The sequence below is a fragment of the Pontibacter populi genome (assembly GCF_040278685.1).
Classification (GTDB): domain Bacteria; phylum Bacteroidota; class Bacteroidia; order Cytophagales; family Hymenobacteraceae; genus Pontibacter; species Pontibacter populi.
Window position 1 is genome coordinate 57,672 of sequence record NZ_JBEOKT010000007.1, and the last position, 115,343, is coordinate 173,014.

The 115,343-nt window shown below is 46.4% G+C and carries 93 protein-coding genes and 3 tRNA genes (1 of these 96 only partly in view); 46 read left to right on the forward strand and 50 right to left on the reverse strand.

What is annotated here, in order from left to right; all coding sequences use genetic code 11:
• Positions 1–742: 742 nt before the first annotated feature.
• Entirely contained in the window at positions 743–1,642 is a 900-nt protein-coding gene (locus ABS362_RS09720; RefSeq protein WP_350412249.1) for a DMT family transporter, read from the reverse strand.
• Between the two features lie 71 nt (positions 1,643–1,713).
• On the opposite strand from ABS362_RS09720, the gene ABS362_RS09725 reads away from it, so the two are divergent.
• The 4 genes from ABS362_RS09725 (at position 1,714) to ABS362_RS09740 (ending at position 7,355) form a co-directional block, all read left to right on the forward strand.
• Entirely contained in the window at positions 1,714–2,865 is a 1,152-nt protein-coding gene (locus ABS362_RS09725; protein ID WP_350412250.1) for an AI-2E family transporter, read from the forward strand.
• Positions 2,866–2,941: 76 nt separating this feature from the next.
• Positions 2,942–4,213, forward strand: a complete 1,272-nt coding sequence (locus ABS362_RS09730) for a replication-associated recombination protein A (protein ID WP_350412251.1) — start codon at positions 2,942–2,944, stop codon at positions 4,211–4,213.
• Positions 4,214–4,509: 296 nt separating this feature from the next.
• Positions 4,510–6,273: a signal peptide peptidase SppA gene (sppA, locus tag ABS362_RS09735; protein ID WP_350412252.1), complete on the forward strand. Its 1,764-nt coding sequence runs from the start codon at positions 4,510–4,512 to the stop codon at positions 6,271–6,273.
• A 266-nt stretch (positions 6,274–6,539) separates the two neighbouring features.
• Positions 6,540–7,355, forward strand: coding sequence for a purine-nucleoside phosphorylase (locus ABS362_RS09740; protein WP_350412253.1), 816 nt, complete (start codon positions 6,540–6,542; stop codon positions 7,353–7,355).
• Between the two features lie 107 nt (positions 7,356–7,462).
• Here ABS362_RS09740 and ABS362_RS09745 read toward each other — a convergent pair whose 3' ends face one another.
• The 7 genes from ABS362_RS09745 to ABS362_RS09775 all read right to left on the reverse strand — a co-directional run bounded on the left by ABS362_RS09745 (position 7,463) and on the right by ABS362_RS09775 (position 18,060).
• Positions 7,463–8,269, reverse strand: a complete 807-nt coding sequence (locus ABS362_RS09745) for a DUF4249 domain-containing protein (protein WP_350412254.1) — start codon at positions 8,267–8,269, stop codon at positions 7,463–7,465.
• A complete protein-coding gene (locus ABS362_RS09750) occupies positions 8,269–10,581 on the reverse strand; it encodes a TonB-dependent receptor (protein ID WP_350412255.1) in 2,313 nt (770 codons plus the stop codon). The genes ABS362_RS09745 and ABS362_RS09750 overlap by 1 nt, the downstream gene beginning before the upstream one ends.
• Positions 10,582–10,803: 222 nt before the next feature.
• Positions 10,804–12,702: a M61 family metallopeptidase gene (locus ABS362_RS09755; protein WP_350412256.1), complete on the reverse strand. Its 1,899-nt coding sequence runs from the start codon at positions 12,700–12,702 to the stop codon at positions 10,804–10,806.
• 92 nt (positions 12,703–12,794) lie between these two features.
• Positions 12,795–13,538: a toast rack family protein gene (locus ABS362_RS09760; protein WP_350412257.1), complete on the reverse strand. Its 744-nt coding sequence runs from the start codon at positions 13,536–13,538 to the stop codon at positions 12,795–12,797.
• Positions 13,539–13,576: 38 nt separating this feature from the next.
• A complete protein-coding gene (locus ABS362_RS09765) occupies positions 13,577–15,976 on the reverse strand; it encodes an ABC transporter permease (RefSeq protein ID WP_350412258.1) in 2,400 nt (799 codons plus the stop codon).
• A complete protein-coding gene (locus ABS362_RS09770) occupies positions 15,957–16,673 on the reverse strand; it encodes an ABC transporter ATP-binding protein (RefSeq protein ID WP_350412259.1) in 717 nt (238 codons plus the stop codon). Before ABS362_RS09770 ends, ABS362_RS09765 begins: the two co-directional genes overlap by 20 nt.
• 136 nt (positions 16,674–16,809) lie before the next feature.
• Positions 16,810–18,060: an efflux RND transporter periplasmic adaptor subunit gene (locus ABS362_RS09775; RefSeq protein ID WP_350412260.1), complete on the reverse strand. Its 1,251-nt coding sequence runs from the start codon at positions 18,058–18,060 to the stop codon at positions 16,810–16,812.
• A gap of 288 nt (positions 18,061–18,348) precedes the next feature.
• On the opposite strand from ABS362_RS09775, the gene ABS362_RS09780 reads away from it, so the two are divergent.
• From ABS362_RS09780 to ABS362_RS09795, 4 genes are read left to right on the forward strand one after another with little or no spacing between them, the layout of a single operon-like run.
• Positions 18,349–19,743, forward strand: a complete 1,395-nt coding sequence (locus ABS362_RS09780) for a sigma-54-dependent transcriptional regulator (RefSeq protein WP_350412261.1) — start codon at positions 18,349–18,351, stop codon at positions 19,741–19,743.
• Positions 19,733–21,094, forward strand: coding sequence for a sensor histidine kinase (locus tag ABS362_RS09785; RefSeq protein WP_350412262.1), 1,362 nt, complete (start codon positions 19,733–19,735; stop codon positions 21,092–21,094). Before ABS362_RS09780 ends, ABS362_RS09785 begins: the two co-directional genes overlap by 11 nt.
• Before the next feature lie 19 nt (positions 21,095–21,113).
• Positions 21,114–22,400 carry a MutS-related protein gene (locus ABS362_RS09790; RefSeq protein ID WP_350412263.1) on the forward strand — a complete coding sequence of 429 codons (1,287 nt, stop codon included), beginning with the start codon at positions 21,114–21,116 and terminating at the stop codon, positions 22,398–22,400.
• A gap of 43 nt (positions 22,401–22,443) precedes the next feature.
• Positions 22,444–22,890, forward strand: coding sequence for an SRPBCC family protein (locus ABS362_RS09795; protein ID WP_350412264.1), 447 nt, complete (start codon positions 22,444–22,446; stop codon positions 22,888–22,890).
• Positions 22,891–23,005: 115 nt separating this feature from the next.
• On the opposite strand, the gene trxA is transcribed toward ABS362_RS09795, so the two are convergent.
• Together trxA and ABS362_RS09805 are read right to left on the reverse strand one after the other, a co-directional pair.
• Positions 23,006–23,314: a thioredoxin gene (gene trxA, locus ABS362_RS09800; RefSeq protein WP_162425607.1), complete on the reverse strand. Its 309-nt coding sequence runs from the start codon at positions 23,312–23,314 to the stop codon at positions 23,006–23,008.
• A 54-nt stretch (positions 23,315–23,368) separates the two neighbouring features.
• Complete coding sequence (locus ABS362_RS09805; RefSeq protein ID WP_350412265.1) at positions 23,369–24,622, reverse strand: MFS transporter; 1,254 nt, start codon at positions 24,620–24,622, stop codon at positions 23,369–23,371.
• 147 nt (positions 24,623–24,769) lie between these two features.
• Between ABS362_RS09805 and ABS362_RS09810 the strand changes: the two genes are divergently transcribed.
• The 3 genes from ABS362_RS09810 to ABS362_RS09820 all read left to right on the forward strand — a co-directional run bounded on the left by ABS362_RS09810 (position 24,770) and on the right by ABS362_RS09820 (position 27,980).
• The gene (locus ABS362_RS09810; protein ID WP_350412266.1) at positions 24,770–25,066 is read left to right on the forward strand and encodes an HNH endonuclease; all 297 of its coding nucleotides are present in this window, start codon (positions 24,770–24,772) and stop codon (positions 25,064–25,066) included.
• Between the two features lie 855 nt (positions 25,067–25,921).
• The gene (locus ABS362_RS09815) at positions 25,922–26,983 is read left to right on the forward strand and encodes a DUF6687 family protein (protein ID WP_350412268.1); all 1,062 of its coding nucleotides are present in this window, start codon (positions 25,922–25,924) and stop codon (positions 26,981–26,983) included.
• A 145-nt stretch (positions 26,984–27,128) separates the two neighbouring features.
• Positions 27,129–27,980, forward strand: a complete 852-nt coding sequence (locus tag ABS362_RS09820; RefSeq protein ID WP_350412269.1) for a universal stress protein — start codon at positions 27,129–27,131, stop codon at positions 27,978–27,980.
• Between the two features lie 26 nt (positions 27,981–28,006).
• On the opposite strand, the gene ABS362_RS09825 is transcribed toward ABS362_RS09820, so the two are convergent.
• The 13 genes from ABS362_RS09825 to ABS362_RS09885 all read right to left on the reverse strand — a co-directional run bounded on the left by ABS362_RS09825 (position 28,007) and on the right by ABS362_RS09885 (position 46,749).
• Positions 28,007–28,411 (reverse strand): hypothetical protein, encoded by a 405-nt coding sequence (locus ABS362_RS09825; protein ID WP_350412270.1) that lies wholly within the window; start codon positions 28,409–28,411, stop codon positions 28,007–28,009.
• A gap of 100 nt (positions 28,412–28,511) precedes the next feature.
• Positions 28,512–29,372, reverse strand: a complete 861-nt coding sequence (locus tag ABS362_RS09830; protein WP_350412271.1) for a thermonuclease family protein — start codon at positions 29,370–29,372, stop codon at positions 28,512–28,514.
• Between the two features lie 43 nt (positions 29,373–29,415).
• Positions 29,416–31,416, reverse strand: coding sequence for a tetratricopeptide repeat-containing sensor histidine kinase (locus tag ABS362_RS09835; protein WP_350412272.1), 2,001 nt, complete (start codon positions 31,414–31,416; stop codon positions 29,416–29,418).
• 208 nt (positions 31,417–31,624) lie between these two features.
• Complete coding sequence (locus ABS362_RS09840; protein ID WP_350412273.1) at positions 31,625–35,044, reverse strand: amidohydrolase family protein; 3,420 nt, start codon at positions 35,042–35,044, stop codon at positions 31,625–31,627.
• 876 nt (positions 35,045–35,920) lie between these two features.
• Positions 35,921–39,568 carry an AAA family ATPase gene (locus ABS362_RS09845; RefSeq protein ID WP_350412274.1) on the reverse strand — a complete coding sequence of 1,216 codons (3,648 nt, stop codon included), beginning with the start codon at positions 39,566–39,568 and terminating at the stop codon, positions 35,921–35,923.
• A complete protein-coding gene (locus ABS362_RS09850) occupies positions 39,565–40,212 on the reverse strand; it encodes a hypothetical protein (RefSeq protein WP_350412275.1) in 648 nt (215 codons plus the stop codon). Before ABS362_RS09850 ends, ABS362_RS09845 begins: the two co-directional genes overlap by 4 nt.
• Before the next feature lie 80 nt (positions 40,213–40,292).
• Positions 40,293–41,525 (reverse strand): exonuclease SbcCD subunit D C-terminal domain-containing protein, encoded by a 1,233-nt coding sequence (locus ABS362_RS09855; RefSeq protein WP_350412276.1) that lies wholly within the window; start codon positions 41,523–41,525, stop codon positions 40,293–40,295.
• Between the two features lie 125 nt (positions 41,526–41,650).
• A complete protein-coding gene (locus ABS362_RS09860) occupies positions 41,651–42,061 on the reverse strand; it encodes a hypothetical protein (protein ID WP_350412277.1) in 411 nt (136 codons plus the stop codon).
• A gap of 231 nt (positions 42,062–42,292) precedes the next feature.
• Positions 42,293–43,636, reverse strand: coding sequence for an MBL fold metallo-hydrolase (locus ABS362_RS09865; protein WP_350412278.1), 1,344 nt, complete (start codon positions 43,634–43,636; stop codon positions 42,293–42,295).
• Positions 43,637–43,679: 43 nt separating this feature from the next.
• On the reverse strand, positions 43,680–44,060 hold the full coding sequence (locus ABS362_RS09870; protein ID WP_350412279.1) for a rhodanese-like domain-containing protein: 381 nt from the start codon (positions 44,058–44,060) through the stop codon (positions 43,680–43,682).
• Positions 44,061–44,171: 111 nt separating this feature from the next.
• The gene (locus ABS362_RS09875; RefSeq protein WP_350412280.1) at positions 44,172–44,477 is read right to left on the reverse strand and encodes an ArsR/SmtB family transcription factor; all 306 of its coding nucleotides are present in this window, start codon (positions 44,475–44,477) and stop codon (positions 44,172–44,174) included.
• A gap of 140 nt (positions 44,478–44,617) precedes the next feature.
• Complete coding sequence (locus ABS362_RS09880) at positions 44,618–45,568, reverse strand: YeiH family protein (protein ID WP_350412281.1); 951 nt, start codon at positions 45,566–45,568, stop codon at positions 44,618–44,620.
• 50 nt (positions 45,569–45,618) lie between these two features.
• Entirely contained in the window at positions 45,619–46,749 is a 1,131-nt protein-coding gene (locus tag ABS362_RS09885; RefSeq protein WP_350412282.1) for a BamA/TamA family outer membrane protein, read from the reverse strand.
• Between the two features lie 212 nt (positions 46,750–46,961).
• Here ABS362_RS09885 and ABS362_RS09890 point away from each other — a divergent pair, with 212 nt between their 5' ends.
• Together ABS362_RS09890 and ABS362_RS09895 are read left to right on the forward strand one after the other, a co-directional pair.
• Positions 46,962–49,985, forward strand: a complete 3,024-nt coding sequence (locus ABS362_RS09890) for an amidohydrolase family protein (protein WP_350412283.1) — start codon at positions 46,962–46,964, stop codon at positions 49,983–49,985.
• Between the two features lie 21 nt (positions 49,986–50,006).
• Complete coding sequence (locus ABS362_RS09895; RefSeq protein WP_350412284.1) at positions 50,007–51,350, forward strand: amidohydrolase family protein; 1,344 nt, start codon at positions 50,007–50,009, stop codon at positions 51,348–51,350.
• A 325-nt stretch (positions 51,351–51,675) separates the two neighbouring features.
• Here ABS362_RS09895 and ABS362_RS09900 read toward each other — a convergent pair whose 3' ends face one another.
• Positions 51,676–52,869, reverse strand: a complete 1,194-nt coding sequence (locus tag ABS362_RS09900; RefSeq protein ID WP_434086521.1) for an aspartate aminotransferase family protein — start codon at positions 52,867–52,869, stop codon at positions 51,676–51,678.
• 243 nt (positions 52,870–53,112) lie between these two features.
• Between ABS362_RS09900 and ABS362_RS09905 the strand changes: the two genes are divergently transcribed.
• The 4 genes from ABS362_RS09905 (at position 53,113) to ABS362_RS09920 (ending at position 58,116) form a co-directional block, all read left to right on the forward strand.
• Positions 53,113–55,461, forward strand: coding sequence for a TonB-dependent receptor (locus ABS362_RS09905; protein WP_350412285.1), 2,349 nt, complete (start codon positions 53,113–53,115; stop codon positions 55,459–55,461).
• Positions 55,462–55,480: 19 nt separating this feature from the next.
• Positions 55,481–56,380 (forward strand): DUF4249 domain-containing protein, encoded by a 900-nt coding sequence (locus tag ABS362_RS09910; RefSeq protein WP_350412286.1) that lies wholly within the window; start codon positions 55,481–55,483, stop codon positions 56,378–56,380.
• Between the two features lie 307 nt (positions 56,381–56,687).
• The gene (locus tag ABS362_RS09915; RefSeq protein WP_350412287.1) at positions 56,688–57,821 is read left to right on the forward strand and encodes a sensor histidine kinase; all 1,134 of its coding nucleotides are present in this window, start codon (positions 56,688–56,690) and stop codon (positions 57,819–57,821) included.
• Positions 57,822–57,936: 115 nt separating this feature from the next.
• Entirely contained in the window at positions 57,937–58,116 is a 180-nt protein-coding gene (locus ABS362_RS09920; RefSeq protein WP_350412288.1) for a hypothetical protein, read from the forward strand.
• Positions 58,117–58,170: 54 nt separating this feature from the next.
• Here the strand turns inward: ABS362_RS09920 and ABS362_RS09925 are convergent, their stop codons facing one another.
• Positions 58,171–59,244, reverse strand: a complete 1,074-nt coding sequence (locus tag ABS362_RS09925; protein WP_350412289.1) for an MBL fold metallo-hydrolase — start codon at positions 59,242–59,244, stop codon at positions 58,171–58,173.
• 421 nt (positions 59,245–59,665) lie between these two features.
• Between ABS362_RS09925 and ABS362_RS09930 the strand changes: the two genes are divergently transcribed.
• The 5 genes from ABS362_RS09930 to ABS362_RS09950 all read left to right on the forward strand — a co-directional run bounded on the left by ABS362_RS09930 (position 59,666) and on the right by ABS362_RS09950 (position 63,126).
• Complete coding sequence (locus tag ABS362_RS09930) at positions 59,666–59,926, forward strand: hypothetical protein (RefSeq protein WP_350412290.1); 261 nt, start codon at positions 59,666–59,668, stop codon at positions 59,924–59,926.
• Between the two features lie 93 nt (positions 59,927–60,019).
• Positions 60,020–60,283, forward strand: a complete 264-nt coding sequence (locus ABS362_RS09935) for a hypothetical protein (RefSeq protein ID WP_350412292.1) — start codon at positions 60,020–60,022, stop codon at positions 60,281–60,283.
• Between the two features lie 189 nt (positions 60,284–60,472).
• Complete coding sequence (gene pepE, locus ABS362_RS09940) at positions 60,473–61,192, forward strand: dipeptidase PepE (RefSeq protein ID WP_350412293.1); 720 nt, start codon at positions 60,473–60,475, stop codon at positions 61,190–61,192.
• Between the two features lie 146 nt (positions 61,193–61,338).
• Positions 61,339–62,748 carry a 23S rRNA (uracil(1939)-C(5))-methyltransferase RlmD gene (rlmD, locus tag ABS362_RS09945; RefSeq protein ID WP_350412295.1) on the forward strand — a complete coding sequence of 470 codons (1,410 nt, stop codon included), beginning with the start codon at positions 61,339–61,341 and terminating at the stop codon, positions 62,746–62,748.
• Positions 62,749–62,757: 9 nt separating this feature from the next.
• Positions 62,758–63,126, forward strand: a complete 369-nt coding sequence (locus ABS362_RS09950; protein WP_350412296.1) for a hypothetical protein — start codon at positions 62,758–62,760, stop codon at positions 63,124–63,126.
• Between the two features lie 75 nt (positions 63,127–63,201).
• Here the strand turns inward: ABS362_RS09950 and thiL are convergent, their stop codons facing one another.
• Positions 63,202–64,227 carry a thiamine-phosphate kinase gene (thiL, locus tag ABS362_RS09955; protein ID WP_350412297.1) on the reverse strand — a complete coding sequence of 342 codons (1,026 nt, stop codon included), beginning with the start codon at positions 64,225–64,227 and terminating at the stop codon, positions 63,202–63,204.
• A 296-nt stretch (positions 64,228–64,523) separates the two neighbouring features.
• Complete coding sequence (locus ABS362_RS09960) at positions 64,524–65,846, reverse strand: peptidoglycan DD-metalloendopeptidase family protein (protein WP_350412298.1); 1,323 nt, start codon at positions 65,844–65,846, stop codon at positions 64,524–64,526.
• Positions 65,847–66,123: 277 nt separating this feature from the next.
• Here ABS362_RS09960 and fabG point away from each other — a divergent pair, with 277 nt between their 5' ends.
• Complete coding sequence (gene fabG / locus ABS362_RS09965; RefSeq protein ID WP_350412299.1) at positions 66,124–66,870, forward strand: 3-oxoacyl-[acyl-carrier-protein] reductase; 747 nt, start codon at positions 66,124–66,126, stop codon at positions 66,868–66,870.
• Between the two features lie 162 nt (positions 66,871–67,032).
• Entirely contained in the window at positions 67,033–69,114 is a 2,082-nt protein-coding gene (locus ABS362_RS09970) for a vWA domain-containing protein (RefSeq protein WP_350412300.1), read from the forward strand.
• Positions 69,115–69,797: 683 nt separating this feature from the next.
• Here the strand turns inward: ABS362_RS09970 and ABS362_RS09975 are convergent.
• A tRNA-Lys gene (locus tag ABS362_RS09975) sits at positions 69,798–69,870 on the reverse strand.
• A 150-nt stretch (positions 69,871–70,020) separates the two neighbouring features.
• Positions 70,021–70,093: transfer RNA gene (locus tag ABS362_RS09980), tRNA-Lys, on the reverse strand.
• Positions 70,094–70,208: 115 nt separating this feature from the next.
• On the opposite strand from ABS362_RS09980, the gene ABS362_RS09985 reads away from it, so the two are divergent.
• Positions 70,209–70,901 carry an SH3 domain-containing protein gene (locus ABS362_RS09985; RefSeq protein ID WP_350412301.1) on the forward strand — a complete coding sequence of 231 codons (693 nt, stop codon included), beginning with the start codon at positions 70,209–70,211 and terminating at the stop codon, positions 70,899–70,901.
• Positions 70,902–70,992: 91 nt separating this feature from the next.
• Here ABS362_RS09985 and ABS362_RS09990 read toward each other — a convergent pair whose 3' ends face one another.
• The 3 genes from ABS362_RS09990 to ABS362_RS10000 form a co-directional block, all read right to left on the reverse strand.
• Positions 70,993–71,799 carry an SDR family oxidoreductase gene (locus tag ABS362_RS09990; protein ID WP_350412302.1) on the reverse strand — a complete coding sequence of 269 codons (807 nt, stop codon included), beginning with the start codon at positions 71,797–71,799 and terminating at the stop codon, positions 70,993–70,995.
• 171 nt (positions 71,800–71,970) lie between these two features.
• Positions 71,971–73,329 (reverse strand): hypothetical protein, encoded by a 1,359-nt coding sequence (locus ABS362_RS09995; protein WP_350412303.1) that lies wholly within the window; start codon positions 73,327–73,329, stop codon positions 71,971–71,973.
• Positions 73,330–73,413: 84 nt separating this feature from the next.
• Complete coding sequence (locus tag ABS362_RS10000) at positions 73,414–74,175, reverse strand: ABC transporter ATP-binding protein (RefSeq protein ID WP_350412304.1); 762 nt, start codon at positions 74,173–74,175, stop codon at positions 73,414–73,416.
• Between the two features lie 391 nt (positions 74,176–74,566).
• Here ABS362_RS10000 and ABS362_RS10005 point away from each other — a divergent pair.
• Positions 74,567–74,648 (forward strand) — tRNA-Leu (locus ABS362_RS10005).
• 33 nt (positions 74,649–74,681) lie between these two features.
• Here the strand turns inward: ABS362_RS10005 and ABS362_RS10010 are convergent.
• The 5 genes from ABS362_RS10010 to ABS362_RS10030 form a co-directional block, all read right to left on the reverse strand.
• Positions 74,682–76,253: an NFACT RNA binding domain-containing protein gene (locus ABS362_RS10010; protein WP_350412305.1), complete on the reverse strand. Its 1,572-nt coding sequence runs from the start codon at positions 76,251–76,253 to the stop codon at positions 74,682–74,684.
• A 302-nt stretch (positions 76,254–76,555) separates the two neighbouring features.
• Complete coding sequence (locus ABS362_RS10015) at positions 76,556–77,317, reverse strand: MBL fold metallo-hydrolase (protein WP_350412306.1); 762 nt, start codon at positions 77,315–77,317, stop codon at positions 76,556–76,558.
• Positions 77,318–77,587: a hypothetical protein gene (locus tag ABS362_RS10020; RefSeq protein ID WP_350412307.1), complete on the reverse strand. Its 270-nt coding sequence runs from the start codon at positions 77,585–77,587 to the stop codon at positions 77,318–77,320.
• A complete protein-coding gene (locus tag ABS362_RS10025; RefSeq protein WP_350412308.1) occupies positions 77,588–77,968 on the reverse strand; it encodes a response regulator in 381 nt (126 codons plus the stop codon).
• A gap of 6 nt (positions 77,969–77,974) precedes the next feature.
• Positions 77,975–83,197, reverse strand: coding sequence for a PAS domain S-box protein (locus tag ABS362_RS10030; protein ID WP_350412309.1), 5,223 nt, complete (start codon positions 83,195–83,197; stop codon positions 77,975–77,977).
• 187 nt (positions 83,198–83,384) lie between these two features.
• Between ABS362_RS10030 and miaA the strand changes: the two genes are divergently transcribed.
• Complete coding sequence (miaA, locus tag ABS362_RS10035; RefSeq protein WP_350412310.1) at positions 83,385–84,317, forward strand: tRNA (adenosine(37)-N6)-dimethylallyltransferase MiaA; 933 nt, start codon at positions 83,385–83,387, stop codon at positions 84,315–84,317.
• A 190-nt stretch (positions 84,318–84,507) separates the two neighbouring features.
• Here the strand turns inward: miaA and pfkA are convergent, their stop codons facing one another.
• Positions 84,508–85,479: a 6-phosphofructokinase gene (pfkA, locus tag ABS362_RS10040; protein ID WP_350412311.1), complete on the reverse strand. Its 972-nt coding sequence runs from the start codon at positions 85,477–85,479 to the stop codon at positions 84,508–84,510.
• A gap of 259 nt (positions 85,480–85,738) precedes the next feature.
• On the opposite strand from pfkA, the gene ABS362_RS10045 reads away from it, so the two are divergent.
• Positions 85,739–86,167: a tellurite resistance TerB family protein gene (locus ABS362_RS10045; protein WP_350412312.1), complete on the forward strand. Its 429-nt coding sequence runs from the start codon at positions 85,739–85,741 to the stop codon at positions 86,165–86,167.
• A gap of 13 nt (positions 86,168–86,180) precedes the next feature.
• Positions 86,181–86,540 (forward strand): hypothetical protein, encoded by a 360-nt coding sequence (locus ABS362_RS10050; protein WP_350412313.1) that lies wholly within the window; start codon positions 86,181–86,183, stop codon positions 86,538–86,540.
• A gap of 2 nt (positions 86,541–86,542) precedes the next feature.
• Here ABS362_RS10050 and ABS362_RS10055 read toward each other — a convergent pair whose 3' ends face one another.
• Positions 86,543–87,169, reverse strand: a complete 627-nt coding sequence (locus tag ABS362_RS10055) for a hypothetical protein (protein ID WP_350412315.1) — start codon at positions 87,167–87,169, stop codon at positions 86,543–86,545.
• 51 nt (positions 87,170–87,220) lie between these two features.
• A complete protein-coding gene (locus tag ABS362_RS10060; RefSeq protein ID WP_350412316.1) occupies positions 87,221–88,978 on the reverse strand; it encodes an SLC13 family permease in 1,758 nt (585 codons plus the stop codon).
• Between the two features lie 578 nt (positions 88,979–89,556).
• On the opposite strand from ABS362_RS10060, the gene ABS362_RS10065 reads away from it, so the two are divergent.
• The 6 genes from ABS362_RS10065 to ABS362_RS10090 all read left to right on the forward strand — a co-directional run bounded on the left by ABS362_RS10065 (position 89,557) and on the right by ABS362_RS10090 (position 94,153).
• On the forward strand, positions 89,557–90,375 hold the full coding sequence (locus ABS362_RS10065; RefSeq protein ID WP_350412317.1) for a hypothetical protein: 819 nt from the start codon (positions 89,557–89,559) through the stop codon (positions 90,373–90,375).
• Positions 90,376–90,448: 73 nt separating this feature from the next.
• Entirely contained in the window at positions 90,449–90,934 is a 486-nt protein-coding gene (locus tag ABS362_RS10070; protein WP_350412319.1) for an META domain-containing protein, read from the forward strand.
• A 229-nt stretch (positions 90,935–91,163) separates the two neighbouring features.
• Positions 91,164–91,637 (forward strand): thioredoxin family protein, encoded by a 474-nt coding sequence (locus ABS362_RS10075; protein WP_350412321.1) that lies wholly within the window; start codon positions 91,164–91,166, stop codon positions 91,635–91,637.
• A gap of 16 nt (positions 91,638–91,653) precedes the next feature.
• On the forward strand, positions 91,654–92,715 hold the full coding sequence (locus ABS362_RS10080) for an FAD:protein FMN transferase (protein ID WP_350412323.1): 1,062 nt from the start codon (positions 91,654–91,656) through the stop codon (positions 92,713–92,715).
• A gap of 11 nt (positions 92,716–92,726) precedes the next feature.
• Positions 92,727–92,954 (forward strand): DUF4266 domain-containing protein, encoded by a 228-nt coding sequence (locus ABS362_RS10085; protein ID WP_350412325.1) that lies wholly within the window; start codon positions 92,727–92,729, stop codon positions 92,952–92,954.
• The gene (locus ABS362_RS10090) at positions 92,945–94,153 is read left to right on the forward strand and encodes a DUF3570 domain-containing protein (RefSeq protein WP_350412327.1); all 1,209 of its coding nucleotides are present in this window, start codon (positions 92,945–92,947) and stop codon (positions 94,151–94,153) included. The genes ABS362_RS10085 and ABS362_RS10090 overlap by 10 nt, the downstream gene beginning before the upstream one ends.
• 1 nt (position 94,154) lies before the next feature.
• On the opposite strand, the gene ABS362_RS10095 is transcribed toward ABS362_RS10090, so the two are convergent.
• From ABS362_RS10095 to ABS362_RS10115, 5 genes are all read right to left on the reverse strand, one after another.
• Positions 94,155–94,772, reverse strand: a complete 618-nt coding sequence (locus ABS362_RS10095) for an arsenate reductase/protein-tyrosine-phosphatase family protein (protein WP_350412329.1) — start codon at positions 94,770–94,772, stop codon at positions 94,155–94,157.
• Positions 94,773–94,787: 15 nt separating this feature from the next.
• Positions 94,788–95,240, reverse strand: a complete 453-nt coding sequence (locus ABS362_RS10100; protein WP_350412331.1) for a DinB family protein — start codon at positions 95,238–95,240, stop codon at positions 94,788–94,790.
• Positions 95,241–95,284: 44 nt separating this feature from the next.
• On the reverse strand, positions 95,285–96,364 hold the full coding sequence (gene arsB, locus ABS362_RS10105; protein WP_350412333.1) for an ACR3 family arsenite efflux transporter: 1,080 nt from the start codon (positions 96,362–96,364) through the stop codon (positions 95,285–95,287).
• A gap of 304 nt (positions 96,365–96,668) precedes the next feature.
• Positions 96,669–97,514 (reverse strand): arsenite methyltransferase, encoded by an 846-nt coding sequence (locus tag ABS362_RS10110; RefSeq protein WP_350412422.1) that lies wholly within the window; start codon positions 97,512–97,514, stop codon positions 96,669–96,671.
• A 54-nt stretch (positions 97,515–97,568) separates the two neighbouring features.
• Entirely contained in the window at positions 97,569–97,901 is a 333-nt protein-coding gene (locus ABS362_RS10115; protein WP_350412335.1) for an ArsR/SmtB family transcription factor, read from the reverse strand.
• A 131-nt stretch (positions 97,902–98,032) separates the two neighbouring features.
• Here ABS362_RS10115 and ABS362_RS10120 point away from each other — a divergent pair, with 131 nt between their 5' ends.
• Positions 98,033–99,568 (forward strand): gluconokinase, encoded by a 1,536-nt coding sequence (locus ABS362_RS10120; RefSeq protein WP_350412337.1) that lies wholly within the window; start codon positions 98,033–98,035, stop codon positions 99,566–99,568.
• A 47-nt stretch (positions 99,569–99,615) separates the two neighbouring features.
• Positions 99,616–100,515: a phosphogluconate dehydrogenase (NAD(+)-dependent, decarboxylating) gene (gnd, locus tag ABS362_RS10125; RefSeq protein ID WP_350412339.1), complete on the forward strand. Its 900-nt coding sequence runs from the start codon at positions 99,616–99,618 to the stop codon at positions 100,513–100,515.
• 7 nt (positions 100,516–100,522) lie between these two features.
• On the opposite strand, the gene ABS362_RS10130 is transcribed toward gnd, so the two are convergent.
• The 4 genes from ABS362_RS10130 to ABS362_RS10145 all read right to left on the reverse strand — a co-directional run bounded on the left by ABS362_RS10130 (position 100,523) and on the right by ABS362_RS10145 (position 102,769).
• A complete protein-coding gene (locus ABS362_RS10130) occupies positions 100,523–101,191 on the reverse strand; it encodes a hypothetical protein (protein ID WP_350412341.1) in 669 nt (222 codons plus the stop codon).
• A gap of 11 nt (positions 101,192–101,202) precedes the next feature.
• The gene (locus ABS362_RS10135; RefSeq protein WP_350412343.1) at positions 101,203–101,868 is read right to left on the reverse strand and encodes a transthyretin-like family protein; all 666 of its coding nucleotides are present in this window, start codon (positions 101,866–101,868) and stop codon (positions 101,203–101,205) included.
• A gap of 97 nt (positions 101,869–101,965) precedes the next feature.
• Positions 101,966–102,250 (reverse strand): GNAT family N-acetyltransferase, encoded by a 285-nt coding sequence (locus ABS362_RS10140; protein ID WP_350412345.1) that lies wholly within the window; start codon positions 102,248–102,250, stop codon positions 101,966–101,968.
• A 72-nt stretch (positions 102,251–102,322) separates the two neighbouring features.
• On the reverse strand, positions 102,323–102,769 hold the full coding sequence (locus ABS362_RS10145) for a GNAT family N-acetyltransferase (protein ID WP_350412347.1): 447 nt from the start codon (positions 102,767–102,769) through the stop codon (positions 102,323–102,325).
• Positions 102,770–103,040: 271 nt separating this feature from the next.
• Between ABS362_RS10145 and ABS362_RS10150 the strand changes: the two genes are divergently transcribed.
• Both ABS362_RS10150 and ABS362_RS10155 read left to right on the forward strand, forming a co-directional pair.
• Positions 103,041–103,292 carry a hypothetical protein gene (locus ABS362_RS10150; protein ID WP_350412349.1) on the forward strand — a complete coding sequence of 84 codons (252 nt, stop codon included), beginning with the start codon at positions 103,041–103,043 and terminating at the stop codon, positions 103,290–103,292.
• 324 nt (positions 103,293–103,616) lie between these two features.
• Positions 103,617–104,051, forward strand: coding sequence for a hypothetical protein (locus tag ABS362_RS10155; RefSeq protein ID WP_350412351.1), 435 nt, complete (start codon positions 103,617–103,619; stop codon positions 104,049–104,051).
• Positions 104,052–104,148: 97 nt separating this feature from the next.
• On the opposite strand, the gene ABS362_RS10160 is transcribed toward ABS362_RS10155, so the two are convergent.
• Positions 104,149–106,344, reverse strand: coding sequence for a M3 family metallopeptidase (locus tag ABS362_RS10160; protein ID WP_350412353.1), 2,196 nt, complete (start codon positions 106,342–106,344; stop codon positions 104,149–104,151).
• A 220-nt stretch (positions 106,345–106,564) separates the two neighbouring features.
• Here ABS362_RS10160 and ABS362_RS10165 point away from each other — a divergent pair, with 220 nt between their 5' ends.
• From ABS362_RS10165 to ABS362_RS10195, 7 genes are all read left to right on the forward strand, one after another.
• Positions 106,565–107,599 carry a COX15/CtaA family protein gene (locus ABS362_RS10165; RefSeq protein ID WP_350412355.1) on the forward strand — a complete coding sequence of 345 codons (1,035 nt, stop codon included), beginning with the start codon at positions 106,565–106,567 and terminating at the stop codon, positions 107,597–107,599.
• Between the two features lie 155 nt (positions 107,600–107,754).
• A complete protein-coding gene (locus ABS362_RS10170) occupies positions 107,755–108,261 on the forward strand; it encodes a cupin domain-containing protein (RefSeq protein WP_350412423.1) in 507 nt (168 codons plus the stop codon).
• 159 nt (positions 108,262–108,420) lie between these two features.
• The gene (locus tag ABS362_RS10175) at positions 108,421–112,455 is read left to right on the forward strand and encodes a response regulator (protein WP_350412357.1); all 4,035 of its coding nucleotides are present in this window, start codon (positions 108,421–108,423) and stop codon (positions 112,453–112,455) included.
• Positions 112,445–113,275 (forward strand): CheR family methyltransferase, encoded by an 831-nt coding sequence (locus ABS362_RS10180; protein WP_350412359.1) that lies wholly within the window; start codon positions 112,445–112,447, stop codon positions 113,273–113,275. Before ABS362_RS10175 ends, ABS362_RS10180 begins: the two co-directional genes overlap by 11 nt.
• Positions 113,275–113,847, forward strand: coding sequence for a chemotaxis protein CheB (locus ABS362_RS10185; protein WP_350412361.1), 573 nt, complete (start codon positions 113,275–113,277; stop codon positions 113,845–113,847). The genes ABS362_RS10180 and ABS362_RS10185 overlap by 1 nt, the downstream gene beginning before the upstream one ends.
• Entirely contained in the window at positions 113,837–115,039 is a 1,203-nt protein-coding gene (locus ABS362_RS10190; protein ID WP_350412363.1) for a sensor histidine kinase, read from the forward strand. The genes ABS362_RS10185 and ABS362_RS10190 overlap by 11 nt, the downstream gene beginning before the upstream one ends.
• Positions 115,040–115,081: 42 nt before the next feature.
• Positions 115,082–115,343, forward strand: the 5' portion of a protein-coding gene (locus ABS362_RS10195) for a hypothetical protein (RefSeq protein WP_350412365.1). 41 nt of this gene lie beyond the right edge of the window; 262 of the gene's 303 nt are visible here — the first part of the coding sequence; it begins with the start codon at positions 115,082–115,084; its stop codon lies beyond the right edge, outside the window.

A 115,343-nucleotide genomic window follows, 5' to 3' on the forward strand; every position in this document is an offset into this window, starting at 1 on the left:
CCCTGCATTTCGCGGGGCTTTTTTGTATTTGCACCTGAACTAAGATTTTTGAGATTTAAAGGATGGTTGGTTTAGACGAGTGTTTTGTTTTAAAGTTTGCGTGGTCCAACCACCCCCGACCCCTCAGAGCTACGCTCGCTACCTTCGAAATCTCTTCTCGGTAGTCTAATGCGGGGAGATTTCTGCTTTAGTTATGGTTGGATTTACAGTTCTATAGTTAGTGATTTAACACCCCTATTGAGCTATTCTCGCAAGTTTCGAACTCCCGTTCTCACTTGTCCTCAAGGGGATACTTCTGCTATTGTTATAGTTGCCTTTATAGTTCTATAGTTACAGTCCATCAACGGACAGGTCGCGACCTGTCCCTACGGAAATACAACCACGATTAATATCGAAGAAATGCTGTTTCCAAATATAGAATAGAGGTAACTATGAGAAAGATATCAGTCTTTGGGTTGAGCGCCTTGTAGATTTCCGGTGCCGAAAGGCATTTCGAGGTACGAGAAAAGGAAATGTACACCGCGCGATGCCCGAAGACGGGGCCTCCCGGCCATGAGGGCATCAAGGCTGATTTGAAACTATAGGTAAGTAAAGCTTCCAGGATTTGAAGTGATTTGAAAGGATAGCTTGGTTTAGGAAAGCAGAGGATTAAACTATAGAACCCAGATTTCTCCTTTCGTCGAAATGACAACGAAAGGACAGACACTAGCAGCTACTGCGCACGCTGCCAAGTCTTTTTCCGTTACTCACCAGTCCCGACATTCTGCCTTGTGCGGCTTACCAGGTACACACCTGTAAATATCAGCAAGGCGTAAATTCCTTTTTGCATGGTAAACACATCTTTCCCGAAACCGATAGCTATAAAAATGGCCATGAGTGGCTGCAGGTAAATGTAGGCACCCACCAGCGAGGGATTGGCATAGCGTAACGCCCAGGTATTGAACAGGTACGCAACTATAGTTACAGCCAGCACCATAAAAACAATAGCATACCAGATCTCCGCTGGGAACGAGCTATAGTTTGGGGCCATAACCTGGTTAAACCCGAATGGCACAACTATAACTGCTCCCACGGCAAAAATGCGGCTAACTATAGTAAAGGCATTGTATTTCTGCATCAGAGGCTTTACCAGCACCAGGTACAAACCATAGCTTGCGGCATTTAAAACTATAAGCAGATCACCCCACAAATTTCCGGGCGTACCCTCGCCCCGCGAACTATAGATCAGCAGAAAAGCTCCTGAACAGGCCAGCGCAATACCCGAAACTTTACGCAAACTCACCCGCTCCCGCAACAGTATCGCTGAGAAAATGAGCACGATGATCGGAACTATAACCATCAGCAGCGCCGCATTGATAGGGGAGGTAAGGTTAAGTCCGCCAAAGAAACAGAGCTGGTTAATAGCGATGCCGGTAATGCCGCAAAGTACAGACCGCATGTTATCTGCCCAGCCTACGATCTTCTCTTTTACCACCAGCCGCGAGAATATTCCGAAAAAGATAGCCGCCGACACCACCCGGATAACAATAAGCCCGTAAGGCCCCACGTAAACAGGCATCACTTCTTTGGCTATACTATAGTTGCTTCCGTATATCAGGGCCACCAGGAAAAGTGCTCCGTGCACCTGTACTTGTTTACTCATACTGCAAAGGTACGCGCAAATTGTACTTACTCCGTATAAGGATGAGCTACAAAAAAACGATATAAAAAACTATGGATCTGAAAACCATGCCCCTGACCGCAAAACGCTCCCTGGAAATTATGGGACTATTTTTTCTGGGGTGGATAATTGTGTTGGCGAAAGGGCTGCTGGCACCTCTGCTGATGGCATTTTTTATTAGTATCATGCTGATGCCGGTATTCCGTTTTTTCAAGAAAAGAGGGGTGCCCGATGTGTTAGGTATTGTGATAAGTCTGCTGGCACTGGCCATAGTGTTCGGGCTCATTATCTGGTTCTTTTCGGTGCAGATAGGCAGCCTGATCTCTGATTTTCCGAAGATCCAGAAAAATGTAATGAACCACCTGGGAGCGTTAAGTTCGTGGCTGGAAGGTATTACGCCTTTCTCTACAGCTGAGCAACTGAATTTTATAAAAGAACAAAGCAATAAGATGCTCAACTATGCCAGCACGTTGCTGGGTGGCGTGGCCGGTTCGGTTACGTCACTGATCATTTTCCTGGGCCTGCTGCCTATCTATATTTTCCTGATCATGTTCTACAAAAACCTGTTGCTGCGCTTTGTCTTCCTTTGGTTCCCCGAACAGAAACATGAAAAAGTGGAGGAGACCCTACGCGAGGTGCAGGTCATCATTAAAAGCTACCTTTTCGGGTTGCTGATCCAGGTAACGTACATGACCATTTTGCTGGGAGGTATTCTGCTGATCATCGGTATAAAACATGCCTTGCTTATCGGGCTCATCTTCGCTTTCCTGAACCTGATACCATACGTGGGCGCGTTGTTGGGCAACATTATTGGCGTGCTACTGACACTGGCATCGTCGTCGGAACTATGGCCTATACTAACAGTGCTGGGCGTAATTGCCGGTGTGCAGTTCCTGGATAACAATATCCTGATGCCGCGCATTGTGGGTTCTAAAGTAAAGATAAACGCCCTGGCAACTATAGTTGGTGTGGTGGTTGGCGGTGAGATTGCCGGTATTGCCGGTATGTTCCTTTCGCTGCCGATCATCGCAGTGCTGAAAGTAGTGTTTGACCGCACCGAGGACTTTAAGCAATGGGGCGTTTTGTTTGGAGACGAGAAGCCGGAACGCAGCCCGATGACTGAGCCGGCTATGCGCGACGATAGCGAAGCAACAAGGGAGCACCTGGAGCGAAAAAACAAGATAGAACCGACAAACGAAGAGTGACAAACTATAGCTTTGCCTTCTTTGTAATCAAATCCGTAACTTTGCTTTAAACCCTTAGAGGTAAACGATAGAGTAGATGATCCACCCGAACATACCGTTGGCTGAGCGCATGCGGCCACACAATTTAGATCAGTATTACGGACAAAAACACCTGGTTGGGCCCGATGGCATTTTGCGTCGCTACATAGAGGGCGGCGTGATACCAAGTATGATCCTGTGGGGGCCTCCGGGCGTTGGAAAGACCACGCTGGCTAACATTATTGCCAACCAGATGAAGGTGCCTTTTGTGGCATTAAGTGCCATCAACTCTGGTGTAAAAGACATCCGGGAAGTGATTGACCAGGCTAAGAAACGACAAGGGACGGTACTTTTTATAGACGAGATCCATCGCTTTAATAAATCTCAGCAGGATGCCTTGCTGGGCGCTGTGGAGAAAGGAACTGTAACCCTGGTTGGCGCTACTACCGAGAACCCGTCTTTCGAAGTGATTTCGGCGTTACTGTCGCGTTGCCAGGTTTACATACTCAAGCACCTGACCAAAGACGAGTTGATAGAACTGGTGGATAAAGCCCTGGAGCAGGACGAATGGATGCGCCATCGCAAGGTTAGAATAGAAGAATACGAGGCACTGTTAACTATATCGGGTGGCGATGCGCGTAAGCTTCTGAATCTGCTGGAAATTGTAGCCGAAGGGGTACAGGGCGCAGACGAAGTTATAGTTACCAACGACCTTGTAAAGCAGGTTGCCCAGCAGAACATTGTGATGTATGACAAGTCCGGTGAGATGCATTATGACCTGGTTTCGGCGTTCATCAAATCTATTCGTGGCTCTGACCCTAACGCGGCTGTGTACTGGCTGGCCCGCATGATAGAAGGTGGCGAAGATCCTAAGTTTATAGCACGTAGGTTGCTTATCGCATCGTCTGAAGATATTGGCCTGGCTAACTCTAACGCGTTGTTAATGGCTACTTCATGTTTCCAGGCTGTGCAGATGATCGGCTACCCGGAAGCAGAAATTATTCTGTCGCAGTGCACGGTATATTTGGCTACATCACCTAAAAGCAACGCATCTTATAAGGCCATAAAAACAGCCCGGCAAATGGTGCAGCAAACCGGAAACCTGCCTGTTCCACTGCACATCCGGAATGCACCAACCAAGCTGATGAAGGAGATAGGTTACGGCAACAACTATAAATACGCCCACGACTACGAAGGCAACTTTGTGGAGCAGGAATTTATGCCTCAGGAACTAACCAACACAGCTTTTTACAACCCCGGAAACAACGGCCGCGAAGTAGAAATGCGCAAGCAACTACAAGCCCAGTGGGGGAAGAAATACAGATACTAGAAGTTAGAAAGTTTGGAAGTTAGAAAGTTAGAAAGTTAAAGAGTTTAATGGATTTTGTAGAGACGCAATATTTTGCGACTTATATTAGGAGAGCCAGCCATTCAACAATCAGCAATTATAACTAACCCAACTTTCTAACTTCCAAACTTTTTAACTTTCTAACTATAAAAGTTTGTCTATACAATAGCGGGGTTGGTCGAGTTAGGTATTAGCTATTGAACTATAAGCTTTAATTTTGTTTATTGTAGTTGGAGAGCGTTCTCCAGTAACAAATTGATTTCCATATAAACCCTGATATGCTACAATTCCTGAAATATGTGCTGGCAACTATAGTTGGCCTGCTCTTATTCTCTCTGATCAGCTTCCTGATCATGGTTGGCATTATTGCCAGCGCTGCCTCTAAAGATGAAGTGAAGATCATAGAAAATTCTGTACTTGAATTGAAACTCGACAGACCAATTGCCGAACGCGATCCTCAGGACCCGTGGCAGGAACTTGGCTTCGCTTTTGGCGGCTTATCAAGCACCGATGGCCTGGACCAGATCAAAGCATCTATCCGCAAAGCGAAGACCGACGACAACATTAAAGGCATTTTCCTGAACATGCGTTTCGTGGATGCCGGTATGGCCAAACTCGAAGAGATCCGCAACGAACTGATCGACTTCAAAAAGTCTGGCAAATTTATCGTTTCCTACACCGACCTGTCTAATGAAAAAGCTTATTACCTGGCATCGGTAGCTGATAAGATCTATGTAAACCCGCTGGGTACAGTAGAGTTTAACGGCATGAGCTCAGAAGTTTACTTCTTTAAAGGCACCCTGGAGAAGCTGGACATCAAACCGCAGATATTTAAAGTAGGGGAGTTTAAGAGTGCTGTAGAGCCTTTCTTCCTGGATAAAATGAGTGAGCCGGCACGTCTGCAGATGGAGTCATTCCTGAACTCGATAAACGATTACCAGCTACGCAACATTGCCAAAGCACGCAACAAGAGCTACGAAGAACTGAAGAACATTTCGGATAACCTGCTGGTGCGTGATGCGGATGATGCCAAGAAATATGGCCTGATAACTGATGTTGGGTATTATGACGAAGCTATTGCTTATCTGAAAGAAAAATCAGGTGTAGAAAAAGATGGTAAACTGGAACTGGTGCAGTTATCGAAGTACAAAAAAGCAGAAGGCAAAAAAGAGTCGAAGTCATCTAAAAACCGCATTGCTGTTATTTATGCCGAAGGCGATATAGTGGATGGCAAAGGCGATGATGATGAGATAGGTAGCGAGCGTTTTGCAGATGCTATCCGTAAGGCCCGCCTCGATGATAAAGTGAAAGCAGTGGTGTTGCGTATCAGTTCACCGGGTGGTAGTGCACTTGCTTCGGATGTAATGTGGCGCGAGATACAACTGACCAAAAAAGTAAAGCCGGTTATTGCTTCTATGTCTGATATGGCGGCATCTGGTGGCTATTACCTGGCCATGGGTTGCGACACCATTGTAGCACACCCGAACACCATTACAGGTAGCATTGGCGTGTTTGGTATTATCCCGAACATACAGGGCTTTATGAATAATAAGCTGGGCATAACTATAGATAACGTGAAGACCGGCAAGTATTCTGATGTGCCAACGCTAACCCGCCCAATGACGGAGTTTGAGCAGGAAGTAGTGCAGCGCCAGATCAATCAGATCTACGATGTGTTCACGAAGAAAGCAGCACAAGGCCGCGGCATGACACAGGATAAGCTGAAAGAATATGCATCAGGCCGGGTTTGGTCTGGCGCAGAAGCCAAGCAGCGCAACCTCGTGGACGTTTTCGGTGGACTGGAAACAGCCATTGAAATTGCTGCAGCTAAAGCGAACATAAAAGACGATTACAGAATTACAGAATTGCCGGCGCGTAAGTCGTTCCTGGAAGAACTGATGGGCGATGCAGGCAAGCAGGTAAAAGAAACGCAGGTGAAAGCTGAACTTGGCGAACTATACCCGCTTTACAATATGTACAAGAAAGTAGAGCACATACAGGGTATCCAGACGCGTATGCCTTACAACCTGACTGTTGAGTAATTTTGAATGACTGAATAAGTGATTGAGTGAATAACTCTTCTTAAACACTTAACTTTTTTAAACCGCCCCGGCTATTTTATAGTTGGGGCAGTTTTGTTTTTGGGGCAGGGTAATTTTTTGCAACTTGCCGGTACCTATAGTTCAGCGGTTTATAGTTTAAAGCCCGAAACCTGTGATGAATGTCATTTATTATAAACTATAAAATCGCCTATTTCGCACAATCAAATTTAAATTAACCATTACTACAGCCATTTAGGATTACTATTATGATGCAGCAACTACACGAAGCGAAAGCTTACATACAGCAGAACACCGACAATTTTATACCTGAGTTTGGTATTATACTGGGCACTGGTCTTGGCGCGCTGGTAAAAGAGATAGAAGTACAGTTTAGCCTGAACTATGCCGACATTCCGCATTTCCCGGTTTCTACAGTAGAGAGCCACTCTGGTAAACTTATATTCGGTACTCTGGCAGGCCGCCGTGTAATAGTGATGCAGGGCCGTTTTCATTATTACGAAGGCTATACCATGCAACAGGTGGTGTTCCCGGTTCGAGTTATGAAGTTGCTGGGTGTTCAGAAGCTGTTCGTTTCTAACGCATCGGGTGGCCTTAATCCGGAATACAATGTGAGCGACCTGATGATCCAGACAGACCACATCAACCTGCAGCCGTCTAACCCGCTGCTTGGCCCTAACCTGGACGAGCTTGGCCCACGCTTCCCGGACATGAGCGAAGCCTACGATCGTAAAATGGTAGCGCAGGCTGTTGAGATAGCTGCTAAAGAAGGTTTTACAGTGCGTACAGGTGTTTATGCTTCTGTACCAGGCCCAATGCTCGAAACCCTGGCCGAATACAGCTACATCCGTACCATTGGTGCTGATGCGGTAGGTATGTCTACGGTGCCGGAAGTAATTGCTGCGCGCCACATGGGTGTTCCGTGTTTTGCCATCTCTGTTATTACCGACATGGGTACTCCAGACAGAATTAAAAAAGTTATCCTGAGCGATATTTTAGATGCGGCTGCTATTGCCGAACCACGCATGACCAGGTTGATCCGTGAACTGATCGCCATTCAGTAACCTGTAACTAAATAGATATGCAAAAGGCCCGGGCAAACTATAGCCCGGGCCTTTTTTATGTCGTTGCCTTTGCAGTTTTGGTTGCAGACTATAGTTCTGTAACCGGCTTAGGGTTTAGCTATGATTACCGTATCTCTGTCTACTGCCAGGTTCGTGAAAATGCCTAAGCCGCCTTGTACGGATGATCTTACTTTGGCTGGCTGTGCGAATGGGTTGCCGTTCGAGTTTTTGGCATCTTCTGCAGACCGCAGGAACTCGTAATACTGCTCTTCTATGTTGAAAAGTGAAAGGATCAGGGTGTCGCCTTCTTCGTAATCGTAGGCGGAGCCGTAAGATGTTTCTTTGCCGTTTGTCAGCTCGTCGTTTGTTGTAAACTCCCGCTGTGAGCCTCGTTGCAGACTGTCGCGGTGGGTCATGTAGCGGTAAAAGTTTCTAATGTTCGGGTCGTCCTGGAACGTGGTCAGCAAATACGCTTTGTCCTTGTTGTTAAACTTCCATTCTACTTTAGAAATAGGCACTTTCGGTAAAATAGTAGTAAAACCTGTCACCTTGCGGCCTTTGCTATCGGTTACCTCAATACCATATACTTCGCCGGGCTTGCCATACATTTTGGCATAAGAGGAGTGCGTATAGTAGCTGTTTGTCCGGTTGTTGAAGCCAGGCCTGTACGTTAGTTTTACACGCTTATCCCGGAAAGTAATGTATACTTCCGCGTCCGGAACTATAGGCGGCGTAGGAGCATCGAAGTACGATGATGTCTCGAGTATAGTAGCCTGAAACGGTCTGCCTTGCTCCAGGTAACATTCTACAACCAGTTGCGGCTCATGTGGAGGCAACACGATCTCGATCTCTTTCTCCATGTTGCAGCCAACGATAGAAAACAGGGGCAGGGCTAAATATAAAAAGCGCTTCATTAAAATCTGAAATTATAGGTAACTGAAGGAATAACCGGAAACAAAGAAACCTGTTTGGCACGGAATCCTATCGTTTGGTTTTCTTCCTCATCCTTTAGTTGCTCAAAATATACAAAATAAGGGTTTCGCCTGTTGTAGGCGTTATATGCGTTAAAGGTCAGGTCGGCCTCACCACGCTTCGGCTTCAGCTTCCACACTACGCCAAGGTCCAGCCTGTGGAAAGCATCTAACCGGAAACTGTTGCGGTCTTCGTAAATAGGCACATAACTTGGCTCTTCGCCTTGCACATCCTGGAAAGCGAAGCGGGCTACTGGTAACGAAAACGCATTGCCCGTTCCGTACACAAAAGCACCGGTAAGGCTCAGGCGTTTATTTAGCTTATGCAATAATACCAGGCTCATGTCGTGGCGGCGGTCGTAGCGCGTCGGGAAGCGGCGGCCTTCGTTTATCTCATCAAACTGGCGATAGGTCCACGATAAGGTATAGCCTATCCAGCCGGTGGTGCGGCCTTTTATTTTCTCGAAGTAGATCTCGTTTCCGTAGCTTTCGCCTTTGCCAAACAGGAATTCGTTTTCAAGGCTATCGTTCACAAACAGGTTGGCGCCATCCCGGAAATCGATTTGGCGGTGCATCCATTTATAGTATGTCTCATTAGTTACCAGGTATTTTCCGTCGCCGAATAAATGGCTGATGCCGGCAGCCACTTGTTGCGAGCGCTGCGGCTTTACGCGTGGCGTAGACGGAAACCAGATATCGGTTGGGAGCGATGCACCGGAGTTGGCCACCAGGTGTATGTACTGCATCATGCTGGCGTAGCTCGCTTTTACAGATGTTTTATCAGATAAACTATAGCGGGCAGCTGCGCGGGGCTCGAGGGCAGCGTAGGTTTTGCCCTGGCTGTTAAACCCTGAAACGCGAAGGCCATAATTCAAAGACAGCAGCGGGTTTACCGTAAAGTCATCGGAAATGTAGGCGCCAAACTCGCTTGCTTTATAGTTGTTGCCAGCGCTGAAATTCTGGTTTGCATCGTCGCTTTTAAAGTTGAGGCGGCCAACCGTAAAACGATGGTCGGTTGCCTGTGCGCCAAATTTTATACTGTGCTTATCATTCAGGGTCCAGATGTAGTCAGTTTTTAAGGTAATGTCTTTTACATCGGAAAGCAGGTTAAAACTAAACACATCGATCTGGTTTTGTATGTTGTACTGGTAACCGGTTGCCGAAACAGATGTGTTTGAAACGAGCCGTGAGTTATAGTCGTGGCGCCAGTTAAGCACACCCATGGTATTGCCCCAGTCGAACGAGAAATTGAAATCAGCGTCATCGAACGTAAAAAAGTCGCGGCCAAAATACCCGCTCAGAGTTATCTCGTCGTTTGGAGTTGGTTTATAGTTCAGGCGTGCGTTAAAGTCGTAAAAATAATAATCGGGGATTGGGCTGTATTCTTTGTTGTCTTCGTTCATTTTATTCAGAACGCGGGTAAAGGTATCTACATACGTGCGTCGTCCCGAAACAAGGAAGGTCAGTTTGTCTTTTACGATCGGGCCATCTAAGCTTAACCTGGATGAGATAAGGCCAATACCACCGCTTGTTCGCAGTTTTTCGTTATTCCCCTGGTTCATCCGCACATCCAGCACCGACGATAAGCGCCCGCCAAACTGCGCCGGAAAGCCGCCTTTGTATAGTTCCACGTTGCGCACCGCATCGGGATTAAACACACTGAAAAAGCCAAATAAATGCGAAGGGTTGTAGATAACGGCATCATCCAGCAAAACCAGGTTCTGGTCAGGACCGCCACCGCGCACATATAACCCCGACGAGCCTTCGCCACCAGATTGCACACCGGGTTTTAGCTGTAAAGTTTTGATCAGGTCTACTTCCCCGAACAGGGCAGGGAGCAATTTGGCTTCAACAGAGCTGAGCTGCTCTACGCTCATGCGGTTGTCGGTCAGTTTTCGTTGCAGCGAGTTGCCTTCAATTACTACTTCTCTCAGCTGGTTTTCGGTAGCCTGCAGGCTAATGTTTATAGTCTGGGCGGAGGTGGTAACAGTTATAGTTTGCGTTGCTGGCAAAAAGCCAATGTAAGTTGTTTGCAGTTCGTGGGTGCCCGCAGGCAGGGACAAACTATAAAACCCTTTCGCATCGGTTGTCGTCCCGATACGGAGTTGTGGCACCGATACGGTAGCACCAATCAATGCTTCGTTATCTGCCGCCGACCGCACAATACCACTCACCCCGAAATTCTGGGAATATCCTGTAAGTGAAAGCGAAATAAGTACAAAAAATAAAAAGAATCGGCAAAAGTAAAAAAGCATACAAACTATAGTTTGATCGTAGTGCGCAAAATTATACATTTCCCACAATAAGTAACTATACTTTTTGCCGGATAATAAACTAACCTGAACGGGGTGTTATTGTTTGCAATGTAAATATAATATTCGCAATATGTTGTGTATCTGTATAGTTGAGGTTGTGGTTTTGAAGTGATAAGTAGTAGGGTTAACTGTTGTATTGTAGCTTGTTTGCCTGGTCAGGTTTTATTCTGTTTTCAAGTTGAGCCATGCTTTCAGAAGTGCTTTTTGCTTTGGTGTAGCTTCCGGGTCTGGCTGCAGGTAATGGGGTACCATACGTTCCATCTGCTTTACTTTGGCTGTCAGGGTTACTTCTGTAGGCTTGGATAGATTGTTTTTGCGGCTAACGGTTACAGTTACTTCATCGCCGGGCTCCATGGCCTGCAGGTCTTCGCCTATCAGTTCGCGTATGTTGGCTGGCGATATGTCGGTACCGTTCCATTTCAGTAATTGGTCGCCGTCTTTCAGCCCGAGCTCCTTGCCAAAAGCGTCCATCCCTTCCGTCGACTCAACTATAATTCTGCCAGTTTCAGCATCGTAACCCGGTACAAAACCACCGTATGAGTTTATCATCTGCTTCGACAGAGGCTGGTAGATGATGCCGACTTTGCTGAAAGTTTCTTCGAACGGGAGTGGCTGGCTGCCTTCCACATACGTGGTAAAGAACTCGCGTATCTCGGGGTAGGTCAGTTCGGTTATCTTATCAAACAGCTCCTCGTCTTTAAAGGATTTATTCTTGCCATAGGTTTTGCCCAGGTCCTGCATTAAATCGCGGAGGCCGTATTTCCCGTCTGATAGCTCGCGCAGTCGTATATCCAGCACCAACCCGATCAGGGCGCCTTTCTGATACACATTGCCATACTCTTTCTCATAGGCAGGCTGCAGTACGTTAGCGCTCATTTCGGTAAACGGAAGGGTATCGTTATAGTAAGCGCGTGCTGTAGCAATATGTTCCTGTATCTTGTTCAGGTAAGTGTCCAGGTCTATCAGTCCTTCATACACCTGCATATGCGAGGCAAAATATTCGGTTACGCCCTCGTACATCCACAAATGTTTAGACATATCCGGGTTTATAAAGTCGAAGTTGCCGATCTGCTCGGAGTGTATTGTTAGCGGGGTTACGATATGGAAAAATTCGTGTGCAGCCACATCCCGCATGGTGCTGCTGAACTGTTCGTCGGGCATTTCAGGTAAAAAGTATACCGATGAATTGGAATGCTCAAGGGCGCCATACGAACCGGATTTACCAACACGTTGCGGCACATAAACCAGGAATGCATATTTATCAACAGGCAGTTTACCACCCAGATAACTGCGCTGCGCCTCCAGTATATCTTTAATGTTGGTTGCTATAGTTTGCGATTTTACCTTACCGCTTGGGGAGTAGACAGATACCAGAACATCGGTCTCGCCTAAGTCAAGTATTGTGGTGTCAGGGCGGTTGTACATTAATGGCGAGTCGGCCAGCGTTACGTAGTCCGGTAAAAAGTAGGTGTCTGACGTAGCGGTGGTGGATGTTGCAATGAGTGGTGTAGAACCATAAAATCCTTCCGGTTTGGTTATAGTTAGTTGGTAAGGCATTTGCTTCATGCCATCAAAATACCCCACAAACCCGAAGGTGTTCAGCAAAAAGTTCTTTCCAGGTTCAATGTTCGTTCCGCCCGGCTCAAATATGGCATCAGACTTTCGCATAGAGTCGAAGGTGTCATCAACCCAGTAAGTTATGCTGTGCAGATCGTCGGCATCTTTTACGCGCCAGCGGTTGGCATCCAGTTGCTGTACCGGTAACTTTTGTCCTTTTTTATCCAGGGCTGTAAACTCTGTTACAAACTTCCCGAAATCAGAGACAGAATAAGTTCCCGGTACGATCTTGGGCATGTTGTAGATCAGTTCTTCCTGCTTCTGTTCCGGGGCCACTACAGTAACCTGCACTTTATCGTCCTTCACCTTGGTCAAGTCTATAGTTACCTGGTACTTGTCGTCGGATTGCTCCAGCAGTGATTGCGAGATTTGGCCAGGTCGGGCAGAGGAGCAACCAAGTAAAGCAGTGAGGCTAAGCAGCAGGAGTGTTTTTCGTAGAGTCATAGTTTTATAGTCGGTAACAGAAGCTTAAAACGAAGGTTGCGGCCCTAAACGTATAGTTGTAAAATGTGTGCTTGTGTGTGGTAAAACTGATCTTACCCTTCCACTACATTTATGCTGCCCATGCCACCGGATACGTTTATAGTTAGCGTATGTTTGCTTTTGCCGTAGGCTGCATTCTGGTAATAGCTTCCTTTCTTTTTAAAGCCGTTCAGGTTTTTGCTGCCAAGCCCGGTCGGGTTCAGGCGCACGCCAACATTTTTAGGCAGCTTTAGATTTACTTCCCCAATGCCTCCCGAAATATCTACCTGCACGTTGTGGTCCCAGTTACCGGTCATGTCCAGGTTCAGTTCGCCTACGCCGGCCGCGATCTCAACTACTTTTACGGTGCTGCCTTTCAGGTTTATGTCGCAGCTAACGGCACCGGCTTCTACTTCCAATTTCTGCAAGCGGCTGTTGCTTAGGTCAAGGTCAGATTCTCCGGCACCCATCGTTAGCGACAGGTTTAGTGGAGTGCTTTTGTTCAGGCTTACGTTCCATTTGTTTTCGCCTGCATCGTTATTGCCATTGTTGCTCTTCTGTTTTATAGTTAAGCTGGTGCTGCCATTGTTCCGGGTTATGTTGGTGCTCGGCTTCCAGTCCTTCAGGTTATAGTTTACTTTGGTGTCTATCAGTTGGGAAGTACCGGTTTTAAGGGTCAGTTCACCGGCCGGTATCTCAAGCCGTATGTTGCTTTCTTTGGTGCCAGACAGCGGTAACGTGTGGCTGAATTTGTGAACATCCTGCGCTAGTAAGGTTAAAGGAAGTACTAAGGCAAGCGAGTAAAGTAGCTTTTTCATACGTTTTATGGGTAGGAGTTTAGTTAAACTATAGTTGGTTACTGTGTGCGAATAGCCTTTACAGGGTCCTGCAAGGCAGCTCTAACCGCCTGTAAACTTACGGTCAGCAAAGCGATCGACATGGCAGCAAAACCGGCAATGGCAAATATCCACCAGCTTAAACTGGTGCGGTAAGCAAAATCCTGCAGCCATTTATCCATGCCATACCACGCCACAGGTATTGCCAGCACAATAGCGATCAGCACCAGCAGGGCAAAGTCGCGGGAGAGGAGCAACACAATACTGCCTGTAGAGGAGCCCAGTACTTTCCGGATACCTATCTCTTTGTTGCGTTGCTCTGCCGTAAACGATACCAGGCCAAACAGACCGAGGCAGGCAATAAATATAGTTAAACCGGCAAAGTAACCGAACACCGTCAGCATCTTTTCTTCGGCCCTGTATTGTTTGTCAAAGTGCTCATCCAGGAAAAAGTATTCCATTGGGTGCTTTGTATCGAAGGCCTGCCACTTTTCCTGTATAAAACCTATAGTTGCCGGTATGTTCTGTGGTTTGTAGCGCACCAGCAAATAACCCGGCGACTCAGGCACCAGGGCAAGCACCAGCGGCTCTACGTTGGTGTGTAACGATTTTATGTGGAAGTCCTTTACTACCCCGATCACTTTTGCATCCCAGTCAGCCATTTCTATCTTTTTCCCGATAGGGTCTTCCCAGCCCATTTTTTTAGCTGCAGCCTCGTTTATGATCAGGCCGCCTCTCAGGTCGGTCTTATAGTTGCGGGAGTAATTACGGCCTTCTTTCAGCTCTATCCCCATCACATCTATAAAGTCATAGTCCACGAACATCGCATCCATGGCATTCTGTAAGGTTTTTCCGTCCTTCTCAGCAAATATCAGCAAGGTATTGATAGACTCAGCCGGGATATTGACCGAATTAGAAACATGTTCGATGTTGGGGTGACTGAGCAGTTCCTGTTTTATAGTTGGCAATTGTTTTACCAGCATCGAGTCGCCCACAGGTATATCGATGGCTAAGACACGCTCTTTGTTAAAACCTAAATCACGGTTCTTTAAAAACCGCATCTGGCTAAACACAACTATAGTTCCGATGATCATGATGAGCGAGATCGTAAACTGGATCACAACAAGCGTTTTTCTGAGCGTTGCGTTACCGCCTTTCGGGCTTTTATCTGCCTTAAGCACATCTATAGGCTTAAAACCCGACAGGAAAATAGCCGGGTAACTGCCTGCAATAGCACCAATAAACAGGATGATCGCAAAAAGAGCCAGCGAAACTTCAGGTTGTAAAAAGAAGTTGGCATCGAAATTTTTATCGGTTAGCGCATTAAAACTCGGGATCAGGATCTGTACCAGGGCAAGTGCCAGTACTACAGCCAGTAGGGTTATGAATAGCGACTCGCCGATAAACTGCCAGATGATCTGGGAACGGTAAGCACCTACCACTTTGCGCAGGCCTACTTCTTTGGCGCGTTTGGAGGAGCGGGCGGTTGCCAGGTTCATGTAATTGATGCTGGCTATTAACAACAAAAAAACGGCCACTGCCGCAAAAATATAGATGTAGTTAATGTTGCCAGCCGGTGCAAGATCAGAGCTGAAAACGGTATCGAAGTGTATGGAAGGTAATGGCTGCAGCACAAAGCTCATGGCAGCATTCAGCTTGTTTTCTTTTATCCAGGGCGTAACATGGGTGGCTGCAAATGTCTTCAGTTTTTCCTGAAAAGGGGTAATCTGGGAGGCATCCTGCAGAAGCACATAGGTATAGCGGCTCATGTTAAACCAGTGGTTGTCATCGGTGAGGATGTCCTGGCGTCTGGTGTCGAGGGTGCTGCGGGATAAAAATGCGTTGGCCTGTATATGCGAGTGTCTCTCGTCAAGGAAAACACCTGTTACCATGTACGAGTCGCGGCTGAATTTTAGCACCTGGCCTATAGCCTGCTCGGCTCCGCCAAAATACTTACCTGCCAGTTGCGCACTTATAACTATAGTTCGGGGCTTGTTTAAGGCAGTAGCAGGGTTACCGGCCAGGAACTCGTAATCGAACACACGGAAAAAGGAGCTATCGGCAAAGAACAGGTTGCCTTCGTTAAAGCTTTTGTTTTTGTACCATACGGTTTGCTTGCGGGCACTTACCAGTTGGGTTACACGCTCCAGCTCGGGGTAATCTTTTAAAAGTGTAGGGGCAAGGATAGCAGCAGACAAGGCAAATTTATTTACCTGCCCTTCGTGCTCTATTACAGCTGCTACCCTTACAATACGGTCAGCTTTACTGAAGTGACTTTCATAACTGAGCTCATCCTGCACATATAAAAAAATAAGGATACAGGAAGCTATACCTAAAGCCAGTCCGGCAATGTTAATGGCAGCATAAACTTTGTTGCGGTAAATATTGCGGAGCGCGACCTTAAAGTAGTTCTGCCACATGCTTTCTTACGTTCAGGTTCTCTGTCACGATCTGTCCGTCAAAGAGGTTAACAATACGGTGGGCATATTCAGCATCAGAAGGAGAGTGTGTTACCATTACTACAGTAGTGCCGGCTTCGTTCAGTTCGGTAAGTAAAGCCATCACTTCGCGGCCATGCACCGAGTCCAGGTTACCGGTTGGTTCATCGGCCAGTATCAGGCTTGGGTTAGATACCGTGGCACGGGCAATGGCGGCACGCTGCTGCTGACCACCAGACAACTGCTGCGGAAAGTGGTTACGACGGTGTGCAATGCCCATGCGTTCCATGGCTTCCATTACGCGTTTCTCGGTCTCGGCTTTGCTCACACCAAGGTAAGCCAGTGGCAGGCCAATGTTTTCTTCCACGGTCAGCTCATCTATCAGGTTAAAGCTCTGGAACACGAAGCCCAGGTTTTGCTTGCGGATCTTAGCGCGCTGGCGTTCGCTGGCATGTGTAATGTCCTCTCCCAAAAATTTAAACATACCAGCCGATGGGCAATCCAGTAAGCCAAGAATGTTCAGTAACGTAGATTTACCACAACCAGACGGGCCCATAATGGCTACAAACTCGCCTTTGGCAATGCTTAGATCAACACCTGCCAGGGCAGTAGTTTCCACAGTATCAGTTACATATTTTTTCTGTAGCTGTTTGGTTTCGATGAGTAGTTCCTTGTTCATATTGCGGTGTAGCTTTAAATGTTTTTAGTTTTATTTTGTACTATCGGAGCGGGTTGTATTAGTTAGTAAGTTAAAAAGTTTAGAAGTTAGAAAGTTGTATTGCTGATCTAAATAATTAACTATCAATGATTAACCATTACTTCAGTTCCAGCCGGTCAATGTCGCCGTAGCTATCGTAAGATGAAACTATAACTTTCTCACCGGGCTTCAGGCCATCTATAACTTCGTAGTAGTTCGGGTTCTGTCGGCCTAGTTTTATAGTTCGTTTCTCGGCAAAACTACCGGACTTATCCACTACAAAGATCCAGTTGCCGCCGGTGCTCTGGTAAAAGCCACCACGTGGTAAAAGTATTGCTTTGCCGCCATCGTTCAGGTTTAGTTTTAGCTGCAGTGTCTGCCCACGACGAATACCTTCGGGTGTACCTTCTGCAAACTCCATATCCACCTGAAACGTGTTATTCTGTACTTCGGGGAAAACCTTGGCCACTTTTACTTTATAGGTCTTGCCGTTAAACTCAAAGCTGCCATCCAGGCCGGGGTACACTTTTGAGATGTAGTGCTCATCAATGTTTGCTTTTACTTTGTAGCCGTTCAGGTCGTCTACCTGGCCAATATTTTCTCCGGCTGCTTTGCTTTCTCCTACTTCCGCTTTTAACGTTGATAACTGGCCGGTAAAGGGAGCTACTACATACAGGTTATTCAGGGTGTTGCGGGCCATGTTAATGTTAGCCTGCATTCTCCGTATCGATTCATCTAACTGGCGCAGGCGGTCATCCATCAACTGGGCATCCTGTTTCACAGATCGTTCCCCCAGGTCTTTACGACGCTTCAGGTACTGGTAATTATCTTTAGATGCTTCGTACTCTTCTTTTGAGATAGCGCCTTCAGCTATAAGCATTTTGTTACGGGTATAAGTGCGCTCAGCAGTTGTCAGGTTATAATCTATTTCAGCCAGCTCATTCATCTTACGTATCTGGTCCTGCTTCATCAGTATCTCAGAGTTCTGGCGCTCGTTCATCAGGTCGTATAATTGCGTTTCGCGGGTCATAAAGTCGATCTGGAGCGTCGTGTTGGATAGCTTCAGGATCGTATCGCCTTTCTGCACCATTTTGCCATCATCAGTATAGATTTTATCAACGCGTCCACCTTCTGTAATATCCAGGAAAAACGTTTTAAGCGGATCAACAGAACCATCTACAGCAATAAACTCCTGGAAAGTGCCTTCCTGCACACTACCTGTGGTTATGCGCTGGGTCTCTACATTTAGTTTAGTGGTATGTTCAGCAAAAAGTAGGTTGTAAATAACAAGTACCAGCACCAGTGTTACAGTAGCTATAATGGCTATTTTTTTAGGCGGGTACTTCTTTTTCTCTATTACGCGATCCATAATTACAGGCAATTGTGTTCTTATGATATGGGTTTGTCAATATATGTGCCATTTTAGGTAATATGCTTGTATTCAGTGTTTTAAGGCTGTTTATAGTGCTGGCGCTATGTTTATAGTGTTCGCAATCGAACAGTGTACTGTCTGCAACCGGACACTCTGTATAAACGCAGATGGGGAACAGCCAAAAACTGAGGGCAGAGCTTAACTAAAGCATAGCGGACAGTTTGATTTATTGCATGAAAAAGACTTACATTAGTATAATCAACAGAACACACTACTACCCAAACTATGAGTAAAATTGCCTGCCACGTATTAATTGTAGATGATGAAGAAGATATCCTGACAGCAGGCAGGTTATTGCTGAAACAACATTTCGCATCCGTAAAGACTACATCTGACCCATACCAGATTCCCACCATACTGGCAGAATCTTCCATCGACCTGGTATTGCTGGACATGAACTATAGCGCAGGTGCCACCAGCAGTAAAGAAGGCCTGCACTGGCTGAAGCAGATAAAACAGCTTGACCCAAATGTAACGGTTATCCTGATGACGGCTTACGGCGATATAGAGCTGGCTGTACGTGCCCTGAAAGAAGGTGCCACCGATTTTGTACTGAAGCCCTGGCGTAATGATAAATTGGTAGCTATACTTAAATCTGCTTGCCAGCAAATTCTTGATCGGGCTATAGTTCAGGCTCCTAAATCAAATGTGCCTTCAACTTTCCATTACGGCGAGTTTATCGGGATATCGCCGGCGATGCAGCGGGTGTACCAGACTATAGATAAAGTAGCCGCCACCGATGCCAACGTGTTGATATTAGGTGAGAACGGAACAGGTAAAGAAGTGGCAGCCCGGGCATTACACCAGAAATCTAAACGAGCAAACAAGGCTTTTGAAAAAGTAGACTTGGGTGCAATAAGCGAAACATTATTCGAAAGCGAACTCTTCGGACATGCAAAAGGAGCCTTTACAGATGCCAAAGAAGACCGGGTAGGCAGAATGGAAGCTGCTGATGGTGGTACGCTGTTCCTGGATGAGATCGGTAATTTATCGCTGGCCTTGCAGGCGAAACTGCTGTCTGTGTTGCAAAACCGCCAGGTTATCAGGCTTGGTACCAATAAACCGCGGCCTATCGATATCCGCCTGGTTTGCGCGACCAACATGCCCCTTTACGACATGGTAAAACAAGGAACTTTTCGCCAGGACCTATTATACCGGATCAATACCGTAGAGATACAGTTGCCGCCGCTGCGTGAGCGAAAAGAAGATATAAAGCTATTGGCTGAGCACTTCCTGCAACTATACAGCAAAAAATATAACCGCGAAGGCCTGAGCATGAATGCCCAAACCTTGCGCCGCCTGAACGCTTATTACTGGCCAGGAAATATACGTGAACTGGACCATGCCATGGAGCGTGCCATTATAATGTGCGATGGCACCGAACTACACGAAGAAGACTTTTACTTTGCACCTGATACTGATTCAAAGCCGGACCAGGGAAATGGGGAGTATACCAGCGGTCCGGTTTTGTCGGACGGGGATCATACGTTGGAGGCGCTTGAAAAGCAGATGGTGCAGAAAGTGCTCGTGAAGCATTCCGGTAACATTACGCATGCCGCCAAAGAACTAGGTATAACCCGCACCGCACTCTATCGCCGAATCGAGAAACATGGGCTATAATAGATTCAGGGCAAAATTGTTGCTGCATGTTGGCCTGGCTCTGCTAAGTATGGTTGCCCTTATGGTAGTGCTCTTCCGCACCGAATGGTACATAGCCGCTTTCTGTATTGGGGTGCTGCTAGCTATGCAACTATACGCCCTGATCCATTTTGTAGAGCGTACCAACCACGATATAACCGGTTTCCTGGAAGCTATCCGCCATTCTGATTTTACACAGCGCTTCCCTGAAAAAGGAGGCGACCAGACGTACACCCATCTTTACAAGGCCTTTAATGAAATATCTGATTCGTTTTTGAAGATAAAAGCGGATAAGCAGGCACACTATTTATACCTGCAGGCTATAGTGGAGCACATTGGTATTGGCATACTTTCTTTTGATAAGGACGGAAATGTGTTGTTGCTGAACCATGTAGCCAAAGAGCTTTTGCACCAACCACATTTTACCAACATTAAAACCCTGAACAGGGTGAGCGAAGAACTGCTGGAAGTACTGCAACGTGTAGGAAGCAACGAAAAGGCATTGGTTACCTTACACCATAACCACGAGCAGTTGCTGTTGTCGGTGCATGCTACCGTATTGGTATCGCAGGGCAAAAGCATTAAGATCGTGAGTTTGCATAACATACAGGCCGAACTGGAAGAGCAGGAGGTACAGACCTGGCAGAAAATGATACGGGTACTGACCCACGAGATCATGAACTCTATGACGCCGGTTATCTCGCTTACATCCACGGTAAATGGTATACTGGAGGATGAACTGGAAGCACGCCAAGCCGGAGAACCGATCAGTGAGGAAGCCCTGGAAGACATTCAGGACGGGTTGAAAACGATAGAACGGCGCACAACCGGTATGCTGCATTTTGTTAAGAACTATCGGCGCCTGATGCGACTGCCTTTACCTGAACTACAAACTATAAGCATAAATAACCTGCTCCGCGATGTGCACACGCTCCTGAAACCTTACTTTGAGACAGCACATGTGGAGCTTTCGACTTACCTGGTACCCTCAGATATTACCCTGCAGGCCGACCCGGAACAACTGGAACAGGTACTGATAAACCTGCTTAAAAATGCGATGGAAGCCTGCGAGCAAAGCTCTGACCCAAGCGTGGAAGTTGTAGCTTATGCCGATGAAACTAACAAGTACAAGGTGCGGATAGAAGTGCGCGACAACGGCGCTGGTATTCCGGATGAGGTGCTTGACAGGCTTTTTATCCCTTTTTACACCACCAAAAAACAAGGTTCCGGCATCGGGCTAAGCCTGTCTAAACAGATCATGCGCCAGCATGGCGGCAGCATCAGGGTTAAAAGCAAAGCCGGCGGACCGACTGTGTTTATTTTGCAGTTGTAGAGGCTCTAACTATAGAAATATGATGCAGATTCATGATTTGAAGCTGAAAGAGGATGTTTTGCCTTTTTTCAATTTTACCAATAATACCTATTCTGAGGAACAACTACTTTACCTGCTAACTACTCCACCAGTAACAGAAGCTGAAGTCAGGGACAGAACTACTGTTATAAAGGGTATGCTTGCAAATTGGGCAGTGATGGAGAACTTCACATACCGCAAGCTTGATCTGCTTGAAGTGCACACCTTTATGGTAGCTATAGCGGGAACCGGCCTTAATAAAAAGAAGTTGCAAAGTTGGCTGCGTCTGAAAACATCTGAAACAGAGCGACAGCAGTTACAGTCAAAGCTGGTTCAGCTAATACAGTTACTAAATGGATTACAGGCGCAATACCTGAACAGACTTAACAGTGCTGTGTTTCCGGAACAGTTTAAATCAGATCTGGTACGTACTGTTTCATTCCTGAATTCACTTAACCTGGATAAACTGGCAAATCAAGTGCTGGAGCATCGATTCAGGGTACGCGATATGATAAAGTTCTCAGAGCAGCTTAGCACTTTAAATCAGGATGAGGTTAGCGCTTTCTGGGACTACTTTTTTACTTTTGAAGCATACTGGTCTGTGGCTAAGGCTACACTTGTACATGGCTTTACTTTTCCAGGGTTTAGTGATGATAACTTCAGTATCGGAGATTTTTACCATCCTATAGTTAAATCTCCTGTCAGGAATACCTTGCTGTTAGAAGAGGATAAGAATGTGTTGTTGCTTACAGGTCCAAATATGTCTGGTAAATCCACATTGCTGAAAGCGATCGGACTTTGTGTTTACCTGGCTCATGTTGGCTTTACTGTTCCGGCTTCAACCTGTACGGTGCCTTACTTTAATACTATAGCTATCGCTATCAATCTGAATGATAACCTGCGGGATGGTTATAGTCATTTTATGGCAGAGATTGAGAATCTAAGAAAAGTGGTTCGTTCCACAGAAAATTCTCAAAAGTGCTTTGCTGTTTTTGATGAGATATTCAGGGGGACAAATGTGGATGATGCACTGGATATTACACAAACAACTATAAACGGGCTGACAAAGATAAAAGGCTCATATTTCCTTATCTCAACACATTTGCTGCAACTGGAAGAACAATTACATAGCAGCAGTTATGAAAGTATAAAAGAGTACTTTATAGAATGTGTGCTTGAGAATGAAACTCCCAGGTTTACTTACAAACTAAAAGAGGGCTGGTCTCAACTAAAAATCGGACGGATCCTGTTTGAGCAGGTTGGCTTATCAGAGTTGCTGGGTAAATAGAAATTGTGGGTAAGAAAACGAGTAATTAAGATAATTTTAGGGAATGAAGCCAGTAGATATACAAACAGAAATAATTATTGAATGCCCTCGTGAGAAAGTAGCAGCCTTTGCCGCCAATCCTGATAATGCCCCCGTGTGGTATGTTAATATTAAGTCGGCAGAATGGAAAACGCCTAAGCCGCTGGCTGTTGGTTCGTTAGTTGCATTTAAGGCGCAGTTCCTGGGTAAACAACTGGCTTACACTTATGAGATAGTTGAATTTGAACCGGGGCTAAAACTCGTAATGCGAACTGCGCAAGGGCCGTTCCCGATGGAGACCACTTATACCTGGGAAGCAGTTAGTGCTGACAAAACCCGGATGACATTACGAAATGCAGGCCAGCCGAAGGGGTTCTCGAAACTGTTTGCTCCCTTTATGGCAAACGCCATGAAAAAGGCAAACCAAAAAGACCTGCAATTGCTTAAAGAGATACTGGAGAGTAAAAGTTAAGGCATAATGACAGGCTTCTCTAACAGCCGTTAATAAAAAATCTGATGCTATGTGTACTTCTCGTTCAGCCTTTTATCCAGTTCAGTAATTCAGAATTCAGTTATTCAAAATTACCTTACGCCACATATTTCTTGATAACCTGGGCTAACTGGTGGCCTGGCAATGCACCGGACTGGCGCCAAACGGCTTCGCCTTTGTGAAACAGGATAAAGGTAGGTACTCCCTGCACACGGTATTGCGACGCGGCAGCCTGGTTATTATCTACGTTCACTTTTATCACTTTCAGCTTACCCGAAAACTCAGAGGCGACCTGTTGGATAACCGGGTTCATGGTTTTGCAGGGGCCGCACCAGTCGGCGTAAAAGTCTACTAAAACAGGCATGCCGGGGCTGCTGATAAGCTCGTTAAAAGATTTTTTTGCCATAGTTTCTCTCAGTTTATAGCTAATACGTACGCAATAATTCCGTAAAAGTATTCCTTACCCAACAGTTTTAATGTAGCGAACCACCCAGATAGCGATCAGCGTGATCAGGCAGGCCAGTATGCCATCCCAGGCAAAATTCTGTAGCTTTCCGTCTGCCGCTTCCTGCACGATCAGCCCCGAAACAAAGGCTGCCACACCTGCGCTCAGCTGCTGCACCGAAGAGTTAATGCTCATAAAACTGCCCCGCAACTTAGGCTCTACGCTGGACGTGATAAGCGACATGGCCGGCACAAAACGCGCTCCGAAAAAGATAAAGAAAATAGTAGTAACTATAAGCGCTACATAATGCTGCACAGGCGGCAGGTTTGTTATAAGCAGGATAGGTACAAACGAAAGCACAGCCGAGATAATAAAAACTTTATGCTTCCCAAACTTATCGGCCAGGCGGCCGGCCCACTGCGATGTAAATACCGTTGCAATACCTCCAAACAGGTAAATATAGCTCAACTCTGTTTCAGAAAAACCCACATTAGCCACCATATAAGGACTAATAAAAGGCACTACCAGGAAACCCGACATCGTTAGTGCGATCATCAAAGCCATCGCCCACTGCAGGTTTCGCTTTTGCAGTATTTCTTTTAAAACCAGGAAAGGATTTTGTTTAACGGCATTGGTAAGGTGCCCGCGCATAGGAGGCAATAACTTAAACGAGGCCAGCAAAACTATAAAACTTAACCCGGCCAGCAGGTAAAAAGGCGCATGCCAGCTGGATATACTCGCCAGATACAAACCTACAGGCACACCCGCGATAGATGCAACAGAGAAAGCTGCCATTACCTTACCTGTAGCCGCGCCACGTCGTTGCTCCGGTATGGCATCGCCGATAACAGCCAGAATAAGCGCACCCAGCACACCACCAAAGGCACCAGCCACAACACGGGCAACCAGCAACATTATAAATGTAGGGGCAAGGGCACAAGCCAGCGTACCAAGCGTAAAGCCAAGGTATAGGCCCAGCATGGCGTGTTTCCGGTCGAAGCGGTCGATGAAAAGGGCGCTCAGGAAACCGGCAACCGCAGCACTGAATGTATAAGCCGACACCAGCAAACCAAACTCGCTTGGAGAAATGTTGAACACGCGCATCAGTTGCGGCCCCAGCGGCATCATGATCACGAAGTCCATCATGTGGGTAAACTGGATGGCAGCCAAGGTAAAGATCAGCAGCCCTTCACGGATCTCTTTTTTAGGGACATGATCTTCTATTGCAGGTGCAGCAAATTCTACAGACTGATCGTTATTCATTTCCATAGTTCAAGTTTGGTAATCAAATCAGGGCGGCAAATGTACAGATTAATCATACGTAAGGAGCTATAGTTACTGCTATAGTTTAGAGGAGAGTGTATAAAACCTGCTGCTATAGTTTACTGTTCAGGATAATCAAGGCTGATCTATCGTATGGCTGGAAAAAAAGAAGAACATCATTGCGAGTTATGTGGCCGTGAAGTGCAACAAGTGTCGCGGCATCACCTGGTTCCCCGGGAAGAAGGCGGTCGTTACGGCGCAACCGCTGACTTGTGTCAGCCCTGCCACAGCACGCTGCACCTGACCTTTACGAACCGCGAACTGGCCGTACTTTACAATTCCATACCCGCCCTGCAAACAGCCGAGCCACTCCAAAAATACCTGAAATGGGTAAAAAGCAAACGCCTGGAACGCATCTCCAACCGCCGCGGTCGGAGAAAGAAGAAGTGATTTTATGATTTTACCTCACCTCAGCCCTTTCCTAAGTACAGGAGAGGGAGTTTCTGTAGAATTATAGTTCATAATTCTGGCGCGAGTCTCCAGACTCGTGACTTACTATGGTGTTGAGTCTCCCGACTCAACTGGCCCGGCAGGGACAGGAGTAGGAGTAGCCATAGATATAGTTTTATAGTTGCCGTGGTCCAACCACCCCCAACCCCTCAGAGCTACGCTTGCTACCTTTGAACTCACTTCCCGGTAGTTTAAGGCGGGGAGTTTTTGGCCTTCTACTTTGTCATCTCGAACAGCGTGAGAGATCTGGTACGGTTAAACATCCCCCTTCGCCCCCTTCAAAGGGGGACTTTCTGCCATTACTATAGTTAACATGTAGTTCTATAGTTTAAGTCTATAGAGCGGACAGGTCGCGGCCTGTCCCTACGGAATTATGACCACGATAAATATCGAAGCTTACGGGTTCAAGTTATAGAAAAGCAGTTGCTATGAGAAATTTCTCTGTCTTTGGGTTGAGCGCCTTGTGAATATCTGGTGCCGCAGGCATTGCGAAGAATGAGCAAAAGAGATTCGCACAGCGCGATGCCCGAAGACGAGGCCTCCCGGCCGTGAGGGCACCAAAGCATAAAATGAAACGGTAGGTAAGTAAAGCTCCCAGGGTTAGAGGTAATTTGAAAGGATAGCTTGGTTCGGAAAGTAAAGTTTCAAAATATAGGACATAAAAGATTCCTCGACTAACGCTCAGGATTACAATAGAGAAACAATAATCACATTTCACTGATTGAATAGACAGGTTAAACACCAATCAACATGCTTTTTTTGCTTCTGTGCCGGCAGTTTCAGACCTTTATACCTATGAGCAAAAAGCAGTTTATACCCTTCTCGGAGCTGAAAGAAAAAAAAGCTATAGTTGTAGACAGCACCCACCCAAACGGTCTGACACTTTCGCATTGGCGCGGCGCACCCACCCCTGATGAGCTACGTGACGATACCAGCGCAGCTATAGTTCTGAATGCGATCCGTAACAATATTCCGGGTTTGGAGCTGCCGTATGTAACTGCCAACCACTTTGATATTGATGGCTTTGTAGGCGTGTGGAGTTTGCTGAATCCGGAACTGGCACTGGAGCACGAAGAGCTTTTACGGCAAATGGCCCTGATCGGCGACTTCAGGGAACTGGACCTGAACCACCCGCTGGCCGGCGAAGCCCTGAAGCTGGTGTGCTGGATAAACGCCCGCGAACGAGAACTGTTTTACAAGCCTTTTGCAGCCGATGAGATGGAAGAAAAGGAAGTGATACAATGTGTTAAGAAGTTTGAGTATTTTCTGCCCCGGTTTAAGCAGGTGTTAAAAGACCCGGACTGGGAGCGCGGCGCCTGGGAAGATGAGGTGGGAGATGTGTTGCTTGGCTACCGAACCATGTATAGTCCTGCTACTAGGCTTACCCGCCACCCCGAGATCGGCCTTATCATTATCGAAACGACGGAGCCGGTGCATTATTATTCGCTTTTTAGCAGAACGTCGGGGTTTGATATAGTGCTGACCTGCTACGATAATAACCGCTACGAACTGGAATATAAATACACTAGCTGGGTAGATATTTCCTCCAGGCCAACTTTGCCACGCTTACCACTGGCCCCGCTTGCTGCAAAACTTAACGCCCTCGAAAAAAGTAACCGCACCTGGACCTACGATGCAGTAACCGAAACCGGACCACTTCTGCGCCTGCAGGGCGATACCCTGAACCGCGAGGAAGCTTACGATAACCCAACCCAGCGCGAGATCTATAGTTCCACTATAGAAGCAACAGATCTGAAAAAGATAGTCGTGGAACATTACCGGAAAGCCAACCAGTCTATAACTCCGAAGTATAACTGGACCTGGAAAGAGGTGAAGGCACTAGGGTATCAGGAGTAACTATAAAAGGGTGATGGAGCTAAAAAAGCAGATAACCAGGGATGATTGTTATCACTTTCAGGTTTTTTGCGTTAATCTGATTTGGCGGGTTGCGTATATATAGCAATCTTGGCATACAACAGATACACAAGCCCAACTATAACTCATGAAAAAAATACTCTGCCCAACCGACTTCTCTAAGACCGCTGCAAGAGCATTGGACTATGCTATTTATATTGCCCGCAAAACAGGGGCGCACCTAACCTTGCTGCACGTGGTGCATTTGCCTATAGTTGATACCTCAGAAACGGCACTGGTGGCAAGCGAACTATTGGGCGAGCAGTTACGCGATGCCGGCGAGCGGTTGAAAGCCATGGTGCGGCAGATAGAGGAAATGCACGGTGCTAACCGTAGTGGCGAGTTTACCTGCGATTATATCCTGAAAGAAGCCCTGCTGATTGACCTGGCAAAACACCTTACACAGAAAGAAGGCTACGAACTTATAGTGATGGGCACAACCGGCGGCGGAAATGCCCTGGAAGAGTTACTGATAGGCAGCAACACAGAAGCCGTGGTGGAAGAAGTGAGAAGTCCGTTGCTGGCAGTGCCCGGCAGTGCTGCAGATCCTGATTTTACCAAAATTATTTACGCCACCGACTATACACCCGAAGATGTAAAAGCGCTGTACCAGGTGGTAAGCTTTGCCAATTTGTTCGGCGCCTGTGTAGATCTGGTACATGTATCAAAAGAATCTACAGATGCCTTAAAAGAGCGGGCTCAAGCGTTCTGGGATGAGGTGAGCGGCTTATTTCCTGAGACAACCATGTGCATCAAAGAAGTTGTGAACAAAAGGCCCGACGAAGGTCTGAAAGCATATTACCAACAGGAAAACGGAAGCGTACTGGCTGTGCTGCGTCGTAACAAAGGTTTTTTTGCCGATCTGTTTACCCAACGCCTCGCCGATCGCCTGACCTACCAGGCCGAAATGCCGCTGCTGGTACTACATGAACCTAAATAAAAAAGGCCCCGAAAGGGGCTTTTTGTTTATCTGATCTTATTCTCGTCAAAAATATCGGCCATATCTACGGCGCAAACAGTACAGTTGTAGCGGCCATACTCTTCAATAGCACGCAGCAACGATACATTCCTGAAAGTGCCTGTACAAGTCACCAGTACTTCGCATTTGTTGTCCACATGAAATATATCTGATACATAATCGTCGCAAAGCCATACGCGCTTGCGCTCCGTACCTTTCGGTATAATATAGAATTCCGGAGCCGGGCGGCGCTGGGTTGTATCTACGAGGGCGGTTTGTTCACTAGTTACAGGTGCTTCTTCTTGTTGTTCTTCGGTCGGCTGGCACGCGGTAAAGGCGGTGCTGCAAACTATAAGCAGGGCAACTAAGGTGTAGTTAAGGCAGTGCAGTAGGTTTGGAGTCTTGATGTTCATAGAATGTATAGTTCTGGCAAATATAAGCGAAAGGCAACTATAGTCTAGGGGTAAGTTTGGCTTTTAAAACCAGAAACAGCTCAAAGCTTAAGCTATAAGCTTAGTTAGGGCTGCAGGTTTTGTCTGCGCGGCGGCCATATTGCCTTACGGCTACTTCTTCTGTGGCGGTAAGCACCTGCTCTTTGCAGCGTTTCAGCACGGGGCAGTCTTTGGTGTAATGGTACACAGAGGAGCCCGCGCTGTTACAGAGAAACACTTTCCGGGTAGAGGCCCCTGCAGATAAGGGAGCATTCTGAATAGCAGCTTCTTTTTTAGCTTTCTGCTGTGCAGCAGTTTCTTTTTTGTTTTTTCTGAAATCCCAGGGAGCTACGGGGTTTGGGGTAGCCCACAAGCCACGCTTAAAGCGGCGAGCATCTGCTTCCAGGTTAGCAAGGCGGACGTCTTTTGAGTAATCTTTGTAGTGCCAGGCATAACCCTCTTTTACTAGTTCTTCGTTCAGGTTACGTCCGTCCGGCAAAATAATGGTACCTACCGTACGGCCATAACGATCCTTGTTATGCTCTATCAGTTTTACAAATTTGCCAAACGCCAGGTCAGAGGTAAACTGTCGTGAGCGCTGCCCGAAATCCTGGTTCTTTTCAGGGGCGTCTACCCCATACAATCTTACTTTTATAGTTTGCCCGTTGCGGAGCAACTCTATCGTATCTCCATCTTTTATAGCTACTACTTTGTCGCCGGTTGTTGTGGTGGTTGGTGCAATTACCGAAGCATCAGATGAAGGGGTTACTGTATCAGGTTGCTCGGCCGGAGTTGTAGTTGGTGTGGTTTCTTCCAGTTCACGGGCGCGTTCCTGTACAGCACGCTGTCGCTCACGGAACTGTTCCTGTACTTCCTCTCTGTCAGGTTGATTACAGGCAAATGTACTTAGTAGCGCTATGTATAAAATAAAGGAGCGGAGCATACAAAGGATTTTAATAAGTATACTTAACTATAGCAGCTTTGTTTTAAATAGCCTCGGCAGATTCCAGTTCCGGTGCTATAGCTATAGTTTGAGGGGCAAGCGGAATGGTAAACTTAAAGGTGCTTCCTTCTCCCTCTGTGCTTTCTACCCATATCTTTCCGCCGTTATTCTCTACAAAGTCGCGGCACATAGCCAGGCCAAGACCACTACCTTTTTCTTTGGCTGTGCCCAGGCTAGTATAAGTGCGTAACCCAAACAGTTTTGGCAGTTTCTCGGCTTTTATACCGATCCCTGTATCCCGGACAGAAACTAAAAGCATGTCGTTGTCCGCTGGTTCGGTTTCTATAGTTATCACATCACCTTCGTTACAGAATTTTATGGCGTTAGATAACAGGTTTCGGAGTACCAACTGTATCATATCGGTATCCGCAAAACCCTCTATATCCTGCCGGGAGAGATTATGCAGTTGTACACTTTTGCGTTGTGCCTGTGGTGCCAGCAGGGTAAGCGTATTGTTTGCCAAACTATAGATACTGATCGGCTCTGGCTTAACCGACGTGCCCTGCATCTGCGACCGCGCCCAGATCAGCAGGTTATCAACCAGCCATAAGGTATTCTGCTGCTCGGCTTCCAGGGTTTTGGCAAAATGTAAAAACTGCTGCTCCTGAATTTTGCCCATCGCCAGCACCTGCAACAACGATTTTAACGACAGCAACGGCCCACGAAGGTCATGCGCAACTATAGAGAAGAGTTTGTCTTTTAACTGGTTCAGGTTTTCGAGTTCTTCTTTCTGCTGTTGCAATACCAGGGCCTGGGCTGCCAGTTCGTTCTTTTTACGTTTAATATCCTCGCTGTACTTGCTTACTTTTTTGTTTTTCCTGGATAGCAGTTTGTTCAGGCGTTTCATGCGGCGGTTGCCAAGGTAAGCAACTATAACCACCGTTAAAGACAATATCAGCAACAAGATAGTAGCATACTGAACTATAGTTTTGTGCTCAATTTCCTGTTCGTGTTTTTCGTGTTCGGCCAGCAGTTTCAGGTTTTCTTTTTCCTTCTGGGCTGTTTCGTACTTCACCTGGAAACTGGTTGTTTGCCGGGTAATTTCTTCGGTGTTTATACTATCGTTGTAAGCCGCCGAAAGTTTGAGATAATTGTAGGCCTGTTTGTAGTCGCCGGTCTGGCTGAATATTTTCTGCAGTACCTCAGCCGATGTTTTCGCCTCGTTTTTAGAATAGGTATTCTGGGCCACTTTCAGGCTTTGTTCTCCATACAACACGGCTTTCTCATAGTCTTTTAACCCCAGGTAGATCTCGGCAAGCCCACGGTAGGCGTATGTCTGGTCGTGCAGGCTTTTGGTTAAAACGGAAAGCGCCAGGCCACGCTGCAGGTAATGCAGTGCATTGCTGTATTTGCCCTGTTTCTGGTAGGTGTTGCCAATGTTTATCAGGCTGATAACCATGCCCTTTGTGTCGCGGGTCTTCTCTTTTAGCGGAAGCGACTTGAGGTAATAACGCAGCGCTACATCAAATTTCTCCTGGCGCTCATACACATTGCCCAGGTTGTTAAGTGCCCGGCTTATAACCAACGTGTCCTTTACCTGGCTCGAAAGGGTAAGGGCTTTGTTATAGTATATTTTGGCCTTGTGGTAATTTTTCTGGCTCAGGTAAATGCTACCGATGTTGCTGTAACTGGCACTAAGCCCTGCCGTATCTCTCAATGATTCGCGCAGCTTTACAGCCTTATAATAATAATCAGCTGATGTGTTGTAGTCTCCGAGATTAAAGAAGCCGGCCCCGGTATTATTGTAGGCTTTCGCCATCAGGAGCGTGTCATTTATCGTTTCAGCTATTACGATCGCTTCTTTGCCGTAGGCCACTGCACTTTTAGGATCGGTGTACCAATAAGACTTACTAAGTTCACAAAGTTCATCGGCCTTGTGGTGCAACTCCTCTGTGTTTTTTATGGCCGTATTTTGCGTAGTGGTGCCTTGGGGGGCTGGTACAATAATAAGCAGTATAAATTGGATGAGTAGAACTGCAATCATAGGCTGGCGGCTTAGTAAAGTTTGTTTTCGTTAGAGTAAAAGGGTGGCTATAACTAAGCAAATATAAGGATTTAGTAATACAAATACATTTCTATATAATTGTTTTAATGCGCTTTAAGTAAGGAGTTATAGGATACGTTATAGTTTACCCAAACAAAAAAGCCCTTCACCAGAGTGAAGGGCTTTTTTGCACTGAAATTCTAAGTTTTTACTGCTTAATGCCAGGTACTCCAACCGGCATCGCGCTGTGCCAGTCAAAGTCCGGAGCTTTGCGGGCAGTAGGAGCCAGCTCATCCATTGTATTGGCATCGAACAGGCGACCGTTGCGCATCACGTATTTTATAGTGTTGGTATTACGGATGTTCTCCAGTGGGTTGTTGTCCATAATTACCAGGTCAGCCAGTTTACCATTCTCAATTGATCCGATATCACCATCTAACCCAAGCGATTTTGCACCAAGTATAGTGGCCACTTTAAGCGCATCGTGGTTGCTCATGCCACCCGACTGCACCGACCATAGTTCCCAGTGGTAGCCAAGGCCCTGCAACTGACCATGCGATCCTACACCTGCCAGACCACCTTCTTTTACCAGGTCGTTCACAAACTCAGCGTGGCGCGAGAAAATGTGCTCATCTTTTGTAAACCAACCGGCTCTGCGTCTTGCCTTTGAGTCCAGTTCGGCTTTTGGTGTAAAGTAGTTAAGTTTTTTGTCGCCCACTACATCCTCTGTTGCATAGTAATAGTTCTCAGCCCATGGTCCGCCATAAGATACCAGCAAGGTAGGCGTGTAAGCCATTTTAGTTTTGGCTACAAAATCAACCACATCTTTGTAAAGCGGGTAGATAGGGAAAGAGTGCTCGTGGCCCGGATAGCCATCTATAGCCTGGGTCATGTTCAGTTTAAAGTCAAGGCCACCTTCTGTAGTTGGTAACAAGCCCTGCTCTTTAGCAGCCATAATGATCCACTGACGATGCTGGCGGTTACCTACCAGGTACATTTTTATAGTTTTGGTGTTGTAGTATTCAGAGTACTGGCGCAATACATTCTTTGTCTGCTCCAGGCTCTTCAGGTTATAAGACCAGAAACCTACACCAGGACCTGTAGAGTAAACTCTTGGGCCGATCATTTTACCGGCATCAACCAGGTCGCTGTATGTTAACACGTCTGTAGTTCCGGTTTGAGGGTCGCGGGTTGTTGTTACACCGTAAGCCAAGTTAGCGGCATACATCCAAACCTGGTTGGTGTGCACACCCCAGCGCGGCCACATGTGCGAGTGCGTATCTACAAAGCCCGGGGTTATCGTTTTGCCTTTTACATCTACAATCTTAGCGCCCTGCGGTACTGTTAACGAACCAGACTTGCCAACAGCTTTAATGCGGTTGTTCTCTACCAGTATGTCGCCGTTTTCGATCACCTCACTACCGTTCATGGTAATAATGCGCGCACCCTGCAGCAACACAATGCCCTGCGGAATATCACGCGGAACCTGTATCGCTATTTTGGTTTCTTTCGGTTTGTAACCTTCTATAACAATGGCTTCTTTTTCGGCATTGGCGCTGTCAGTTTTAACTTCTGTCTTAGCTTCTTTTTTCTTTTCAGCTGCCAAATCCATTTCTTCTTTCTTCGCTCTGGCTTCATCCAGGTTATAAGAGAAGAAACCGTGACCGATCGTCCAGTAAACAGTTTTGCCATCTGCAGACCAGCTTGGGAATTGTCCGCCGATCTCCGTTAATTTCCAGCTCGGGAACTGCGACGAAGCCACATCTGCTACCGATATAGTTGGTGTTTCGCCGCCTACAACCGGTATGGTTACAACATAAATTTCGTTGTTGATGAGTGCAAGCGCTTTGTCGCCAACCGGTGCCTTAATGATGGTAGTTGCTTCTGAAGGTTTTTGTTGCGGCTCACGCTCGTTTTGGTGCAGCATGTGGCACATTTCTTCCATCACGCCATCTCCGGCAACGGTACCAAACGTGGTAATACCTTTTACTTTCAGGTAAGATTTTTTGTCGCTGCCATCCCAACGGATCGAGATAAGGCCATCCGCGTTATTGAACAGGTAAATGCGGTCGTCGCCTTTCACGAAGTGCGGGTTAGCGCCTACGCCGGCATTAGCAACAAACGTGCTCTGGCCACCTTTTGCAGGTATCCAGTTTATAGTTTGGCGAGAATCGAAAGCGCCCGGACCCGGATCTTCTCTGTAAGATTGTGAAGAACCTTTCGCAAACACAATGCGGTCACCGTTCGGGGTAAATACCGGCTCCTGGAACACTGCATTTTCCTGGGTCAGTTTGGTCGGTTTGCCTTTGCCGTTAGCGTTTGTTTTGTAGATGGCGCCACCGGTTTTCTCGTGCCAGGTAACGTAAGCAATCGTTTTACCATCCGGTGACCAGGTTGGCTGTGCCTGCGTGAATTCCTGGTCCGTTAAACGTTTTGGCGTACCGTTCGGGAAATCCATTACATAAAGCCTGTCGAGGGCAGTAAAAGCAACACGCTTGCCATCCGGCGATACAGCTGCATCGCGGAGCTGCGTTACGGTCATCATTTTATCATCCTTGATCGGGTATTTAAAATCCAGCTGAGGGCCAACTGCGATCTCGGTGCTTACCTGGAAAGGAATCTCCAGCGCAGGTCCGCCTGCAACCGGTATTCTGTGAATTTTACCGCCATAAGACGCAATAAGCTCTTTGCTATCCGGCGTGAAGGACATGGCAGGCAAAACACCAAGCGGCGCTATAGATTCCTGCTCGTCACGCTGTACCGGGTAGGCAAGCCATTTTTCTTCACCAGTTTTCAGGTTCTGGGCAACTAAACCAGTATGGTTGTTGTGGCGTGTGCCATACACCAGCCAGGTTCCGTCCGGAGAAAGGGTGGGAGTAAAGGCAGAACCATAACGTGATGATTTGCTGTCGATCTCACCGGTCTGTCGGTCAAAAGTAGCCAGCTGGTACTGCGGTAATTGTGCGTTATAGTTCCAGGCACCGTTGCGCTGCGAAAACCAGATATAGCGGCTGTCCTTACCAAAAGCAGGCTCCACCGTTTTCATGGTCTCAGGCTTATTGATGAGCTGTATACCTGTACCACCGTCTTTGTGGTAAAGGTGCAGTTTTAAATTACGACGACCTTTTGATGCTACCAGGTATTCGCCATCAGGCGTCCACTCGGCCGAGAAAAAGTTTTCGTTCTTGCTTTTGCTTATCTGCTTTGGCTTTTTGGTTGCCAGTTCCATTGTCCAGACGTTGTCCGAGCCATCTCTGTCCGACATGAACACAATAGACTTGCCATCCGGGCTGAAACGCGCCTGCGTATCAAAGGCCATTCCGTCGGTTAGCTGCGTTGCCTTACCTCCTGTTATGGGTAGCAAATACAAGTCGCCCAGCATATCGAAAATGATCTGCTTGCCATCCGGGCTCACGTCCAAAGACAGCCACGACCCTTCAGATGTGTTGATGCTTATTTTGCGGGCTCCTTCCAGCGGAAGATCTTTTTGCTCCTCTTTCTTGTCTTTGTCTTTTTTAGGTTTGGCTGTATCCTGGGCCATGGTTGGCTCCAGCAACAAACCCAGCGAGCAAAGCAGAAGCAGGTTCTTCTTCCATCCGCCCTTGTTCAGGTGTATTGATTTCTTCATGTTTGTTCTGATTTTGAACAGGAAAGTATAGTTAGTCAAAGTGAATATACAAAAGGAAAGTTCAGTAAGAAATTGCTTTAGACCAACTATAGTTAAAAATCGGCAGAGAGGCAGAATTTTTGGCTGAATTGTGAATGGGATGGTAGTGGCTTTAGTTGTTGTAGTCCGTACCGCTGGCGCGAGTCTCCTGACTCGTGACTTAAAATGGTGTTGAGTCTCCTGACTCAACTGGCCCGATAGGGACAAGGCTTGGCTGAGGCTTTGTCTATAGTTTTATAGTTTGTGTTATCCAACCACCCCAACCCCACAGAGCTACGCTTGCTACCTTCGAACTCTCGTTCACGGTAGTCTAAGGCGGGGAGTTTTTCTGCTTTTTACTTTGTCATCTCGAACAGCGTGAGAGATCTGGTACAGATTAACATCCCCCTCCACCCCCTTCAAAGGGGGACTTTCTGCTGTTGCTATAGTTAGCATTATAGTTCTATAGTTACATTCTATCCACGGACAGGTCGCGACCTGTCCCTACGGAAATACAACCATGATAAATCTCGAAGCTTATCGACTCAAACTATAGTTAAGCGGTTGCTATGAGAAAGATCTCAGTCTTTGGGTTGAGCGCCTTGTGAATATCTGGTGCCGCAGGCATTGTGAGGCACGAACAAAAGAGATTCGCACAGCGCGATGCCCGAAGACGGGGCCTCCCGGCCGTGAGGGCACCAAAGGTTAAGATGAAACGATAGGTTAGTAAAGCTCCTAGGAATAGAGGTGGTTTGAAAAGATAGCTTGGTTCAGGTTAAAAGGAAAGTAAACTATAGAACACATAAGATCCCTCGGCTGACGCTCGGGATGACAAATTAATCGAATTATCAATTATAGTTACCACCCCACAACCTCCACCTTACTAACTCCACCAGCTAATTTCTGAATCTTTATTTGTGTACTGATGCGTTCTTTCAAGGCTTCGACGTGCGAGATGATACCGATCATTTTGCCACTTGCTTGCAGATTTTCTAACGTGGAAATAGCAGAATCCAGGGTGTCTGCGTCCAGTGTTCCGAAGCCTTCGTCTATGAACAGGGAATTTATCTGGGTACGGCGACCAGCCAGGTCTGATAAACCCAATGCCAGCGCTAAACTTACCAGGAAGCTTTCGCCGCCCGATAAAGTATTCATAGGGCGGATGGCTTCGGCCTGGTAGGTGTCAACTATAGCCAACTCCAAGTCTTCGCCTTCCGTTTTCTGGATGCGGTAACGGTCGTTGAGTTTTTGTAAATGGCGGTTAGCCAGTTCTACCAATCGTGCCAGGGTAAGGCCTTGCGCGAATCGGCTAAACTTGTTACCATCAGCAGAACCGATCAAATCAGCGAGCTGTGTCCAGCGGTTACACTCCTGTTGCTGAATCTGTAGTTGATTGGCCAGTTCCAGATTCTTTTCGCGTTGCTGTTTGTCCTGCTCCAATAGTTGCTGCAGCCTGGCGCGGCTTGCAATAAGTTCGTGCAGTTCGGTAGTTTTGGTGGCAAGCTGCTGCTGCAGGGTTTCTATAGTTTCGGAGGTCAGGTTTCTTGCTTCCTCCGTTGCAAGGTCGTGCTGTACGTTGCTCAGGCTTTTGCGGAGTTCGGTCAGTTGCTTCTCAACCAACGCTTTCTGGTTGGCAAGTCGGTCGGCTTCGTCACGGTCGAGCAACATCTGGCTGAGCGCTTCTATCGTTTCGATTCCTTTCTCACGGAGTACGTGTAACAAGCCATCACGCAACGCGTCTAACTCAGATTTTTTACTGGTGTGCGTGTTGGTATATTCCTGCTGACGCTGGCGCTGTTCATGTAGCTCGTGGTGCTTTTTTTGCTGGGCAGCGCGTGCATTTTCAGCCTGTTTGGCAAGGTTGGTAAGTTCGAAGTTTGCCGCCTGGCGCTCCTGCTCCGGTTTTTTATCACCGAAAAGCTGGTGGCGTTTTTCTTTCAGTTCTGTCAGTTGTACATGTACACGTTCCAGTGTTGCCTTTTTATCTTTAAGTAATTGTTCTTTTTCAACTACTTTTTCGGTCAGATTTTTTACCTGCTCATCAAGCTTCAGATATGGGTCGCGCAGGGCTTCGTATGCATCGTGCTGCTGCAGGTAATGGTTGGTCTGCTCTTCCAGGTGGTTTAATAACTCCTGGCGTTTACCGGGTACAAATTCCAAACTATAGCTGGCTGCAAACGACTGTGCCGTTTCCGTGAAAACCTGCTGCTGTTCCTGCAGATCCTGTAGTTGCAATGTAAATCGGCTTAGCTGCTTGCGTAGCATTTCATCGGAGCTTTCCAGTTTGCTGATCCGGTTCTGTGCCTGTAACTGTTGCTCGCGGAATTGTTGTAGTTGCTGGTTTGTAGTTTCAATTTCACGGCTCAGGGAGCGTGCTATAGTTAGCGTCTGAGTAAGCTTACTCAGTATTTCGTTCTGTTGTTGTAGTCGCTGCTGAAGGGCTTCGGTTTCTGTGATAGCTGTAGTTACACCTTCGCTTTGCAGCTTATAGTTCTGCAGCAAACGGGCAAGTTCAGCATCTGTTTCTGCTTTGGCTTTTGTAGTGCTGTCGTGTTGGTTCTGGAGCGTATTCAGGTGCAGTTGCAGTGCATTTTTGGCTGCGTCAATCTCTTTTACCAACGCCTGTTGCGTATCGCGACGCTGTTCTTCTTCCGACAAGGTGCTGGTGTAATTGCCTTCTACAAACGGGTGCTCTTCGGAGCCGCAAAGCGGACACGGCTGGTCTGGTTGCAAACTATGGCGATGTTGCTCCAGTTCCTGAATGCGTTGCTGCAGGGTTACCAGTTTCTGCAGGTCCTGCAGGCGTTCATAGGCCGTTTTATAATTTGTTTCTGCTTTGGTAAGCTCTTCTTTTTTAATACCTATAGTTTGCTCCAACTGAATTAATTGGTCGGTTAAGTGAACAGACTTTTGCTGCTGTAAACTATAGTTCTTTGATAACTCCAATAAGCGTTCGTAACGGGACAGTAAAAGCGGTTGTTCCTGGGCCAGTTTTTCCAGTTCATCCATGCTTTTGGTGGCAAGTAAGATTTGCAGCTGGGCCAGTTTTTCCTGCTTCTGCGCATCCATCTCATTTTGCTTTTGCTGCTGCTCTTTCTGAGCGGCATTTATAGTTGCCAGTTGTGCGGCTTCGGTTTGCAGTTGCTGATTTATAGTTTGCTGTTCCTGTGTCAGGTTGGCTATAGTTCGTTCGGTATCAGTCAGGTCTTTTATGGTCTGGCGAAATTCGTGCAGGTGCTCGCGCATGTCTTTCAGTTTCGCATTGTCCTGCAGCCATTTTTTAAGCGCTGTGGCTTGCTGTTTCTTTAACTCGAGTTCCTTATTTTTTTCAGCAAGTATAGTTTTGTCCTGCTGCAGCGCTGTGTCAAATTGCACGTAAGCTTCCCGATCGGTTTTGAACTGCTCTCGTATCGTTTCCAACTGATGGTCGAGTTGCTGTACCTGTGCCAGTAGCGGCTCCAGTTTCTGTATAGTTTCTTCCTGTTGCTGATGTGCTTTAGTTGCCTGTAGTGCCGCGTGTCCAGCCTGTTCCAGTTCGGCTTCCAGCAGAGGTATCTGTTTTTCTAAGGTTAAAAGTTGTGCCTGCACTTCAGTTAGCCTGCCGTTGGCAACTTTTATCTGCGTAAGTTCGCCAACAAACTGGTTTGCCTGTTCGTGCTGCTGTAGTTTTATAAAATCGGGCTGCAGACTTGCCAGTTTTTCTTCCTGGGTTTGTAGTTCAGTTTTATATTTCCCGGCTCGCTCGCGGAGCTGTTGCAACTGTCTGAGCCAGTTGGTCTTTTCCTGTAGTTGCCTGGTTTCGGTGGTTAGTGTAGCTTCTGTGTCGGTAAGCTCGGCTATAGTTACTTCGTAGCCCAGACGCACTTCTTCGGGCAGCAATTTACTGTCCTTTAATCTTGCTTCTAATTCATCTCTTTTAGCCCGTTCGGTTTTCGCTTTTTCGTAGGCAAATTTCGAGATGTCGGAGTAGATGCCTGTATCGGTTATTTTCTCTAAAAGGCTGCTGCGCTCGTTCGGGTTCGCTTTCAGGAAACGTGCAAAATCGCCCTGCGACAACATTACCGAACGCAAAAACTGGCTATAGTCCAGCCCACATATCTCAGCTACTTTATCAGGTACCTGGCTTGGCTTCAGATCGAAAGGTTTGTCGTCTTCCAGGTCGCAAAGCTCCATGTGCACGGCCTGTATCTTGCCATCCAGTTTGCCCCGGCTCCTGCGTATGTTCCATTTGCTGCGGTAGCGTTTGCCGTTGGCTTCGAACTCCACTTCCGAAGTGCTTTCTGAGGTATGGCGCGTCATCAGGTCCAGCGGTTTGTCGTTGTTATGGCGGTGCACCATGCCATAAAGCCCCACGGTTATCGCATCCAGAATAGTGGTTTTACCAGCGCCTGTTGGTCCGGTAATCGCAAACAAGCCAGCATCAACCAACGGGCTTTGGTCGAAACGGATCTCATGCTCACCTTTCAGCGAGTTCAGGTTCTGGAAACGGACAGACAGGATCTTCATGGGGTAATGGGTAAGTTGTAATTAAGTTTGTGCTTTATGTATTTTTCGAAAGTCGCCACATTTTCTTTCGGCTTAAAACTATAGCTGAATTTACCATAGTAATATGAGTTAATGTTTTTCTCTTCTTCGCCATGAAGGATATAATATTCTCCATTGAACTCAGCACCGAAAAGCTCAATGTTAAAATCCTGTTCTCCAAAATCGGTGTAGGCATGTACTATATTTCCATCCATTACCATCATGGTGTGGGCGTAAAATTTCTCAGGGTTACCGGTAACTGCTTTCAATATGCCATATGTTAACCCGTCGTCTGTTTTGTAGAGCTCATAGCTTAACTCTGTATAATCCTTCTCCAAAATAGCGCGGTACTTTTTACTTGGGGCTCTTTTTATAAAACATGCCATATCAAGCTTAGCCATCTCCCGAAGCTTTTCTAAAGCAACCGAATCTGTAATAGCCTGAACAGAAAAGTCTTCTGCAGTTTTAAATATTTCGTTTGTAAAAGTGAAGGTGTCTCCCTTAAAGCCGCGAGAGAGATCATTAGTTAGGTAATCTGTATACCTGGCGCAAGGATTACCCTTTTTGTATTTCTGTGCACTTACCGCGAGTGGCAGTAACAATAAGAAAAGCAGCAGCTTTTTCATTCTGTTGATTATTAAGATATCCTCAAATCCAAAAGGCTTTGTAAGATTATACTTCCTAAACTCTCTAACTTCCTAACTTTCTAACTCTCAAATTCTTCCTGCCTCATCAATTCCAGCAGCTCGCTAAAGCTAGAAACCAACTCAGAATGATCACTCTCAGGAAAAGCGCTTTGGCAGCGTTTCAGGAAAACATCGTTCTCTTTTAGTGTGTGCAGATCGGCTTCTTCCTGAACCTGTTGTTCCAGTGTCTGGCGTTCTCTTTTGATGATCGGCGGACGATGAATGAGCAGGTGCAGTTCGTCTTTTTTAAGTTGCAATACTTCCTCCAGTTGCTGGTTCAGGTCGGGTAGGGGCGCGTCAAGTTCGAGTTGTATCTCGGCCCAGGCTGGTAAACTATAGTTGCTGTTATCGTACACGGCTAGCTGCTGTTTTACCTTCTCGAGGTCGCCTTTAAAGCGCACCAGTTTGCGGCAAACCGGAATAGCCAATTCACGAAGCTCAGCTAACTTGCCAGCTTCAAAATCCAGAATAAAAACTACTTTGTTGTCGGTTACCTCGCTAAAACTAAGCGGAATTGGTGAGCCGGAATAACGGATGTGGTGGGCTTTGTTAACCTGCTGCGGACGATGCAAATGGCCCAGGGCTACATAGTCAAATTCTTCAGGAAACTGGTCTGCCCCTATCTGCCCCAGGTTACCTACATGTATCTCTTTTTCGCTTTCGGAAGCAGTGCCGCCGGCTGCAAACAAATGGCCCATTGCTACAACCGGTAGTTGCTGTGCTTTGTAAGGTTGCACATGCGGTACAAACTGGGCATAATGGTTGGCGATGCCTTGTTTTAGGCGGGCTTCGCGCTCCTCATATGTTTCGCCGGGAACAGATAAACGGATATCGCGGTCGCGGAGGAAAGGTACAGCGCAAACTATAAGCTCGGGCTTGCCAGCAGCATCGTTCAGAACTATAAGCTCATCCAGCGGGTCAGGGGTGGCGCCACCAATTACCCGGATGTTCATGCAGGCCAGCAGGTCTTTGGGAGCATTAAGGGTAGATACCGAATCGTGGTTTCCGCCTATAAACACAATATGTCGACAGCAGGTATCGCACACCTTCCTGAGGAAATCATAGTATAGTTTGAAAGCGGTATTGGAAGGAGCGCCGGTATCAAACACATCGCCGGCCATCAGTAATACTTCTACCTGCTCCTGCTCAATGGTTTGCAGCAACCAATTCAGGAAGTGCTGATGTTCTTCAGTACGTTCGAGGTTAACGAGGCGCTGGCCCAGATGCCAGTCTGAAGTGTGTAATACGCGCATAATTCTTCATCTCCAAATCCGCACTCAAGATACATAAGTATATCGGTATATTGCAACTTTTAGATAAGGATTATTAAGAACGCGGAGGAAAAGCAGGAAAAGGCTTATTTTTAAGAAATGGCTACTTAAGCTTCTATGAGCCACTTCATGCCTTCTTCTTTATCAGAAAAATTCTTCACCTGGAAACGGGTTTTGCCCAGAGCTTCGGCGCGGGTAATTACAGACTCAAGGGCCAACTGGTGAAACACACTGACAGGCATAATTCTGGCAAGTCTTTTCAGGTTTGTCTGGGAAAGCAGCTCGTAAAACTCAACAGACATCCACTCTTTGGCATTGGGTGTAAGGGCGCCAATTGCCTGACCGTTTGCCAGCGCACGTTCTATTTTTGTGTCGCGTAGTACTTCGTAAAGTTTTGTGCCACCGGTTATCAGTTCATCTTCGGATACATGGCGAAGCCATTCGGAGTAAAGCAGGTTGCCTTCCAGGTTGACCTCTATTTTATAGAAGTCGGTTTCATAAGCGGTGTTGAAAGGCATAGTGGCTAATTGGAAAATTAATGTTGTATTCTGGCAGAGTCAGTAGTTTGCAACTATCAAAAGTAAGACAAAAAAGTGGATAAATATACGTGTTGAACGGTAAATTATTAGAGGCTATTGAAACGGGAAAAACCTATAGTTAGCGCAAACTATAAGCTAACGTCCGGAAGCGAAATAAAAGAAAAAGCCTGCGGTTTAAGGCAGGCTTTGAGTTGCGTAATTAGTATATAGTTAGTGTGTTATCATCTTAAAGGAATTGATAGCATCGCTCAGGTCGTAAACCGGGATATCAAGGGCCTGCTCCAGTATACTTTGCCCTGCAGCAGAACGGTAACCGGCAGCGCAATGCACCATCAGTGGTTTGTCTTTTGGTATCTCATTTAACCGCTCGCGTAGTTCCGGCAATGGTATAGTTACAGCACTTTCGAAGATCTTGCCATCCTTCACTTCTCCTGTGTTACGGATATCAACTATCGTATACTTTTCAGGGTTATTGCTGAAGTCGTCAAGGTCAGTCTGCAGGCTTTTTTGTGGGAGTGTAGTTGGCGTAAGCAGCGCACCTTTAATGTTACCTTCATAACCAATTTTAGCCGATTTGCGGATCACGGAATTAAGCACTTCTTCGTTCTCAGCTACCAGGTAAAACTTTTCAGAAGGGCCAACTATAGAACCAAGCCAGGTCTCAAATTTGCCGCCTTCCTGTATGTTTATGCTGTTCGGTAGGTGTCCTTTTTTAAACTGATCCTGCGGACGTGTATCAACTATAAGTGCGCCTTCTTCCAGCTTTGCGTCGTTATTCAGGCGTGGTACAGCGTTTATGCCATCTTCAAAACTTCCGGCTCCGGCTTTGTTCATGCTCACATCGTGCCCGAAATACTTCGGTATAAAAGGCTGGTCCTGCAGCAGTGTTTTCACAAAATCATCCTCGCTCATATCCTGCAGGGCATAGTTGGTGCTTTTTTCGCGACCTATAGTAGAGTAGGTATCTGAGCTAAGGTTTTTCCCACAAAGAGAGCCGGCTCCGTGGGCAGGGTAAACCAGTACTTCTTCGTCCAGTTTCTTGAAAACGTTGTTTGTTGTATGGTACATTTGCTTTGCCAGTTCTTCGCGTTTGGCTGTCAGGTTGCCTACGTTTTCGCGTAGGTCCGGGCGGCCGACATCGCCTACAAAAAGAGCATCGCCGGTAAAGGCAGCGTGTTGTTTTCCGTTCTCATCAAGCAAAAGTATAGTTACCGAGTCAGGGGAGTGACCGGGTGTGTTCAGGGCACGAAGTGTTAGTTTGCCTAGTTTCAGCTCGTCGCCGTCGTCAAAAGGCTTATGGTCGTAATCGGCTCCGAGTAGCTGGCTTACATAAATGGTAGCGCCAGTTTTTTTTGCAATTTCCAGGTGCGAGCTTACAAAGTCGGCGTGGGGGTGGGTTTCAAAAACTGCTACTATCTCAGCATTATTCTCTTTTGCAAAATTGTAGTAAGGTTGTGGGTCACGGGCCGGGTCTACGAGGGCCATTTTACCTTCACTAATAATGGCATAACTGGCATGTGCCAGGCCTTTATCATAAAATTGCTCGATCTTCATTCTGGTTGGGTGTAAGCGTTATAGTTTTATGTAGGGATAGCGTTTATTCCTGTGTTGGCAGACCGGCGCTTTTAAGGTCCTCGTAACCGCCAATATTATACACATTCTTAAAGCCGGCTTCTTCCATCAGTTTAGCGGCTTTTCCACTTCGGTTTCCGCTTTTGCAGTAAAGATAATAGGTCTTTTCTTTATCCCAGTCATTTATGCTTTTGGCAAAGGTGCCATCCAGCAGATCAGCGTTGGATGCCCCGGTCAAATGCCCTGCCTCAAACTCCTGGGTAGTGCGCACATCAACCAAAACACCCTCTTTCTTAGCTTGTTCCTTATATTCGGTGGCTGATATCGTTTTAACGCCAGTGCCATCCTGTTGCGGCTGGCTGCAGCTAAAAAGCCCGGCTAGTAAAATTCCAAAGATCAGTTTCATATGTTTTATCCGTTTATAGTTGAGAAGTTAAAGATACCGAATGTTGCTGTATTTTGCCTTAAAAGTGGCTGTAATTAAGTGCTGATGTAGTGTTCGTAATCCGCCATCAGCTTAAAATTTACGACAGCCGTTTATGCATTCAATAATGTGGCTGATGGTGGTATCGGTAAGCGAATAATAAACGTTTTTGCCTTCGCGTTTTGTATCCAGCACGCCCTTATCGCGCATGTTGGTAAGGTGATGCGAGAGCAACGACTGCTCGATATGCAACGCCTCCTGTAGCTCGGTCACGCTAAGGCGGTCGCGTTGCTCCAGCAGGTCTATAATACTGATGCGTATCGGGTGTGCTACGCTCTTTAAAACATAGGCAGCTCGTTCCAACTTCTTCTTATCTAACCTTATCTGTAAGCTGTTCATAATATCGTGTTTATTGATTACATGAACATATATTCATGCATACTAAAACAGTACAATTTTTAAGCGCATCAAGTTCCTGATAAACAGAAATATAGTTCACGGGTAAAGCGCGTCCGGTGCAGAAAAAGAGTAAACTATAGTTAGATGAGGTAAAGAACAGCAGCAAGCGAAACGCCTGCCACAAGCAGCCACAGTAATAAACCTTGCCAGAACGGACGAACACTTATCATTTTTAAAGTAGCCGGATTTACGTTAACCCCAATCAGGAAGAGGCTGAGCACCAGGAGTTTTTTGGCTATAGTTACAACCATAGGCGCTATAGTTGCAACCGGTCCTGCAAAGGTAAAAAGCACAGAAGCCAGTAAAAACAGGGGTATAAAAAGCGGCAGTTTCAGTTTGGTCTCCTTGCTTTTGAACAGGAATGCGGATAGTAAGACCATCGGTACGATCCAGAGGGCGCGGGTAAGTTTAAGGGTGGTGGCGATCTGTAGTGCTTCGTTGCCAAACTTGCTGGCTGCCCCAACCACCGAACTGGTGTCGTGTATGGCAATGGCGGCCCACATGCCAAACTGCTGCTGTGTTAAGTTTAGCCACTCACCGGCAACCGGAAACACAAATAGCGCCACCGCATTCAGGATAAAAACGATAGCCAGCGATACAGATATTTCCTGTGGTTCGGCTTTTATAGTTGGTGCTACCGCCGCAATGGCGCTGCCACCGCAAATAGCAGTACCAACCCCAACCAGGTGCGATAGTTTTGGCCTAATCTTAAAAGCCCTGCCAATAAAGTAACCTGCTGTCAATGTCAGGATAAGGGACGTTGCGGTGTAAACTATACCCATCAGCCCGGTCTCGCTTACCTGGTAAAGATCGATGCCAAAACCAAGCCCGACCACGGCCACCTGCAACGCATATTTAGAGGCAATTATAGTATATTTCTGCCACGGATTACCCAGCAACAAACCAACTATAAGACCGGCCAGCAAAGCCAGGGGCGCCGTAAAAGCAGGTATTAAAACTATAGCCAGCACAAACCCCACCACGACGATCTTTTGAAGTAACGGAAGTTTGTGAAGCAGCGGGAAAGACATTTAGTTTTTTAGGGTAGCTGTTTTGCAAAGGTATACTTTACGTTACAAACCTAAAAAGCTTCACCTAACACAACAAAAAAGTTTATGCCCTCTCTGCCATAACCTGCATCTACTCTTATGTTTATCTTTTCCTCAGGGTTTAGGGCAAATCGTAAGCCGGTGCCTATAGTGTATTTTAGCTTGTCAAATTCCAGGTCAGCGGTGTTGTCAAACACATCGCCTACACCCGTAAAAGCTACCATGCTAAACCGCCTCCACACCGGGAAACGATATTCTGCCTGCGTGGCTATCACATTTTTTGCCATGTAACGGCTTCGGGCGTAGCCACGCAGTAAACGGTCGCCGCCTATAGTTGCCATCCGCATAAAAGGTACTTCGTCGGTGTTTATAGTCAGTACTGTATTGCTGGCTAAAATATGGTTTGGCTTTATGGTAAAGTACTTACTGAAGTTAACGTTATAGTTACTGTAATCAAAATCGCCACCCAGCAAACTGCCAAACCTGTACCCCGACACTTCCAGCAACATGCCATTGCCAGCATACGACACATTATCGCGGCTATCAAGCAGAAATACCAGTCCAAGGCCATTATTCAGGCCCCCTTTGTAGCCGCTTATAGCCCGTTCTTCCAGCTGGCTTGGCCTGTCTTCGGCAATGGGGTTGGTTTTATGGTTGTAGTATTTGGTAAGCTGCAGATCAGGGCCCAGGAACATGCGTTTGCCAATATTTTTAAGTCCGGCCAGTTTTGTCCCGATCATGTCGTATTCGTATTTCTCTTCATCATCCAGCGAACTGTTATTGCCGGTGCCGTAAAACCGATCGGTGTACACGCGGTGGCGCAGTTCACCACGAAGCAGGTATCGTTCATCACGGGTAAAAATGGTCCATTCCAGCCACTGGTCCATCTGCTTGTTCAGGGTATAGTCTGCAATCAGTTTAGCTGATGAAAGACGGGTGTAACTACTGTCAACTTTGCTTTGCAGTTTAATAAATCCGATTAGGGCCACGCCAAAGCCCAGTTTTGTGTCGGGTGTATAGTACAGCACCGGGATTGGTATCAGGCCTTTCGTTTTTTCTTTAGATACAACTGTAGAGTCCGGGGTTTGTGCTATAGTGGAAGACAGGAATGCAGGGCACAGCAAGGCCAGTAGCGAAATCAGCAGGATGTTACGAAAGCGCATAAATGTATAGTAAGAATTTTAGCCGCCATACAAGCAGGTGCTACTTGCAAATAGCTAAGCTCGGAGTAAGATACTATCTAATTTTGATAAAATCCAACGTCTGGGAACCAATGATATTTTTTAATGATTGTTCTCAGTATTAACAGCCATATCATTATATTTGATTGACCTAAACTTACTCTAAAACTATACTCTCACTTTTACTATAACCCATGAAGAAAATCTTAACCATTGCAGCCTGTCTTGCTTTAGGAGCCGGCAGCGCGATGGCGCAGGAGACTTTTCCGCGCAATGGCGTGTACGACGAGCGCCCGGGACTGGTAGCGCTTACCAACGCCACCATTCACACCGATTACAAAACCACACTAACCAACGCTACACTTATTATCCGTAATGGTAAAGTAGAAGCTGTGGGTACCAATGTAAAAGTGCCTGCGGGCGCTGTAGTAGTTGATGCCAAAGGCAAGCACATTTACCCGGGGTTCGTGGATATGTACAGCAACTATGGTTTGCCGGAAGTAAAGCGACCGCAGCGTACCTGGGGCGGAGCGCCGCAACTGGAATCGAACAAACAAGGAGCTTATAACTGGAACCAGGCTATCCGCCCGGAGACCAATGCTGTAGAACTGTTTAAAGCTGATAAAAAACAAGCCGAAGAACTGCGTAAGCAAGGCTTCGGTACAGTACTGACCATACATCAGGATGGTATTTCCCGTGGTACTGCCGCCCTTGTAACACTAGCCGACAAACGCGAGAACGAAGTTATAGTTCTGGACAAAGCTGCTGCCGCGCTGTCCTTCGACAAAGGTAGTTCAACCCAGGATTACCCAAGCTCTTTAATGGGTTCGATTGCCCTGTTGCGCCAAACCTACCTGGATGCAAAATGGAATGCGCAGAACCCGGGCCGTGAGCAGAACATCTCATTAAAGGCATTTACAGATGCCGGTAAATTCCCGCAGATATTTGAAGCCGATGATAAACTGGGTGTGCTGCGTGCCGACAAAGTGGGTGATGAGTTTAAAACACAGTATATCATTAAAACCAACGGCGACGAGTACCAGATGCTGAAGGAAGTGAAGGCGACAAATGCGCCGCTCATCGTTTCAGTTAACTACCCGGATGCCTATAACGTGGAAGACCCTTATGATGCGCGTAGAGTGCCACTGGAGGCTATGAAACACTGGGAAATGGCTCCTTCAAACGCCGGTATACTTGCCAAAGCAGGTGTTACATTTGCCTTCACCGCGTCTGACCTGAAAGATAAAAAAGACTTTTTGCCGAATGTGCGCAAAGCGGTAAACTATGGCTTGTCGGAAGAAGAAGCACTGAAAGCCCTGACAGCCACGCCAGCTAAATTACTGAAAGCCGAGCACATGGTTGGTAGCCTGGGCGAAGGTAAACTGGCCAACTTTATAGTTACATCCGGCAACCTGTTCGCCAACGATAACATTATCCTGGAGAACTGGGTGCAGGGCGACCGCTACAAGATTACAGAAGTGCCATCAGATTACAGAGGCGTTTACACCTTAAAGATCGGCAACAACACATCCAAGAAACTGAAAATTGCCGGTACACCTGATAAGCCGGAGCTTTCTGTTATCGGTGCCGACACGGTAAAAGGCAAGATCACTTTCAGTGGCAACTTGGTTACGCTTTCTTTTGCCGACAGCAAAAAGAGCAACGAAACGATACGCCTGAGCGGCTGGCTGGCTGATAAAAGCCTGCAGGGCGAAGGCCAGTTGCCGGATGCAAGCTCGGTTAAATGGTCGGCTACATTCTCGGAAGCCATGACGCAGCAGGATAAAAAGGATTCCGCCAAAAAAGCTGAGTTAGTTGAAGTTGGCCAGTTGATCTACCCGTTCCGTGCTTATGGTGCTGCTGAAATGCCAAAGCAGGAAACTGTACTTATCAAAAATGCCACTGTCTGGACGAACGAGAAAGATGGTAAACTGGAGAATGCGGATGTACTGCTGAAGAATGGCAAAATTGCTAAAGTAGGCAAGAACCTGAGCGAATCCGGAGCCAAAGTAATAGACGGAACTGGCAAGCACGTAACACCGGGTATCATAGACGAACACTCGCACATCGCCCTGAACGCCGTGAACGAAGGCAGCCAGGCCGTGACCGCCGAAGTACGCATGCAGGATGTGGTTAACTCTGACGACATCAACATTTACCGTCAGCTGGCTGGTGGTGTTACTACTTCACAGTTGCTGCACGGTTCGGCTAACCCGGTTGGTGGTCAGTCGGCTATTATAAAACTGCGCTGGGGTAAAAGCCCGCAGGACCTGTTGGTTGATGGTGCTGATGGCTTCATCAAATTTGCATTAGGCGAGAACGTGAAGCAAAGCAACTGGGGTAATGCGCAAACTATACGTTTCCCGCAATCCAGAATGGGTGTGGAGCAGGTGTATATAGATGCCTTTACAAGAGCCAAAGAATACGAACAAACCTGGAAGAACTATAACAAGCTATCAAAAAGACAGCAGTCTAAAACCGCAGCACCGCGCCGCGACCTGGAACTGGAAACATTGGTAGAGATTCTGAATGGCAAACGTCACATTACCTGCCACTCTTACGTGCAGTCTGAAATTAACATGATGATCAAGGTAGCTGACCAGATGGGCTTTAAAGTGAACACGTTCACGCACATCCTGGAAGGATATAAAGTGGCTGATAAAATGGCACAGCACGGAGCTGGCGGCTCAACCTTCTCTGACTGGTGGGCTTACAAAATGGAAGTGAAAGATGCGATACCACAGAATGCAGGTATCATGCACAACCTGGGCGTAGTTACAGCCATTAACTCTGATGATGCCGAGATGGCCCGCCGCCTGAACCAGGAAGCTGCCAAAAGCGTGAAGTATGCCGGCGTAAGTGAAGAAGATGCACTGAAAATGGTAACACTAAACCCTGCTAAACTTTTGCACCTGGATGATAGAATGGGTAGCCTGAAAGCCGGTAAAGATGCCGACGTGGTACTATGGAACAACCACCCGCTGTCTATCTACGCTCGCCCTGAAAAGACCTTTGTGGATGGTGTAGCTTACTACGATGCCGAACGCGACGAACAACTGCAGCAGGACATGGAAAAAGAGCGCATGCGCCTGATTCAGAAAATGCTGACTGCCAAAGCCGGTGGTGCTAAAACGCAGAACCCAACTATAAAAAAGGCGAGCGTTATGCACTGCGAAGATGTAGAGCACCACGAGGAAGAAAGCTACCTGGCGTACTAATTTTTAAAGCTGATTTAAGACATGAAAATTCATAAAAGATATATATCCGCTTTTGCAGCTTTATTGCTGAGTACTGCTGCATTTGCGCAGGTGCCCGCTCCGGCTGCTAAACAAAGCAAACCTGTGTTGCTGAAAGGTGCGACCCTGCACGTAGGCAATGGCAAGGTAGTAGAGAATGCTGCTGTAGGCTTTGAAAATGGCAAGATAACCTATGCTGGTCCGCAGAGTGGCGCTAACTTAAGCGGCTACGAAGTGGTAGACGTAACAGGCCAGCACATTTACCCGGGCCTTATCCAGCCAAACTCTAGCCTTGGGTTAAATGAGATTGAAAGCGTGCGTGCAACTATAGACTGGCGCGAAGTAGGTGATTTCAATCCAAACGTGCGTTCTGTAGTTGCCTATAACACGGATTCCGATATCATCCCGACGGTACGTGCCAATGGCGTACTGATGACTCAGCTTACACCGATAGGCGGAACTATAGCTGGCTCATCGTCGGTGGTGCAGCTGGATGCCTGGAACTGGGAAGATGCCGTTGTAAAAGCTGATGGAGGTATACACCTGAACTGGCCAGCTATGCTGATCCCGACTGGCAACAAAGAGCAGGACGAGCGCCTGAACCGCATGAAAGACCGCCGCGAAGAAACACTGCGCGATTTGGGTCAGTTGCTGAGCGACGCTGCTGTGTTTAAGGCTGCCAAGAACGGTACCGAAAATCTAAAGCTAAGCTCTATGGCTGGTTTGTTTGATGGCTCTAAGAAACTATACATCCATGCCAACTATGGCAAAGAGATCATCGAGTCGGTTAATTTTGTGAAGCAGCATGGTGTAAAGGATATTGTTATAGTTGGAGCGGGCGATGCCCTGGCCGTAGCTGATTTCCTGAAGGCGAACAACATTCCGGTTATTTACTCCGGAGTTCACGCCCTGCCATCTCGTGCCGAAGAAGATGTGTACCAGCCCTACAAAACACCTTACCTGCTGCACAAAGCCGGCATCCAGTTCGCGTTAGATTACGATTTGAGCATTCACGGCACACGTAACCTGCCTTTTATAGCCGGTACAGCAGCAGCCTTCGGTTTAGATAAAGAGCAGGCGCTGGCTTCTGTAACACTAAACACAGCTAAAATTTTAGGTATCGACAAGCATGCTGGTTCTGTAGAAGTTGGCAAAGACGCAACTATAGTAGTATCATCCGGCGACCTGCTGGATATGCGCACCAATAACGTAACGCACGCTTTCATTCAGGGCCGTAAAATCAACCTTAACGACAAGCAACAGTATCTGTACAAAAAGTTTGACGGTAAATATAAGGATCAGAAGAAGCAGGAGCCCGCAGGTGCTACGACTTCAACTGGCAACTAATTTATAGCTTGAACTATAGTTTAACCGGGCTGGCAGTTTCTGTCAGCCCGGTTTTTTTATGCCTTCTGTTTTATTGTCATTTAGACCAGTGTGAGAAATCTGAGTTTTATATTTGAAGTTACTTGCAAATGGGATTGTAGAGACGGGTCGCGACCTGTCCGCGTGACAGGCTGTAACTATAGGACTAAAAAGCCAAAGGAAACAATAGCAGAAAAATCCCCTCTTGGGAGGGGCAGGGGTGGGTAAAAACAATAACTATAAAACTAGACACTAGCAGGTGCTGCGCACGCTGCTAGGTCCTCAACATCCTGATTCAGACAACGGCTTACTTCCCAACCGTCTCATTAATAGACCGAAGGATGATCTCGCAGGCTTCTTCTATTTGAGCTTCAGTTATAGTTAGCGGCGGAGCAATACGCATGGAGTTATCGCAGAACAGGAACCAGTCGGTAAGTACGCCATTCTCAATAGCTCTGTCAATAATAGCTTTCAGAACATCAAACGACTCAAACTCGGCTGCCATCATCAAACCACAATTGCGTATCTCCTTGATGCGCGGATGAACTAACAGTTTCTTGAATAACTCGGCTTTTGCGGCAACACCTTCTAAAAGATTCTCTTGCTGTATAGTTTGCAAGGTAGCCAGCGATGCAGCGCAGGACACCGGGTGACCGCCAAAGGTAGTACAGTGGCCAAGTATAGGGTCAGTTTTAAAAGCAGCCATGATCTCTTGCGGCGCTATAAAAGCCCCGATGGGCATTCCCCCACCCATTCCTTTAGCGCACAGTAAAATATCAGGCTCAATATCAAATTGCTCGAAAGCCCAGAATGTGCCGGTGCGGCCAAAACCACATTGTATCTCATCTAAAATCAGCAAGGCACCAACTTCAGTACAGCGGGCACGCAGGTGTTGCAGGTACCTGTTTTCAGGTACACGTACGCCGGCTTCGCCTTGTACGGTCTCAACTATAACCGCTGCTGTGCGGGTCGTAATGTCCTGCAGGTCGGGGAGGTTAATGTAACGAATGTGGCGAACATCGGGCAATAGCGGGCGGAACGCATTTTTAAAACTCTCGCTGCCATTTACAGATAAGGCACCTTGCGTAGAACCGTGATAGGCATTTCTGCACGAAATAAGTTCGGTGCGGCCGGTGTAGCGTTTTGCAAGTTTTAAAGCGCCTTCTACAGCTTCGGTTCCGGAGTTAAGCAAATACACATTGTTAAGGCGAGGTGGCAGTGTGCTGGTGAGTGCTTCGGATAGTTTGGCCTGTGGAGCCTGCACAAATTCGCCGTACACCATCAGGTGCATATACTTTTCCAGTTGTTCTTTTATGGCATTCACCACGCGCGGGTGACGGTGACCAACATTGCTTACCCCAATTCCTGAGATCAGGTCCAGGTAGCGTTCGCCGTTTGCTCCATACATATACACCCCTTCGGCCTTCTCCACTTCAATCATAAGCGGAAAATCTGATGTTTGCGCCTGGTGCTTTAAAAATAACTGCCTCATCGAAATCATAGTGCAAAGGTAGGCAATTATAGGTGAATGGGTATTCTGAAATGATTGTATTGATCTTGCTTAAACATTAAAAGAAGGCTATAATTCCAGCCATCTGATTTGTATATAAAAAGCAGTGTTCTATAGGTGATTATAAAGCTTTTGTATACTATTTTCCGAATAAACTAAAACTTCTATTCTTGGCCCGATTATAGCTAGCAAAAATTAAATATTTTTGTAGAATCGTTTAATTGTTTAGTAGCTATGAAACAACTTTTTACACTCCTGCTGCTTATGTGCAGTGTAGGTATCACCTTTGGCCAAAGTAAGTATACCATAAGCGGTTACGTGCGCGAAAAAGGCAGCGGCGAGCAACTTATCGGGGTCAGTATTTTCCAGCCGGGTACAGTTATCAGCACAAGCACCAACACCTACGGGTTTTACTCCCTTACTTTGCCTGCTACAGATTCCGTTCGGCTGGCTTTTGGCTACCTTGGCTACAAACAGGAAGTCCGAACTATAGCAATGCGCCAGAATTTGGAGCTTAACATCGATCTGCAACGAATTGAAACTTCTTTAAAAGAAGTGGAAGTGGTAGCCGAACGTGTTGAGAAAGTGAGCCGGTCGGTGGAGATGAGCAAGATCGATGTGCCGGTTACGCAGATAAAGAATATACCGATGCTGCTGGGCGAGAAGGATGTAATGAAAGTGTTGCAGCTAATGCCGGGTGTGCAGAAAGGCAGCGAAGGCAACAGCGGAATTTATGTGCGCGGCGGCGGCCCGGATCAGAACCTGATTATACTGGATGATGCTACCGTTTACAATGCTTCGCACCTGTTCGGTTTCTTCTCGCTGTTTAACGGCGATGCGCTTAAAAGTGTAGAGCTGACCAAAGGCGGATTCCCGGCTCGCTATGGCGGCAGGCTGTCTTCGGTGATAGAGCTTAACATGAAAGAAGGCAACAAAGAAGAGATTCACGGAGAAGGTGGCATCGGGCTTATATCATCCAGGCTGATGGTGGAAGGACCGTTGAAGCAAGGAAAATCTTCGTTCCTGATCTCGGGGCGCAGAACGTATGCCGATGTACTGGCCCGGCCGTTTATGCCAAATGAGGAGAAAGTAGGCTATTACTTTTATGACTTGAACACAAAAGTGAATTACGACTTTGGCCGCAAAAACAAACTATACCTGAGCGGCTACTTCGGGCAGGACCGCTTTTATTACAAAGATGACAACGAAGACAGTGAAACTAACGGTGGCGTAAACTGGGGCAATGCAACAGGCACACTTCGCTGGAATCATCTTTTTAACGAACAGCTTTTCGCCAACACATCCCTCATTTTCAGCCGCTACAAATTCAACATCTCAGCAGAAGAAAAGGATGATGAAAGCCAGTATGAACTGAACTACTTTTCAGGTATTCAGGATGCCGCGCTTAAGTTTGATATAGATTACCTGCCAAGTCCGCAACACTCCATTAAAGCTGGTTTCCAGTCTACGTTCCATATGTTTACGCCAAGTGCGCTGGTTGTAAAAGATTCGGATATGGATGGCGCAAAAAATAGTGAACAAAAGCTCAGCAGCCTGGAGTCGTCGGTTTACGTGGAGGATACTTATAAGCCGACTCCGAATCTAAGGTTTAATGCCGGTTTCCGGTTAAGCCATTTTGCTACAGAGGGTAAAAGCTATTTTATGCCCGAACCACGCATATCAGCAGCCTATAACCTGCGCGATGACCTGGCGGTGAAAGCCTCTTATGCCCGCATGAACCAGTATGTGCACCTGATCAGCAACACCGGTATTGGCCTACCAACCGACCTTTGGGTACCAACTACAGACCGCCTCGCGCCGCAAAGGTCACAGCAGGTAGCAGTAGGCATTGCCAAAGATTTCCTGGAGAAGGACCTGGCACTAACGATAGAAGGCTACTATAAAAAATCGGATAACATTATTGGTTACAAAGAAGGAGCCAGCTTTTTGATTGTGGAGGACCCGGAAAGTGCTGAAGAAGTAAGCTGGGAAGATAATATTACGGCAGGGCAGGGCTGGTCTTACGGATTAGAGTTCCTGTTGCAGAAAAAAGTAGGTCGTTTCTCGGGTTGGGCTGGCTACACGTTATCCTGGTCGCAGCTGCAGTTCGACTCGCTTAACTATGGCAAAAAGTTCTATGCCCGCTACGATCGTCGCCACGATATTTCATTGGTTGGAGTTTACGAGCTACGCGATAATATCACGTTATCTGGTACCTGGGTTTATGGTACAGGCAATGCCGTTACCATGCCCGTAGGTACCTACAAAGATGGCCCAAACAAACCCTCGAAATTCAATTCGTCATCGTACTATTACACCAAAACCATAGTTGATTATGGTGAGCGCAACAGTAGCCGCATGGCTGCTTACCACCGCATGGATGTGGGTATACAGTTCCATAAAAAGAAGAAGTGGGGAGAGCGCACCTGGGAGATCAGTTTTTACAATGCTTACAACCGCAAAAATCCATTTTTCTATTACATAGAGGAAGAGTATTACAACGAGAACGAGTCGGAGACCAAGCTCAAGCAGGTTTCCCTTTTCCCGATCATCCCGTCAGTTAGTTATGGTTTCAAGTTCTAGTTTGTAGAGTTAATCTGATATGAAAATAATATACATAATATCATTCCTGTTACTGAGCGCTATAGTTGGATTAACCGGCTGTGAAAGTGTTGTTGAAAACTTAGATTCTTTTGAGGGCAAATCTAAACTGGTGATAGTTTCTTATATCTCGCCACAGGACACGATGCTTGTAGTACAGATACAAAAAACGCAACCTGCCATTGGCAGAAAAATGACGGATGAGCAGCTGAAAGTAAAAGATGCTATAGTTACTATTTCGGATGGAGCTTCGGTAGTTGCACTGGCTTACAACCCGGAAAGGTTACAATACGAAGCAGATGCCCGTACATGGCCGATTACTGCCGGTAAAACTTATAGTTTAAAAGTAATGTCACCGGCAGGAAATGCCGAAGCAAGCTGCACTATACCTGCTACCGAGGGCATCGAGATAACGGAGATACAAGCACCTTACACGATAGAAAAAGATTACTATGGCAAGGATATTCGCCGGTATTCGGTAAGCTATACCTGGCGTGATGCACCTGGGATTACGAACTATTACCGAACCCTGGCTTACAAACAGTATACTTACACTGATCCCGTTAATGGTAAAAAGTTCATACAGAGAGAGGGGCTATATTGGGACTATGGCGATGGTAACATACATACCGACACAGAAACCCAGAATGACCTATTATCTACAGAGAAACTGTCTTACTACGAGTACAATTATGAGTCGATAGATAAGCCCTTCCATATTTATGCCGTGCTGGTAGTGGCCGATAGAAATTATTACCTGTACCAACAGTCATTGGATAACCAGGGGGAGAATAGTGGTAACCCGTTTGCCGAGCCTTATGTGATGTACACCAACATTGAAGGAGGCCTAGGCGTTTTTGCCGGTTATAACCAAGTGGTGTCCAGGTTAGAGTTGGAATAGAACGTAACGCAGAAGCCCGGTCGTATTGATCGGGCTTTTTTGTTGAAGCGGTAAAACGGAGATGGTATTTGAAGTAACGCTATAGTTTAGGTTAATTTAGGTGTGCAGAAACCTTAATGCGGTAATAACTATAAATAGCACGCTTTATCTTGCTTTACTACAAAACCAAACTATAAACTAAAAGTATAGTAAAGATTGCGATCAATATTGCATTTAATAGATCAGATTTAGTTGGTTCCGTAGCATAGTTCTTCCTAATTTAGAGGTTAAGCTTTACTTTATTATTAAAACTCGTACTGCCTCACATATGAGTACATTACAAGACCCTTTGCCTGCCCCGCAGGAAAATACCAAAGAAAAACGTAACGCCGGTAACGAGGAACTATACCGTTTGCTTATTGAAGGCGTAAGCGACTATGCTATTTTTATGCTGGATAAAACAGGGCATATTATAACATGGAACAAAGGCGCCGAACATATCAAGGGTTATAAGGCCGAAGAGATCATCGGCAAACACTTCTCTACTTTTTACCCGCAGGAGGCCTTAGAAAGAAACTACCCCCAGTTCGAACTTACCAAGGCCCTGGCCGAAGGTAAATTTGAAGATGAGGGCTGGCGCGTACGAAAAGACGGCACACAGATATGGGCCAACGTGATTATTACTGCTGTTTACAACAAGCAGGGGAAGCATATCGGTTTTTCAAAAGTAACCCGGGACCTTTCGGAGCGCCGTAAGAACGAAGAGCTGATGCTGAAAAACCAAGAGCTGCTCCGCATCAATACCGACCTGGATAATTTCGTTTACACCGCCTCTCACGATTTAAAAGCTCCTGTTATTAACCTCGAAGGCCTGGTAGAGGTACTGAAAGAAGACCTGGAGGAAAACAAACACGAAGAGATACTTAACCGGATATCCTCTTCTATCAGCAGGTTAAAGAACGTAATAAACGACCTGACTGATATAGCCAGGCTGCAGGACGCAAGTGCCGGAAAAGAAGCTGTAATACTGGCCGAGCTTTTTGAAGAAGTAAAAGAAGACCTGGAGTTTGCTATTTCTAAAAGTAATGCCCGCATCATTTCAGACCTGAAAGACTATAGTTTATCTAAATATCCTAAAAATAACCTGCGCAGCATTTTATATAACCTGCTTTCTAATGCCATAAAATACGCATCGCCGGGGCGGGTACCCGTAATAACCCTGAAACTGGAAAAGCCTACACCTGACCAACTGGTACTTAGTGTGTCTGATAACGGCCTGGGCATGAGCGAGTCGCAACGACAGAAGGTGTTTCAGATGTACAGGCGGATGCATACCCATGTAGAGGGCTCCGGACTTGGCCTGTACATTGTAAAAAGAATGCTTGAAAACAACGGCGACGAAATAGAGGTGCAGAGCGAGGAAGGAAAGGGATCTACGTTTAAAGTCATCTTTAAAGTATAACTATAGTTTCTGCCTTATAGTTGGTTTCTTAAAATTTGTACCGTTTATAAGCTGGTTTCGTACATAATAGGTAGCCTTCGGGTTGTAACATATGTATCATTAAACCAGATAGATTATGGCACAAGGAGATAAATCAGCCTACACTGATAAGCAGAAGCGCCAGGCGCAGCATATTGAGGAAAGCTATGAGAAGCGTGGTGTAAGCGATAAAGAAGCCGAAAAAAGAGCCTGGGCTACCGTAAATAAACAAGATGGCGGTGGCAAGAAAAGCGGTTCTGGCAGAGGCAAATCTTAAAAAGGAATGTATAAAAACAAAAAGGCCGGTAGCTCAAAACTACCGGCCTTTTTGTTAAGGATAATTATTGGTATGTGCCTGCGGATCGTCGTAGTCAGGGTCTATAGTTGCCGGGGTATCTGTTAATGGCCTGTTATGAGAAAATGGCCGTTCGGAAGTATAGATCTTCTCCGCTTTTTTTTTACCATTCCGGTTACGCAAAGTTAGTATTGCTGCTCCTGCAAGTGTAACCAAGCCAGCTGCCAGCAACACTTTATTTGCCGGGTTGCTTACCGCAGGCGGCACCGATACCACACCCATTTCGTCGGTTATAGCTGGCTCCTGCACATAACGCCCACGCTCAGGCACAGCAGTCTGCCAGAATTCGCGCACCAGTTCTTCGAGTTGCCATTGCAGTTTTGGTCCGCGCATCGGCATGCCGTGGCCTGTTGCTGCTACTGCAGGGCTTAGGTTTGCCAGTTTTTCGACGGAGTGGTGGGCGTCGGCCCAGTTGGTTGTATAGTATTTAGGAGGACCGTAAACATGCTTTTTCTGCGTCATTACTGCCGTCATCGATTCGCCGTGCCGTGTTATAAAGGCATCGCCGGCAATCAATACCCTGTCGCTTTCCCTGTAAAAAGAAACGTGACCAGCTGTATGCCCCGGCGTGTGCAACCACTTCCAGTCCGATAGGCCTGGCACAGATCCGTCCTGGGGCAACAGTTCTATATGGTTAGTAATGTTAATAGGCTTTTTAGGGTACAGGAACGACATATACGCCATACCGCCGCCGCCAACACTGGAATCTGGTGGCGGGTAGCTCGACCGGCCGGTCAGGTAAGGAAGCTCTAGTGGGTGTGCGTAAACAGGCACTTCCCATTCGCTGGCCAGTTCTTTTACAGCGCCAATATGGTCAAAATGTCCGTGAGTGAGCAGAATAGACCTTGGAGCGGTGTTTTGTCCGAAAAGTTCTTCGGCTGCCGCTTTTATTTTACTGGCAGAGCCATAAACACCGGTGTCGATCAGGGTCCAGTTGCCGTCTTGCTCGGTTACAAAATACAGATTCACGAAAACAGTCTTCATGCCCCAAACACCAGGCGCTACCGGAAAAGTGTGCTTGTACCGGTTATTCATTTCATTGGTTTCCATAGGTTTTAGTAGTAAAGTAATAGGGTAACTATAAGTACAGCAATAGTTAACTACGCACCTCCGTCTAAAGTGGCTGGCAACTATAAAACTAAATTTGTGAAAAGTAAAAGGAGGCTGATAATCAGTTTATTATCATATGAATATACTTAACAGCAACTATAAAAGCAAGGCAATTATAATTATGAGGAGGTAGCCTGCAGGGTTGCATTGTATCAGTTTATGATTTATATTACCATTACAAAAAGTATATACCTGCCACAAATGATGCTGTAACTATGAAATCCGGCCACTTTAGCAGGCAATTAATTGCACCGGTTTGAGTTAAGTATACAGGCACGCTTTTTGTAATTTTGTTTGTAGCTGCCGCACCTGCCATGGTGTAGCGGCGGAATTATTTTTCTGATATTGAAGTTAGAACAACATGGTTAACTTATTTGTACCTCCGAGCTATATGGCAGTTTATGCCAAATGTATAGATGCATCGATGCCGGCATTTGAGCCGGAAGAGTGGGTGGAAGAAGGCAAAATATATCCGGTGAAGCACTTTACAGAGCCCATGAACCAGGGCGATGGTTTTGCGATCACATTAATGGATGAAGATGGTGTTGAGATACATCCTTCTTCGTCGCACTGGAGCTTTGCTTCTCACCGCTTCGAGCTGTATACTTTATTTCTGAATTAAAATCTTTCAGTAACTATTTACGTTAATGAGAAAGGCTGCCATGAGCAGCCTTTTTTTTATTTCAGTTGGTTTGTGTAGTATCCGGTTTGAGTTATGATCAGCCCCGAAGAATTCAATGAGTTGCCCCCGCACCTGCAGGCAGAAATAGCCCTCACCGAAGGGCATTACCTGCATCACCGCATCAGAGGATGGTGTAAAATAGACCTGTACTGGCTTTACGATTTTTACGTGGAACTATGGTTTTTTTACGACCTTAGAAGCATTGGCCTGGTACGCGCCCTCACCACTTATCACGCCCTAGACCCCTATGCCGAAACTATAAAACTGAAGCTCTCTATCAATAAAGAGAAGGAGTGAAGTAGTTTGGGAGTTAAAAAGTTTGAAAGTTAGAAGGTTAGAAAGTTTATAAGTTATTAATTGTAGAGAAGCAATACCTTGCGTATTATACTTTAGCCGATCCAGCCATTAAACAATTCAACCTTCAGCAATCAATCAAAAATCAGGGTAACTATACTATAGCTCATTCAAATTCTATATTTTTGAAGTATGAGCAGAAATTTACTATTGATCAGCACATCAACTACGCATGGCACCGGTTACCTGGAGCATGCCGAAACAGAAATAAAAGAGTTACTGAAAGGGAAGAGCAGCATCCTGTTCGTTCCTTACGCACGCCCGAATGGCATTTCGCATAAAGACTACACAGCCAAGGCCCGCGAAACTTTTGAAAAGTGGGGGATAAGTGTAACCGGTGTACATGAATATGATAACCCGGTAAAAGCTGTGAACGAAGCAGAAGCTGTGTTTATAGGTGGCGGCAATACATTCCTGCTATTGAAGCAACTATATGCGAACAAACTGGTAGAGCCCCTGAAAGAGCGTGTTCGTAAAGGAATGCCTTACATAGGAACCAGTGCCGGCACAAACGTAGCTGGTAAAACTATAGGCACTACCAATGATATGCCGATCGTGCACCCTAAAACACTTGACGCCCTGGAACTGGTGCCTTTCAACATCAACCCACATTACCTGGACCCAATACCAGATTCGACACACATGGGCGAAAGCCGTGAAACCCGGATCCTGGAATTTCATGGCCATAACCGTCAGCCGGTAGTCGGTTTGCGCGAAGGCAGCATGTTGCGCGTAGAAAGCGATAAAATTCAGTTATTAGGTCCCTTAACAGCAAGAATTTTCCTGCAAGGCCAGAAACCGATGGAGTTTGCTCCGTCTGATGATATTGCCTTCTTACTGGAAGCATATTAAAATAAGGTTATAGTCTCAAAGCAAAACAGACAGCTGCTAACGTGGCTGTCTGTTTTGCTTTATAGTTGGGGTAGGGTGTAACTGAATCACATTGGTTTTGAGAATCCAAAAGCTAAATCATAAAAATTAGCTAATTTTGCAGCATCGTGAGAAAGCAGAAAAAAAAGACATTCGAGATACTCGAAAATATACGGATAGAGGAGATGGTGGCCGAAGGCAAATGCCTTGCGCGCCATAACAACATGGTTATTTTTGTAGGCGGTGTAGCTCCCGGCGACGTAGTGGACCTGCGCGTTACCAAAAAGAAGAAAAGCTTTATGGAAGCCGTGCCAGTGCAATTCAGAGAGTATTCTGAGTTACGCGTGCAGCCGTTTTGCGAGCATTTTGGCATTTGCGGCGGTTGCAAATGGCAGCACATCAGTTACGACACCCAGCTATTCTATAAAGAAAAACAGGTTAAAGATAACCTGGAGCGTATCGGGAAAGTTGTGCTACCGGCATTCGATCCGATCCTTGGTTCTAAGCAGGATAAATTTTACCGCAACAAACTGGAGTTCACGTTCTCAAGCTTCGGCTGGTTGACCAATGAGCAGATACAGTCTGGCCTTGACTACGACCGTAATGCGCTAGGTTTCCATATGCCGGGCCGATTTGATAAGATTCTGGACATTCAGCACTGTTACCTGCAACCAGATCCGTCTAATGCTATTCGCCTGGCAGTGCGCGATTATACTCGCGCTAAAGGATATGAGTATTATGATGCAGTAAAACAGACAGGCTTCCTTCGTAACCTCATCGTGCGTACAGCCAACACCGGCGACCTGATGGTAATCTTATTGGTTAAGTATGATGACCAGGAAGCTATACATGGTATTCTGGATGACCTGTATGCGAAGTTTCCGGAGATAACGTCGCTGCAGTATGTGGTGAATCCTAAAATGAACGATACTTTCCACGATCAGGAAGTGATCTGCTACATAGGGCAACCTTATATTTATGAGCAGATGGAGGATATCCGTTTCCAGGTGGGGCCAAAGTCGTTTTACCAGACCAACGCCGACCAGGCCTACGAATTATACCGCCTGACCCGCGAGTTTGCTGGCTTAACAGGAAACGAACTGGTATACGACCTTTATACCGGTGCCGGAACTATAGCCAACTTTGTAGCCCGCCAGGCCCGCGAAGTAATTGGCATTGAGTATGTGCCAAGCGCTATTGAGGATGCCAAAATCAACTCCGGTCTTAACAACATCACCAACACTACTTTTTATGCCGGCGATATGAAAGATATTTTGTCGGATGAGCTGATTGCCCGTCACGGAAGACCGGAAGTAGTGATAACCGACCCGCCACGTGCGGGCATGCACCCCGATGTGATAGAGAAACTGCTGCAGGTGCACGCTGACCGTATCGTTTATGTAAGCTGTAACCCGGCTACGCAGGCCCGTGACCTGGAACTGTTATCTGATAAATATGATGTAACACGTGTGCAGCCCGTGGATATGTTCCCGCAGACGCACCACGTTGAAAATATAGTTTTACTAACTGCAAAATAAGAAGCAACCATGGAAAACGATCCGGAATTAAACGGTAAATACCTGGGCACCATCTCGAAGGATTTTGTAGTGGTGGCCGAAACCCTGCGCGAAGCCTCTTATCAAGTGCGCAAACGCGATATCTCCAAGTACCCCATCTTTGTGTTCAGCAGAACGCAGGTGCCGGTTGGCTCCAACTTTCTGGCTAAAGAGGAAATGGCGCTGGAGTGGAATATTAATGCATCGTACCTCGAAGATTTTATGCAGCGCCAGCTGGTGTTGGAGGATAGGGTAGAAGACTTTAAAGCAGCTTATAAAGACCCTGATGAATTCTGTTGCCTGTTTGTAGTAGACGGGGAGTTTCAGAATTTCGTTTTTATCCCGTATCCGGAGGATTAAGGTTTTTGTGAAAGGAAATTGAAAAAGGAGAAGCCACTACAGCTTCTCCTTTCTTCTAAAACTTTAGATCAAACCTTAAAAATGCGTCCAGCCCTGGGCTTTTAGCGGGAAGGCCTGGCCGTGTTTGTTGGCTAAGTTTACACCATCGCTGGCTTCTGTAATCTTACCGATCAGGCTTACATCCGGAAGGTTCTTTAATTTCTCGTAATCTTCTAACGGAACTGTGAAAAGTAATTCGTAATCTTCGCCACCATTCAGCATACACATAACGGGGTCTAGGTTAAATTCCATAGCAGCTTCCAGCATCTGGTTGTCGGCTGGCAGGTTTTCGCGGTAAATAGTTGCCCCCACACCCGACTGCGAACAGATATGCATCAGCTCAGAAGCCAACCCATCCGACACATCGATCATTGAAGTTGGCTTTATGCCAAACTCTTTTAACTCATGTATCACATCCATTCGCGCTTCCGGTTTCAGCTGACGGCCAACAATGTATTCATACTTATCCAGTTGCGGTTGCATTTCCGGGTCGGCCATAAATGCCTGTTTCTCACGCTCCAAAACTTGTAAGCCCATATAAGCAGCTCCAATATCACCGGTAAGGCAGATCAGGTCGTTTACTTTGGCGCCGCTGCGCAAGGCGGCTTCCCCTTTTGCTACTTCGCCAATTGCTGTTATGCTTATCACTAAACCTGCTCTCGATGATGTGGTATCGCCACCAACCAGGTCCACTTTATAGTTCTCGCAGGCTAGTCTTATACCTTCGTATAGTTCGTCAATAGCTTCCACAGTGTAGCGGGCACCAACAGCAATGTTCACCGTAATCTGGGTCGGCTTCGCGTTCATGGCAGCAATGTCTGATACATTTACAGCTACGGCTTTATAACCTAAATGCTTAAGCGGGCAGAAGGTAAGGTCGAAATGTACACCTTCCAACAGCATATCGCTGGTTACGACCAGTTGTTTTTCTTCCGGCTCCAGTACAGCAGCATCATCGCCAATGCCTTTTATAGTTGATATGTGCTGTAGCACCACTTTCTCTTTTATGCGTCTGATCAGTCCAAACTCGCCTACTTCGCTTAGTGGAGTTAGTTCGCTCATAGTTCTATCTTAAATTGAATGGCTGCAAAATTACGAAATATAAGTGGAAGAAATGTGCGTTGCCTTTAGGAGTTGTCTCATTTCAAAATTGCTGGCGCGGGTTTGCAACTCGTGCCTTACTATAATATTACGTTTGTAACTCAACTGGGCATTACACCCAACTATAGTTCGTCACGGGCGAAGACTCTCGCGCTATAAATAATGCTTCTTTTGCTTTGATAAGAGTGTGAGTTAAAACAGAAAAAGCGCAACTATAAGCTGCGCTCTCCCTGAACCATGTTTCACTATAGTTAAAATTATGCTCCTTTTTGTGGTTCCTGTCTGTCTGATGCCAAAAGTTGTTGTTGCTGTTTGCCGTCGAAATTGATAGCCTGCATCTGGTTTATAGTTGCATCTTTCAACTGCTCAAACTCATCCAGATTGCTTTTCTTGACCGGGTCAGCAGACGGTAGTTTTACTCTGAGCGCATCTACCTGGCGGCCGTTTTTCCAGAAGCGATAGCAAAGGTGCGGACCAGTTGCAAGGCCTGTGCTGCCTACATAACCTATAGTTTGTCCTTGCTTTACGCGTTTGCCGGGGCGCATACCCTTCGCGAACCTGGACATGTGCAGGTATTGGGTAGTGTAGGTTTTGTTGTGCTTGATTTTTACATAATAGCCATTGCCACGGGTATACTTTGCTTCTAAAACTACGCCATCGCCAACAGTACGGATAGGTGTGCCAGAGCGAGCTGCAAAGTCGGTACCCAGGTGTGGTTTGTAGCGCTTTTGTACCGGGTGGAAACGGTTTTTAGAGAAACGGGAGCTTACACGGCTGTATTCCAGCGGTTCACGCAGGAAAGCTCTTTTCAGGCTTTTGCCGTCCTGGTCGTAGTAGCCGGCGCTTTTGCCCTGTTCAAACCGGATAGCGTACAGCTCTTTGCCTTCGTGCTCAAAATATGCTGACTTAATCTTGCCGAAACCGATCGTTTTGCCATTTACCACATGCTCGTCATAGATAAGTTTAAACTTATCTCCGGGCTGAAGGCGGTTCAGATCCAGGCGCCAGGCGTAGATATCGGCGAAGTGGTTTACGAGTTGCGCTGAGCCACCCGCTTCGGTTAATGCTACAAACAGTGAGTTCTGGATGATACCCGCAATTGCTCTTTCTACAGTATCAATCCTGCGTTTTTCCAACGTTACATTCAATTCCTTGCGCAGGTCATAGATCACATATTCGGTTTCGCTGGGCTCATAAATAAAATACTGGGCGGTTTTACCGGAGTCGGGCAGGTGCAGAATGGTATAGTTACGGTTGGCGCTGATGCGGCGCACATTAAATACGGGCTTCGATTTTTTGGCCAGTTCCGAAATGGTGGTCAGTGAAATGTTATAGTTGTCGAGTATTTCCGATAGATTTTCGCCACGCTCTACTTTGGATTCTACTATCTCCAGGGAGTCGGTTGGGATGCCGTAAACGATAGGAGCCGGAGCTTTTACTTCGGGTTTTGGAGCAGGAGCTACCGGATTTGGTTTACTGTGAGCACTGGCTTTTTCGAAAGTCAGGTTTTGTACTACCGTGAAAAACACGAGCAGGGATATAGCTATCAGCAGAGCTAATCCGACACTACGTTTGAACATTACTGTGGCCTTTTGTTGAAAAATCGACACGAAAATATGGCTTAAACAATAGAAATAAAAATTGTTTGCCGCACAATAATCAGATTATAAATTAGTTAGGATGATTTTTGAATAGCTTGATATAGCACTTGTGTTGCACTTACTGTAAAGCCTGATTGTACTATGCTTATGTAGTTGTTTTGCTATGTAGCTATAGTTCAGGTATTTATAGTTGTTTTTCAGTTGTAGGTAACAAGAGCATTATTGCTTTAAAAAATCTTTTATAACTTTGGTGCTTATGAAAGCATTAGAAGGAAAAGTAGCTCTGGTAACCGGGGCATCCAAAGGAATAGGTCGTGCCATTGCACAGAAGTTTGTGGAAGAAGGCGCGCAGGTAGCATTTACCTACTTATCAAGTGTTGAAAAAGGACAGGCCCTGGAGAAGGAACTTACTGCCAATGGCGGGAAAGCGAAAGGCTACCGCTCCGATGCGTCCGACATCGCGCAGGCTGATAAGCTGATCGAAGATGTGGTTGCTGAGTTCGGCAAGATCGACATCCTGGTAAACAACGCCGGCATTACCCGCGACGGTTTGCTGATGCGCATGACCGAAGACCAGTGGGATGCCGTGATCAACACCAACCTAAAATCTGTTTTCAACCTGACCAAAGGCGCTACCAAGCACATGATGCGTGCTAAGTATGGTTCTATCATCAACATTACATCGGTGGTAGGTATAAAAGGCAATGCAGGCCAGGCAAACTATGCGGCTTCTAAAGCCGGTAGCATTGGCTTTACCAAGTCGGTTGCGCTGGAGCTGGGTTCGCGCAATATCCGTTGCAACGCTATTGCTCCTGGCTTTATCGAAACTGAAATGACCGGCGAGCTGGATCAGAAAGTAGTAGACGAGTGGAGAAAGGCAATTCCGTTGAAGCGTGGCGGTACTCCGGAAGACGTGGCGAACTGCGCTGTATTCCTGGCTTCTGACCAATCATCTTACATTACGGGCCAGGTGTTGCAGGTTGATGGCGGTATGCTGACCTAATTTAGAAATGATGAATTGCGAATTATGAATTAAATTTATACTTCGTAAAACTATATGAAGACCAATGCGGTAACGTTTACGTTAGTAGCATTGGTCTTTTTCGTTTATCTTTAATTTCAAAGATCACCAATCGTAATCCGGAATTATTAATTCGTAATTAATTTGAACAGTTTCCGACTGATAACAACGTATTCGCCGTGGCTTATACTAGCCTGCCTGGCAGTTGGTGGGCTTTATGCGTGGCTGCTTTATAGTAAGCGTTCGCCGTGGCCGAAGAGTATAAACTATAGTCTGGCGGCACTACGGTTTCTGGTGGTTAGTTTCCTGTGCTTTCTACTGCTGGGGCCGATGGTGCGGTATATCTCCAACACAACTATAAAACCAACTATAGTTTTCGCGATGGATAATTCGCAGTCGGTGAAGCTGTTTTCTGATTCGGTGCAGTTAAGCCAGGTACAGGCAAGGTTACAAACTATAGTTACCAAGCTAAAGGATGCCGGCTACGAAACAGAGATAAGAACCCTAAGCGACACGACCAAACCCGAAACACTGGAGCAACTACAGTTCGCATCGCCGGCAACTAACCTGAGCCAGCTTTTACAAAACATCCGCAACGATTATAGTAACCAGAACCTGGCAGGTGTCGTGCTGCTCTCAGACGGTATCGTAAACCAGGGAATCTCGCCAACTTACGCTAACTATAATTATAGCATTTACCCGGTGGCCGTCGGCGATACGGTTCCAAAAAAAGATATTGTGCTGGCGTCGTTGCGTTATAACAAAGTAACTTATAGTGGCAATCGTTTTCCGCTGGAAGCGGAGTTGGAACACCGTGGTTTTGGTGGCAGAACAGTAGCTGTTACCTTAAAAGAGAATGGAAAACCGATAGATAGTAAAACTATAGTTTTAAAGCAGGGGCAGGCTGTGCAGCAGGTGCCGTTCCAGGTAATGGCAGGTGGTTTGGGCAAACGCCACTACGAAGTGGAAGTAATGCCGCAGCAAGGCGAGTTTACGGCTATCAACAATACCAAGCATGCTTACATAGATGTTGTAAAAGGCAAAATTAAAATTCTGATCGCCGCCGCCGCCCCACACCCGGATATAAATGCCCTGCGTGCTGCCATCGAAACCAACGAGAATTACGAAACCGAACTGTTTATTCCGGGCTTAACCTCGCTTAAACAGCTGGATTATGATGTAGCCATTCTTCACCAGTTGCCGGGCAGAACAGCCGGTGGTGATGCAGCGTTGAGTTTAGTCCGCCAGAAAAATATTCCGAGTCTCTATATACTTGGCCCGCAAAGCGACATTCAGGATTTTAATAAACTAAATGCAGGGGTGCGCGTGAATACAACAGGGCAGGCCGACGAAGTAACTACCGCCATAAACCCTAATTTCAGCACATTTAAAGTAGCCGATGAAGCAACAGAGCGGCTTCAGCAATACCCACCTGCATCAGTGCCTTTCGGAGAATACCAGGTAGCGCCAAACACCGAGACTGTACTATACCAGCAGGTTGGCAGGGTAAAAACCACTAAGCCACTACTAACGGTACAAACAGCTGGTAACACCCGCAACGCAACGCTGCTTGCCTCCGGAACATGGCAGTGGCGCATTTCCGAAGCGGCTAACAATCAAAATCCTGTTGTTTATGATAAACTCATAACAAATCTTGTGCAGCTACTAAGTGCGCCACGCAACAAAAAACGCCTGAATGTTTATCCTGCCCAGAACGATTACACCAGCAACGACGAGATCAGTTTTGAAGCCGAAGCCTATAACGAAGCACTGGAGCCTATTTACGGGCAGAACATTACCTTAAAGATCACAGACGAAACAGGGCAGATAAGATCGTTTACGTTTGCTAACGGTGAGAACCAGACAGGTGTAAATATTGGCTCCTTGCCCGGCGGACGCTATACCTACACGGCATCAGCACGCATCAACGGTTCCCTTCAACAGGATAAGGGTGAGTTTATAGTAGAAGAACTGCAATTGGAAGCCCTACATGCGGTAGCCGATCATAACCTGCTGTACCAACTTGCCAGCAACACCAATTCAACTCTGTACTTCCCTAACACCCTGGATCAACTGGAGCAGGATATCCTTAAAGCCAACCATAAGCCCGTTATTGATAGTACTGAAGATATCCGGGATGTTGTTGATATGAAGTGGCTGTTTTTTGTATTGTTGTTTTTGATAACTGTCGAGTGGTTTGTTAGGAAGTATAATGGGAGTTATTGAAAGACTTAACAGCGTACGGAGCTCTTACCAGAGTCAGGCTATAGTTTCCCTTTCGTCATCCCGAGCGTCAGCCGAGGGATCTTATGTTTCCTATAGTTTCTCTTTCGTCATTTCGACGCAAGGAGAAATCTGAGTTCTATAGTTTGAAACTCTACTTTTTGAACTAAGCTATCCTTTCAAACCACTTCCAATCCTGGGAGCTCTACAAACCTATAGTTTCAAATCAGCCTTGGTGCCCTCACGGCCGGGAGGCCTCGTCTTAGGGCATCGCGCTGCTGATTTGAAGCTACCTTCGTACCTCAGGTTGCCTAAAGGCACCGCAACAAATCAAAGGCGCTCAACCCAAAGACTGCGATCTTTCTCATAGTTACAGTTCGTCTATAGTTAGAACCGATAAGCTTCGAGTTTTATCGTGGCTATAGTTCCGTAGGGACAGGTCGCGACCTGTTCGCTCGACAGGCTGTAACTATAATATACTATAGCTTCAACTGTAGCAAAGGCTAAGAGTCCCCCTTTGAAGGGGGCGAAGGGGGATGTTAAACTGTACAAGATCTCTCACGCTGTTCGAGATGACAAAATGATGAGCATTAGTAGCAAAACTCCCTCTCCTGTTTTAAGAAGAGGGCTGGGGTGAGGTAACAAAAACAAAAAAGCCACTCGTTTCGGAGTGGCTTTTTATCTTGTGATCCCGCTGGGATTCGAACCCAGGACCCATACATTAAAAGTGTATTGCTCTACCAGCTGAGCTACAGAATCGGTACTACTTGTTTTCCCTTAAATGGGAGTGCAAAATTAAAATGTTAGTTCAGAATATCAAACTAAATTCTATATTTTTATTTTAACACATCCTGCTGATGTATTAGAAACGAAAAGCCTTTTCGTTCTGAAAAGGCTCTCGCATTTTAGTGATCCCGCTGGGATTCGAACCCAGGACCCATACATTAAAAGTGTATTGCTCTACCAGCTGAGCTACAGAATCTTTTTATTAACTTGCATTGCTAAGGGCGTTACCCTTAATTGCGATGCAAAAGTAACAGCAATCTGGTTAAATGCAAAATCTTTGTTTCAAAATATCTCTCTTTTCAGTCGTTTTTTTGCTCTCGTTTTTAAAACCGGCTTATAGTCAGGAACATAAAATTGCGTACTCCAAAGCAGATTCTTTGTTTCAGCAACAGCATTACACCGAAGCGCTAACTTTATACGAGCAAATTCTGAATAAAGAGCAACATTACTCTCCACAAATGTTGCTGAAGATGGCATATATTAAGGAAGGCCTGCGCGATTATACGGGCGCCATGTATTACCTGCACCTGTTCTACACCAAACAACCAAGCAGATCGGTACTTAAAAAGATGGAGGAGCTGGCGCATACACACCGCCTGAGCGGCTATGAGTACAACGACCTGCAGTTCTTTAAGACCCAGTTCAACAAATACTATATGCGGATATTGGAGCTTATGCTGCTGGCTGCTGTGGTAACCGTAACAGTTATGGTAGTGAGCTGGCGGAAAGGGCACAAGTTTACCGGTACGTTTAAGACTGGCTTTGTTCTATACCTACTGTTTATCCTCTATTATATCAATTTCCTGAATTTGGGGCGCGGCGCGATCATTAAAAACGACCAGGTAGCTATTATGTCGGCACCATCGGCAGGGGCAAACTGGATAGCAACTGTTTCGCAGGGCCACAAAGTGCCGGTAACAGGCGAGCAGGATATCTGGTACGAGATAAAATGGAAAGGCGAAACAGCCTATATCCGTAAGAACAACCTGCTGAAATTGCCTTGATTTCCTGACAAAGGATTCAAAAGACAAAGGACAAAAGACTTACAATAAATTGAAATCCTTTGTCCTTTGTCATACTGTCTGTTGTCAGAACCTACTTAAGCGGCGAATCTTTTTCTTTGGCCATTACATTGTAAACCAGCTTGTCTGTAAGGCCCGGAAACCACTTGTTAAGGAACACGGTCAGTTTACCCTGGAACGTCATTACAAGGTCGCGTTTGCGTTTTATAGTTGCTTTCAGGATCTGGTCTGCTACTTCTTCAGCCGTCATCATATTCCCTTCGTCGCGTGGCGATTCGCCCTGCTGCTGGCCATTTGCTGCTAAAGCTGTATTGCGGATGTTAGATGCTGTAAACCCAGGACAGGCGATGAGTACATGAACTCCCTTGTGCAGCATTTCAGTCCGAAGTGTTTCCAGGAAGCCATGCATGGCAAATTTAGATGCCGAATAACCTGTGCGGGCAGGTAAACCACGATAACCAGCTATAGATGATATCCCGATAACTGAGCCTTTAGCAGCCATAATATAAGGCAGCGCAAACTTGGTAGTATAAACCGTACCCCAGAAGTTAATATCCATCACTTTACGGATCACATCCAGGTCAAGGTCCTGGAACAGTGCACGCATCGAGATACCGGCATTATTGATCAAGACATCCAGTTTGCCAAAGCGATCTATCGTTTCCTGCACCATGCGCTGGCAGTCTGCCTCTTTGCTCACATCAGCGTTAATAGCTACATTCTCAATTCCGGCTGCGCTTAGTTCCTGGCTTGTCTGGTCCAGGTTCTGTTGGTTTCGGCCCGATACGGCTACTTTTGCACCGGCCTTACCAAAGGCAAAAGCACATGCCTTACCAATACCCGAAGTACCACCGGTAATCAATACTACTTTATCTTTCATCTTAATTTTATGCTCTGGCTATAGTTGCAAAGATAAGTAAGATTTTCAGGATGGAAGCGCAGAATGATTTGCCAACTATAGTTTGAGTAAAGCTATAGTTTGTAGGCAGATTGCCATAAACAAAAAGAGCCCCTGCTATTTCTGCAGAGGCACTCTTTCTATAGTTTATAGTTAGGCTTCAACTTTAAACAGCTTTCCGAAAAGGTCATACTTATACCTGCGGCTCTCCCGGAGCACAGCTACCATAGCAAACACAGATACAGCTATCAGAACAGGATATAATATGTATAGCAAGGGATGCAGCAAAGGCAATAACAGCAAGCCTACCAGCAGCAACGACAACATGTTATACAGGTATGATGTTTTCGCACTGAAGCTCATCATGCTGCCTTTAACCACCTTAGGGCTCACAAACGAAGCCAGTATGCCAAGCGGTGTAAGTACCAGCACCGAAGCAGCGTACATCAATACCAGGAAAACGGCATCATCATGGTTAAAGAAAGCGATATAGGCAGCCAGCAGGAATGCATCTATCAGCAACGGTACGCGCAACGGAATAAGGCTGGATTTAAAGAAATCTTTGGCGCTGGCAGTTGTGCGCTCTACCGTTAACCAAAGGTTTTTGTAAAAGCCCCACACATTATTAAAAACATAACTATAGATAATGGCGGGGCCAAAGAAGATCCAGATCGTTAAGTTCTTGTCGTAGATGTGTATACCCTTGGTTGTAAAAACAGCAGCATCAGCAGCCAGTATGATCAGTTTTAATCCTAGACCAAATAACAACAATTGGCGGGCCTGCTTCGAGTTTTTGAACAACCGCCAGCTAAGGCTGCGGTGTTTGTTATGGCTATAGTTTACCACCTTGCGCTTAGGCTCCATGGCAGCCAGCTCCAGGAAATAATTTGCCCCCAGAAATGCCCCTAGAGATGCTAAATGCACGACCAGCTCCATCCAGCCTTGCGCAGGGTTATACATTGGTAGCCGGGCCTGCAGCGCCACAAAAGCAGCCCCCAGCACAGCCCCCGAAATAAAGTTAAGGTGCAGCCAGCGCATTTTACGCTCTACCAGCACCTGCAACGACCGTTTGGTAATATGTGCCGTTAACATCACCATAATCGTCTGCAGCAAATACATAAATGTGTAGCTCGGCGATAGTATGAACAGCAAAAACAGGAAATTAACCAGCACAAAGTTGAAAGGTGAGAACAGCTCAACAGGCAACTCAACCCAGAAACGCTTAAGAGGCTTTATAGGGTAAAGCCTCGGGATCAGGTCCAGTTTGGGAACGTAGGCCGGGAAAAAGCCACGGATAATGGTAATGCCCAGCACAAACAGGTTTATATAACGGATTACTTCGGTAACGCTTGTGTCGCCACCATTCTGAGCCTGTTCCAGCAAATACGAAAAAAGCCAGCCATAGAAACCCGACAACACAATGCCACCGCCCAGTAGCAGCACACGCTGTAGTTTATTCTGTCTGAAAAATCCGTTAAGCCTTGCCCGAAGCGAGAACAGTATTAAATCCATTATCTATAGTTAAGAGTTTTGAGTTAAGAGTTAGGAGTTAAAAGAGAAACCCTTTTTAACTTTCTAACTTCCAAACTTTCTAACTTAATTGAGCATCCACTCGAAGTCGGCTTCGGCGGTCTGGTGGTGCGGGGTAAGCAACTGGAACAGGGCTTGGTCTATCAGGTTTTCGCCATTCATGGTAAACTCCTGCAGCGATCCGTTGTACATCAATTGGCCATCATTCAATACGCCGATGTGTGTGGCAATGCGCTCTACATAGTTCAGGTCATGCGACGAGATAAGCACCACGCGGTTTGGGGTAGAGTAACTGCGAATCAGTTTTACCAGCAACTGCGCCGCTATTGGGTCCAGGCCGGTAAATGGTTCATCCAGTATCAGTACCTGTGGTTTGTGTAGTATGGCTGCCACAATACCTATCTTCTTTTTCATGCCGGTAGAGTACCCCGCAATGTTCTTATGCAGCGACTCCTGGTCAGTGAAAAAGTAATTTGTCAGGCTTTTGATGCGCTCGGCAGCTTCGGCAGTGGGCAGGTTGTATAGTTTAGATACAAAGTTCAGATACTCCAGACCGGTAAATTCTTCAATCAGCGGATTATCTTCGCACAGGGCGCCCAGGTTTTGTTTTACTTCTAAGTGGTTGTCATTATACCCCTTTCCGTATAGTTCAACAGAGCCTTTGTCCGGCTGTATCAGGTCGAGTATAGCATTCAGGAAAGTACTTTTACCAACTCCATTCTTGCCTAACAAACAATAGCATTGACCGCTTTCTATCGTCAGGTCCAGTTCCTGCAGCACTTGCTTCTTGCCAAATGCTTTAGTTAATCCTTTTATCGCTATACTCATATGTTCTTTTGTACTTTTACCTTTGTGCTACTCCGAAGATCCGTAAAGGTGGTTCCGCTTTAAAGTTACGTACTACCCCTGAAAAGTCCTAACATTAAAACTATAGCTGCCGGACTTTGTTTTTGAAACGCCCTGATAAACTGCGTGCTTGATTTGCAACAACCGTTCTGAACAAAATAGTTCTAAAAAACGGACTTTAGTTAGATGTTTTAAAAAAGCATTAGGAAAGAGTAGGGTAGGAGGTGTTTAAATTGGATTTAAACTATAAAATTGGCTTTTGATGTTAGCGCTGAGCGATTAGAAATAATGAGCAGAATAGCGGCTGATTTATCTTAAAATGGGATTTGCATATATGATATCAGGTGTTTACTTTTGCATCCACCTTTTACCTGCGCACGTGGTGAAATTGGTAGACACGCCATCTTGAGGGGGTGGTGCCTTCGGGTGTGGGAGTTCGAATCTCCCCGCGCGCACTTTACGATAGCCGTAGCTTTAACGAGTTACGGCTATTTTCTTTTCTCAAAAGGATTTTCAGGCTTAACCAGTAATATTTTTTCGCGCTCAACTATAACCGAACCTGCCGGAGCTCCCTTTGCTTTCCGAACCCATTTTTTTGGCGTGTAGATAACCGGGCAAAGCGAATCCTGTTTTCGTTTTGAGTACCAGGCTGCCAGTTGCGCGGCTTTCTCCAGTACCGTAGTTGGTATAGTTTTGCCAGCCTGGTGCTTGATGACCACATGCGAACCCGACACGTCTTTGGCATGCAGCCACATGTCTTCTTTATAAGTATGGCGCTGCGTTAGCTCATCGTTGTTCTGCGAGCTTTTGCCAACCAGTATCTTATAGCCTTCCGTCTCAAAAACCCTGAACGGTGATTGCTGCTGTGCCTGTTGTTTTGAGGATAGCAGGTTGGTATGGTCGCGTAGGTAAATTTTCAGTTGCTTATAGTTGTCTACTTCGGCTAAGGCTTGTAGGGCAGATTCCAGGAGGATGATCTCTTCCATTTTGCGCTCGGCCTTTTCTTCCAGTTGCTGAATTTCGAGGTGCTGGTTTTTGGCTTTACGGTATAGCTTCTCGGCCTGCTTTTGAGGCGTTTCGTTACGCTTTAACTTAAAGGTGCGCTGTTGGTCGGTATAAAAATCGTATAGTTCTACTTCTTGGGCTTGCGGCGGAATGTTTGTCAGGTTGGCCATTAAAATATCCGCCGATTGTGAGTAAGAGCAGTTGCGGCGCATTTCCTGTAGTTGCTGCGTGGCTTGTTCCAGCACCGTTTGCGAACCGTTCAGCTTTTTGGTGAGTTGCTGCTTTGCCTGTTCGTACTGCTGCGAAAAACCGGTTTCAGATAAATAGAGCCGGGTATAGTTGTTCAGCGCTTCCAGCGGATCGGGGTAACTATAAACTACTTCGCCCAACTGTAACAGTGATAACCTGAGTTTGCCTTTATAACGGATAATGTAGTAAGCGTCAGGGTTGTCAAGCTGCTCCAACACTTGCTGCACCAGTTCCCATTTCTCTTCCAGGGTTGCCGAACTATAATTTTGTTGCTCTAAATAATCTGTGGGTAATTCTCCAAAGGTTGGGTATAGTTTGCGCAGGTTGCCATCAGCAGCTTCAAAAGCAGCGAAGTTCTGTGGCAGTGGCCGGTCCATATGCAGTGGGTTCAGCTCTGCATCGGCAGCAAACTTTTTATGGAACAGGTGCAGCGGCTCGCCATGCTGGTATAGCACGATGTTAGAACGATTACCAAACAACTTAAAAAGCAGCAGCATCTCATCTGTCAGCTGCAGGTAAAAGCTGCGTTCGTTCAGGTGCTGTACCACATCCAACACCTTTTGCCCGATCATCTGCTTAAACAGGTTTACACTGTTAGCCCGCGCACGCTTATAATCATCCGGAAAAGAAAGTGCCGAAAAATGAGCTGTAAGTCCAGCCCGTATATAAAACTCCTTGCTTTCATCAGCAAACCCAATTACCAGTTCATCCTTGTTCTGGCTAAAGCAGGTCACGATCTCTTTCCCGATCAACTCTGTTTTGAGCCGGCGGGATAGGTGCTGTAAAAAGTGGTAGTTTTGGTGCACTTCGTTTAATTATGAATGAATTATGAATGAATTATGAATGAATTATGAATGAATTATGAATGAATTATGAATGAATTATGAATGAATTATGAATTGATCAACTCATATCGATGATCAACTATAACCCTCGCTCGCCTCTGGCGAGTGTGAGTTACTGGTGGCGTCTCGCCACGTTGCTCAATTATAATTAATTTACAAAAATATGCGGCCAGAGTCCGCTGGTAGCTCACACTCGCCAGAGGCGAGCGAGGGCCGGAAATCTAGCAACCAACAACTAATAACCATCAACTAACAACTATAAACTATAGTTGTATTTGCAGGCCGTCGTAGCCGAGGCGGATAAAGTCGGGGAGTTGCTGTTCTACTTCGTGGTGCAGGCCCATCAGGTGGCTAATGTGAGTGAGGTAGGCTTTCTCGGGCTTAAGTTCGGTCAGCACATCTATAGCCTCCTGCAGCGAGAAGTGGGAGATATGCGGCTCTTTGCGCAGCGCACCCAGCACGATAACTTTTGAGCCACGCACTTTGTCCATCTCTTCTTCCGAGATAAAATTGGCATCGGTGATATAGGTAAAATCGCCAACTCTAAAACCAAGTACAGGTAGTTTGTAATGCTTTACCCGAATCGGGATGAACTCAACTCCTTCGATCTCAAATGGCTCTTCGGCAATCGGGTTAAGATCTACCCTCGGGATGCCCGGATATTGGACTCCAGAAAAAATGTAAGCAAACTCGCGCTTCAGTTGTTCCAGCACTCGTTCTTCGCCATAAAGCGGCATGTCTTTGTGCTGACTGAAATTGTAGGCCCGTATGTCGTCGAGGCCGGCGGTGTGGTCTTTGTGTTCGTGGGTAAAGATAAGGGCATCCAGGGTGCGGATGCGTTCGCGCAAGGCCTGCTGCCGGAAGTCGGGGCCCGAATCTATGATAAAGCTTTTGCCGTTTACCTGCAGGTGTACCGACACGCGCAGGCGGTTATCGCGGTAGTCTACAGAACGGCAAACCTCGCAGTTGCACCCGATCACAGGCACACCCTGCGAGGTTCCCGTACCTAACAGTGTTACTTTCAATTACTTTTCGTGGTTTCGGATATCGTGGTATAGTTGCCGGTTCTTATCGCTTAGGCGACTTTCGTCCAGCGCAATAGATCGGAGGATATCGTAGAGGCAATTCACTTTGCCCTCCAGGCTATAGTATTTGTTTACTACGGCCACTTTCATATCCTTCAGCACACAATAGCCGGCTTTAAAATTGCCTTTTTCGTATCGCAGCACAAAATCCGACTCTGCAAAAATATCCTCCAGCTTGTTTAAAAAAGGCCGCGTGTACTTCAGCTCCATTTATGCAGCAGTGTACTCTTTTACGGTTTGTACCAGCATATCGAAGTCCAGTGGTTTAGGCAGGTATGCATTTATACCAGCTTCCTTAAAGTCTTCCATGCTGTAGTTGTTGGCGTTACCGGTAACCGCAATTATCGGAATGTTAGCGATATCCTTGTTTTTGCTTGCACGGATCTCGCGTGTGCACTCCATGCCATTCTTTATCGGAATGTTAAGGTCCATCAGGATCGCGTCGATCTTGTTGTTCTCTACGGTTTTGATCACCTCGCCACCGTTCTTAGCGGTCAGGATCTTATAGTTCTGCAGTTCCAGGATCTTTTTTGTCAGGTTCAGGATTACAGAGCTATCCTCTGCTATCAAGATTGTTTTGGTTTCTGCCATAGTAGGTTAGATGATTTCTTTATAAGTTTTTCTATAGTTTTCGTATTGTTCAAGCAGCTTTTCGAAGTTCTCAGGTACGCTTTCAAACCTCTCCTGCTTAATGTCGTGCTCCAGTAGTTTGGCCAGTTCGGCTAGCTTGTTAATGCCAAGTGTAAAGCCGGTGCCTTTTAATTGATGCAATGTACTTAAAATACTGTTGTAATGTTGTGCCTGCAGGTCTTTTTTGGCTTCCTCCAGCAATTCAGCGGCTTCCTGCTCAAACTCTTCATACAATTGTAAAGTAAAGGTTTCGCCGCCTATCTGTTTCAATTGCTCAGCAACTTCTTTATTTACAATATCTTGAAGCTCTTCCTGGGCTAATCCAGTATCAGGTACTATAGTTGTATCGGTAGCAGGTTCTTCACCTATAAAATCGTCGCCGTACCACTCTGGTTTTTCCCACCTGTTTATCACCGTTAGCAGGTCCTTGCTCTTTACCGGTTTCGAAACATAGTCGTCCATGCCCTGGCCCATAAACTTGTCAGCATCATCTTTCATCGAGTAGGCCGTCATGGCAATAATAGGAGGGCAGTCATCCCCCAAAATTTCCTTTATATGCTTGGTAGCCGTTACACCATCCATCTCCGGCATTTGTATGTCCATAAAGATGATGTTATAGTTGTTGGCTGTAGCCAGCTCTATCGCTTCATACCCGTTCGAGGCAATGTCGGTACGGCAGTTCAGGCGCTCCAGTTGTTTCTGGGCTACTTTCTGGTTTATCTGGTTATCATCAACAAGCAATACATACGGGCTGTTCTTCAGTACTTCTATCTCCGCGTTCAGTTCCTTTAACCGCAGCTGTTGTTCCGCTACGGCGGCGTCATCAGCTTTATGCACCCGTATCTTGAACCAGAAGGTACTTCCGTCGTTGGCCTTTGATTCCACCCCGATCTCGCCGCCCATAATACTTGTGAGTTGCCTTGATATAGCAAGCCCCAGGCCGGTGCCTCCGAATGTTTTGGTAGACGAATTATCGAGCTGCGTAAAGTCGGTGAACAACAGAGCCTGATCTTCCGGACTGATGCCTATACCGGAATCTTTCACGCGCACGTGCAGCATGTATTCCTGAGTCTTTCTGTCTAAAAGTTCGCTGTCCACAGTAATGCTTACCTCGCCTGCATTTGTAAACTTGATAGCATTAGAAGTAAGATTCGATAATACCTGCAGCAAACGGGTCTCGTCGGTTAAAACATAACGCGGCGTTTCCGGGGATATGTTGTAAGTAAAGTAAAGGTCTTTTTGCTGTGCACGATTCGCAAACAGCGAGTGTATCTTGCCAAGTGTATCATGCAGGTCTACGCTGCTTTCGTGTAGTACCAGTTTGCCGGCCTGTATCTTGCTCAGGTCCAGTATGTCGTTCAGTATAGCCAGCAATGCATCCGATGACTTACGAAGAGTATCAATGTATTCCTGCTGTTCCGGATCGGAGTTGATGTGGGTAAGCAGATCGATCATGCCAATAATACCGTTCATTGGCGTACGCAACTCGTGGCTCATGTTGGCCAGGAACTGAGACTTGGCTTTCAGCAGGTTTTCAGCTTCTTCTTTGGCTTGCAGTAATTCCAGCTGTGTGCGTTTTAGCTCCGTAACATCGCGAATTACACCTTCCAGGGCAACCGGATTATTGTCCTTGTCATACATCAGGCGGGCATCGGCCAGCACTGTTATCTGGGTGCCGTCTTTGCGGTACATCTGTATCTCGTAATCCCGGATAATTTTCTGGTCTTTTACAAACTGTTGCATGCGCTGCCTTTCTTCAGGGTACACATACAGGAAAGTGATATCCTTGCCTAGTACTTCTTCTTCGGTGTAGCCTAACACCTGCCTTACAGATGGACTCACAAGTTCCAGCGGTCCTTTCAGCGAAGTGCGGTAATACACATCCTGGAAAGATTCGAAAATATTACGGAACTTCTCTTCGTTCTGGGCAAGTGCCAGCTGAGACTTTTTCTTGTCGGTAATGTCAAGCGCTATCGCTGATACTTCCTCAAAGGTGCCATCTTCCAGGTATATCGGGTTCAGGAATACTTCACGCCATGATTCTGGGTCGTGCAGGTGCACCTCAAAGTGCTGCGGAATGCCTGCAAATGCGTTGATGTATTTCTCCTGCCAGAAGTTAAAACTGAATTCGTGATGATCTATCAGATGGCTTTCGCTGAGGCTGTCGTAAAGCCCTAGGGTTTTACCAGTCCTTTTTTCAAAAGTGGCAGCAAAGTTCCGGTTAAATGATGTTAACTCGAAGTTGTTGTTCAGCGTCCACATGTGGTGGGTACCACTTTCGAAAATAGCGTTTAGTTTGGCGTTCTGGGTATTTATCTGTTCCTCGTTTCGCTTACGCTCAATGGCAAGCGCTACCTGGTTCGATATAAAGTGCAGAATCTCGATGTCGGTGTGCACATAGGCGTCCGGATTCTGATAATCCTGCAGGGTGATAACACCAATAATGCGGTCGCCGATAGCCAGCGGAGAGCAAAGTATAACTTCTGGAATAGTACCTTGTATCTGCAGGTTTTCGCGCTCGGCCAGGTCCAGCAGTTCCTGCTGCTGCATATACAGTGGTTTACCGGTCTCTATAATATACTCCGATAAACCTCTTGAGAACGGACGGCGTGGATGTGCCTGGGCCGTTTTGTCGATGTACTGGTCTACGAGGTAAACAAAGTTCAGGAAACGCTGCTCCTTATCGCAAAGCGCAATATAGATGTTACGCGTTTCGATGATCTTACTTAGTTCCCGGTGAATGGCACTGTATAGTGAGTTTAAGTCTTTACTACTAATGGCCAGGTTGGCGATACTATAGTATACCTTCTGTAAACGCTCTGCTTTTATACGGTCTGTAATATCGTGCAAAATAGCGCGTGTTGCCACAGGCCGATCGTCCTGCCAGCTACAGGTAATACTACCAATAAGGTGTACCGGCTTACCTAACTTTGTCAAGAAAACGGTCTCTATTTTGTTTACATTCTCACCCTTATACAAATTGCGCAACTGGTAAATAAGCTTTGCCTTATAGTAGGGGTGCACAATGTCGTTCAGCGTCAGCGATTCAATGTCTTCGTCGTTGTAGCCAAGGCGTTCTTTCCAGGCTTTGTTAACGAAAATGAATTTATTGTCGACGGAGGTATTCTGGATAAGGTCGTGCGCGTTGTCAAAAAGGTCCTGCAGGCGTATCTTGTTATCCTTCAGGGCTTCCATGGCAATACGCTTGTCAGTCATGTCTTTACCTACGCTGGTAATACCGGTTACTTCCCCGTCGGGGCCATACTCCAGCATGCAGTTCCAGCGAATGGTCTTCAGTTGACCAGACTTGGTTACGAGGTTGCGCTCGTAGTAAGCATTTAAATGGCGGGTAGTCAGCGAGTTTCTAAAGTCCTGGAGGCGTTGCTGTCGCTCTGCTTCAGGTACCAGCAGTTCATAAAAGTTCTGGCCTACCAACTCATCACGTTCGTACTCCACATACTTCAGGAAAAAATCGTTGGCAAACGCAATCTTCCCGTTCACATCCAGACTATAGTAAATCATGTTTACCTTTTCCAGGAAATCGCGGAACTGCGCCATCGACTCTTCAGCTACTTCTTCGCGGCGTTTGGCCTGCTGTACCTGCTTGCGCTGTGTTATGTCGCGTTTAAAAGCCTGCACATAATATTCACCATCAATCAGTATGCGGTTCAGGTTTATCTCTGCATCAGCCAGCGTGCCATCCTTCCGTATGTTTCTCCATTCAAAAGTAATAGGGTTACCCGTAGTTAAGACCTGTTCCATCAGGCGGGCTGTTTTTTCTTTAGAGTGGCTGCCATCCGGCTGATACTCCGGAGAAAAATCCATTGGGGTGGCACTTACCAGGTCTTCGCGCTTACACCTGAAAAACTGCAGTGCTTTTTCATTACAATCCACAACTTGCCCATCCTTAAATAACAGAATGGCATCGTATGCAGAGTCGAACAGCATTTTGTATTTGTCTTCGCTGTGCGAGAGCTGCAACATAAGCTCGTGCCGGGATATATAGTTGCCTATGGCAGTGCCGACGAAATCCAGCAGTGCCAGGAAAGACTGGGTTATATTATACCCATTTCCGGGCCACACAATCAGCAACGCAAGTACCTCGGCATCAGTCGTGACCGGCACTATGGTCATTTCGTGGTTAAACTTCTCAGTAAGTATCCTGGTTATCTCGGTAACTGCTCTGCGCTTTTCTGTAGTCAGCAGCAGCTTTGCCAGGTCAGCATCAAGGGCTATAGTTGGGTGTAGCAGTGTATGTTCTATGCTGCCAGCCGAATAAGCCAGTTCTGCAACGCCAATAGTTTGGTTGTAGGTGTAAACACAACCGCAGCTTATGTCGCTTTTCTCCAGCAGTTCATCCAGCGTGTATCGCAGTACATCCTGCTGGCTGCCCGTGTTCGAAAGGTTCGTGATCAGGTTGTTTACAAATTCCAGCTGGTGATTACGGAAACGGACATCCTGCTCGGTACCAACAACTTCGTAAAGGTTCTTTGCCGACCCGAAGATCATTTCTTTGCCTTTGAAAAGGCCTTTTCGCAAGGATATCTCGATGGGTAGCAGCTCGTGGGTCTTGTCCTGTATCCACCACTCAAACTTCTGAGGTTCGCCGGCCATGGTATGCTGCAACTGCCCCTTTAATGCGACACGTTCAAATAAGTTTAGTTTAAAGCTGCTGTAAACTGTCTGGCCGACTAAGTTGCTTTTCTTCTGATCTATGATAATCAGCGCCTTGTTGTTGATATCAACAAAAGTGCCTTCCTCATCTAAAATAAAAAGTGGTTCGGTGCTGTTCTCAAATACATTGTGGTAGCTGTTATCGTCTATTTCTACTCTCGTAACTTCTTCCTCAAAAGGGATTAGCTCTGTATAAACGAACTTTGTTTTCTCGTACTGAACCTGCTTAATAGTATAAGTGAAGCTCTTTGCCCCAGCCGTAATTTTTCCGGAAGTTTGCGTTGTCAGTTTTTTTAAGGGTATACCTAACAGGTCTGACAGGTTGCGGCTAGCTTTATATGTTTCTGATACGGCCGGGAAAACAGAAGCTGTTACATTAGCGGCCAGCACCTGTCCATCCTGAGACGCTACTAGCAGGCCATGTGTAGGCTTGGAAAGTTGTACCAGCAACTGCAAAAGCGAGTTTGCCTGCAAAGGCAGGTGTTCAGATAATTGCCTGTTAGGGATATATGGCATTATAACAATTTAGTAAAGTACGGGAGCAAGAACTTAAGCACTTATAATACTCCTTTACACATTTTACGATTTTAGCGATAATTTTACAAAAGAAACAGAACTATTGCGTTTTTCTGTTCCATCTTATAGTTTGGCCCGGCTCGCCAAAGGGCTTTGCTAACGCAGTGAAATTATAAAATTACCGGGCATGGAGCAAAAGCTGAATATGGCTAAAGATAAATATGTGATCGTAGTGGTGGGGCCGACTGCAGTAGGTAAAACAGACCTGTGCGTTAACCTGGCAACCCATTTTAATACAGAAGTTGTATCTGCAGACTCGAGGCAGTTTTACAAGGAGATGCAGATCGGTACGGCCAAACCAACTTTAGCTGAACAGAAAGCTATACCCCACCATTTTGTGGACTCACATTCGATAGCCGAAGAATATAATGCCGGCGCTTATGAGCAGGATGCGTTACAGGTTCTGGATAAACTGTTTAAAGACCATGATGTAGTTATAGTTACGGGTGGCTCCGGGTTGTATGTGCGGGCGCTGTGCGAAGGCATGGACGAAATGCCGGAGACCGACCCGGAAATACGAACAGCACTTACTGCCAAACTGGAAGCAGAAGGGTTGGAGTCGTTACTCGCCCGGTTACAGCAACTTGACCCTGTATACTATAGCCAGGTTGATAAAGCGAATCCGCAGCGGGTTATCAGGGCACTCGAAGTGTGTTTGTCGAGCGGGCAACCTTATTCTTCTTTCCGTAAAAGCGATAAAGCCTCGCGACCCTTTAGAACTATAAAAATAGGCCTTACCCGTGACCGACAAGAACTATACAACCGCATAGACCAGCGCATGGACCAGATGCTGCAGCAGGGATTGCTGGAAGAAGCCAAAGCCTTGTACCCTTATCGCTCACATAATGCCCTGCAAACAGTAGGCTACAAAGAGATATTCGATTACCTGGAAGGGAAATACGACTGGGAAGAAGCAGTAAGATTATTGAAACGCAACAGCCGCCGCTACGCCAAACGCCAGCTCACCTGGTTTACCAAGCACCCCGAAGAATATACCTGGTTTCACCCGCAGCAATGGCAGGAGATAGTTGATTTTATAGTTAGAAAGTTGGGAAGTTAGAGAGTTAAAAAGTTTGTGAGTTAGAGAGTTTAGGGAGTTATAAAAGGGCAGAGGTACTAGCTTTTTCGATTGTTGATATACTTTCTCTTAATAAACAAAAAAGCCCTCACAGTATCTTCCGGATCTGTGAGGGCTTTTAACTTTCTAACTTATAATTTTCTAACTCTTAAACTCTCTAACTCACAAACTCCTAAACTGAAAGTATGTCTATCATGCGGCCAAAGTTGGGGTTCAGGGACTTTGTTTTGGTGATGGTATCGATGAAAGGTGTGTAAACCAGCTCGGAATTCATGATACCGGCCATTTCGCATGCGCGGCCCTGCAAAAGGCCCTCCACACAGGCTATACCTAGCTGGCTGGCCAGCATTCTGTCGGCGGCAGTTGGTGCGCCACCACGTTGCACGTGGCCCAGTATAGTTACACGGGCATCCATCTCAGGTATCGCTTTCTGTACTTTGGCTGCAATCTCCACGGCACTACCTTCTTCATCGCCTTCGGCAACTATAACTATAAAAGATGTTTTAGAGCGGCTCCATCCTGTTTTCAGGGCATCCACCACTTTCTCTATAGTTGTTTTGGTCTCAGGTATCATTACGATCTCGGCGCCACCACCTACAGCACATGGTATGGCAATGTAACCAGAGTCGCGGCCCATAACCTCCACAAAGAACACGCGCTCGTGGCTGTCTGCTGTATCGCGTATTTTATCTATGGCATAAATTGCTGTGTTCACGGCTGTGTCGTAGCCAATGGTGTAATCTGTGCCGTACAGGTCGTTATCAATCGTTCCGGGCGCACCTATAGTTGGTATACCGTACTCTTCATAAAATATGTTGGCACCCGTAAAAGTACCGTCGCCGCCAATGGCTATCAACCCTTCTATACCATGCTTTTGTAGCTGTTCGTATGCCTGCTTTCTGCCTTCTTTAGTAGGAAACTCCTTACTACGGGCCGATTTAAGGATAGTACCTCCACGCTGAATGATGTTGCTGACCGTAGAAGATTCCATTTTAAAGATCTCTCCTTTGATCATCCCGCTGTATCCTCGCCTGATGCCGTAAATTTCCAGACCGTTATAAATTGCAGAGCGTACCACTGCGCGCACACAGGCGTTCATACCTGGTGAATCGCCCCCGGAGGTGAATACTGCTATCTTTTTCATTAAACTGTACTATGTTTATTTTAAATGCTAATGTTGCTGGGTGCTAATTGTTATACCCTGTTAAGAATAGCAAGTAACACAGAAGCAAAGGAAATTAAAAAAAATAAAAAACTTTATCTGTTAAATATAGAAAACCGTATGTAATATCGGCATACAAACCCGCGCCATGATCCGGGCCTTTAGCCTGCCTTGTTGCAGTAGCAAAATGTACGAAATAACCCTGATCAGGCAACTTAATAGTTTAATTTAAAGGCAATCTATGTTTGGTTTTTTTGAAAGTGAAGAAACAAAAAAGTTAAAAAGCCACATCACTAACCTGGGCGCGCTGGCAAAAATTGACGGCCACATAGATCCGGCTGAAATAAATTTTATTATTTCGATCGGTACCAAACATGGTATGCGGGCAAGCGAAGTAAAAAGTTTGCTGGCAGATACATCTAAAGTTTTACCACAACTCCCAAACAACGACTCAGAGCGTTTCGACCAGATATATGACATGGTGGAGATGATGCTGGCTGATGGTATAGTGGATGAAGCAGAAATGGATTTTTGTATACACATGGCTACCAGGCTTGGGTTTAAGAAAGCTGTAGTCGGGGTTTTGGTGCGTAAAATATCGATGGGGGTGAAAGATGGCCTCACCCGAGACCATATTAAGAAAGATGCCCAGGCATTTCTGAACTACTAATATTACCCGTTACATGCGAAGACTGATGGAAAGCAACAGGTTTATTCTGTTCGTGTATGGTTGTATTTTGCTGTGTCTTGCTTCTTACTTTGTGATAAGGGAGCACCGTTTGCCTCACCTGCTCGAGAATGAAATGCCGCTACTTTTCCTGTTGCGGTTCTCTGTGTTCTGGTTTGTGAGCCTGATGATCGCCGTAATTATGTACCTGGTGCACCTGAGCTATAGTTACCTGCTTCTCAAAGAGCGCGATAAAGCCCTGGCAAGGCGCGCCGGTTTTATGACCTTCTGGCTGGGTGTGGCCGGCGGAACAGGCATAGTACTACTCCTTTTCCTGTACGTTAATTATTCTGATTATTTTTACCTCTACCTATAGTTTCAATCAGCATTAAATTCCTGGAATTTGCCGTTGTTTAGCACATAAGTTGTGCTGCGGTTATTTATAGTTATAGTTACTCCGTCGTTGGGTAGCTCTGTTTCCTTGCCCGTTTCAGCATTCCGCAATTCTGTTCCGGCCTGGGCCAGGAGCAGGGCATACGGGCTCAGTAGTTTTCCTCGTTCGTTGTATAAAGTGTCGCGTTGCAGTTCGTAGGTATTCCAGTTTTGGGTGGCATCCTGCACTATGGCAACTATTACCACTTCTTTTCCCTGTTGTAGCTGCAGGGCATAATCCTGTAAGGTGTCGTTGTTAAAGTTGCCTCTTACCATCATCGGGCCCTGTTCCTCGTTCCCGACTTTTGTTTTTGCAGCTGGTGCTAATTCCGGTTCTTCCCAACCCGGATACTTTTCGCTTAGTAAAGCTATAACCGGTTGCGGAAGCGGGAAGGTCGGGCTGATATTGTTCTCATCTGTTTTAACGGCATCTTTCTCCGCATTGGCAATACTATCCAGCACTTCCTGTGGTGGGCCTGTTTCTATCTGCTCGTCTGTAACTTCTTCGTTTTTAGGGCCACAACTACCTGCCAGCAACAAAACAACAGGCAGTACCTGAATTATCTTTTTCATACAATTTTCTGAATTCTGATACTGTATGGTACTGTAGAAGTGAGGTTGCTGTTACAAAGGCCAGAAAACCGGGACAAGTAAAAGGATCACAACTAACAACAAAAGGGTAAGCGGCGAACCGATCTTAATGAAGTCGCTGAAACGGTATTTCCCGGGGCTATAAACCAAAATACAGGCAGGCTCAAAAGGCGTAACCAGCGACACCGAAGCTGCGAGCATAATGGCAATGGCAAATGTTCTGGGGTCTGAATTTAACTCCACAGCTGCCCGCAATGCAACCGGAACTATAACCAGTGCCGCTGCCGCATTAGACATTGGCTGCGTCAGAATAACAGTTAACACAACAAAGCCAGCCAGCACTGCCATTTTCCCTATTGGCCCCATCACGTCAACTATACTTTTGGCAAGCAGGTCGGCTGCCCCGGAGTTTTCCATGGCTGTACCAAAGGCCGTCATACCACCAATCAGTATCAGCAGGCGCCAGTCTATAGCACCGTAGGCTTTTTCGGTACTAATGCAACGGAATACAATGCAGGCGATGGCAGCCATCAGGAAGGCAATAGATAACGGCAGAATGTTGGTAGTGCCAAGCAAGATAGCCAGTATAAAGATGGTGATCACCAGCGTACCCTTTCGCTTCTTGAACAGCAAAGGCTCAAACTCATCTAACAGGGCTACATTGCTAGATGATCGTAATTGGCTTAAACGTTCGGCTGCACCCTGCACCAATAATATGTCGCCGAGTTGCAGGTTGATGCTCCCTATTTTGGAGCGCAGGGTTTCGCCGTGGCGCGAGATAGCAATTACAACCAAGCCGAACCGTTGCAGGAAATTCACTTCTTTAACGGTCTTATTTATCAGGTTAGACTGCCGCGGTATCATAAGCTCGGCCAGGCGAATGCTTTCGGTCTGTAAGTCTTTTTCAAGGATAACATCAGCCATTATTTCAATGCCTTTTGTTTCCTTCACCTTCATCAGGTTATCCAGGTCACCTTCTACCAACAACACATCTCGTTCATGAATACGCGTCCTGAAATCTGGAAGAAAGTTCTCATTAGAACGGATAATGTTCAGTATCCTGAAATGAAGTGCGGTGAGGTCTGAGGCAAAAACCAGCTGGCCTACCAGCGGCGAGTCCTTCATCACGATGATCTCTGTCAGGTACTTTTGCAGTTTATATTCTTCGGTCAGTTCCTGGTCAGAGTTATCGGGCAACATGCGCTGGCCAATGGTCATCATATAAATGATGCCAACCACAAAAATTACTAACCCTATGCCTGAGATCTCGAACATACCAACCGGTTCCAGGCCGGCTTTAACTATGTAGCCACTTACTGCCACGTTGGTAGAAGTGCCTATCAGGGTGCAGGTTCCGCCGAGTATGGCTGCGTATGCCAATGGCATTAAGAGTTTTGATGCGTTTATATTTATTCGTTTGCTAAGGCCTACCAGCGGCGTAATAAACATGGCCGTAACCGTGGTGTTGTTCATAAAGGCAGATACCACTCCTGTTATAAACATGATCGTGAAGAGCATCAGGCCTTTGCTTTTTTTCGCCAGCTCCGCCATGCGCACAACGGCAAAATCCAGGATACCGGTTTCTTCGAGGGCGGCACTTATAATAAAAATAGAGGCAATGATGATAATGAAATCGCTGCTGAAGCCGGCAAAGGCCTCGGCGGGGGTAATAACGCGCGCACTTGCCAGTACAATCAAAAGCAGCAGCGTTACGATCTCAACGGAAAGTTTTTCCGTAGCGAACAGCACTACAGCTATTACCAGAAGTGTTAGCACAAGGGCAATTTCCATAAGTGCGCGTAAGAGTCTAGGGTATTATGATAAGCAGTTTCGGCTTTTACGTTACAGCTTTTAAGCAGGTGGTGTTTTAGAAGAAAAAAAGCGATATAAACTATAATATGTTGATTCTGACTGCTGTTTTATAGTTGTGATTTCGGAGAATCGTGAGCGTTGGCTTAATTTCTATAGTTTCGCGTATTGTCATTTCGAGCGTCAGCCGAGGGATCTTATTTGTTTTATAGTTATCTTTTGTCATTTCTAACAACTTGAGAAAACTGAGTTCTATAGTTAGATTTCTTTTGATTTGAACCAAGCTATCCTTTCAAACCGCTTCTAATCCTGGGAGCTTTATAACCTATAGTTTCAATTAAACTTTAGTGCCCTCATTAAGGGATGCCGCGTCCCGAAGCAAGTCCGGGATCTTCGGCTCGCAGGAGCTGCGCAAGCAGCTAGGTCTAATCCTTAAACTTCAAAAAGCAGAGCTATAAGCACTAAAACTACTTCACTTCCAAATCGAAAATCACTTAAACGCTAACACTGGCGGCTTTAGCCCGTTTATAAAGGGAGTATAACCAAACAAGCATAACACTATGGAAAGAAACGAGCATTATTACGACCGAAACTATAACCAGTATGATGACTATAGTTCCGGTAACCAGAGACAAAAGAATGAAAGTTATAGCCAGCGCGGTAACTATTATGGCATCCAGGATAGCAACTATGGAAATGGCAATGTGCGTATGCAGCAACGCTCCGATTTTAACGACTTTAGCCAGGGGCCTGTAGGCGGCTACGGTGCCGGAAACTATAACGACAACTATAACCGGACACACCGCAACCGCGACGACCATTACCGTTATGGCGATGACAATCACTTTAAGCAAAGCCATGGTTACGCCACCGGAAGCAACTACCGCAACAACGATTACAGAAACGAAGAATACAGGAACCGGGATTACAGAAACCGAGGAAACGATTCGCAGGACTACAATAGCGGGCTTCCTTATAGTTCGAACTATGATGTAGCCGGTAACCGCCGCTATGCACGCCAGGAAAACAGCTATCAGAACCCAGGCTATGGCAGAAGATTCAGCGAATATGGCCAGGATGAACGTCGTAACTATAACCATGAACTGACAGACATCCATCATGATCGCGGCGAAATTCCTGACAGCTCAGAGAACGATTACAGAGGTAGCTTCAGACCTTCTAACCAATTCGATTTTGATGAGAACAAAGAAGACTACCGCTACAGTGGTCGTATCGTGAACTCCGGCTCCAGCCGTGGCTATTCCGGAAGTGACGGAGACCGCTACAGCAGCCGTGAAAACCGCGACCGCCGCTCCGGACCAGACTATTCCAAGTCATCACCTATCAGTGGGTACGGGTATGATACCTTTGGTATTTAAACACATGAACTGATAAGCACGCCTGCAGCACTATAGCGGGCGTGCTTATATTTATTAAGCTAAACTATAGACTATGAAAAAGATCTACTTCCTGATATTGGTGGTGCTAATGTGGCTATACGGGTGTAAAACAGCCAGCCCTGCCCAGACAGCCACAGAAACAAATACCATTCTGGATGCCTATTGGATGCTGCTTTCGCTGGAGGGAGAGAGCCCGCAGGTGCCAAATAACACACGTACAGCCTACCTCAGGTTACAGGAATCCGAGAATGATGTAAAGGGCTTTAGCGGTTGTAATAACTTTTTCGGGAAGTATGAGCTGTCCGGAAATACACTCACCTTTTCTAACCTGGGGTCGACGCGCATGATGTGTCCTGACATGGAACAGGAAACTAAATTTATGCAGGTACTGGAGCGCGTTAGCTCGTATAGTATAGCCGACAGAATTTTAACGCTTTATGACGGCACCGAAGCCATTGCCACTTTCCGGACAGGCAACCCCGACGAAGTAGAACAACGCTCCCCGGATGGCAAAATCATTATAAAAGAGATAGATTAAAGCTATAGATAAAGACATCAATCTTAAAAAAAAATATTTAATAAGTCGTTGATTTAAAGTATACTATAGCGCTGAAAGTTGGCGTTATATTGTTACATTTCATAAACGCAGATATTAGCGAAGCAATCCTACACAGTCACTGAACTTATTACGGTAGCCGCAAAGTTATTATAACAATGCGCAGGTATTGTTCTGTGCTGTAAGTAGTCTCACCTTAATTTTAGCTAAGATGTTAAAGAAGCGTTTTTCCTTCCTTGTTTTATTGTTTGCAGCGCTGTTTTTCGCTAATTACGCAACGGCGCAAACAGCCATCGGCCACGAAAACTGGTTGCATACTTATGATGCTGCCCTGAAGCAGGCCAAAGCAGAGCATAAACCTATTTTAATGGTATTTGCCGGATCTGACTGGTGCAAACCCTGTATTATGCTGAACAAACAGGTCTGGGAGACAGAAACTTTTGAAAAATACGCCGAAGATAACCTGGTTCTGCTGGAGCTCGATTTTCCAAGATTTAAGAAGAACCAGTTGCCTGCCGAACAGCTTAAGCACAACGAAGCCCTGGCTGAAAAATATAACACGGAAGGCATGTTCCCGCTGGTAGTATTGGTTGACGAAAACGGTAAAGTGATTACTAAGACCGGATACAAGAACGGCGGCGCTGAAGCCTACGTACAACATCTCGATAAACTGTTGCATAAATAATTAAACTTCATACCTCATGCTGCGTCGCGTTAGCTTACTGTTTATAGTTTGCCTGCTGCTGATGCAGGGGAATGTATTTGCCCAGGGAGCACCTTCTTCTGCCAAAGCGCACAAGAAGGTGCTCCTTTTAATGGGTACCCGTTTTGAGCTGGTAGCAGTTTCTGAGAACGAGCAATTGGCTACCAAAGCTATAGATGCCGGAGTTGATGAGATAAAGCGCATAGAAGCTCTTATTTCAGAATGGCAGCCCACCAGCCAGACCAGCGCCATCAACCGGGCAGCAGGCTCTATGCCTGTTTCCGTTGATCCCGAACTTTACGACCTGATCGTGCGCAGCATAAAAGTCTCTAAACTGACCAGCGGTGCTTTTGATATTTCTTTTGCAGCTGCCTACAAGCTCTGGAAGTTTGATGGCAGCATGACCAAAATGCCTCCGCCCGAAGAAGTAGCTGCTTCTGTAAAACATATCGGTTACGAACGCATCATCCTTGATCCAAATAACCACAGTGTATTTTTAAAAGACCCTGAAATGAAGATCGGGTTTGGCGCGATAGGCAAAGGCTATGCCGCCAACCGTGCCCGTGATGTGATGCGTAAAATGGGTATACAAGCCGGGGTGGTAAATGCTGCCGGCGACATGATAACCTGGGGAAAGCAACCCGACGGCCAGCACTGGTACGTGGGCATTGCCGACCCAGCCGAAAAAGATAAAGTATTCTCGTGGCTCACGGCCAGCGAAACAGCTATAGTTACCTCCGGCGACTATGAAAAGTTTGTGGTGATAGATGGTAAACGCTACGGCCACATCATTGACCCCCGAACAGGTTACCCTGCCTCCGGCTTAAAAAGTGTTACCATCATCTGCCCCGATGCTGAACTGGCCGATGCGCTGGCAACCGCCACCTATGTGCTTGGGCCCGAAGAAGGTCTGTATCTGATTAATCAGCTGAAAGGGGTGGAGTGCCTGATGATAACCGATAAAGATGAAATAGTGGCCTCAGATAATCTTAGTCTGCATTTTTATCAGAACAAGAAATCGCCTCAGAAGTATAATAAAGAAGCCAACGCACAACCCTAATACTATAAACTATGAAATTCCATTTCAGACCACTTTTTGCTCTTGCAGGCTTGCTCACGCTGAGCTTGTTGAGCAGTTGCGAAACAGTTAAGCCATTCCAGAAATCATACTTAAATGAAGAGGAAATGCAGCTGAGCGCCCGCAAAGTACAGACCTTTGAGATGAATTTTGAAAGTTACAGGGAAGGGGCAGCCGGGGCTACCGGTGGTAAAATGGGAGGAGGCTGCGGATGCAACTAAAGTATATCGGGATGCTGGTGGCCTGCTCGGTGGCTACCTCTTCTATGGCGCAGACTACAACTACCACTACTACAAACGGCCGCAGAGTACGCGAACTATCGCCAACAGAGGTGAATATACTGGGCAGCTACTATAGCCAGACTGGAGAGCACTCGCCGGTTACAGGCGGCATTGGCACCGAAGAACTAACCGATGTAACGCCAACTATCATCGTGAATGTGCCGCTGGATACGATGACCAACCTGAACGTGAATTTCGGGATGGACTTCTATAGTTCGGCTTCGTCTGATGAGATAGATTACAACGTTTCTTCAGCATCCAGCTCCGATACCCGCACCCACCTGAACGTAGGTATAAGCCGCAGCAACAATGCCCGCCGAACCATAAAAGGCATTACCATTGGCGGCTCTACAGAGTATGATTACCAGTCAATTTCGGTGGGGGTTAACTGGGCAAAAATATCAGTAGATGGCAACCGGGAACTGAGCCTGGGCGCATTAGCCTATTTCGATACATGGTCTCTCATTTACCCGATAGAGTTGCGTGGGCAGGGCGAACTGCTGAGCGATGACAAACGTCAATCCTATAGTTTGTCGGCTACGCTTTCGCAGGTAATCAACCAGAAAATGCAGGCGGCCCTTTCATCCGATATTGTCTACCAGACCGGCCTTCTTTCCACGCCATTTCACCGGGTTTACTTCCGGGAGCAGGAGCTACCTGACATAGAGCGTTTACCAGATAGCCGGTACAAATACCCCGTCGGGCTGCGCTTCAATTATTATACTTCGGATTACCTGACGATGCGCTTTTTCTACCGGTTTTACACCGATAGCTGGGGTATGACGGCCAATACTGTGGAGCTGGAAACACCTATCAAAATAGGGCCATTCTTCTCGTTTTACCCGTTTTACCGCTATCATACCCAAACCGCTATTGACTATTTTGCACCCTATAAGGAGCATACCTCCACCGAGGAGTTTTATACTTCAGATTACGACCTGGCAGGTATAAACAGTCATAAAGCCGGGCTTGGCGTGCGCTATTCACCGCTGGAAGGTATCACGCATTTCGGCTTGCCTTTTTCCAGAAGAAATACGCAGTTTAAAAGTATAGAATTGCGTGGCGGCAACTACTGGCGCAGCGACGGACTGAATGCTTTTATCATAAGCGCAGATCTGGGTTTTACGATTTACAAGTAAACTATACCTGGCTAAAGGCAAACAGCATTTCACGACCTATCTGCATGGCACGTTCCCTGTAAGTTTCGGCTTGTTGCGGCGTATTGTCTGATGCTTTGGGGTCGTTGTACGTGATGGCAATGCGCTTTTCTACGCCAGGTACAAAAGGGCAGTTATCGTCGGCATCTGAGCAAGTCATTACAGCGCAAAACTCTGAACCAGGGTTAGCCGCATCATCAAACTTTTTTGACCAGGCTTCTATAGTTGGTTCGTCAGAACTATAGTTTACATTATACTTCGGATTTATAGTTTCCGCGCCTTTTTCTATTTTAAAACCAAGTTCCTGCATGGCCTGCACAGCTGCCGGGTAAAAAGCAGTAGCTTCTGTGCCTCCCGAGTAAGTTTTTACATTAACGATGTTATAGTTGGCTGCAGAGGCCTGTGCCCATAGTTGTGCCATGTGGCTGCGGCGCGAGTTATGTGTGCAGATAAACACCAGATTTATAGTTTGTCCGATTTCTTTTTTTTGCTTGATATAATCTGATAGCTGTGTTAAAAGGGCTTTTCGCTCTGTCGGAATCTGGTCAAAAGTTTGGGTGAGTTCTGCTATAGTTTTGGTAAGGGTTGGGTTTAAGGACATCGTTTTCTGTTTGGTTTATGAGCCGTATTTTAAGATCATGGCCAGTTGGCCGGCGTGGTAAGCGGTGTGCGAAATGATCCTTCCGATGGCTTCTGCTTTTGTTTTGGTGCCGAATTCCCTGGTGGTTATAGTTGCCTGCCAGTCTTCGTCGCGCTGCTGTTCTAATATTGCTTTTAGTGTGTCTGCGGCCTGTTGCTGGAAAGTTAGCAGCTCGTCCAGGTTGTTCCATTCGCCGGTGTCCTGCTTTGCGATAACGGTTTTAGCCGTAACTTTCACATCGGCGTCTCCAAACACATTTTTAGCGAACAATAACTCTACTTCTGCAATATGCCTTACCAGGAAACCTGCGCTGTTAGGGGCAGAGCCTAATTTCTTTGTCAGGTCCTGCTCATTTATAGTTGCCAGCAAACCAGTGAAGCGGGTACGCGCTTCCTGCCATGTCTGTAAGTATAGTTCGATTGGGCTCATAGTTTATAGTTATGGATTACTCTTGAGTACGTTCTGGTTACCGCTTACGACTTAACTGTTACAGCCTGCTTATTGTATAATTTCCTTCGCAACCAGAAAGCTACATTAACCAATGCAATAAGCGCGGGCACTTCCACCAGAGGACCCACCACCCCGGCAAACGCTTCGCCGGAATTAAGCCCGAACACGGCAATGGCTACAGCAATGGCCAGTTCAAAATTGTTTCCGGCCGCTGTAAACGCCACCGATGCATTTTCAGAGTAATTGGCGCCTGCTGCTTTGCCAACTATAAAACTGATCAAAAACATAACAACAAAGTAAATTACCAGCGGCACAGCAATGCGCAACACATCAAACGGTATCGTAACGATCAGCTCGCCTTTCAGACTGAACATCACAACAATAGTAAACAGCAGCGCGATAAGCGTGATAGGGGAGATAGCAGGCAGGAATTGGTTCTGATACCAATCCTGGCCTTTTAGCGGCACCAATATAACACGGCTCAGCACACCCAGCAGAAACGGAATTCCTAAGTAAATAGCCACGCTCTCGGCAATCACACCGATCGAAATATCAACTATAGCTCCCTCGAAACCGAACAAGGGTGGCAGTTTGGTAATGAATAGCCAGGCATAGAAACTATACAAAAACACCTGGAAAATACTGTTCAGTGCAACCAGCCCGGCGGCATATTCTCGGCTACCGTCGGCCAGGTCGTTCCACACCAACACCATGGCAATGCAACGCGCCAATCCGATCAATATAAGGCCGGTCATGTATTCGGGGTAATCGCGCAGAAAAGTGATGGCAAGTATAAACATCAGAAGGGGGCCTATTACCCAGTTCAGCAGCAGCGATAAACCGATCACTTTTACATTGCCGAACACTTTGGGCAGCAATTTATAGTTTACCTTGGCCAGCGGCGGGTACATCATCAAAATCAAACCAATGGCAATAGGTATGTTGGTGGTGCCACTAGATAAGGAATTGATGTAGCCGGAACTGTCAGGTATAAAGTAACCCATCGCTACGCCAATCAGCATCGCCAAGAAAATCCAGAGTGTCAGGTAGCGATCTAAAAAGCCCAGTTTTTTCCGGTTGTGGGCAGGTGCGCAGTGTTCCATTGTTTGATGTAAAGGTGTTTTATGTAGATTATGGCGCGAGCGTCCTCGCTCGTATCGAACTATAGTTGGGCCTCCGACCCATTAGGCTTGCAATTTTCTCTGCAAAAGTTAATCATCCCTCTACCCCCTTCAAAGGGGGACTTTGAGCTACTACTTATCCATTTTGTCATCCTGAAAGGATCTTGGTGATGGTAGGTTAAGCCGCTTGTATAACCTACCCCTAATCCCTCCGAGGAGGGGAATTGTACTTGAGAAAAGTCCCCCTTTGAAGGGGGCAGGGGGATGACACTTTTGCAGGGGAAAACTAGCAGCACCCAGCACCCGGAGGGCAACAGGCAGCTTCAGCAGGTTTGTCGCCGTAAACTGTTATGCTGAAAATACCGGTGTTGCTTTCGCGGAACTGTTTGATGCCTTCTTCGCTCAGGTAATCTTTCAGGATCTCATCCGGCAACTGTATGGCTTTTTCTTTCTGCACCACCACGTTCTCAAAACCAGCTTCCCGGATAATGTTCAGGTAAGCCTCTTTCTGGATCGCTCCCGATACGCAACCGACATACATTTCTGCATCGTTTACCAGGCCTGCAGGGAGGTTACCAACCAATACTACATCCGAAATACTGAAATGGCCGCCCGGCTTCAGTACACGGTAAGTCTCTGCAAAGGCTTTTTTCTTGTCAGGTACCAGGTTCAGTACACAGTTACTGATCACCACATCAACACGGTTGGCAGCTAAGGGCAGGTCTTCAATCTCGCCTTGACGGAACTCTACGTTATTGAAGTTTAATTTTTCGGCATTGTCGCGGGCTTTCGCTATCATGGCTTCGGTCATGTCCACGCCAATCACTTTACCAGTGTCGCCAACTATAGCGCGGGCTACAAAACAGTCGTTGCCAGCACCCGAACCTAAGTCCAGTACCACATCGCCTTTTTTGATCTGGGCAAATTCAGTTGGTACGCCACAGCCAAGGCCTAGGTCGGCATCCGGGTTATAACCTTCCAGTTCGGTATAGTTGTCAGCAAAAATGGCGTAGTCTACTGTGCAGCAGCCGGTGGCGCCACAGCATGAGGCTTCGTTCTGCTCTTTGCTCTGTAAAGCTATTTCGCTGTACTTGTCTTTTACTATTTTCTTAAGTTCTTCTGCGTTATTCATGGTCTTCAAAATTAAGTATTATCGGTATATTACGATTAATTATTTCAAATTTTTTTAGCAGCAATTAGTGCCACACGAAGTATAGGTGGCAAACATCTGTTGCATTAAAAGCTGGGCATGTTTCCAGGCTTTTTCATCAATACAATAGCATACTTTTTTCCCGTCAATATCGCCTTTTATCAGCCCGGCTTCTTTCAGCTCCTTTAAGTGCTGCGACACCGTAGACTGCGAAAGCGGAAGCTCTTCCACTATATCACCGCAGATGCACGAACTGCGCACTAACAATATGCGAAGTATAGCCACGCGTGCCGGGTGCGCCAGCGCTTTTGCATAAGTTGCCAGCGTTATGTCTGCTTCTGTAAATGCTTCTGTTTTAGTAATTCCCATTTGTGTTTCTTTCTTATCGTAATATTACGATTATAAAAATAAAAAGTAAAGCAAATCAATAATAATTTTTTTGGAGCTAACGCTAATCAAAAGTATAACTTATAGTTGCAGCTGCGTAGACCAAACTTACCATGCAGCAGGAAACTATAATAGGGGTTGATATTGGAACGACCAGCACCAAGGCAGTTGCTTTTGGAGTGGATGGGAAGTTGCTGTTTCAGTATGCCGTGGAATACCCGATCTATAGTTCGCAACCGGGCTATGCAGAGCAGGACCCGGACATGGTTTTTAAAGCAGTGCTGCAAACTGTGCAAACTATAGTTGGCGAGTTGAGGAAGGCAGGTTATAGTCTGATTGGCATAAGTTTCAGTAGCGCGATGCATAGTTTGATTGCACTTGACGAGCATGACAGCCTGCTTACCAACTGCATTATCTGGGCTGATACGCGCAGCAGATTACAGGCTGAAAAACTGAAACAAAGCGAAATAGGCTATGATATTTACCTGCACACCGGCACGCCAATTCACCCGATGTCGGTGCTGCCGAAGCTTATCTGGCTGCGCGAACAAATGCCAGAATTGTTTGCCAATGCTACGCGGTTTGTAGGCATAAAAGAGTATGTGTGGTACAAGTTGTTCGGGGAGTTTGTGGTTGATCATTCGGTGGCTTCTGCAACAGGGCTTTTCAATATCTTCGACCTCAACTGGCACAATGCTGCTCTTGAAATTGCCGGAGTTTCATTAAATCAATTATCTGAACCTGTACCTGCTACCTACAGCAACTATAACCTTAGTCCAAACTATAGAGAGCAACTCAACCTGCCCGAAAATATTCCTTTTATAGTAGGTGCGAACGACGGCTGCCTGGCGAACTTAGGAGCAAATGCTATGGATGACGGGCATATTACGATTACGATCGGTACAAGCGGAGCCGTGCGAGTAATGGCAAAACAGCCTGCCACTGACAAACAACAGCGCATTTTTAGCTACATTCTTACACCGGAGCATTATGTGCTGGGCGGTGCGGTAAACAACGGGGGAGTAGTGCTGCAATGGTTCCGGGATACCTTTTATAGCTCAGAAACGGCGGTTGCGAAAAACCACGACAAAGATCCTTATGCGCTGCTCTGCAACGAAGCTGCTACGGTACCTGCCGGAGCCAATGGCTTGTTATTTCTGCCTTACCTGTTGGGTGAGCGTGCGCCGGTCTGGGATGCCAGTGCAAGTGCTTGTTTCATAGGGATGCGGCTTGGGCACACACGTGCGCACTTTGTCCGAGCTTTGCTGGAAGGTATCACGTTCAATATCTATAGCGTAGCCAAAGCGCTGGAACAGGTGACCGGACCGGTAACTAAGGTGTATGCAAATGGCGGTTTTTCGAGATCAGAGTTATGGGTGCAGCTATTGGCGGATGTTTTTAACAAAGAAGTACACCTGACGGAGACCTATGAAAGCTCTGCTTTTGGCGCAGCTATAGTTGGGTTGTTGGCTTTAGGTAAGATACAGAAGCTGGAAGATGCCGCTCAACTGGTGACTATCACCAAAACTTACGCTCCCGAACCGGCAAATCACCAGCACTACCAAAAGAACTACAAGATCTTTGAAGAACTGTATCCGAAGTTAAAAGAAACTTTCAGCCAGTTAGATGATCTCCGGAACGAACCATAGCAACACAATGCGAGTAAGATTTATAATTGACTTTAAACTGAAATGACATGCAGATAGGACTGATCGGGTTAGGTAAAATGGGCTACAACCTGGCCTTAAATCTCCGCGACCACCAGCACGAAGTTATAGCTTATGATATTAATCCTGAAACCACAGACAAAGCTACAGCAGAAGGTATAACTCCGGCCTATACCATATCCGAAGTGGCACAGAAACTGACAGGCCGCAAAGCGATCTGGGTTATGGTGCCTGCCGGCGAGCCTGTAGATGCCGTTATAGCACAACTGCTGCCCCACCTGCAACCCAACGATATCATTATAGATGGAGGAAATTCAAACTATAAAGATTCTATAGTTCGGGCAGAAAAGCTAAAAGACCAGCAGATACATTTACTGGATTGCGGCACCAGCGGCGGACTGAGCGGAGCCCGTAACGGAGCCTGTACTATGGTAGGCGGCGATCCGGATGCTTTTGCTTCTGTAGAGCAGATATTTAAAGATATTTCTGTGGAGAAAGGCTATTTATATACCGGTAGATCAGGGAGCGGACATTTTGTAAAGATGGTACACAACGGCGTAGAATATGGCATGATGCAGGCCATTGCCGAAGGTTTTGAAGTGCTGCATAAAAGCGATTTCGGGCTGGACTATAAAGAAGTGGCGCGTGTCTGGAACCATGGCTCGGTGGTGCGTAGCTGGTTGATGGAACTGGTAGAGAATGCATTCAGCAAAGACGCTGATCTGTCGGGTATAAAAGGTATTATGCACTCGTCCGGAGAAGGCAAATGGACCCTGGAAACCGCTTTGGATATGCAGGTGCCGACGCCGGTTATTGCGCTTTCCGTGCTGATGCGGTACCGTTCCTATGAGGCTGATACGTTCTCAGGTAAAGTGGTGGCGGCGTTGCGCAATGAGTTTGGCGGGCATAAAGTAGAGCAGGCAAAGTAAACTATAGTTAGAACCTGAAAGCGCCGAAAATGCCCAGGTTTATAGTTGTCATCGACAGTTTATAGTTGGTTGATCTGCCCTGGGTGTCTGTATACTTAAATTCGGGCCTGGTGGAAAGGATGCCGGTCTCAAAACCCAGTTCAAGCTTATCTAAATTCATAAACATGCCTGTAGCAACGCCATACGCAAAAGCAGTAGCCTTATCGGCAGCTTGGTCTATAGTTCCATAGGTAGTTTCGACGTGTAATGCGGCTGAATGATTGAACGCAGCACCAGCCGATCCTTTTACAAAAAAGTAACCGTCAGTTAAATTGAAACGGTAGGCCGCATCTGCCAGCGTGAACACCGATTGCCATGATCTGCTCTGTTTGCTTAATACCAGTTCATCATTGTCATCCGCAAACTTGTCGAGGTCCATTGGGTTTATGCGCAAGCCTAATGTAGCTCCGCCATATAAATTTCTGCCTACACTCCTTGCGTAACTAACCTGCATCAACGGACCCGAAACAGCAAAAGGTGTATAGGTGTCTTCAAAATCAGAACTCTGAAAATCACCTTTCGGGAACGCGCCTCCAAAATAAACCCTGAACTCAGATGCATGAGCAGAAGAATCTGATTGTGCCGAAGCCGTGAAAGTTATAAAAACCAGCAACAAACCAAGTAGAATTGATTTCATCCGGAGCATCATTAAAAAGTAAGCTGATAGTTTGAGGTTTGGCCCGGAGCCAGGGTTATAACTTTTTCGGTTATAGTTTCAACGCCGCTTTTACGCTTAGTGGTCCGGATAATAAGTGGTTGGTTGGCGGCAACAGGAACAGTATATTTTGTATCTCTCGTAAACCAGGAAATTGCTGGAAGACAGGGGGAGTCATATAAAATTACTGTCTGTAGAAAATCGTCCTGCTGCCGGGCTTGCAGATTGTTTGCCTGTATCTCTATAAATGCTTTCCGGGGAAGTACATAATCAAATATGATAGTTGTGTCCCGTTTCAGGTCGTATGTGTGCAGCAGTGTATTTCCGCCTGAACAGGTAAGGTAGTCGTCGGGGTTAATGTGCGCTTTAACTGTAAAAGAGCCATTATATGAATAGGGGTCAGGCAGTTCATCATCGCGCAGCAAAAAACGAAGCTCAAAATTGCCTTTGTCATCGGTTGTAGTAATAGCTTTCCGGCGACTGATACTGGAAAACATATCACCTTCTCTCCATTGTACTTCCAGTTTTACGCCGGCCAGCGGTTTGTTCCGCGCATCGGTGGTAAGGGTGCCCTTAATTACGGTGCAGGAGCCGGGGCAGTGTTTGCTTACAAAATCGTCGGTTTTGGTGTGGCAACTGCTCAGCAAAAGTGTAAGCATAGCCAGGAGGCATAGCAAAAAAGTTTTCATCTGTAGTGGTTGGAGTAGCATTACAGGTGAAATATAGCCTTTTCTTAATAGTAAATCAAAACTATAGTTAATCCTTCAGCAGGTCCTGATGCTGTTCGTTTTTAGCGATATACTTTGCTACAACCGGGCAGGTGGCGATCACTAACAACCCATTATCGCGGGCATAACACAGGCCTTCTTCAATCAGTTGCTGGGCAATGCCTTTGCCGCGCGCCGATTCAGGAACATACGTATGGGTAAAATCTATCTCTTTTTCTGATGGCTTGGCGTAGGCCAGTTCCGCTTCTTCGTCGCCTTGCAAGGTAACGGTAAACTGCTGGTACTTTTCTTCGTGCACGATCTTTACATCCATAACAAAATAGTTTATAGTTGTAGATTTACGCAACCGCCAGTATTTAGGTAAGCACCAACTATAAAACTATAGTTAAGCCAGTATCATTTTAATATGGTCGATGCCGTCTTCGTCGTACACATCGCTGCTTTGCACAAACCCGAAGCTTTCATAAAACTTTTTGGCGTAGAGTTGCGCTCCGATCTTTATCGGCCCCTCCCCAAAAAGCCTGCGACATTCTTCGATAGAATAAGTTACCAGCTCCTTGCCAACCCCCGTTCCGCGCACCGCCATGCTGGTTACAATGCGGCCAATCGAGATTTCAGGGTAGCTAACACCTTGCGGCACCAGGCGGGAGCACGCAACTATAGTATGGTCCTCATAAAACAAGACATGGTAACACTGCTGGTCCTTGTCGTCCAGGTCCAGGAAAACACAGTTCTGTTCTACCACAAACACATCACTTCGCAAACGCAGCATATCGTACAGTTCGGTATTGGTCAGGTCGTTAAAGTGTTTGCAGATCTTGGTAAGCGCCATTCGGTTATAATTTATAAGAGTGCAAAGGTAAGGCTTTTCGGTTTTAAGGTGACTTTTTAATACCTGAATCTGAATGTAAACTACAGCAATTGCAAACGAAACTATAGAAAGTGGCAAACAAACGATAAACCGGTAACAAAGCCTGTACGGGAGACGCTAAGGCAGTTTTAAAAGTCGCAAACCAGTGCGCAAAGCCTGTTTTGGAGAGATAAACCGGAAACTATAGCTATATAGCACAATAGCTTTTTTGCGACTTACGTATGATAACTATATGACCCTTAGCCAATTTAACACCCATTCATCCGCTGCAAGGCTTGAAATTATCTGGGAGCTCGGAAATTTTCTGGCTTTCCGTGGCAGGCGGGGCTACCGGATCGCGTTGTATAATGTAGGCAGCTTTTTTGCCGAGATCTGGTATAACCCTAAAACGGAGTACATCAGTCTGGTGCGTGGTTTCGAGAGCAAAAGAGCACTGGAGCCTTACCTGACCCAGATCAACCTGGTAGAAATACTCGATCTGTAGCATAATGCCGCTGGGCTATATGTACTCAAAAGGCTTTTATTTTAACTAGGCAGCCCCTAGCTTCACTAGTACTGACTTATCCACTGCTTAACAATTTTCTTCTCAGTTTGCTTATTTAGATCAACTGGTCCAAAAAAACTACGCGTCCATATCAGGCAACTCAACTAAAAAAATTAAAACCTCAGAGTTTTAGACAACTTTTAACGGAAATAGTACTTAATCGCTACAAGGACTGAGAGGCAGCCCGTACAAATTAATTGGGAAATGCTGTTCATTTGTGTGAAAACCTTGCTAATTTGCTGAAGAATAAAGGTCAATGACTCTATGGATGCATCAAAAGACACCAGAGAAGGAAATGAGGTACTGAAAAACGATTTTGTCACTATTCTTTTGACTGACTCAGATATTCTGATAATAAAATGGGAACGGCAAATAGACTTTGACGAGCGTAAGCAGATATTTTTATGGGGCCTACAGTTTTCTGTAGATAACAACGTAAAGAACTGGCTGATCGACGACGAACATATTTACATCATCACATCGCAGGAGCGGGAATGGATAGAGAATGACTGGCCGCCTCTGGCAGCAGAGGCCGGCATCCCAAAAATTGCGGTTTACATACCTGAAGATTTTAGCAGTTCTCAGCTCACTTTAACCGATTTTACTGAACGTGCGCAATCGCATTACGAGCGTATAGGCGTAACACAGCACGAGGTTTTTATAGACTACGCAATAGCCCTTACCTGGCTAAAATCGTAACAGACCTACTATCCGGCCAAACTATAGTTGCCATATAAAAAGCAAAAAGCCCTGCAGACATTTGCTCTGCAGGGCTTTTTCTATAGTTTGGAGTTTGCTATTTCTTCGAGCTTTCAGATGGTACTGGGAAACCACGGTCACGCATCAGGGCATCTATTTTAGCATCTCGGCCACGGAACAATCTGTAAGCCTCGGCTGGATCCATGGAATTGCGCGGGGCAAACAGGTATTTCACCAGCTTGGCAGCCACTTCTTTGTCATAAAATCCGCCCGGTGCTTCTTCAAAAGCTTCGGCAGCATCAGATGTCAACACATCAGCCCACAAATAACCATAGTAACCAGTCGCATAACCCTCGCCAGAGAATACGTGCCCGAAGTGCGGTGTACGGTGACGCATTACAACTTCTTTCGGCATGTTCATGGCAGCCAGTGTCTCGCGCTCAAACTTGTCAGGGTCTAAGCCGTTCGGGTCAGCAAGGTGCAGCTTCATGTCTATTAAAGCAGATGCCAGGTATTCTGTTGTTTCAAAACCCTGGTTAAACGTAGATGCTTTCTTGATCTTGGCTACCAGTTCGGCTGGCATTGGCTTACCCGTCTCGTGGTGCTTCAGGAACTGGTTGATCACTTTGTCAGTAGACAACCAACGCTCCAGTAACTGCGACTGGAATTCGGTATAGTCTCTTACACCGCTGTTAAGTGTAGGGTATTTTACGTTAGATGCCAGGAAGTGCAGCGCATGGCCAAACTCGTGGAAGAACGTGGTCGCATCGTCCCAGGAAACCAGTACAGGCTCTCCTGGTGCAGGCTTCACAAAGTTTGAGTTGTTAGAGGCTAGTACGTTTTTCTTGCCATCGAAAGTAGTGTGAGCACGGTATGTTGTAGCCCATGCGCCAGAGCGCTTACCCTGTCTTGCAAACGGATCCAGATACCAAAGTCCAATGTGTTCGCCGGTAGTCTTGTCAGTTACTTCCCAAACTTTCACATCCTCATGGAACACAGGCACAGTGCCTTCTGCTACCGGAGTAAACTTAAAGTTGAAAAGCTCGCCTGCCGTAAAGAACATCGCCTGTGTCAGGTTGTCCAGCTCCAGGTATTGCTTTACTTCATCCGAGTTCAGGTCATACTTTTGCTTGCGCACTTTCTCGGCATAATAACGGTAATCCCAGGGTGCTATCGTTATCTTGGTTTTGCTGGTAGTGTTGGCTAATTTCTGCATATCGGCCACTTCTTCTTTCACGCGGGCAATAGCAGAAGGCCATACAGCATTCATTAAGGCCATTGCATTTTCAGGGTTCTTCGCCATACGGTTCTGCAGGCGCCATTCAGCATAGTTGTCGTAGCCCATCAGCTTCACGCGTTCGTTACGCAGCTTCAGTATCTTGGCAATATTGGCATTGTTGTCTTTGTCATCACCATTATCGCCTCGCGAGTAGTAAGTGTTCCATACTTTCTCACGAAGGGCACGCTCATCCGAATAGGTCAGGAACTGGTCCATAGACGAACGGGTGTTCAGCACCGCATATTTGCCTTCCTGCCCGCGATCAGCAGCAGCTTTGGCAGCCGATTTTACAAACGACTCCGGCAAACCGCTCAGCTGGTCTTTGGTAAGGTAAGTAACATAGTTCTCTTCGTCGGCTAGGGTGTTGTTACCAAAGGCTGTGTAAAGCGACGAAAGTTCTTTGTTGATCTCAGCATAACGCTTTTTTGCTTCCGGGCTCAGGTTGGCACCTTCCATGGCAAAGTTCTCATATACCAATTGCACCACGCGCTGCTGATCGGCTGGCAACGGGTTTTTCTGAGAATTTTCGTAAACCGTTTTTATGCGCTGGAAAAGCTTTTCGTTCTGAGATATTTTAGAGCTGAACTCCGATATCTTGGGCGCCATTTCGGCCTGTATCGCTCTGAACTCTGGAGTCGATACGTTGCTGCTCCAAATACCATAGTATGTAAACGCTCTGTTCAGTTCTTCGCCGGCGCGCTCCATCGCTTCGATCGTGTTCTCGAACGTAGCAGGAGCGGGGTTGTTGGCAATTGCTTCTATATCAGCCAGGTTAAGGGCCATCCCTCTTTCCAGGGCCGGCTTCAGGTCTGCCAGGTTCATCTTATCGAAGGCTGGTACGCCACTATAAGGTCCTGTCCATTCGGTCAGTAACAGATTGGTTTCTGCTTTCTTTTGCTCTGTAGCAGTTGGGGTTTGCTGCGATTGCTGCGTAGTAGTAGAGGTGCAGCTTGCAAAGGCAAGTACAGCCGCCAGACCGGTTACCTGCCCGGTTCTCAATATTTTGTTAGCCATATAAATTAGAAAGTAAGTGTAGTTAAGCACCCGCAGGTACTCTGTATTTCAGCACAAGTTACAAAAAACGTGCAGAATTGTTTATGCATCAACCTGGTTGTGTACTGGCAATCTATAAGCTTGGGCTAAGATCAGCGCTCTCTTAAAATATTGCAGGAATGACTTATATCATATGTGAAGGAGAAATTATTGTACACCTTTACCTGATTTATAGATACATATGCAACAGACAAAATATAATCCGGCTATCGTTTGGTGGCTGATGAGCGGCGTATTCCTGATACTGGCCATGGTGGTGATCGGGGGCATTACCCGGTTAACTGGTTCAGGGCTATCTATAGTTGAGTGGAACGTTATATCGGGTACGCTGCCGCCGCTAAATGAACAAGCCTGGCTGGTGGCTTTTGAGAAATACAAGCAGTTTCCTGAGTTTCAGAAGCTAAACTATAGCATGAACCTGGCGGGCTTTAAAAATATTTTCTGGTGGGAGTATCTTCACCGCCTGCTGGGGCGTGTCATAGGCTTGGTTTTTATAGTTCCGTTCCTTTATTTCTTTGCAAAAAAACAACTCCCGGCGTGGCTGTTCAAAAGGCTATTATTTATCCTGTTGCTGGGTATGGCGCAAGGGCTAATGGGCTGGATTATGGTGAAAAGTGGCCTGAGTGAGAACCCGCATGTTAGCCACTATCGCCTGGCTGCGCACCTGTTACTGGCCCTGGCTTTAATAGGTGTTATCCTCTGGACCATAGCTGATCTGACAATGGCCAAACGGCGTTATGTTCCCGGAAACCTGGTTATAGTTTCTAAAGTTGTGTTAGCGGCTATACTTATACAAATTGTACTGGGAGCGTTTGTAGCCGGACTTAAAGCTGGTTTTTCATTCAACACTTATCCACTGATGGAAGGGGAGTTTTTCCCAGGTTACCTGGCAGGTGAGCTTACATTATTCAACTTCCTGGATAATGGCGTTACCGTACAGTTCATACACCGGTGGGTAGCTATAGTTGTACTTCTCATTGTAGCCTGGTTCTGGTTTCGCAGCAAAGCCGTAAAACTGAATGACACATCGAAACAGCTTACAAAACTATTGTTCATTACTTTTCTGGTACAAACGGGCCTGGGCATAGCTACGCTGGTTTTAGCGGTGCCGGTATCGTTAGGGGTGCTGCACCAGGTAGTAGCTGTCGTCCTGTTTGCGGTTGCAGTGCTGCTGGTTCATCAGTTGTCTGGCAAGCCAGTTTTGGAGAAGGTTTGATTTAAGATTGACGTAACATACTTATTGTTTATTTTTGTAGTCGCTGTATAAATTTATTATAAGAATTTTGCAGTAACATTTCTTGGGTATCACAGTATTCATATATTTCTAAGTTAATAACTATGGATACGCGCGAGATTAATTATACAGACTTCATGGTGTCGGAAGAAGAGGATAAGATAAAAGTATTTAGCAAAATAGAGCAAGAGCTTAAGGATAAAGGTTTTACCATAGATAAAGAAGACCAGACACGCCCGTGGGGTGGATTTTTTGTTATTGATGAAAGCCAGGCGCAGCGCTTTGCTGATACGTACTTCGACGGCATGTCTGTAGATGACCTGAAAATTTCCGGTAAACTAAGCCCTAAAATACTGGTAGTAGCCCCCGACAAAAGATTATCCTGGCAGTACCATCACCGTAGAGCCGAGATCTGGAAGGTGACACAGGGTACTGTAGGTGTGGTTACCAGCGATACCGACGAAGAAGGAGAGCGCAAAGTGCTTAATGCCGGCGACCTGATAAAACTACAGAAAGGCGAACGCCACCGCTTGGTAGGCCTCAGCGACTGGGGCGTGCTGGCGGAGATCTGGCAACATACCGATGCATCAAACCCATCAGACGAAGATGATATTGTAAGAGTGCAGGACGATTTTGGCAGATAGTTTCATTTGCTGATTTCTTTTTAAACAGAGGCTGCTATCATTTAGCGGCCTCTGTCTGTTTATACTTCCGCCACAAAGTGTGTTATTTGAAATGTTTTGCGTGCATTTTTATAATTTGCATGTCCGTTGATCCTTTGAGCCTGAATTTAACCACCCTAGATGAATATTATAAGAAATTTAAAGATCAGAGATAAGCTGTTATTGCTGCTTTCCCTGTTGTTATTTCCGCTTATATACTTTGTAGTTTCTACTGTCAGCGTCGAGATAGAAGAGAATGAGCAACTGAAACAGGAAGCAGTACAGTTAGAAGAGTCTGAAAAAATATCAGCGCTGATCCATGCTTTTCAGAAAGAGCGTGCGCGTATTCTGGCAGCGGCCGGAGGAAATAATACCTTCCTGGTTGAAGCGAAATCACAACGGCGGTTAACAGATGCGGCAGAACGTGAGTTAAAAGAGTTTCTCATAGCTTCCGGGTTAACGCTGCCCGAGCTTTCTAAATTGGATGAGATCAGAAAATACCGTGACGACCTGGATAAGAACAAGTTGGATGTTGCAGATTTCAGGCAATATTCTACCAGCCTGATCTTTGACTTCCTGAACAGGATGGATGCGAATGCAACAGGTATCAGCAACGTAGAGATCGGAAAGCAACTGACAAGTTTCAGGAACCTGGCAGAGACCAAGATACAACTAGCCAGGATTAGGAGCTTGGTGATAATGGCTATTCAGGATGAAGAGTTTTCGATCAAGAGCTACGCACAGCTTAATAGCCAATACGATTTTTATAATTCGGCATTAGAGAGTTTTATAAGGTATGCGGATGTTGCGTCTTTAACGGATGTGCAAAATATCCTGGCCTCTGAGAACTATAAGAAAATGGCCGGTATACTTCAGGCAATAGAGAATGAGCCTGCTACTGATATGTCGGCTTATGATCAAACAACTACCTTTAACTTATTTACACAAAGTATAGAAGACTATAGAGTAGCAGAAAAGCAGCTTATTAACAGGATCGGGAAGCAAGTGAAGGAAGAGATAAGCCGGAAAGAGCAAACCCTGACGCTGCTGATAGTTGGGATGATTTGTATACTTGCGCTTACAGGTTTCCTTTCCATCTACATAATTAACCTTATTTCCACCTCCCTATCCAAGCTTAAGACCGCTGCAGACCGCATTAAACTGGGGGCTACTAATGTAACAATTGATATTGATAGCAAGGATGAGATCGGGAGCGTGGCTTCGTCTTTCCAGGGTGTGCTGAATAAAACGGTTTCGCTGTCGCAGGTGGCGCAGGCTATCGGGCAGGGCAGGTACGATGTGGAAGTGGCGGTGCAGAGTGATGAGGATGTGCTGAGCTATGCCATCAAAGACATGAAGGATAACCTACAATCTTTCACGACAGAAAATGCCAACCGTAACTGGGTACTGACAGGTGTAGCTGAACTGAGCAACCTCATGGGCGGGGAGGACTCCCTGGAAAAAGTGTCATCCCTTGCGCTTTCCTATCTCTGCAACTATACCGATTCGGATGCGGGCGTTCTATACCTGCACAATGATGGAGGTAAACTACAGCCTGTTGCAGGGTATGGCGTGCAGCAGAACAAAGAACAATTGCCATCCTTCGAGATAGGTAATGGGAAAGTAGGGCAGGCCGTTAAGGAAAGAAAAGTAAAAGTGCTGGAACAGGTGCCTGAAGAATATCTTCGCATCCGGACAGGTCTTTCAGACATTGAGCCGGCTACTGTTATCATTTTGCCGCTTTACTTTGGTAATACCATTGTCGGGGCCCTGGAACTTGCTTCCCGTCAGCCTTACAACGAGGTAAAGCGCCGCCTGCTCGACTCTGCTGCAGAGCGTATTTCAGTACTGATCTATACGTTGAAAGCGCACCTGCAAACCCAGGAATTGCTCTACGAAACGCAGAACCAGGCTGAAGAACTGGAAACACAGCAGGAAGAACTCAGACAGCTGAATGCCGAACTGAAAGCATCAGAAGAAGAACTGCGTGTGAACCAGGAAGAACTGCAGGAAAAGAATGCCGAACTGGAGGAGAAAGCACAACTGCTGGAAGAGCAATACGAAGCCCTGAGTGGTAAGAACAAAGCCCTGGAAGATGCCCGTGAAGCCATTGAACTGAAGATACAGCAGGTTGAAACGGTAAGTAAGTATAAAAGTGATTTCCTGGCAAACATGAGCCACGAATTGCGCACGCCGCTTAACAGTATACTTATACTTTCCAGGCTGCTTGCCGATAATACCGAGAACACGTTATCTACAAAACAGATCGACCATGCACAGATCATTCACAAGTCTGGTAACGATCTGCTGAAACTGATCAACGAGATACTGGACCTGTCGAAGATTGAGTCGGGTATGATAAAGCTGGAGACGGACGAAGTGAAACTGGAAGCCCTGTCGATGGAGCCTATGTTCCGCGAAATGGCTGCCAAAAAGAAGATACACTTTAAAGAGACATACACACCGGGCGGTTTTGATACCATTGTTACTGACCGTTTCAGGTTAGAGCAGATCCTGAAGAATTTCATCGGCAATGCTATGAAGTTTACAGAACAGGGTGGGGAAGTGGAGCTGGCGATTTACCCGGTTACCCGCAAGCCTAAATTCAGATCAGAGCAATTACGCGAGCAGACAGACATCGTAGCTTTTGCGGTGCGGGATACAGGTATAGGTATAGCTAAAGAGAAACAGGATGTGGTATTCGAGGCCTTCCAGCAGGCAGATACCTCAACTACACGCAAGTATGGCGGAACCGGCCTTGGCTTAACTATAAGCAAAGAACTGGCAACCTTACTAGGCGGCGAAATTATACTTGAAAGTGAGCCGGGCAAGGGCAGTACCTTTATTTTATACCTGCCAAGAGTGCCACAAACTATAACAGCCAAGCAACCGGAACTAACCAGGAGAGTAGAAGCGACCAGTTTTGCAACACCTAACAGGCAGGAAAGTAAACTGGATGGCCTCAACCAGGTATTCCACAAAATGGAGCAGCAGGGTAAGAAAGATATCTCTGTACTGATCGTGGAAGACGACAAAGGCTTTAGTGATATTTTGGCTGATTTTGCTGCCGCCAAAAACTTTAAAGTACACCAGGCCTATACCGGAAGCGATGGTCTTAAACTGGCCCGCCAAACCAAGCCCGATGCCATGCTGCTCGATATTCAGTTGCCGGATGTAAGTGGCTGGGATGTGCTGCGGCAGGTTAGGGAAGATAAGGAATTGCGTCACATAAACGTGCACGTGATGTCGGCTTACGACAAAGAGGTGATAGGCGAACACGGTAACAACGAAGAATACCTGCCAAAACCGGTAACGTTGGAAATGCTTAACAAAGCTTTTACGACTATCTCTACCACTTCCGGGGCATCTATCGAGAATATCCTGATCGTGGAGGATAACGAGATCGAGAACCGGGCTGTATCTGAGTTGTTGCTGGCGCATGGTCTTAAATCTACGTCGGCTTACTCGGCGGAGGAAGCGGAACAGATACTGGCCAAGCAGAAAGTGGACTGTATTATACTTGACCTCAACCTGCCGGGCATGAAAGGCTACGACTGGATGAAGAAGATCAAATCGCAGACCGGTCTATCTGATATTCCGATCATCATCTATTCGGGCAAAGACCTGAACGAGGAGGAGGAAACTGCCCTGAAAGAGTTTGCCAACACCATCATCATCAAAAACGAATACTCGTACCTGCGCCTGCTGGATGAAGTACAGCTGTTCCTGCACAAGGTAAACCAGAAGTTGCCATCGGGTAAGGAGTTTAAGATGAAGCTGCATGTGCCGGAAGAGGTGCTGCGCGATAAGAAAGTGCTGGTAGTAGACGATGATGTGCGCAATATTTACTCGCTGAGCAGTCTGCTGGAACTGCACGGCATGGAGGTAGTAGTGGCCTACGATGGCAAAGAGGCATTACAGAAACTGGAAGAAGAGAAGGGGATAGACATGGTGCTGATGGATGTGATGATGCCGGAAATGGACGGGATTGAAGCAACAAAACGAATCAGGGCTATCTCTCGTTTTAAGCAGCTGCCAATAATAGCGCTTACCGCAAAAGCCATGAAAGAAGATAAGGAGAAGTGCCTGGAAGCAGGTGCCTCAGATTACATACCAAAACCTGTAGATACCGACAAGTTGCTCACCTTAATGCGGGTTTGGCTGTATGAAGCTTGAGAACGAGGAGCATTTTGAGGAGGATGTAGAGGCACTAATCAAAGATATCCATGCGCAGTACGGGTATGATTTCGGTGGGTATGCCCGCGCATCGGTGTACCGGAGGATCAAACGGTTTCTGTCGCAGAAGCATTTAACATCGATGGAGGCTTTGCGGAAAGAGCTGTTTACGGATAGTTATTTCTTTGAGAATTTCCTGCAGGAGATCACGGTAAATGTTACCGAGATGTTCCGCGACCCGGCTTTCTTCCTGTCTTTGCGTGAGAATGTGTTGCCTATACTTAGTACGTATCCGTTTATTAAGATATGGGATGCGGGCTGCTCTTCCGGGGAGGAGCTTTTCTCGCTGGCTATACTTTTAAAAGAAGAAGGGCTGCTGGACCGGACCAAGATCTACGCGACCGATATAAACCAGAAAGTGCTGAAGCAGGCAAAAGAAGGGATATTTTCAGCAGCGAACATGCCGGCTTATACATCGGGTTACTACGCAGCAGGAGGCAAACAGGAATTCTCGAGCTACTATAGCAGCAACTATGGCAGCGTAAAGTTCGACTCGTCGCTGGTAAAAAATGTGGTCATCTATCCGCACAACCTGGCCACCGATTTCTCTTTTAATGAGTTTCACCTGATCTTGTGCCGCAACGTGCTGATATATTTTAACCGTGAGTTGCAGGAACGGGTGTTCAGGCTTTTTGATGAAAGTATGGTGAGCTTAGGCTACCTGGCGCTCGGTAAAAAAGAGACCCTGGCTATGTCGGAGATTAGCAGCAACTATAACTTTGTGGACAGGAATAACCGGATTTACCGCAAAAGCAACTGATGGAAACGTCATCCAAAGTCATCGTAATGGGAGGCTCCTGGGGCGGAATACAGGCTTCGGTAACTATACTGAAGGCGCTGCCGGCAAACTATAGCATACCCATTATACTGGTGTTGCACCGGTTACGGAACTATGACGGCAACCTGCAGGAAGTGTTTAAGCATAAAATAGCACTGAAAGCGGTAGAGGTAGAGGAGAAGGAAATGCTTTTGCTGGGCCACGTGTACCTGGCGCCATCCAACTACCATGTGCTGCTGGAAAAAGACCATACGTTCTCGCTGGATGACTCGGAACTTGAGAATTATTCGCGGCCTTCTATAGATGTTACCTTTACAAGCGCTGCTGATGTTTATGCCCATAACACAGTAGGTATACTATTAAGTGGTGCCAGTAAAGACGGAAGTTCGGGATTAAAGCATATCTTTGAGAAACAAGGTACTACCATTGTGCAGGACCCTGACGAGGCTGAAATTGAAACCATGCCTTTAGCAGCTATCGAGCTTATACCCGGTTGCACTGTCATGAAGTTAGATCAAATACAAGCATTTTTACTTTCCTTACATGATCACTGATCAACATCTTACACCTCTGGAATTAGAATCTGGCTTGTATCAGGTAAAGATCCTGTTAGTGGATGACAGGGCGGAAAACCTGGTTAGCCTGGAAAGTTTACTTTCTAAGGAAGATGAACATATCACGTATCTTTTTGCCAATTCCGGCGAAGAGGCCCTGAAGATTGCGTTGCAGGAAGAGCTTGCCCTGATATTGCTGGATGTGCAGATGCCCGGCATGAATGGCTACGAAGTAGCACGTTACCTACGCGATATTTCTAAAACCAGGGATATTCCGATCATATTTGTGACGGCTATAAACGAGCAGGATGCGCACGTAATTGAAGGCTTTGAGGCTGGTGCCGTAGATTTCCTTTTCAAACCATTGCACCCGTTCATTACCAAAGCCAAGGTATCTACTTTCGTTAAATTCTACCTGCAGAAGAAAGAGCTGGAGAAAGTAAATAAGCTTACCCTGGAGATAAACCAGGAACTGGAAGAGCGCGTGAAAGAGCGCACCAAAGAGCTTACCCGTGTAAATAAAGACCTCGATAACTTTGTCTATACCGCGTCGCACGACCTGAAAGCACCTATCAATAACATAGAAGGACTGATGAAGGCGCTGCACGAAACACTGCAGGAAAAAAATCTTGAGTTGTCGGATGTTACGCCTATCCTGAACATGATAGATGACTCGGTGTGCCGCTTTAAAAGCACCTTGCTTGACCTGACAGAAGTTGCCAAAGTGCAGTATGAAGAAGCTACCGAAGAAGACATCGTGCACTTTAAAGAGATACTGGATGATGTAAAGCTCAACATCAAGGACCTGATCAAAAGCTATGAGGCAACTATAGTTGATGATTTCGCACAGGCACCGGAAATGTTATTTTCCAAAAAGAACCTGCGCAGCATCATCTATAACCTGGTCTCTAACTCCATTAAGTATAGCTCCCCGGACCGCAAACCTGAGATAAAGATAATTACCACGCCTACAGAAGGTGGTGTGCTGCTAACCGTGCAGGACAACGGCCTTGGCCTTAAAAAAGAAGACCAGGCTAAAGTATTTGGCATGTTTAAGCGCCTTCACTCGCATGTGGATGGCACAGGAGTAGGGCTGGCTATAGTTAAGCGTATTGTAGAGAACTGCGATGGGCATATAGAATTTGAAAGCGAACTGGGCAAAGGCTCCATTTTCCGCATTTATTTAAAGTAGACACTCCAACTATAGTTGCCAGGTGCTGCCATTTTAGTTGCTATGAACTCCGTAAAACTTAGCGCTTACTACAAGCTTTATGCGTTCCCGGATTACCAGAGTATGCAGTCGGGGAGGCGGTATTTACAGCGTGTGGTATTGGCAAAAGCGCTTGCCGAAGTACAGGAGAAAGAAGTGCGCACCTATTTGCAACGCAACAACCCGGGCGGGTATATAAATTACCTCCAGCCGATGCACAACCACCCATCCTACTTTTCCGCAGACAGGTCTTTTATTTCGGCACTGCAGTTACTTTACAAAAGCA

What these genes read in the sequence shown, in the direction of transcription:
- ABS362_RS09720 (WP_350412249.1), bottom strand. Translation starts at nt 1,642, where the DNA reads ATGAGTAAACAAGTACAGGTGCACGGAGCACTTTTCCTGGTGGCCCTG.
- ABS362_RS09725 (WP_350412250.1), top strand. Translation starts at nt 1,714, where the DNA reads ATGGATCTGAAAACCATGCCCCTGACCGCAAAACGCTCCCTGGAAATT.
- ABS362_RS09730 (WP_350412251.1), top strand. Translation starts at nt 2,942, where the DNA reads ATGATCCACCCGAACATACCGTTGGCTGAGCGCATGCGGCCACACAAT.
- sppA (WP_350412252.1), top strand. Translation starts at nt 4,510, where the DNA reads ATGCTACAATTCCTGAAATATGTGCTGGCAACTATAGTTGGCCTGCTC.
- ABS362_RS09740 (WP_350412253.1), top strand. Translation starts at nt 6,540, where the DNA reads ATGATGCAGCAACTACACGAAGCGAAAGCTTACATACAGCAGAACACC.
- ABS362_RS09745 (WP_350412254.1), bottom strand. Translation starts at nt 8,269, where the DNA reads ATGAAGCGCTTTTTATATTTAGCCCTGCCCCTGTTTTCTATCGTTGGC.
- ABS362_RS09750 (WP_350412255.1), bottom strand. Translation starts at nt 10,581, where the DNA reads ATGCTTTTTTACTTTTGCCGATTCTTTTTATTTTTTGTACTTATTTCG.
- ABS362_RS09755 (WP_350412256.1), bottom strand. Translation starts at nt 12,702, where the DNA reads ATGACTCTACGAAAAACACTCCTGCTGCTTAGCCTCACTGCTTTACTT.
- ABS362_RS09760 (WP_350412257.1), bottom strand. Translation starts at nt 13,538, where the DNA reads ATGAAAAAGCTACTTTACTCGCTTGCCTTAGTACTTCCTTTAACCTTA.
- ABS362_RS09765 (WP_350412258.1), bottom strand. Translation starts at nt 15,976, where the DNA reads ATGTGGCAGAACTACTTTAAGGTCGCGCTCCGCAATATTTACCGCAAC.
- ABS362_RS09770 (WP_350412259.1), bottom strand. Translation starts at nt 16,673, where the DNA reads ATGAACAAGGAACTACTCATCGAAACCAAACAGCTACAGAAAAAATAT.
- ABS362_RS09775 (WP_350412260.1), bottom strand. Translation starts at nt 18,060, where the DNA reads ATGGATCGCGTAATAGAGAAAAAGAAGTACCCGCCTAAAAAAATAGCC.
- ABS362_RS09780 (WP_350412261.1), top strand. Translation starts at nt 18,349, where the DNA reads ATGAGTAAAATTGCCTGCCACGTATTAATTGTAGATGATGAAGAAGAT.
- ABS362_RS09785 (WP_350412262.1), top strand. Translation starts at nt 19,733, where the DNA reads ATGGGCTATAATAGATTCAGGGCAAAATTGTTGCTGCATGTTGGCCTG.
- ABS362_RS09790 (WP_350412263.1), top strand. Translation starts at nt 21,114, where the DNA reads ATGATGCAGATTCATGATTTGAAGCTGAAAGAGGATGTTTTGCCTTTT.
- ABS362_RS09795 (WP_350412264.1), top strand. Translation starts at nt 22,444, where the DNA reads ATGAAGCCAGTAGATATACAAACAGAAATAATTATTGAATGCCCTCGT.
- trxA (WP_162425607.1), bottom strand. Translation starts at nt 23,314, where the DNA reads ATGGCAAAAAAATCTTTTAACGAGCTTATCAGCAGCCCCGGCATGCCT.
- ABS362_RS09805 (WP_350412265.1), bottom strand. Translation starts at nt 24,622, where the DNA reads ATGGAAATGAATAACGATCAGTCTGTAGAATTTGCTGCACCTGCAATA.
- ABS362_RS09810 (WP_350412266.1), top strand. Translation starts at nt 24,770, where the DNA reads ATGGCTGGAAAAAAAGAAGAACATCATTGCGAGTTATGTGGCCGTGAA.
- ABS362_RS09815 (WP_350412268.1), top strand. Translation starts at nt 25,922, where the DNA reads ATGAGCAAAAAGCAGTTTATACCCTTCTCGGAGCTGAAAGAAAAAAAA.
- ABS362_RS09820 (WP_350412269.1), top strand. Translation starts at nt 27,129, where the DNA reads ATGAAAAAAATACTCTGCCCAACCGACTTCTCTAAGACCGCTGCAAGA.
- ABS362_RS09825 (WP_350412270.1), bottom strand. Translation starts at nt 28,411, where the DNA reads ATGAACATCAAGACTCCAAACCTACTGCACTGCCTTAACTACACCTTA.
- ABS362_RS09830 (WP_350412271.1), bottom strand. Translation starts at nt 29,372, where the DNA reads ATGCTCCGCTCCTTTATTTTATACATAGCGCTACTAAGTACATTTGCC.
- ABS362_RS09835 (WP_350412272.1), bottom strand. Translation starts at nt 31,416, where the DNA reads ATGATTGCAGTTCTACTCATCCAATTTATACTGCTTATTATTGTACCA.
- ABS362_RS09840 (WP_350412273.1), bottom strand. Translation starts at nt 35,044, where the DNA reads ATGAAGAAATCAATACACCTGAACAAGGGCGGATGGAAGAAGAACCTG.
- ABS362_RS09845 (WP_350412274.1), bottom strand. Translation starts at nt 39,568, where the DNA reads ATGAAGATCCTGTCTGTCCGTTTCCAGAACCTGAACTCGCTGAAAGGT.
- ABS362_RS09850 (WP_350412275.1), bottom strand. Translation starts at nt 40,212, where the DNA reads ATGAAAAAGCTGCTGCTTTTCTTATTGTTACTGCCACTCGCGGTAAGT.
- ABS362_RS09855 (WP_350412276.1), bottom strand. Translation starts at nt 41,525, where the DNA reads ATGCGCGTATTACACACTTCAGACTGGCATCTGGGCCAGCGCCTCGTT.
- ABS362_RS09860 (WP_350412277.1), bottom strand. Translation starts at nt 42,061, where the DNA reads ATGCCTTTCAACACCGCTTATGAAACCGACTTCTATAAAATAGAGGTC.
- ABS362_RS09865 (WP_350412278.1), bottom strand. Translation starts at nt 43,636, where the DNA reads ATGAAGATCGAGCAATTTTATGATAAAGGCCTGGCACATGCCAGTTAT.
- ABS362_RS09870 (WP_350412279.1), bottom strand. Translation starts at nt 44,060, where the DNA reads ATGAAACTGATCTTTGGAATTTTACTAGCCGGGCTTTTTAGCTGCAGC.
- ABS362_RS09875 (WP_350412280.1), bottom strand. Translation starts at nt 44,477, where the DNA reads ATGAACAGCTTACAGATAAGGTTAGATAAGAAGAAGTTGGAACGAGCT.
- ABS362_RS09880 (WP_350412281.1), bottom strand. Translation starts at nt 45,568, where the DNA reads ATGTCTTTCCCGCTGCTTCACAAACTTCCGTTACTTCAAAAGATCGTC.
- ABS362_RS09885 (WP_350412282.1), bottom strand. Translation starts at nt 46,749, where the DNA reads ATGCGCTTTCGTAACATCCTGCTGATTTCGCTACTGGCCTTGCTGTGC.
- ABS362_RS09890 (WP_350412283.1), top strand. Translation starts at nt 46,962, where the DNA reads ATGAAGAAAATCTTAACCATTGCAGCCTGTCTTGCTTTAGGAGCCGGC.
- ABS362_RS09895 (WP_350412284.1), top strand. Translation starts at nt 50,007, where the DNA reads ATGAAAATTCATAAAAGATATATATCCGCTTTTGCAGCTTTATTGCTG.
- ABS362_RS09900 (WP_434086521.1), bottom strand. Translation starts at nt 52,869, where the DNA reads ATGATTTCGATGAGGCAGTTATTTTTAAAGCACCAGGCGCAAACATCA.
- ABS362_RS09905 (WP_350412285.1), top strand. Translation starts at nt 53,113, where the DNA reads ATGAAACAACTTTTTACACTCCTGCTGCTTATGTGCAGTGTAGGTATC.
- ABS362_RS09910 (WP_350412286.1), top strand. Translation starts at nt 55,481, where the DNA reads ATGAAAATAATATACATAATATCATTCCTGTTACTGAGCGCTATAGTT.
- ABS362_RS09915 (WP_350412287.1), top strand. Translation starts at nt 56,688, where the DNA reads ATGAGTACATTACAAGACCCTTTGCCTGCCCCGCAGGAAAATACCAAA.
- ABS362_RS09920 (WP_350412288.1), top strand. Translation starts at nt 57,937, where the DNA reads ATGGCACAAGGAGATAAATCAGCCTACACTGATAAGCAGAAGCGCCAG.
- ABS362_RS09925 (WP_350412289.1), bottom strand. Translation starts at nt 59,244, where the DNA reads ATGGAAACCAATGAAATGAATAACCGGTACAAGCACACTTTTCCGGTA.
- ABS362_RS09930 (WP_350412290.1), top strand. Translation starts at nt 59,666, where the DNA reads ATGGTTAACTTATTTGTACCTCCGAGCTATATGGCAGTTTATGCCAAA.
- ABS362_RS09935 (WP_350412292.1), top strand. Translation starts at nt 60,020, where the DNA reads ATGATCAGCCCCGAAGAATTCAATGAGTTGCCCCCGCACCTGCAGGCA.
- pepE (WP_350412293.1), top strand. Translation starts at nt 60,473, where the DNA reads ATGAGCAGAAATTTACTATTGATCAGCACATCAACTACGCATGGCACC.
- ABS362_RS09950 (WP_350412296.1), top strand. Translation starts at nt 62,758, where the DNA reads ATGGAAAACGATCCGGAATTAAACGGTAAATACCTGGGCACCATCTCG.
- thiL (WP_350412297.1), bottom strand. Translation starts at nt 64,227, where the DNA reads ATGAGCGAACTAACTCCACTAAGCGAAGTAGGCGAGTTTGGACTGATC.
- ABS362_RS09960 (WP_350412298.1), bottom strand. Translation starts at nt 65,846, where the DNA reads ATGTTCAAACGTAGTGTCGGATTAGCTCTGCTGATAGCTATATCCCTG.
- fabG (WP_350412299.1), top strand. Translation starts at nt 66,124, where the DNA reads ATGAAAGCATTAGAAGGAAAAGTAGCTCTGGTAACCGGGGCATCCAAA.
- ABS362_RS09990 (WP_350412302.1), bottom strand. Translation starts at nt 71,799, where the DNA reads ATGAAAGATAAAGTAGTATTGATTACCGGTGGTACTTCGGGTATTGGT.
- ABS362_RS09995 (WP_350412303.1), bottom strand. Translation starts at nt 73,329, where the DNA reads ATGGATTTAATACTGTTCTCGCTTCGGGCAAGGCTTAACGGATTTTTC.
- ABS362_RS10000 (WP_350412304.1), bottom strand. Translation starts at nt 74,175, where the DNA reads ATGAGTATAGCGATAAAAGGATTAACTAAAGCATTTGGCAAGAAGCAA.
- ABS362_RS10020 (WP_350412307.1), bottom strand. Translation starts at nt 77,587, where the DNA reads ATGGAGCTGAAGTACACGCGGCCTTTTTTAAACAAGCTGGAGGATATT.
- ABS362_RS10025 (WP_350412308.1), bottom strand. Translation starts at nt 77,968, where the DNA reads ATGGCAGAAACCAAAACAATCTTGATAGCAGAGGATAGCTCTGTAATC.
- ABS362_RS10030 (WP_350412309.1), bottom strand. Translation starts at nt 83,197, where the DNA reads ATGCCATATATCCCTAACAGGCAATTATCTGAACACCTGCCTTTGCAG.
- miaA (WP_350412310.1), top strand. Translation starts at nt 83,385, where the DNA reads ATGGAGCAAAAGCTGAATATGGCTAAAGATAAATATGTGATCGTAGTG.
- pfkA (WP_350412311.1), bottom strand. Translation starts at nt 85,479, where the DNA reads ATGAAAAAGATAGCAGTATTCACCTCCGGGGGCGATTCACCAGGTATG.
- ABS362_RS10045 (WP_350412312.1), top strand. Translation starts at nt 85,739, where the DNA reads ATGTTTGGTTTTTTTGAAAGTGAAGAAACAAAAAAGTTAAAAAGCCAC.
- ABS362_RS10050 (WP_350412313.1), top strand. Translation starts at nt 86,181, where the DNA reads ATGCGAAGACTGATGGAAAGCAACAGGTTTATTCTGTTCGTGTATGGT.
- ABS362_RS10055 (WP_350412315.1), bottom strand. Translation starts at nt 87,169, where the DNA reads ATGAAAAAGATAATTCAGGTACTGCCTGTTGTTTTGTTGCTGGCAGGT.
- ABS362_RS10060 (WP_350412316.1), bottom strand. Translation starts at nt 88,978, where the DNA reads ATGGAAATTGCCCTTGTGCTAACACTTCTGGTAATAGCTGTAGTGCTG.
- ABS362_RS10065 (WP_350412317.1), top strand. Translation starts at nt 89,557, where the DNA reads ATGGAAAGAAACGAGCATTATTACGACCGAAACTATAACCAGTATGAT.
- ABS362_RS10070 (WP_350412319.1), top strand. Translation starts at nt 90,449, where the DNA reads ATGAAAAAGATCTACTTCCTGATATTGGTGGTGCTAATGTGGCTATAC.
- ABS362_RS10075 (WP_350412321.1), top strand. Translation starts at nt 91,164, where the DNA reads ATGTTAAAGAAGCGTTTTTCCTTCCTTGTTTTATTGTTTGCAGCGCTG.
- ABS362_RS10080 (WP_350412323.1), top strand. Translation starts at nt 91,654, where the DNA reads ATGCTGCGTCGCGTTAGCTTACTGTTTATAGTTTGCCTGCTGCTGATG.
- ABS362_RS10085 (WP_350412325.1), top strand. Translation starts at nt 92,727, where the DNA reads ATGAAATTCCATTTCAGACCACTTTTTGCTCTTGCAGGCTTGCTCACG.
- ABS362_RS10090 (WP_350412327.1), top strand. Translation starts at nt 92,945, where the DNA reads ATGCAACTAAAGTATATCGGGATGCTGGTGGCCTGCTCGGTGGCTACC.
- ABS362_RS10095 (WP_350412329.1), bottom strand. Translation starts at nt 94,772, where the DNA reads ATGTCCTTAAACCCAACCCTTACCAAAACTATAGCAGAACTCACCCAA.
- ABS362_RS10100 (WP_350412331.1), bottom strand. Translation starts at nt 95,240, where the DNA reads ATGAGCCCAATCGAACTATACTTACAGACATGGCAGGAAGCGCGTACC.
- arsB (WP_350412333.1), bottom strand. Translation starts at nt 96,364, where the DNA reads ATGGAACACTGCGCACCTGCCCACAACCGGAAAAAACTGGGCTTTTTA.
- ABS362_RS10110 (WP_350412422.1), bottom strand. Translation starts at nt 97,514, where the DNA reads ATGAATAACGCAGAAGAACTTAAGAAAATAGTAAAAGACAAGTACAGC.
- ABS362_RS10115 (WP_350412335.1), bottom strand. Translation starts at nt 97,901, where the DNA reads ATGGGAATTACTAAAACAGAAGCATTTACAGAAGCAGACATAACGCTG.
- ABS362_RS10120 (WP_350412337.1), top strand. Translation starts at nt 98,033, where the DNA reads ATGCAGCAGGAAACTATAATAGGGGTTGATATTGGAACGACCAGCACC.
- gnd (WP_350412339.1), top strand. Translation starts at nt 99,616, where the DNA reads ATGCAGATAGGACTGATCGGGTTAGGTAAAATGGGCTACAACCTGGCC.
- ABS362_RS10130 (WP_350412341.1), bottom strand. Translation starts at nt 101,191, where the DNA reads ATGAAATCAATTCTACTTGGTTTGTTGCTGGTTTTTATAACTTTCACG.
- ABS362_RS10135 (WP_350412343.1), bottom strand. Translation starts at nt 101,868, where the DNA reads ATGCTTACACTTTTGCTGAGCAGTTGCCACACCAAAACCGACGATTTT.
- ABS362_RS10140 (WP_350412345.1), bottom strand. Translation starts at nt 102,250, where the DNA reads ATGGATGTAAAGATCGTGCACGAAGAAAAGTACCAGCAGTTTACCGTT.
- ABS362_RS10145 (WP_350412347.1), bottom strand. Translation starts at nt 102,769, where the DNA reads ATGGCGCTTACCAAGATCTGCAAACACTTTAACGACCTGACCAATACC.
- ABS362_RS10150 (WP_350412349.1), top strand. Translation starts at nt 103,041, where the DNA reads ATGACCCTTAGCCAATTTAACACCCATTCATCCGCTGCAAGGCTTGAA.
- ABS362_RS10155 (WP_350412351.1), top strand. Translation starts at nt 103,617, where the DNA reads ATGGATGCATCAAAAGACACCAGAGAAGGAAATGAGGTACTGAAAAAC.
- ABS362_RS10160 (WP_350412353.1), bottom strand. Translation starts at nt 106,344, where the DNA reads ATGGCTAACAAAATATTGAGAACCGGGCAGGTAACCGGTCTGGCGGCT.
- ABS362_RS10165 (WP_350412355.1), top strand. Translation starts at nt 106,565, where the DNA reads ATGCAACAGACAAAATATAATCCGGCTATCGTTTGGTGGCTGATGAGC.
- ABS362_RS10170 (WP_350412423.1), top strand. Translation starts at nt 107,755, where the DNA reads ATGGTGTCGGAAGAAGAGGATAAGATAAAAGTATTTAGCAAAATAGAG.
- ABS362_RS10175 (WP_350412357.1), top strand. Translation starts at nt 108,421, where the DNA reads ATGAATATTATAAGAAATTTAAAGATCAGAGATAAGCTGTTATTGCTG.
- ABS362_RS10180 (WP_350412359.1), top strand. Translation starts at nt 112,445, where the DNA reads ATGAAGCTTGAGAACGAGGAGCATTTTGAGGAGGATGTAGAGGCACTA.
- ABS362_RS10185 (WP_350412361.1), top strand. Translation starts at nt 113,275, where the DNA reads ATGGAAACGTCATCCAAAGTCATCGTAATGGGAGGCTCCTGGGGCGGA.
- ABS362_RS10190 (WP_350412363.1), top strand. Translation starts at nt 113,837, where the DNA reads ATGATCACTGATCAACATCTTACACCTCTGGAATTAGAATCTGGCTTG.